Source organism: Streptomyces sp. NPDC039462 (genome assembly GCF_055639375.1).
Map to the genome: position 1 here is coordinate 230,167 of NZ_JBVKAO010000001.1, position 113,411 is coordinate 343,577.

The 113,411-nt window shown below is 72.2% G+C and carries 101 protein-coding genes, 1 pseudogene and 1 riboswitch (2 of these 103 only partly in view); of the genes and pseudogenes, 51 read left to right on the plus strand and 51 right to left on the minus strand.

The features are described from left to right. The 5 genes from ACZ7LU_RS00870 to ACZ7LU_RS00890 all read right to left on the minus strand — a co-directional run. On the minus strand, positions 1–604 hold the 5' portion of the coding sequence (locus ACZ7LU_RS00870; protein ID WP_471915248.1) for an ATP-dependent Clp protease ATP-binding subunit. The gene continues 1,835 nt to the left of window position 1, outside the view; the window shows 604 of its 2,439 coding nt (coding positions 1–604); it begins with the start codon at positions 602–604; the stop codon falls past the left edge of the window. Positions 605–638: 34 nt separating this feature from the next. After that, positions 639–1,853 carry an ABC1 kinase family protein gene (locus ACZ7LU_RS00875; protein ID WP_471915249.1) on the minus strand — a complete coding sequence of 405 codons (1,215 nt, stop codon included), beginning with the start codon at positions 1,851–1,853 and terminating at the stop codon, positions 639–641. Between the two features lie 56 nt (positions 1,854–1,909). After that, entirely contained in the window at positions 1,910–2,635 is a 726-nt protein-coding gene (locus ACZ7LU_RS00880) for a hypothetical protein (RefSeq protein ID WP_471915250.1), read from the minus strand. A gap of 17 nt (positions 2,636–2,652) precedes the next feature. Next, positions 2,653–3,381 carry a DUF6073 family protein gene (locus tag ACZ7LU_RS00885; RefSeq protein ID WP_398305352.1) on the minus strand — a complete coding sequence of 243 codons (729 nt, stop codon included), beginning with the start codon at positions 3,379–3,381 and terminating at the stop codon, positions 2,653–2,655. Between the two features lie 69 nt (positions 3,382–3,450). Beyond that, positions 3,451–3,891: a hypothetical protein gene (locus tag ACZ7LU_RS00890; protein ID WP_468085170.1), complete on the minus strand. Its 441-nt coding sequence runs from the start codon at positions 3,889–3,891 to the stop codon at positions 3,451–3,453. Positions 3,892–4,242: 351 nt separating this feature from the next. Here ACZ7LU_RS00890 and ACZ7LU_RS00895 point away from each other — a divergent pair, with 351 nt between their 5' ends. From ACZ7LU_RS00895 to asnB, 3 genes are all read left to right on the plus strand, one after another. Beyond that, the gene (locus ACZ7LU_RS00895) at positions 4,243–5,472 is read left to right on the plus strand and encodes a cytochrome P450 (RefSeq protein WP_471915251.1); all 1,230 of its coding nucleotides are present in this window, start codon (positions 4,243–4,245) and stop codon (positions 5,470–5,472) included. A gap of 36 nt (positions 5,473–5,508) precedes the next feature. Next, positions 5,509–6,069 carry a carboxymuconolactone decarboxylase family protein gene (locus tag ACZ7LU_RS00900; RefSeq protein WP_471915252.1) on the plus strand — a complete coding sequence of 187 codons (561 nt, stop codon included), beginning with the start codon at positions 5,509–5,511 and terminating at the stop codon, positions 6,067–6,069. Between the two features lie 73 nt (positions 6,070–6,142). Continuing rightward, a complete protein-coding gene (gene asnB, locus ACZ7LU_RS00905) occupies positions 6,143–7,984 on the plus strand; it encodes an asparagine synthase (glutamine-hydrolyzing) (RefSeq protein ID WP_471915253.1) in 1,842 nt (613 codons plus the stop codon). 41 nt (positions 7,985–8,025) lie between these two features. Here asnB and ACZ7LU_RS00910 read toward each other — a convergent pair whose 3' ends face one another. From ACZ7LU_RS00910 to ACZ7LU_RS00925, 4 genes are all read right to left on the minus strand, one after another. After that, positions 8,026–9,375, minus strand: a complete 1,350-nt coding sequence (locus ACZ7LU_RS00910; RefSeq protein ID WP_471915254.1) for an FAD-dependent oxidoreductase — start codon at positions 9,373–9,375, stop codon at positions 8,026–8,028. 19 nt (positions 9,376–9,394) lie between these two features. After that, on the minus strand, positions 9,395–10,843 hold the full coding sequence (locus ACZ7LU_RS00915; RefSeq protein WP_471915255.1) for an aminotransferase class V-fold PLP-dependent enzyme: 1,449 nt from the start codon (positions 10,841–10,843) through the stop codon (positions 9,395–9,397). A 96-nt stretch (positions 10,844–10,939) separates the two neighbouring features. Then, positions 10,940–12,406: a M1 family metallopeptidase gene (locus tag ACZ7LU_RS00920; RefSeq protein ID WP_471915256.1), complete on the minus strand. Its 1,467-nt coding sequence runs from the start codon at positions 12,404–12,406 to the stop codon at positions 10,940–10,942. After that, entirely contained in the window at positions 12,399–13,685 is a 1,287-nt protein-coding gene (locus ACZ7LU_RS00925; protein ID WP_471915257.1) for an aminotransferase class V-fold PLP-dependent enzyme, read from the minus strand. The genes ACZ7LU_RS00920 and ACZ7LU_RS00925 overlap by 8 nt, the downstream gene beginning before the upstream one ends. A gap of 62 nt (positions 13,686–13,747) precedes the next feature. Here ACZ7LU_RS00925 and ACZ7LU_RS00930 point away from each other — a divergent pair, with 62 nt between their 5' ends. Further along, positions 13,748–15,097 carry an amidase family protein gene (locus ACZ7LU_RS00930; RefSeq protein ID WP_471915258.1) on the plus strand — a complete coding sequence of 450 codons (1,350 nt, stop codon included), beginning with the start codon at positions 13,748–13,750 and terminating at the stop codon, positions 15,095–15,097. Here ACZ7LU_RS00930 and ACZ7LU_RS00935 read toward each other — a convergent pair. Continuing rightward, positions 15,094–15,804, minus strand: a complete 711-nt coding sequence (locus ACZ7LU_RS00935; protein ID WP_398305382.1) for a winged helix-turn-helix transcriptional regulator — start codon at positions 15,802–15,804, stop codon at positions 15,094–15,096. The two genes, ACZ7LU_RS00930 and ACZ7LU_RS00935, sit on opposite strands and share 4 nt — an antisense overlap. 178 nt (positions 15,805–15,982) lie before the next feature. Here ACZ7LU_RS00935 and ACZ7LU_RS00940 point away from each other — a divergent pair, with 178 nt between their 5' ends. Next, positions 15,983–17,635 (plus strand): class I adenylate-forming enzyme family protein, encoded by a 1,653-nt coding sequence (locus ACZ7LU_RS00940; protein ID WP_471915259.1) that lies wholly within the window; start codon positions 15,983–15,985, stop codon positions 17,633–17,635. A gap of 158 nt (positions 17,636–17,793) precedes the next feature. Beyond that, complete coding sequence (locus ACZ7LU_RS00945) at positions 17,794–18,774, plus strand: TIGR03557 family F420-dependent LLM class oxidoreductase (RefSeq protein WP_468085180.1); 981 nt, start codon at positions 17,794–17,796, stop codon at positions 18,772–18,774. Positions 18,775–18,848: 74 nt separating this feature from the next. Here ACZ7LU_RS00945 and ACZ7LU_RS00950 read toward each other — a convergent pair whose 3' ends face one another. The 6 genes from ACZ7LU_RS00950 to ACZ7LU_RS00975 all read right to left on the minus strand — a co-directional run bounded on the left by ACZ7LU_RS00950 (position 18,849) and on the right by ACZ7LU_RS00975 (position 24,095). After that, positions 18,849–19,265: an SRPBCC family protein gene (locus tag ACZ7LU_RS00950; protein WP_398305391.1), complete on the minus strand. Its 417-nt coding sequence runs from the start codon at positions 19,263–19,265 to the stop codon at positions 18,849–18,851. 14 nt (positions 19,266–19,279) lie between these two features. Next, positions 19,280–19,606 (minus strand): plasmid stabilization protein, encoded by a 327-nt coding sequence (locus tag ACZ7LU_RS00955; RefSeq protein WP_398305394.1) that lies wholly within the window; start codon positions 19,604–19,606, stop codon positions 19,280–19,282. Between the two features lie 207 nt (positions 19,607–19,813). Continuing rightward, positions 19,814–21,658, minus strand: a complete 1,845-nt coding sequence (locus ACZ7LU_RS00960) for a thiamine pyrophosphate-requiring protein (protein ID WP_398305397.1) — start codon at positions 21,656–21,658, stop codon at positions 19,814–19,816. Positions 21,659–21,818: 160 nt separating this feature from the next. Next, on the minus strand, positions 21,819–22,505 hold the full coding sequence (locus ACZ7LU_RS00965; protein WP_468713371.1) for a GAF and ANTAR domain-containing protein: 687 nt from the start codon (positions 22,503–22,505) through the stop codon (positions 21,819–21,821). A gap of 124 nt (positions 22,506–22,629) precedes the next feature. Further along, the gene (locus ACZ7LU_RS00970; protein WP_471915260.1) at positions 22,630–23,358 is read right to left on the minus strand and encodes an ANTAR domain-containing protein; all 729 of its coding nucleotides are present in this window, start codon (positions 23,356–23,358) and stop codon (positions 22,630–22,632) included. Next, positions 23,355–24,095 carry an ANTAR domain-containing protein gene (locus ACZ7LU_RS00975; RefSeq protein WP_468713368.1) on the minus strand — a complete coding sequence of 247 codons (741 nt, stop codon included), beginning with the start codon at positions 24,093–24,095 and terminating at the stop codon, positions 23,355–23,357. The genes ACZ7LU_RS00970 and ACZ7LU_RS00975 overlap by 4 nt, the downstream gene beginning before the upstream one ends. Before the next feature lie 288 nt (positions 24,096–24,383). On the opposite strand from ACZ7LU_RS00975, the gene ACZ7LU_RS00980 reads away from it, so the two are divergent. Together ACZ7LU_RS00980 and ACZ7LU_RS00985 are read left to right on the plus strand one after the other, a co-directional pair. Next, complete coding sequence (locus ACZ7LU_RS00980) at positions 24,384–25,133, plus strand: GAF and ANTAR domain-containing protein (RefSeq protein ID WP_471915261.1); 750 nt, start codon at positions 24,384–24,386, stop codon at positions 25,131–25,133. A 140-nt stretch (positions 25,134–25,273) separates the two neighbouring features. Beyond that, positions 25,274–25,630, plus strand: a complete 357-nt coding sequence (locus tag ACZ7LU_RS00985) for an STAS domain-containing protein (protein WP_468085186.1) — start codon at positions 25,274–25,276, stop codon at positions 25,628–25,630. On the opposite strand, the gene ACZ7LU_RS00990 is transcribed toward ACZ7LU_RS00985, so the two are convergent. Continuing rightward, complete coding sequence (locus ACZ7LU_RS00990; RefSeq protein ID WP_471916448.1) at positions 25,627–25,974, minus strand: hypothetical protein; 348 nt, start codon at positions 25,972–25,974, stop codon at positions 25,627–25,629. The genes ACZ7LU_RS00985 and ACZ7LU_RS00990 overlap by 4 nt on opposite strands. 320 nt (positions 25,975–26,294) lie before the next feature. Between ACZ7LU_RS00990 and ACZ7LU_RS00995 the strand changes: the two genes are divergently transcribed. The 3 genes from ACZ7LU_RS00995 to ACZ7LU_RS01005 all read left to right on the plus strand — a co-directional run bounded on the left by ACZ7LU_RS00995 (position 26,295) and on the right by ACZ7LU_RS01005 (position 28,127). Next, on the plus strand, positions 26,295–27,302 hold the full coding sequence (locus tag ACZ7LU_RS00995; RefSeq protein ID WP_471915262.1) for an acyl-CoA desaturase: 1,008 nt from the start codon (positions 26,295–26,297) through the stop codon (positions 27,300–27,302). Positions 27,303–27,343: 41 nt separating this feature from the next. Next, the gene (locus tag ACZ7LU_RS01000) at positions 27,344–27,796 is read left to right on the plus strand and encodes a DUF5994 family protein (RefSeq protein ID WP_468085188.1); all 453 of its coding nucleotides are present in this window, start codon (positions 27,344–27,346) and stop codon (positions 27,794–27,796) included. A gap of 133 nt (positions 27,797–27,929) precedes the next feature. Further along, positions 27,930–28,127 carry a hypothetical protein gene (locus tag ACZ7LU_RS01005; protein ID WP_468085189.1) on the plus strand — a complete coding sequence of 66 codons (198 nt, stop codon included), beginning with the start codon at positions 27,930–27,932 and terminating at the stop codon, positions 28,125–28,127. Between the two features lie 121 nt (positions 28,128–28,248). Here the strand turns inward: ACZ7LU_RS01005 and ACZ7LU_RS01010 are convergent, their stop codons facing one another. Continuing rightward, positions 28,249–28,449, minus strand: a complete 201-nt coding sequence (locus ACZ7LU_RS01010) for a hypothetical protein (RefSeq protein WP_398306039.1) — start codon at positions 28,447–28,449, stop codon at positions 28,249–28,251. 179 nt (positions 28,450–28,628) lie between these two features. On the opposite strand from ACZ7LU_RS01010, the gene ACZ7LU_RS01015 reads away from it, so the two are divergent. Next, positions 28,629–28,826, plus strand: coding sequence for a hypothetical protein (locus ACZ7LU_RS01015; RefSeq protein WP_398305415.1), 198 nt, complete (start codon positions 28,629–28,631; stop codon positions 28,824–28,826). 6 nt (positions 28,827–28,832) lie between these two features. On the opposite strand, the gene ACZ7LU_RS01020 is transcribed toward ACZ7LU_RS01015, so the two are convergent. Next, positions 28,833–29,504 carry a histidine phosphatase family protein gene (locus ACZ7LU_RS01020; protein ID WP_471915263.1) on the minus strand — a complete coding sequence of 224 codons (672 nt, stop codon included), beginning with the start codon at positions 29,502–29,504 and terminating at the stop codon, positions 28,833–28,835. A 125-nt stretch (positions 29,505–29,629) separates the two neighbouring features. Between ACZ7LU_RS01020 and ACZ7LU_RS01025 the strand changes: the two genes are divergently transcribed. After that, a complete protein-coding gene (locus ACZ7LU_RS01025; RefSeq protein ID WP_471915264.1) occupies positions 29,630–30,934 on the plus strand; it encodes an amidohydrolase in 1,305 nt (434 codons plus the stop codon). Here ACZ7LU_RS01025 and cobN read toward each other — a convergent pair. Then, positions 30,886–34,503: a cobaltochelatase subunit CobN gene (gene cobN, locus ACZ7LU_RS01030; protein ID WP_471915265.1), complete on the minus strand. Its 3,618-nt coding sequence runs from the start codon at positions 34,501–34,503 to the stop codon at positions 30,886–30,888. The two genes, ACZ7LU_RS01025 and cobN, sit on opposite strands and share 49 nt — an antisense overlap. 41 nt (positions 34,504–34,544) lie before the next feature. Beyond that, positions 34,545–34,668: riboswitch (cobalamin riboswitch) on the minus strand. Positions 34,669–34,810: 142 nt separating this feature from the next. Continuing rightward, positions 34,811–34,942 carry a hypothetical protein gene (locus ACZ7LU_RS01035; protein ID WP_471915266.1) on the minus strand — a complete coding sequence of 44 codons (132 nt, stop codon included), beginning with the start codon at positions 34,940–34,942 and terminating at the stop codon, positions 34,811–34,813. Between the two features lie 9 nt (positions 34,943–34,951). Here ACZ7LU_RS01035 and ACZ7LU_RS01040 point away from each other — a divergent pair, with 9 nt between their 5' ends. From ACZ7LU_RS01040 to cobJ, 3 genes are all read left to right on the plus strand, one after another. Then, entirely contained in the window at positions 34,952–36,058 is a 1,107-nt protein-coding gene (locus ACZ7LU_RS01040) for a cobalamin biosynthesis protein CobG (protein ID WP_471915267.1), read from the plus strand. 11 nt (positions 36,059–36,069) lie between these two features. Then, a complete protein-coding gene (locus tag ACZ7LU_RS01045) occupies positions 36,070–36,696 on the plus strand; it encodes a precorrin-8X methylmutase (protein ID WP_362992512.1) in 627 nt (208 codons plus the stop codon). Positions 36,697–36,761: 65 nt separating this feature from the next. Continuing rightward, complete coding sequence (gene cobJ, locus ACZ7LU_RS01050; protein ID WP_471916449.1) at positions 36,762–38,222, plus strand: precorrin-3B C(17)-methyltransferase; 1,461 nt, start codon at positions 36,762–36,764, stop codon at positions 38,220–38,222. Between the two features lie 127 nt (positions 38,223–38,349). On the opposite strand, the gene ACZ7LU_RS01055 is transcribed toward cobJ, so the two are convergent. Beyond that, positions 38,350–39,096: a cobalt-precorrin-6A reductase gene (locus tag ACZ7LU_RS01055; RefSeq protein ID WP_471915268.1), complete on the minus strand. Its 747-nt coding sequence runs from the start codon at positions 39,094–39,096 to the stop codon at positions 38,350–38,352. A gap of 17 nt (positions 39,097–39,113) precedes the next feature. Between ACZ7LU_RS01055 and ACZ7LU_RS01060 the strand changes: the two genes are divergently transcribed. Further along, a complete protein-coding gene (locus ACZ7LU_RS01060; RefSeq protein ID WP_471915269.1) occupies positions 39,114–40,247 on the plus strand; it encodes a cobalt-precorrin-5B (C(1))-methyltransferase in 1,134 nt (377 codons plus the stop codon). 39 nt (positions 40,248–40,286) lie between these two features. On the opposite strand, the gene cobM is transcribed toward ACZ7LU_RS01060, so the two are convergent. Beyond that, positions 40,287–41,036 (minus strand): precorrin-4 C(11)-methyltransferase, encoded by a 750-nt coding sequence (gene cobM / locus ACZ7LU_RS01065; RefSeq protein WP_404751152.1) that lies wholly within the window; start codon positions 41,034–41,036, stop codon positions 40,287–40,289. Then, positions 41,033–42,301, minus strand: a complete 1,269-nt coding sequence (gene cbiE, locus ACZ7LU_RS01070) for a precorrin-6y C5,15-methyltransferase (decarboxylating) subunit CbiE (protein ID WP_471915270.1) — start codon at positions 42,299–42,301, stop codon at positions 41,033–41,035. Before cbiE ends, cobM begins: the two co-directional genes overlap by 4 nt. 186 nt (positions 42,302–42,487) lie before the next feature. On the opposite strand from cbiE, the gene tsaD reads away from it, so the two are divergent. The 6 genes from tsaD (at position 42,488) to ACZ7LU_RS01100 (ending at position 47,357) form a co-directional block, all read left to right on the plus strand. After that, positions 42,488–43,558: a tRNA (adenosine(37)-N6)-threonylcarbamoyltransferase complex transferase subunit TsaD gene (gene tsaD / locus ACZ7LU_RS01075; RefSeq protein WP_471915271.1), complete on the plus strand. Its 1,071-nt coding sequence runs from the start codon at positions 42,488–42,490 to the stop codon at positions 43,556–43,558. 190 nt (positions 43,559–43,748) lie between these two features. Then, complete coding sequence (locus ACZ7LU_RS01080; RefSeq protein WP_471915272.1) at positions 43,749–44,381, plus strand: GNAT family N-acetyltransferase; 633 nt, start codon at positions 43,749–43,751, stop codon at positions 44,379–44,381. 150 nt (positions 44,382–44,531) lie between these two features. Continuing rightward, a complete protein-coding gene (locus ACZ7LU_RS01085; RefSeq protein WP_398305445.1) occupies positions 44,532–44,924 on the plus strand; it encodes a cell division protein SepF in 393 nt (130 codons plus the stop codon). 163 nt (positions 44,925–45,087) lie between these two features. Continuing rightward, positions 45,088–46,254: an AAA family ATPase gene (locus ACZ7LU_RS01090; protein WP_470977864.1), complete on the plus strand. Its 1,167-nt coding sequence runs from the start codon at positions 45,088–45,090 to the stop codon at positions 46,252–46,254. Further along, positions 46,251–46,604: a nucleotide pyrophosphohydrolase gene (locus tag ACZ7LU_RS01095; RefSeq protein ID WP_398305451.1), complete on the plus strand. Its 354-nt coding sequence runs from the start codon at positions 46,251–46,253 to the stop codon at positions 46,602–46,604. The genes ACZ7LU_RS01090 and ACZ7LU_RS01095 overlap by 4 nt, the downstream gene beginning before the upstream one ends. A 210-nt stretch (positions 46,605–46,814) precedes the next feature. After that, a complete protein-coding gene (locus ACZ7LU_RS01100) occupies positions 46,815–47,357 on the plus strand; it encodes a DUF6099 family protein (RefSeq protein WP_471915273.1) in 543 nt (180 codons plus the stop codon). A gap of 65 nt (positions 47,358–47,422) precedes the next feature. Here ACZ7LU_RS01100 and ACZ7LU_RS01105 read toward each other — a convergent pair whose 3' ends face one another. Beyond that, positions 47,423–47,659, minus strand: coding sequence for a hypothetical protein (locus ACZ7LU_RS01105; protein WP_471915274.1), 237 nt, complete (start codon positions 47,657–47,659; stop codon positions 47,423–47,425). Between the two features lie 247 nt (positions 47,660–47,906). On the opposite strand from ACZ7LU_RS01105, the gene ACZ7LU_RS01110 reads away from it, so the two are divergent. From ACZ7LU_RS01110 to ACZ7LU_RS01125, 4 genes and pseudogenes are all read left to right on the plus strand, one after another. After that, a complete protein-coding gene (locus ACZ7LU_RS01110; RefSeq protein ID WP_468085205.1) occupies positions 47,907–48,830 on the plus strand; it encodes an LLM class F420-dependent oxidoreductase in 924 nt (307 codons plus the stop codon). 239 nt (positions 48,831–49,069) lie between these two features. Next, on the plus strand, positions 49,070–50,485 hold the full coding sequence (locus tag ACZ7LU_RS01115; protein WP_471915275.1) for a family 2B encapsulin nanocompartment shell protein: 1,416 nt from the start codon (positions 49,070–49,072) through the stop codon (positions 50,483–50,485). A 50-nt stretch (positions 50,486–50,535) separates the two neighbouring features. Then, a pseudogene (locus ACZ7LU_RS01120) lies at positions 50,536–51,681 on the plus strand (family 2 encapsulin nanocompartment cargo protein terpene cyclase); the annotation flags it as partial. A 16-nt stretch (positions 51,682–51,697) separates the two neighbouring features. Next, the gene (locus tag ACZ7LU_RS01125; protein ID WP_471915276.1) at positions 51,698–52,576 is read left to right on the plus strand and encodes a geranyl diphosphate 2-C-methyltransferase; all 879 of its coding nucleotides are present in this window, start codon (positions 51,698–51,700) and stop codon (positions 52,574–52,576) included. A gap of 61 nt (positions 52,577–52,637) precedes the next feature. Here the strand turns inward: ACZ7LU_RS01125 and ACZ7LU_RS01130 are convergent, their stop codons facing one another. From ACZ7LU_RS01130 to ACZ7LU_RS01165, 8 genes are all read right to left on the minus strand, one after another. Then, positions 52,638–53,846 carry a discoidin domain-containing protein gene (locus ACZ7LU_RS01130; RefSeq protein ID WP_471915277.1) on the minus strand — a complete coding sequence of 403 codons (1,209 nt, stop codon included), beginning with the start codon at positions 53,844–53,846 and terminating at the stop codon, positions 52,638–52,640. 2 nt (positions 53,847–53,848) lie between these two features. Then, positions 53,849–54,442, minus strand: coding sequence for a phage tail protein (locus tag ACZ7LU_RS01135; protein WP_471148422.1), 594 nt, complete (start codon positions 54,440–54,442; stop codon positions 53,849–53,851). Continuing rightward, entirely contained in the window at positions 54,439–56,400 is a 1,962-nt protein-coding gene (locus ACZ7LU_RS01140) for a putative baseplate assembly protein (protein WP_468085210.1), read from the minus strand. Before ACZ7LU_RS01140 ends, ACZ7LU_RS01135 begins: the two co-directional genes overlap by 4 nt. A 6-nt stretch (positions 56,401–56,406) precedes the next feature. Next, positions 56,407–56,820 carry a GPW/gp25 family protein gene (locus ACZ7LU_RS01145; RefSeq protein WP_362991588.1) on the minus strand — a complete coding sequence of 138 codons (414 nt, stop codon included), beginning with the start codon at positions 56,818–56,820 and terminating at the stop codon, positions 56,407–56,409. Between the two features lie 11 nt (positions 56,821–56,831). Further along, a complete protein-coding gene (locus ACZ7LU_RS01150; RefSeq protein WP_468085211.1) occupies positions 56,832–58,751 on the minus strand; it encodes a VgrG-related protein in 1,920 nt (639 codons plus the stop codon). Beyond that, positions 58,748–59,512: a CIS tube protein gene (locus ACZ7LU_RS01155; RefSeq protein WP_362991592.1), complete on the minus strand. Its 765-nt coding sequence runs from the start codon at positions 59,510–59,512 to the stop codon at positions 58,748–58,750. Before ACZ7LU_RS01155 ends, ACZ7LU_RS01150 begins: the two co-directional genes overlap by 4 nt. Continuing rightward, positions 59,512–59,949 (minus strand): phage tail protein, encoded by a 438-nt coding sequence (locus tag ACZ7LU_RS01160; RefSeq protein WP_362991594.1) that lies wholly within the window; start codon positions 59,947–59,949, stop codon positions 59,512–59,514. Before ACZ7LU_RS01160 ends, ACZ7LU_RS01155 begins: the two co-directional genes overlap by 1 nt. A gap of 66 nt (positions 59,950–60,015) precedes the next feature. Next, positions 60,016–60,345, minus strand: a complete 330-nt coding sequence (locus ACZ7LU_RS01165) for a hypothetical protein (protein WP_471915278.1) — start codon at positions 60,343–60,345, stop codon at positions 60,016–60,018. Positions 60,346–61,195: 850 nt separating this feature from the next. Here ACZ7LU_RS01165 and ACZ7LU_RS01170 point away from each other — a divergent pair. Then, on the plus strand, positions 61,196–62,473 hold the full coding sequence (locus ACZ7LU_RS01170) for a hypothetical protein (RefSeq protein ID WP_471915279.1): 1,278 nt from the start codon (positions 61,196–61,198) through the stop codon (positions 62,471–62,473). Positions 62,474–63,902: 1,429 nt separating this feature from the next. Here ACZ7LU_RS01170 and ACZ7LU_RS01175 read toward each other — a convergent pair. The 4 genes from ACZ7LU_RS01175 to ACZ7LU_RS01190 are packed head-to-tail and all read right to left on the minus strand — an operon-like array spanning position 63,903 to position 66,588. After that, on the minus strand, positions 63,903–64,061 hold the full coding sequence (locus tag ACZ7LU_RS01175; protein WP_468085214.1) for a DUF6760 family protein: 159 nt from the start codon (positions 64,059–64,061) through the stop codon (positions 63,903–63,905). Beyond that, positions 64,058–64,447 (minus strand): hypothetical protein, encoded by a 390-nt coding sequence (locus tag ACZ7LU_RS01180; protein WP_468085215.1) that lies wholly within the window; start codon positions 64,445–64,447, stop codon positions 64,058–64,060. The genes ACZ7LU_RS01175 and ACZ7LU_RS01180 overlap by 4 nt, the downstream gene beginning before the upstream one ends. Positions 64,448–64,497: 50 nt before the next feature. Beyond that, positions 64,498–64,941 carry a phage tail protein gene (locus ACZ7LU_RS01185; RefSeq protein ID WP_398305489.1) on the minus strand — a complete coding sequence of 148 codons (444 nt, stop codon included), beginning with the start codon at positions 64,939–64,941 and terminating at the stop codon, positions 64,498–64,500. A gap of 54 nt (positions 64,942–64,995) precedes the next feature. After that, the gene (locus tag ACZ7LU_RS01190) at positions 64,996–66,588 is read right to left on the minus strand and encodes a phage tail sheath family protein (RefSeq protein ID WP_471916450.1); all 1,593 of its coding nucleotides are present in this window, start codon (positions 66,586–66,588) and stop codon (positions 64,996–64,998) included. A 469-nt stretch (positions 66,589–67,057) separates the two neighbouring features. On the opposite strand from ACZ7LU_RS01190, the gene ACZ7LU_RS01195 reads away from it, so the two are divergent. The 3 genes from ACZ7LU_RS01195 (at position 67,058) to ACZ7LU_RS01205 (ending at position 73,755) form a co-directional block, all read left to right on the plus strand. Continuing rightward, positions 67,058–70,489, plus strand: a complete 3,432-nt coding sequence (locus ACZ7LU_RS01195; RefSeq protein ID WP_471915280.1) for an AfsR/SARP family transcriptional regulator — start codon at positions 67,058–67,060, stop codon at positions 70,487–70,489. 255 nt (positions 70,490–70,744) lie between these two features. Next, on the plus strand, positions 70,745–72,367 hold the full coding sequence (locus ACZ7LU_RS01200) for a peptidoglycan-binding protein (RefSeq protein WP_471915281.1): 1,623 nt from the start codon (positions 70,745–70,747) through the stop codon (positions 72,365–72,367). A 5-nt stretch (positions 72,368–72,372) separates the two neighbouring features. Then, positions 72,373–73,755: an RICIN domain-containing protein gene (locus ACZ7LU_RS01205; protein WP_471916451.1), complete on the plus strand. Its 1,383-nt coding sequence runs from the start codon at positions 72,373–72,375 to the stop codon at positions 73,753–73,755. Positions 73,756–73,771: 16 nt separating this feature from the next. On the opposite strand, the gene ACZ7LU_RS01210 is transcribed toward ACZ7LU_RS01205, so the two are convergent. Next, a complete protein-coding gene (locus ACZ7LU_RS01210; RefSeq protein WP_471915282.1) occupies positions 73,772–74,860 on the minus strand; it encodes a GlxA family transcriptional regulator in 1,089 nt (362 codons plus the stop codon). 141 nt (positions 74,861–75,001) lie between these two features. Here ACZ7LU_RS01210 and ACZ7LU_RS01215 point away from each other — a divergent pair, with 141 nt between their 5' ends. After that, positions 75,002–75,880, plus strand: coding sequence for a S1 family peptidase (locus ACZ7LU_RS01215; RefSeq protein ID WP_471915283.1), 879 nt, complete (start codon positions 75,002–75,004; stop codon positions 75,878–75,880). Between the two features lie 128 nt (positions 75,881–76,008). Next, positions 76,009–76,995: a GlxA family transcriptional regulator gene (locus ACZ7LU_RS01220; RefSeq protein WP_471113535.1), complete on the plus strand. Its 987-nt coding sequence runs from the start codon at positions 76,009–76,011 to the stop codon at positions 76,993–76,995. A gap of 25 nt (positions 76,996–77,020) precedes the next feature. Here ACZ7LU_RS01220 and ACZ7LU_RS01225 read toward each other — a convergent pair whose 3' ends face one another. The 3 genes from ACZ7LU_RS01225 to ACZ7LU_RS01235 all read right to left on the minus strand — a co-directional run bounded on the left by ACZ7LU_RS01225 (position 77,021) and on the right by ACZ7LU_RS01235 (position 80,482). Then, positions 77,021–79,051 (minus strand): ATP-binding protein, encoded by a 2,031-nt coding sequence (locus tag ACZ7LU_RS01225; protein WP_471915284.1) that lies wholly within the window; start codon positions 79,049–79,051, stop codon positions 77,021–77,023. After that, positions 79,048–79,710 carry a Pvc16 family protein gene (locus tag ACZ7LU_RS01230; RefSeq protein WP_471915285.1) on the minus strand — a complete coding sequence of 221 codons (663 nt, stop codon included), beginning with the start codon at positions 79,708–79,710 and terminating at the stop codon, positions 79,048–79,050. The genes ACZ7LU_RS01225 and ACZ7LU_RS01230 overlap by 4 nt, the downstream gene beginning before the upstream one ends. Before the next feature lie 88 nt (positions 79,711–79,798). Further along, entirely contained in the window at positions 79,799–80,482 is a 684-nt protein-coding gene (locus ACZ7LU_RS01235; RefSeq protein WP_468713321.1) for a response regulator transcription factor, read from the minus strand. 303 nt (positions 80,483–80,785) lie between these two features. On the opposite strand from ACZ7LU_RS01235, the gene ACZ7LU_RS01240 reads away from it, so the two are divergent. The 7 genes from ACZ7LU_RS01240 (at position 80,786) to ACZ7LU_RS01270 (ending at position 90,636) form a co-directional block, all read left to right on the plus strand. Continuing rightward, positions 80,786–81,478: a DNA polymerase ligase N-terminal domain-containing protein gene (locus ACZ7LU_RS01240; protein WP_471915286.1), complete on the plus strand. Its 693-nt coding sequence runs from the start codon at positions 80,786–80,788 to the stop codon at positions 81,476–81,478. Continuing rightward, entirely contained in the window at positions 81,475–82,485 is a 1,011-nt protein-coding gene (gene ligD, locus ACZ7LU_RS01245; RefSeq protein ID WP_471915287.1) for a non-homologous end-joining DNA ligase, read from the plus strand. The genes ACZ7LU_RS01240 and ligD overlap by 4 nt, the downstream gene beginning before the upstream one ends. 55 nt (positions 82,486–82,540) lie before the next feature. Then, positions 82,541–84,025, plus strand: a complete 1,485-nt coding sequence (locus ACZ7LU_RS01250) for a 3' terminal RNA ribose 2'-O-methyltransferase Hen1 (RefSeq protein ID WP_471915288.1) — start codon at positions 82,541–82,543, stop codon at positions 84,023–84,025. Next, positions 84,022–86,628 (plus strand): polynucleotide kinase-phosphatase, encoded by a 2,607-nt coding sequence (locus ACZ7LU_RS01255; RefSeq protein WP_471915289.1) that lies wholly within the window; start codon positions 84,022–84,024, stop codon positions 86,626–86,628. The genes ACZ7LU_RS01250 and ACZ7LU_RS01255 overlap by 4 nt, the downstream gene beginning before the upstream one ends. A 60-nt stretch (positions 86,629–86,688) precedes the next feature. Further along, entirely contained in the window at positions 86,689–87,921 is a 1,233-nt protein-coding gene (locus ACZ7LU_RS01260) for an arginine deiminase (protein ID WP_468085228.1), read from the plus strand. 173 nt (positions 87,922–88,094) lie between these two features. Continuing rightward, complete coding sequence (argF, locus tag ACZ7LU_RS01265; protein WP_398305530.1) at positions 88,095–89,093, plus strand: ornithine carbamoyltransferase; 999 nt, start codon at positions 88,095–88,097, stop codon at positions 89,091–89,093. A gap of 85 nt (positions 89,094–89,178) precedes the next feature. Continuing rightward, positions 89,179–90,636 (plus strand): amino acid permease, encoded by a 1,458-nt coding sequence (locus tag ACZ7LU_RS01270; RefSeq protein WP_471915290.1) that lies wholly within the window; start codon positions 89,179–89,181, stop codon positions 90,634–90,636. Here ACZ7LU_RS01270 and ACZ7LU_RS01275 read toward each other — a convergent pair. Further along, the gene (locus ACZ7LU_RS01275) at positions 90,599–91,048 is read right to left on the minus strand and encodes an ATP-binding protein (protein ID WP_398306050.1); all 450 of its coding nucleotides are present in this window, start codon (positions 91,046–91,048) and stop codon (positions 90,599–90,601) included. The genes ACZ7LU_RS01270 and ACZ7LU_RS01275 overlap by 38 nt on opposite strands. Positions 91,049–91,268: 220 nt before the next feature. On the opposite strand from ACZ7LU_RS01275, the gene ACZ7LU_RS01280 reads away from it, so the two are divergent. Continuing rightward, positions 91,269–92,096: an enoyl-CoA hydratase family protein gene (locus ACZ7LU_RS01280; RefSeq protein WP_398305536.1), complete on the plus strand. Its 828-nt coding sequence runs from the start codon at positions 91,269–91,271 to the stop codon at positions 92,094–92,096. Positions 92,097–92,098: 2 nt separating this feature from the next. Beyond that, positions 92,099–94,384, plus strand: coding sequence for a bifunctional salicylyl-CoA 5-hydroxylase/oxidoreductase (locus ACZ7LU_RS01285; RefSeq protein ID WP_471915291.1), 2,286 nt, complete (start codon positions 92,099–92,101; stop codon positions 94,382–94,384). 9 nt (positions 94,385–94,393) lie between these two features. Here the strand turns inward: ACZ7LU_RS01285 and ACZ7LU_RS01290 are convergent, their stop codons facing one another. The 3 genes from ACZ7LU_RS01290 to ACZ7LU_RS01300 are packed head-to-tail and all read right to left on the minus strand — an operon-like array spanning position 94,394 to position 97,476. Continuing rightward, positions 94,394–94,957: a HutD/Ves family protein gene (locus ACZ7LU_RS01290; RefSeq protein WP_471915292.1), complete on the minus strand. Its 564-nt coding sequence runs from the start codon at positions 94,955–94,957 to the stop codon at positions 94,394–94,396. A gap of 44 nt (positions 94,958–95,001) precedes the next feature. Beyond that, positions 95,002–95,817, minus strand: a complete 816-nt coding sequence (locus tag ACZ7LU_RS01295; RefSeq protein WP_471915293.1) for a PaaX family transcriptional regulator — start codon at positions 95,815–95,817, stop codon at positions 95,002–95,004. A 9-nt stretch (positions 95,818–95,826) separates the two neighbouring features. Beyond that, positions 95,827–97,476 (minus strand): AMP-binding protein, encoded by a 1,650-nt coding sequence (locus ACZ7LU_RS01300; protein ID WP_471915294.1) that lies wholly within the window; start codon positions 97,474–97,476, stop codon positions 95,827–95,829. Positions 97,477–97,584: 108 nt separating this feature from the next. On the opposite strand from ACZ7LU_RS01300, the gene ACZ7LU_RS01305 reads away from it, so the two are divergent. The 3 genes from ACZ7LU_RS01305 to ACZ7LU_RS01315 all read left to right on the plus strand — a co-directional run bounded on the left by ACZ7LU_RS01305 (position 97,585) and on the right by ACZ7LU_RS01315 (position 100,175). Next, entirely contained in the window at positions 97,585–98,862 is a 1,278-nt protein-coding gene (locus tag ACZ7LU_RS01305) for an acyl-CoA dehydrogenase family protein (RefSeq protein ID WP_471915295.1), read from the plus strand. Further along, positions 98,859–99,260, plus strand: coding sequence for a RidA family protein (locus ACZ7LU_RS01310; protein ID WP_468306282.1), 402 nt, complete (start codon positions 98,859–98,861; stop codon positions 99,258–99,260). Before ACZ7LU_RS01305 ends, ACZ7LU_RS01310 begins: the two co-directional genes overlap by 4 nt. 168 nt (positions 99,261–99,428) lie before the next feature. Next, positions 99,429–100,175, plus strand: coding sequence for a hypothetical protein (locus ACZ7LU_RS01315; RefSeq protein WP_471915296.1), 747 nt, complete (start codon positions 99,429–99,431; stop codon positions 100,173–100,175). 79 nt (positions 100,176–100,254) lie between these two features. On the opposite strand, the gene ACZ7LU_RS01320 is transcribed toward ACZ7LU_RS01315, so the two are convergent. Both ACZ7LU_RS01320 and ACZ7LU_RS01325 read right to left on the minus strand, forming a co-directional pair. Beyond that, a complete protein-coding gene (locus ACZ7LU_RS01320) occupies positions 100,255–101,784 on the minus strand; it encodes a helix-turn-helix domain-containing protein (RefSeq protein ID WP_398305560.1) in 1,530 nt (509 codons plus the stop codon). Between the two features lie 103 nt (positions 101,785–101,887). Further along, entirely contained in the window at positions 101,888–103,801 is a 1,914-nt protein-coding gene (locus tag ACZ7LU_RS01325; protein ID WP_471915297.1) for an amidohydrolase, read from the minus strand. A gap of 100 nt (positions 103,802–103,901) precedes the next feature. Between ACZ7LU_RS01325 and ACZ7LU_RS01330 the strand changes: the two genes are divergently transcribed. Further along, complete coding sequence (locus tag ACZ7LU_RS01330) at positions 103,902–104,939, plus strand: LacI family DNA-binding transcriptional regulator (protein ID WP_471915298.1); 1,038 nt, start codon at positions 103,902–103,904, stop codon at positions 104,937–104,939. A gap of 45 nt (positions 104,940–104,984) precedes the next feature. Here ACZ7LU_RS01330 and ACZ7LU_RS01335 read toward each other — a convergent pair whose 3' ends face one another. Beyond that, a complete protein-coding gene (locus tag ACZ7LU_RS01335; RefSeq protein WP_471915299.1) occupies positions 104,985–105,572 on the minus strand; it encodes a TetR/AcrR family transcriptional regulator in 588 nt (195 codons plus the stop codon). A 46-nt stretch (positions 105,573–105,618) separates the two neighbouring features. Here ACZ7LU_RS01335 and ACZ7LU_RS01340 point away from each other — a divergent pair, with 46 nt between their 5' ends. Both ACZ7LU_RS01340 and ACZ7LU_RS01345 read left to right on the plus strand, forming a co-directional pair. After that, positions 105,619–106,446, plus strand: coding sequence for a class I SAM-dependent methyltransferase (locus ACZ7LU_RS01340; protein ID WP_471915300.1), 828 nt, complete (start codon positions 105,619–105,621; stop codon positions 106,444–106,446). Continuing rightward, positions 106,443–107,117 (plus strand): formylglycine-generating enzyme family protein, encoded by a 675-nt coding sequence (locus tag ACZ7LU_RS01345; protein WP_471915301.1) that lies wholly within the window; start codon positions 106,443–106,445, stop codon positions 107,115–107,117. Before ACZ7LU_RS01340 ends, ACZ7LU_RS01345 begins: the two co-directional genes overlap by 4 nt. A 43-nt stretch (positions 107,118–107,160) precedes the next feature. On the opposite strand, the gene ACZ7LU_RS01350 is transcribed toward ACZ7LU_RS01345, so the two are convergent. Further along, the gene (locus ACZ7LU_RS01350) at positions 107,161–107,955 is read right to left on the minus strand and encodes an MBL fold metallo-hydrolase (protein ID WP_471915302.1); all 795 of its coding nucleotides are present in this window, start codon (positions 107,953–107,955) and stop codon (positions 107,161–107,163) included. Between the two features lie 91 nt (positions 107,956–108,046). Here ACZ7LU_RS01350 and ACZ7LU_RS01355 point away from each other — a divergent pair, with 91 nt between their 5' ends. After that, positions 108,047–108,688: a CGNR zinc finger domain-containing protein gene (locus ACZ7LU_RS01355; RefSeq protein ID WP_471915303.1), complete on the plus strand. Its 642-nt coding sequence runs from the start codon at positions 108,047–108,049 to the stop codon at positions 108,686–108,688. A gap of 85 nt (positions 108,689–108,773) precedes the next feature. Here ACZ7LU_RS01355 and ACZ7LU_RS01360 read toward each other — a convergent pair whose 3' ends face one another. Further along, positions 108,774–109,139, minus strand: coding sequence for a DoxX family protein (locus ACZ7LU_RS01360; protein WP_471915304.1), 366 nt, complete (start codon positions 109,137–109,139; stop codon positions 108,774–108,776). A 60-nt stretch (positions 109,140–109,199) separates the two neighbouring features. Between ACZ7LU_RS01360 and ACZ7LU_RS01365 the strand changes: the two genes are divergently transcribed. Both ACZ7LU_RS01365 and acnA read left to right on the plus strand, forming a co-directional pair. Continuing rightward, complete coding sequence (locus tag ACZ7LU_RS01365; RefSeq protein ID WP_471915305.1) at positions 109,200–110,081, plus strand: LysR family transcriptional regulator; 882 nt, start codon at positions 109,200–109,202, stop codon at positions 110,079–110,081. Between the two features lie 271 nt (positions 110,082–110,352). Next, positions 110,353–113,067, plus strand: a complete 2,715-nt coding sequence (acnA, locus tag ACZ7LU_RS01370; protein ID WP_471915306.1) for an aconitate hydratase AcnA — start codon at positions 110,353–110,355, stop codon at positions 113,065–113,067. A 68-nt stretch (positions 113,068–113,135) separates the two neighbouring features. Here acnA and ACZ7LU_RS01375 read toward each other — a convergent pair whose 3' ends face one another. After that, positions 113,136–113,411, minus strand: partial view of a VOC family protein gene (locus ACZ7LU_RS01375; RefSeq protein ID WP_471915307.1) — the 3' portion only. It continues 117 nt past the right edge of the window; 276 of the gene's 393 nt are visible here — the last part of the coding sequence; its start codon lies off the right edge, out of view — the gene reads right to left on this strand; it ends in the stop codon at positions 113,136–113,138.

Below are 113,411 nucleotides of genomic sequence, written 5' to 3' on the forward strand. Positions count from 1 at the left end.
GCACTTGGGTCAGCCGTCGAATCTCCGCGGTACGGCCGATGACGGGGTCGAGTTTCCCTTCGGCGGCCTGTCGGGTGAGATTGACGCCGAACTGATCCAGGAGCTGCGATCCCGCAGGCTTGAAAGGGACCGGCTCGACCGCGGGGGACCGGAGTTCGGTCGCCGCCTCCGCCGCCATGGCGTTCAGAAGTTCGGAACGCAGATTTCCCGGGTCGAGTCCGAGGCTGAGCAGAATGTCGACGCTGAGATTGTTCGACGTCTGAGCGAGGAGGGCCAGCAGGATGTGCGCGGGCTCCACCGTGGGGTCACCACGGCGCTCGGCCTGCCGAGCCGCGGCGCTGAGCACCTCGGTGACCTGCGGGGTCGTGGGCAGCTCCGTCGCCGGACGAGGTTCGGATTCCCCGAGGATGAAATGGACCCGCTCATGGAGCGTGTCCACGGAAGCGCCGTTGTCCTGGAGGACGCGTGCGGCCGCCCCTTGCGCGTGATCGGCCAGTCCGAGGAGCAGGTGCTCGGGGCCGACGTAGGGATGATTGAAGCGTTGCGCCTGCCCTTCGGCCAAGCTGAGCACACGGTCGGCGGCGTCGCTGAACTTGTCGGGCATAGGTCTTCCCCGGCTACTGATAGGTCTTCCCCGGCTACTGGTCGATAAGGCTGGACATGATGTAGGGAGCGGCCTCTATCTGGAAGTCCATGTGTGGCGCCAGCTCATTGACGGTTCCCTCGAGCGCGATCAGGCACAGCAGCGGGAACATCATCTCGGGCTCGGCGTAATAGCCGTTGCTCTGCTGAATCTGGAACAGCCGCGCGGCGAAGCGGGGAACGGAGAAGCTCGCGACATCGAGTTCGGCGGACTCCTCCACGAGCCGAACGACCTCCGCCTGGAACCGGGCCAGGTTCTGACCGTGGTGGTCGACCCCTTTCGTCGTGGTGAGCAGGATCTCCGCGCACTCCTGGCCGCGCCCGGTCACCATGCCGCCGAAGAACCGGGTGAAACGCTCGCGAGAGAATTCGCTGAGCACGTGCGCGAACCCGACGTCGAGCAGAACGAGCCGCCCGTCCGGGAGCAGGTAGGCGTTTCCCTGGTGCAAGTCGATATGGACGAAGCCATGCACGAAAACGAGTTCGTACATGGCGCGGACCAGAGTGGTGATGCCCTCGTCGCGCAGGCTCGGTGTGGCCGTCGCGAACATCTGACGGTCCAAGCCGGTGATGAACTCCATGGCGAGCAGTTCCGAGTTGGAGTATTCATCGACCGGTGCCGGAATGACGATGCGCGCTTCGTCCTTCAGGGCCTCCCGTAACCGGGTCAGCATGACGCGTTCACGGTCCAGGTCGAGCTGGTTGAGGACGGCGGCGCACAGATCATCGACGATCGCGACGACCGGGCTGGAACGCATCCACGGCGTCTTCGCACACAGCCGCGCGAACCAGCGGAGCATGGCCGTGTCGACGGGCACCGTCGCGGCCGCGTCGGGCCGCCGTAACTTCAACGCCACGGGAGCGGCGCCGAGTTCGGGCTCCCACCGGTACACGCAGGCGATCGAACCGCTTGCCACGGGACCCTCCGCCACCGCCGCGTACGCACTCGCCGGCAAGGGCGGTCGCGTACGGTCGAGCACCGCGAGCGCGTCGGTGATGCTCATCGCGGCGACGTCGTCCTGCAGTCGCGACAGCCGATGTGCGAGGCGTGGACCGATGAGGTCCGACCGGGTGGCCAGCAGCTGGCCCACCTTGATGTAGGCCCCGCCGAGCGACTCGACGGCGCGGACGAGGGAATCGGCGGCCGCGTCTCCCGCCCGCCCCGGGTGGACGAGTGCGGCACCGGCCACCCGTGCCGTCGCTGCCGCCACGGACACGAGCCGAGCCGTGGTACGCACGGCGCCCCGGCCGCGATTCGCTGCACGCTTCATACCGACCCCGTGCCGAAGAGTTGTCGATGGGCCTCGTCCAGGAGTGGCACGGCGTCCTCGACGCCGGGATGCCGCGCCAACGCGGTCACCGGAGTGACCCGTTCGAAGATCGTCGGTTTCTTGACGCCTGCTCGACCGACCCGCAGCCGCACGGGCATGCCGTGGTCGGCTTCGCTGCCGAACTCCAGGACCTGCCAGCACCGTTCGAGCACGTCGTTCCGGTGCACCAGCCTGGCCACCGGTGTCGCATGGTCGTCGACGAGGAACTCGGTGACCGCCAGGTCGCCCGACCGGTACAGCACCTTGGCCGACGCGCCGAGCGACGTCGCCCACGACGATCCGTTCGACGCCACCTCGGCACAGGCCGTGGGAAGCAGACTCGGGCAGATCGTGCGCATGAGGTCCAGATAACTGATGTCCGTCAGCGGGAGGCAGTCGAACATCTGCGGCCGGTCGATCTCCTTGGGGGCCCGCATCGTCGGAATGAAGGTACGGATCCGGCAGCCACCGGGCCGCGTCAGGTCTTCCCAGATCGCCACCTCGGTACGGCTCAGGGTCTGCGGGGCGTCGATCCGCACCGCGGTCAGGAACCGGTGGTCGAGCGCGGCGCGGGCGAAGGTGTAGCGCATCGCGCGATGACCGATCGAGGAGGAAACACCGAATGCGTACGCTGTGAGCGGGCCCGCGCCCAGATTGACGCGGGCCCGTCCACGATCATTCACCGCCGGTTGCTCCTGGCTCAGGCGGAGATGGTTGCGAACTCGACCGGGTTGGTCGCGTTCTTCACCGGGATGTGGTGCAGCAGGGCACCGATCTCGAGGTCCGCCGCCAGCAGCGTCCCGACCCGGCGGTCGCCGTCGTACAGCGCGTACGACGTCGATGTCCGGGAGACGTCGCCGATCGGCGGAACCATGTTGACGCGCGACTCGACATCGACGCGGACGTCGCCCGTGTCGATGATCGCGCCGAGGTTCTCGATGTCGAACCGCGGGTACAGCGCGGTGACGCAGTTCTTCATCGGGGTGATCTCGGGGTCCACCGGGCCCGGGACGAGGTTCGGCGACACGGTGGCGCCTTCACTCTTGCTCGGGGTGTTGGTCACCCTGATCTGCCCGAACACGTCGCTCTCGCCGACGACCTGCAGCGAGAGGAACTGTGCGCCGATGGTCGCCGTGCGCCACGTGAGCTCGGTCTCGCCCTCGGCGCCGATCCGCGGCTCGTGCCGGCGGTAGACGCCGATGCCGTGGAGGTCGACCAGGTCTTCGCCGAGCCCGTCGATCGCGACGTGGATGCGCTCGCGGACGGTGAAGGCCTCCAGCGCGGCCGGACCCAGGGTGTAGGGACGGATGGTGTAGAGGTCGCCGCCCCAGGCGAGATCGTGTCCCTTGACCACTTCGGCGTTGTGCAGCGCCGAACCTTCGGCGCCCTCGACAGCCGCGCCCTCGCGCAGCTCCTTCATGAGGCTCATCAGATCCTCCGGTTGAAGTTTTCGCGGTCTGGTTGAACCTGTTGTGTTGTGTCTTGGGCCGAGCCTGGATCAGGACTTGCTCGACAGCGACTGCATCAAGCCCTCCAGGGCGTCGATGACGTACGCGAAGTCGATGATCCGCTCTGGCAGTTTGGTCGAGCCCGCGGTCCGCTCCCCGAGCTCGACCTCGAGTACGTCGATGAGCCGCTCGAGGTTGTTGTGCGAGATGGTCACCGGGAAGTAGCGGAGCTGCTCGGCGTACTTCGGGTCGGCCAGCGGCGGGCCGGGCTCGATGCCGCGGTCGGGGCCGTAGGCAGCACGCCAGGCTTCCTGGACGGCCCTCTCGTAGGCGAGGAAGGGACCTCGGAAGTAGGGCAACCAGATCGCGCGGAGGTCCCGTGCCGACATGCGGCCCCTGACGAATTCGGCGGCCGCGGGCACCACTTTGGAGCGGTACTCGTCGAGCAGAGCCGTGGTGTCGAGACTGTGAGGAGCGGCGAGGTCGGTCATGGCGGTTCCTTCCGCGAGTCGTCGGGGCGGGCACCACACACACGCGCGTCATCAAGAGGTCTGAGCAGCTGCGTACCACTCACTAGATCACTCTTTTTTTATGTAGTCAATAGCCGACCGCTCGCGAAATGTGCGGTATCCCCTCTCTGTCGCCAGAGTTCTTCGAGGTTGCTGAACGTCCCGGCGGGCTCATCGGCCCCTCGCTCGACGGTTCCGTCGGCCGCGCGGAATCGGTAGAACATGCCGTAGCGACCCGAGGGGAGACTTCCGTTGCGCTGTAGGGAGGTTGACTCGGTCAGGCGGCGGTAATACCGTTTCGATACTCAAACATGTAGCTACTGGGGTGCGCTGATGACCGACATCACCGAGTCGACCAGACAGAGGTTCGGTGAGATGAGCGCGCTCTTCGCCGACCCGTACCCGCTCTACCGTCGCCTTCGTGACAAGGAGCCGGTCAAGTTCTCGCCGGAACTCAATGCCTGGGTGGTCAGCCGATACAACGACATCAAGGCGGTGTGCGGCGACCCGGAGACGTACTCGTCGCAGGGGCTGACGCGCCCCTTCGACGATCCGCCCCCCGAGGTCGCCGAAGTGCTGGCGACGGGCTACCCGATGGTGCCGATCGCGATCAGTACGGACGGCGAGGCGCACATGCGGTTCCGCCATCCGTACGTCCAGGCCATGGCCCAGACCCGGACCGACGGATTCGGCTCGGTCGTCGACGGCATCGTCGACCGACACCTGGACCGCATCGTTCCGTCGGGGAAGTGCGATGTGATCGCGGACCTGGCCCGGCCCGTCACCGTCGAGGTCATCCTGCGCTTTATGGGCATCTCGGCAGACCACATCGAAGACGCGTCCCGGTGGAGCAAGGACCTCGTATCGTTCCTGTTCGCACCAGCCGAGCTGGACGAACGCTTGCGTCAAGCACGCAACCTGGTGGCGTTCCAGCACTTCATCGCCGCCGAGATCGAGGAGCGGCGGGCCCGGCCCACATCCGACGTCATCAGCGTCATGGTCCACGAGCAGCTCCCCGACGCCGCACCCCTGACGATGAACGAGCTCGTCAGCGCCCTGTGCGGGCTGGTCATGGCAGGGCACAAAACGACCATCGACACCGTGGGCAATGGCCTGGCCGTCCTCCTGTCGGAGCCCGGCCGTTGGGCACGCCTGTGTGCCGACCCGTCGACCATCCCGACGGTCGTCGAGGAGATCCTGCGCTACGACGCCCCGCTGCAAGGTCTGTGGCGGACGACGACCCGGGACACCACCCTCGGGGGCGTGTCCATACCGGCCGGCGGCAGGCTGTTCATCCTGTTCGGCTCCGGCAACCGCGATGAAGAGGCGTTCGACTCTCCCGACCAGGTGCTCATCGACCGCACGCCGAATCGGCATCTGTCCTTCGGACACGGCGCGCACTTCTGCATCGGGGCGCCGCTGGCGAGGGCCGAGGTGCAGAAGCTCCTCGGGGGCCTCGCGGAACGGCTCCCGAACCTGTCGCTCTCGCCGGAGTTCACCGGCGAGCGTCACACACCCGTCCTCGGGTTCCACGGATACACCCGACTGCCGGTCGCATGGTAACGACCACCCTTCTGCCTATCAGGCTAGGAGCACGTGATGCCACACATCACCGTTGACGCCCGGATGCCCGGCATCTTCGGGCTGTTCAACTACCGCCCCGAAACCGCCAAACCACTCCTCGAGTTCTGCGAGGCGCTGCTGCGCGACAACACCTCCCTCTCGCGGGGCGAGCGTGAATTGATCGCGGGGCACGCGTCCCACCTCAACGCCAGTCCGTTCTGTGCCAACGGCCACTTCGCGATCGCTGCGGCCCAGCTGGACGACGGCGAGGCCATCGTCGACCACGTCAGGTCGGGATCGGCCGACACCGCGCTCAGCCCGAAGATGAGGGCCTTGCTCGACATCGCGACCAAGGTGACCGCCGACGGCAAGAGCGTCCAGGAAGCGGATGTCGCAAAGGCACGTGAGGCCGGGGCGACGGAGCGCGACGTGCACGACACGGTCCTCATCGCTGCCGCCTTCGCCATGTTCAACCGCTATGTCGACGGCCTGGGTGCCGTGGTGCCCGAGGACCCGGAGTTCTACAAATCCATGGCCGCGGGGCTCGTCAGCCAGGGATACGCCGCCGGCGTCCGCTCCAAGACCGCGCCGGCCTAGCGCCACCTCTCTTCGTACGCCGTGCCGATCACGCGCGGCGGGGGATCGAACGGACCGGAGTGGGAGATCATCGATGTGCGGAATCACCGGCTGGGTCTCGTTCGATTCGAGTTTCGGTGCCCGGCCGGCCGATGTCATCGAGTCCATGACATCGGCCGTGTCGCGCCGCGGCCCGGACGCGACCGGAACGTTCGTCCGCGCGAACGTCGCTCTCGGCCACCGGCGCCTGGCCGTGATCGACCCGGCAGGTGGCCGGCAGCCGATGGTGGCCACCGACACCGGCCGGGAGATCGCGCTCGTCTACAGCGGCGAGATCTACAACTACACCGAGCTGCGGGCCGAACTGAGGGCGCGGGGTCGCAGATTCGAGACGAGCAGCGATACCGAAGTCCTGCTCCAGGGCTATCTGGAGTGGGGGGAGTCGGTCGTCGAGCGGCTCAACGGCATGTTCGCCTTCGCGGTCTGGGACGAGCGGCGGGAGCGGTTGTTCCTCGCGCGGGACCGTCTCGGCATCAAGCCCCTGTACGTCTACCGCATACCCTCGGGGATCGTCTTCGGGTCGGAGCCGAAGGCGATCCTCGCCCACCCACTGGCCGACCGCACGGTCACCACCGACGGCCTGCGTGAACTGTTCGCGATGACCGGCCGGCCCGGCTGGTCGCTCTGGCGCGACATGGACCAGGTCCGGCCGGGCACGACGCTCACGGTCGAGCGCAAGGGCATCACTCCGTACACCTACTGGAGTCTGCGGACCCGGCAGCACACCGACGACCTGCCCACCACGGTCGAACGTGTACGCGGACTGCTCGACGACATCGTCGAACGCCAGCTCGTCTCGGACGTCCCCCTGTGCCTCCTGCTGTCCGGCGGTCTGGACTCGAGTGCCCTCACCGGACTCGCCACCGCGACCGACGCGGCGAAACGCGGGACACTGCGGACCTTCTCCGTCGACTTCGAGGACCAGGAGGCGACGTTCGTGCCCGACGAAATCCGCGATACGCCGGACGCCCCGTTCGTCCGGGAGGTCGTCGAGCTCGTCAAGACCGACCACCACCGCGTCGCCCTCGACCAGAGCACCCTTTCGAGGCCGAGCGTGCGCCGTGCCGTCGTCAGCGCCCGTGACATCCCCGCCGGGCTCGGCGACATGGACAACTCGCTGTACCTGCTCTTCCGCGCGATTCGCGAGCAGTCCACCGTCGCCCTGTCGGGAGAGTCCGCGGACGAGATCTTCGGCGGGTACATCTGGTTCCATCACCCGCAGTCGGTCAACGCGGACAACTTCCCCTGGCTGGCGTTCCGCAGCGCCTTCACCGCGGACCGGTTCGCCCTGCTGAACCGCGACCTGCGGGCGAAGCTGGAGCTGGAGGATTTCATCGCCGACCAGTACGCCGTCTCCCGCAAGGAGGTGGAACAGCTCCCCGGAGACGACGACCACGAGAGGCGGATGCGGCGCATCAGCCACCAGCACCTCACCCGGTTCCTTCCCATGCTGCTCGACCGCAAGGACCGTGCCTCGATGGCCGTCGGGCTGGAAGTCCGCGTTCCGTACTGCGACCACCGCCTGGTCGAGTACGTCTACAACACACCGTGGTCGTTCAAGACCTTCGACGGCCGCGAGAAGAGCCTGCTGCGCGAGGCCGCAGGCGCCGTGGTGCCCCAGGCTGTCCGCGACCGTGTGAAGAGCCCCTATCCGACGAGCCAGGACCCCCGATACGCCGCGAGTCTCATCAGCCAGCTGTCCGAGATCCTCGCGCAACCCGACCACCCCGTCTTCGCGATCGTCGACCGGGAGTGGGCGCAGGCGGCCACCGAGATACCACCGCACGAGATGCCCGGTGACGTCCGAGCCGGACTGGACCGGATACTCGACGTGTATCACTGGCTCGACATGTACTCGCCGAACCTACTGGTGTAGAGCTCACCTACCGGTGCAGCGCTCACCCGCTGGTATGGATCTCATCGAGGCCTGATCGGCTCGCAGTTGCCCAGGGGCCTGCGCCCGGAGTTGCGCACCATTCTCGCGAGAGCCGGTGGGCTCAGCAGCGATGCGGGGGACTTCACCATGTTGGCCACGTCCCACAGCCGCGTCGCGACGGTCGGGTCGTGCTGGCCCGCCACCACACATCGGGTGACGTACCGATTGATCATCTTCGTCGGCCAGGGGCGATGCCCGCGGGTCTCGGGATAGACGAAGTCGGCTCCCGTAGCCGTCGCCCAGGCCGGCGACACCGCACGTGCGGACAGTCGGTAGAAGGTGCGGGCGAACTCCGGATCCATGACACCGGACCGTGCCAATGCTTGTTGCAGTGCGACGACCTGAACCGCGGCAGAGGTCATGCCCTGCCCGTACAGGGCGTTGAGGCTGCACACGGAGTCGCCGACACACACGAAGCCGCGTGGGTGGGCCGCGAGCCGCTGGAACAGCCGCCACTCGCTTCCCGGCAGTCGATGGCGAACCGCGGGACCGATGGGCAGTTCGTCCTCGATGATGGACGCGATCTTGGCCGTGGGGAGGGTCCGGGCCCAACCGAGATATCCGGCCGGGTCGGTCGGCGCTCCCTCGCCGTGCAGCCCGGCGAGGGTGATGATCCACCTGTCGCCCTCGATCGGCATCGCCGTGCCGAACCGCTTCTTCGCCTGTGGGTCGCTGATGACGAAGTATCCGGCGGCGCCATCGGTCCGCACCCGCGTCGACCGGTGGAAGACACGGGTCGTGTACCGCACGTCGGACCGGACCCGCCGCACCTCGGGGCCGGGGTATCCGAGCCCGGTCAGCCAGCGGTCGGCCCTCGACCGCCGTCCGGAGCAGTCCACGACGAGATCGGCGTCGATCACCGCTGAGCCGCCGGACGGGTCGCGAACGCGGACCCCGCGGACGGCGCCGTCACCGCCGACCAGATCGGTCGTTTCACCGGTGCGGAGTTCGACGACTCCGTTGGCCCCGACGTGCTCGCGTACCAGGAACTCCAGCAGCGGGCGCGAGCACGAGACGATGGGAGCCGCGTCGGGGACCGCCGCACGGTAGCCCCTGTGCTGCCACCACCACACGCGGTCCATGGGCATCACGACCGCGCCATGCCGGATCAGGCTGTCCGTGATGCCGGGGAACAGGGCGTTGAGGATCTGCTCACCGCGGCGCAGGAGCGTGTGAGGGTGCCGCGCCTGCGGGACGCCGCGCCGGACACCGCTGCTCGTCGTGTCCAGGTCGTCCCGGTCGATGACGACGACCTCGTCGAACGCGGCCGAGAGCGCCTGTCCTGTCAGCAGGCCGGCGATGCTGCCGCCGATCACCACGGCTCTCTGCAAGGTGACCCCGCCTTCGGTCTCAACAACGCTCGCGCGGTGGCAGACCGGCGAGGCTCTCGGTGGTCTGGACGAAGTTCCGCCAGCTCAGCATGAAGGAGTCAAAACGGGAGATGTCCTGGAAGTTGGAGACCGGCCCGAGCGATATCCGCAGCGCACCGCCGGTCTGAATGCCGACTTCGTGGCGGTAATGTTCGACCGTGTAGGGGCCGTCGCCGAGTTGGCCGGCTCGTAACAGGTCGTCCGTATCGAGGCGGAACGCGGCCTCTCCGACGCCGGGGTTGCAGAAGCAGCCGGTCCTCAGCGCTATGTTCATGTCGACGGACCGGCTCTCGACAAGGCGTTCGTCGACGACGTGGCCATTTCTGTCCAGGACGTTGAACGCGATGGCGGGCCCCCTGTCGACAACATCGCCCGGGCCGTAGACGGCGCACATCGGCATGCCGTTGTCGTGCTTCAATTCCGCGATTCGATGCAACGTGTATTGCAAGAGACTCGTCATGCGTGCCCGTGCCAGGTCCCGTTTGACGATGTTCGTGACATAGTCAAGTCCGATGCCGACCCCGACGACGCCGAGAAAATTCGGCGTGCCGTCTTCGAACCCCTCCGCTCCCGGCGCGAGCGCGTGCCAGCCTCCCATCGCGCTGGACGCGATCACGGTGCCGCCCGAGAACCAGGGGCGCCGCAGCTCGGCCAGCGCCTCCTTCCTCGCGACGAGGCAGCCGATGCCGGTCGGCCAGCCGAAGATCTTGTAGAACGAGATCGGCACGAAATCGGGTTTGTGCTCGGTCAGGTCGAGGTCCTGTGACAGTACGAGGGCGGCCGCGTCGAGCAGCACCTTCCAGCCGTGGCTGTGAGCCACGTCGATCCAGTCGAGCGAATGGCGCACCCCGGAGAAATTGCTCTGCGCCGGATAAGCGAAAAGGGAGGGGCCGTCCGTCCCGTCGGCGAGTACCCGGGTCGTCTCGTCGATGTCGGCTCTCAAGTCAGCGCCGAGCGGGACGGTCGTCACCTCGGCACCCATCCGCTCGGCATACTCACGGATGCCGAGGACGGAGTTGTGGTTGTCCTGGAGAAGGCCGAGGCGGGACGGTGCGGCGAAGGGGAACGATTCGGCGACCAGCCGGATCGCGGCCGAGGCGTTCGCGCAGAAGATCACGGTGTATTCGTCGGGCGGGCCGTTCAGGAAGTCGAGCACAGCCCGCCTGGCCGCTGCGATCGCTTCCGTCGAGCGCCGCGAGGGCAGGTGTACCGAGTGCGGATTGCCCCAGATGCCGTCGCAGACGGAGTCGCGGTATCGGTCCAGCTGGTATCGGCCGGGAAGCGCGCTGCCGGTGTAGTCCAGGTACACCTGGCCGAGACGGTCCAGTTGTGAGAAGTCCCGGGCACGTATCTCGTCGAGATGATCCGCGGCAGCGTACTGCCAGTGATGGTGCGTGAAGTCCGCGAAGCTCAGCTCGGCGGCCGACATGACGGGCTCCTCTCAGGTCCGACTGGCTCGGCGGACAGCAACGGGAGATGAATACATAATTATTAAGCTAACTCCGTCGGCTTGTCCCCGCATCTCTCACTTCTGTGACTGAGGGTCTCCGGTGCGGCGGATGAACCGGAGCGAGGGCGGTTCGACGTGGGTGCGGGCGGACACTCCCGGTGGCGGGTCCGGGCAGCGGCGCGCGAACAGCCAGGGCCGCAGGAGCGCGGCCACGTCGGCCCCGCCGGCCGACGCGGCGGTGGCGAGGAACTGCTGCAGCGATCCGTGGTGGTGGCGGTGGGCGTCGCACCACGTGCGCAGGCAACCGAAGAACGCGTCGTCGCCGATCGACCGGCGAAGAACATGGGCCGCCATCGCTCCGCGTTCATAGACCTGGGTCGACAGGAGGTGGGCGGGTGAGGGGTCGCCGGGCGGGACCCGCCAGTAATCCGTGTCCGCGGCTCGCAACTGATAGAAGCTGCCGAACAGTTCGTCCGTGGTGCCCTCGTCGTTCTCTTCCGACCACATCCATGACAGGTAGGTCGCGATGCCCTCGCTGAGCCAGATGTCGTTCCAGGCCGAGAGACTGACCGAGTTGCCGAACCAGTGATGGGCCATCTCGTGTGCCACGACGTACGAGTCGAGACTCTGGCCGAAGAAGCGGTCGCCGTAGATCGGATGGGTCTGCGTCTCCAGTGCGTGGGGGCCGGCCATGCGGGTGACCACTCCGCCGATGGCGTCGAACGGATAGGGGCCGAGGAGGGTCTCCAGCCATGCGCGGACCGCCGGCGTGGTTTCGATGGAGGCCCGCGCCATCGGTGCGTGATCGGTGACTCCGTCGCCGTAAGCGGAGACCCATTGCAAGCCGCCGTCATCGAGGGTGTCGAGCTCGATCCGCATCCTGTCGATGAGCAGCGAATAGAGATAAGAGGCCACGGGTTCGGCCGCCACCCAGCGGAAACGAGCCACCTTCGAGGTGCGCGAGTGCTCGACGAGGCGGCCCGGGGCAATGGCGACGAACCCGCGCGGCACGGTGATGGTGAGGTCGTAGGTCCCCTTGCGTGACGGGTGGTCATTGGTGGGGAACCAGAAGGCCGCCGCATGCGGTTCCCTCGCGGCGAGCGCTCCCAAAGGTGTGTTCAGCCAGGATCGTTCGCCTCGGATTTCGACCTCTCCGGGTGAGCCCGCGTAAGTGATCTCGATGTGGTGACGTCCGGCGCCGAAGCCGGTGCCGGGTTCGACGACGAGCTTCCCGGGGAGTGCCTTGGGGGCGACCGTGGAGCCGTCGACGACCACTTCACGGGCCGGCAGTCCGAAGTCGAGCGCTATCGCGGGTACGTCCACCCTGACGGCGATCTCCAGGCGTGCCAGCCCCTGGAGCACGCCACTGGCGACGTCGAAATCGACCTCCAGGGCGTGGTGGGTGAGGGTGAACAAGTCGGAACCGTCGACGGGGAAATAGGGGTCTCCCACACCGGCCAGATCCGAGCCGGTCAGCAGCGAGGAGCCGGCGTGGCGGGCCGCTTCGGCCAGCACTCTGTCGAATTCCGTCTGGTCAGTCATGGCCGAGGTCCCTCGATCGTGGCGGTCCGTGCCCCGGCGGGTGCGACAGGCCGGCGACCGCGTCGATCGCGTGGTCGACGTCGCTTTCGGAGTTCTCGATGGTGGCGGCGAACCGGGCGTACGACCGCGGGTACGGGGTCGTGGCCGATCGGATGTGCCGTGCCGCGAGCCCGGCCACGACTTCACGGGGTTCGAGTCCGTCGACCTCGAAGCACACGATGCCCGCGCTCATGTGCTCCGGCAGGGGAGTGATCAGGCGGACTCCGGGAAGTGCGGCCAGCCCTTCCCGGAGCCGCGTGTTCAGGCTGAGCACGCGCCGACTGATCTCGGTCTTCCCGATGCTCGTCAGGAAGTCGATCGCCGTGGGAACGGCGTACAGATACTCGTAGGCGACGAAGCCGCCGGGCGAGACGAACGAAGCACGTGTGGGCGGCAGACGGCTCCGGCCGACCCAGGCCCCGAACACGTCCGCGTCGATCTCGAAGGTGGGAATCGTGGGCTCCACGTACCGCCAGCTCGCGGTGGTGCCCCAGATGAATCCTGTGCCGCGGGGGCCGTGCAGCCACTTGTGGACCCCTGACACGAAGAAGTCCACGCCCAGCCCGTCGACCGGCTCGTCGAGCACCCCGCAGCCATGGACGCCGTCGACCACGATCAACGGACTCGGACGCGCCCCGTACCAGGAGCGGATCGCATCCGCCGCCTTGCGCACCGGCATCCGCACCCCGCTGCCGGAGTACACCCAGGTCAATCCGACGACGCGGGTACGAGCGGTGAGTGCGCCGAGGACGCGGTCGATCAACTCGTCCTCCGTGACCGCCGCGCCGTCCTCGTAGAGCGACACGAAGCGCGTGGCGGCACCGCATTTCTCGGCCTTGCGCCGGGCCGCTTCGTGATGCGAGTAGTGGTCGTGCTCGGAGAGCAGGATCTCGTCGCCCGGGTGGAGTTGCAGTCCGGCGTACAGCAGACCCAGTCCGGCGGTCGTGCTCTGCACGAGGGCGAACTCGTCCGGCCGTGCTCCCACGTAACGGGCGATCGCGGACTTCACCTGGAAGATCATGTTCGCTTCGCCGGGTTCCAGTGCGGCCAGTTCGGCCCACTCCGGTCGTGCGTCGATTCGGTCGGCCAGCTCCGCGATCGCCTCGCGGACCGGTTTCGGGTGCGAGGACAACATGAACGATGTGAAGTCGGCCCAGTCCGGCTGGAGATTGAAGTTCGCCCGCACCTCCGCCCAGTCGACGCCATCCGTTGCGGCTTTCCCTCGCTGGTGCTTCTGCATAGGCGGATCGTTCCTCCGCGAGCACGGGGCTTGGTAGGTCACTATATGTTGGATATAGTGGCATGCTGTCGGTGTCGCCTGCAAGACATGGGAGGGTGCTGGGCGTGAGTGACCACTCTGTGGAGGTCCGCGAGCACGTCACCCGCCTCGATGCCGCTCTGAAGTTCATGGCGACGACGCTGCCGCCCGTGTCGCCCCGGCCGGCGGCGCCTTTCGCGGGCGAGCCGCTGCTGGTCAAGGACCTCGACCTCAAGCTGGCCGACGCGCCGTTGTGGCGCGGGAACCACGTCTTGCGCGAGCACGGCACCGTCTCGGGCCACGACGACCCTCTGGGGCGGCGTCTGCGGGAACTCGGGTTCGACATCGTCGGGCGCACCAAGTCCGCCGAATTCGGCCTCGCGGTGACCACCGAGCCGCTTGCCTACGGTCCGGTGCACAACCCGTGGGAGCACGGTCGCGGCGCCGGGGGGTCGTCGGGCGGCTCGGCGTGCGCCGTGGCGGCAAGGGCGGTGCGGATCGCGCACGGCACGGACTTGGGCGGGTCTCTCCGTATTCCGGCGGCTCATTGCGGGGTCTTCGCTTTGAAGCCCGGTCTCGCGCGGCCCGCGACGACGCCGACCTTCGCGGCCTGGAACCAGCACGGGTTCCTGGCGAGCAGGGCCGGCGACCTGCGCCGCATGCTCCCGGTGCTGGGCCTGGACAGGGCGCCCGACGCGGACCGTGCCGGTACGGAGGGTGCGACTCGGCGACTCCGAGTCGGCGTACTCACCTCGGCCGTGAGCTCCGCGATCGACCTCGGCGTCGGCTCCGTCGAGGCGGTCGAACGGATGGCGGCCAAGCTGAGTGATCTGGGCCATCAGGTGCTCCCGGCCCATCCGCGAGTTCTCGAGCAGTTCGACCAGTTCACTGTGAAAACCACTCCCATGCTTGCCGGTTGGCTGGCAGAGGAGGTGGCGGACGCTTCGAAGGATCTCGGCCGGCCGCTGACCGAAACCGATATGGAGGCGGGAACCGCCCACATGCTGGCCATGGCAGCCCTCGCGACGCCCGAAGCCGTCCGGGACACCGCGCAGTGGCTGCACCGACTCGTCATGGATCTCACGGCGTGGTGGGAGCGGTTCGACGTCCTGTTGAGCCCCACGGTGCCCGTTCAGGCGCCGCGGCTCGGGTGGTTCGACGATCCCGACACCGCGATGCACCGCACCTTCGGCATGATGCAGTACACCGCGATGTTCAACGCGAGCGGCCAGCCGGCCGTCAATGTTCCCTGCGCCGGGGCGGGAGCGCTGCCGTACGGAGTGCAGCTCGTCGGAGCGCACGGATCCGAGGCGAAACTGCTGGACCTCGCCGAAGAGTTGAGCCCCGGGGAGGCGCCGACACCGCCGGTCTCCGGCGATCGCGGCCTGGGTTAGGACACCGCCTCGACGAGACCCTCGCCGGCCGGCGGCTTGTCCCCGCCCGAGTCGAGACTGAGACCCAGCAGTTTCAGACAACGCGACAGCGCCGTCGAGTCGCCGCTGATCGACATCCTTCCGGACAGCACCGCATCGAGCGGGCTGACCTGTCCGGTCCCGATCCTGATGAACGTCTCGGGGTCGGAGTCCACGACCAGCGCCGCCTTCCGCGGGGCGGGCCCTTCGGCGACGGTGGCGGTCCCGTTCTCGCACAACACGCAGAAGACGTGGTCCCCGATGCGGAACTCATATGCCTCGTCGGCCTCCGGCGCGGGACCGGCCGCGACCATCGCCTCCACCGCCACCATGCCCCACTCGGCACGCACCAGATCGGTGGGCTCGTACGAGCTGATGTGCGACAGGCCCCAGGAAGCCAGACCGAGAATGACCGGCTTGAGCGCTTCACCGCTCTCCGTCAGCCGGTACTCGACTCCACGGCCGTCGCCGGGGACCGGCTCCCGCTCGATCAGCCCCTCATCGGTCAGCATTTGCAGGCGTGAGGCGAGGAGATTCGGGCCGATGCCGACCAGGCTCTCGCCGAGGAGCTGGTTGTACCGCTTCGGCCCGTTGATCAGGTCACGAATGATGAGAAGGGTCCAGCGCTCCCCGACGATGTCCAGCGCCGCCGCGACAGCGCACATCTGCCGATATCGCTTCGTTCCCATATACCCTCTCACCTCCGTGCGCAGGAAGCCACGCACTCTAGAGCCCACTCTCAGTATATGTTGGGTCCGTTTCTGGAAGCGGCCTCTTCCTGAGCCGGGGCATATTACTCCCCGCCCGCCTGGCCGAACTCACCCCCTGTCAGCTCGCTGTCGCCGAGCGGCATGTTTGCATGTGCTCATGATCGTTAACGCACCGGAAACGTCCGAGCCCCGGACGTACGTGGACCGCATCCTGGAGCACTGGCACGAGGACGAGGGCGCCGAGGCGCTTGTTCAGGGTGAGCGGCGGTTGACGCGGGGAGAGGCCCGGCGGCGGCTGTTCGGACTGGGGCACGCACTGCGTCGGCAGGGGCTCGAACCCGGCGACGGAGTGGGGCTGTTCCTGGCCAACCGCGTCGACTCCGTGCTGGTGCAGCTCGCCGTCCATCTCATCGGCTGCCGCGTCGTGTTCCTGCCGCCCGAGCCCGGTCCCGGTGAACTCGCCGCGCTGGTCGAGCAGTCCAGGGCCCGCGCCGTCGTCACCGACCCGCTCTTCGCGCAGCGCGCCGCCGACGCGGCGGGCCGCAGCGTCCACGCCCCCGTGCTGCTCAGCCTCGGCCCCTGCGAGCAGCAGGAGCAGGGCGCCGTGGAAGCCGTGGACCTGCTGGCTGTCGCCGACGAGTGCCCGGATGTGCGGCCCGAGCGTGTGCCCGCCCCCGGAGCCGACGAGGCCGTCACCGTCCTCTACACCGGCGGCACCCTCGGCCGCCCCAAGCTCGCCGCGCACAGCCACCGGCTCTACGACGCGCTGGTGGACCTGGCGGAGGACAGCCGGCGGGGGCTCCGCCCCGCGGGCCTCCCGGTCGTGGCCGCGGAGGGCGGCACGGACCGCGTGCTCGCCGCCACGCTCCTCACGCACGGCAGCGGCCACCTCACCTCGGTCCAGGCGCTGGTGACGGGGTCCGTCCTCGTCGTACTGCCCGAGTTCGAGGCGGGTGCGGCGCTCGCGGTGCTGCGCGAGGAGCGGATCACCGCCACCATGTTCGTGCCGCCGATGCTGTACGCACTTCTCGACCACCCGGAGTGCGTACCGGGCGTACTCCCCGAGCTGCGGCGGATCGTCGTCGGCGGCGCGGCCTCCTCGCCCAGCCGGCTGCAGCAGGCGGCCGAGGTCTTCGGGCCCGTGATCGGCCAGGGGTACGGGCAGTCGGAGGCGCTCGGCATCGCCGCATTCGGTGCGGAGGAGCTCGCCTCGGAGAGCGCCGAGCGGCCCGAACTCTGGCGCAGCTGCGGGCGCGCGATATCCGACACCGAGATCGAGATCCGCGGCGAGGACAGCGACGTGGCGCTGCCCGTCCGGCAGGTCGGGGAGGTCTGTGTCCGGGGCGAGACGGTGATGCTCGGCTACTACGAGGACCCGGAGCGCACCGCGCAGGCGCTGCGCGACGGCTGGCTGCGCACCGGAGACCTGGGCTATCTCGACGACGAGGGCCACCTCTTCCTCGTCGACCGCGCCAAGGACATCATCGTCACCGGCAGCACCAGCGACAACGTCTACTCCCGCGTCCTTGAGGACTTCCTGCTCACGCTGCCCGGGGTGCGCAACGCGGCGGCGCTCGGCGTGCCGGACGAGGAGTACGGGGAGGCCGTCCAGGTCTTCCTGGCCACGGCCGAGGACGCCGATGTCGACCCGGCCGCCGTCGGCGCGGCGGTGACCGCCGAGCTGGGCGACCTGTACACACCCCGCAAGACGGTCCTGCTCGACCGGCTGCCGACGACCAAGGTCGGCAAGGTCGACAAGAAGGCCTTGCGCGCCGCGTGGACGGACGGGGCGGTCACGAGCGCTCCATAGGCGCCCTCGTCGCGGACCGGGTGGGTGACCTTCGGCGGCGTCGGCGTGGCCTCGGCGGATGTGTGCGTTATGCCCGAAGGCCGGCGGGTACCTCTAAGCGGGCAAAAGGGCAGAAGCCGCAGCGACAGAAGTGGCGCACGCAAGGAGACGAGACGCACATGAAGATCGGTTACAAGCTCGCCGCCGAGGCCTTCGGCCCGGCGGAACTGGTGCGGCAGGCGGTGCTGGCCGAGCAGGCCGGGTTCGATTTCGTCGAGATCAGCGATCACTACCATCCCTGGCTCGACAACCAGGGGCACTCGCCGTTCGCCTGGACGGTGCTCGGCAGCATCGCGGCCAAGACCGAACGGATCGAGCTGGCGACCGGCGTGACGTGCCCGACGGTGCGCTACCACCCGGCGATCATCGCGCAGGCGGCCGCCACCCTCGCCCTGCTGTCGGAGGGCCGTTTCGTGCTCGGACTCGGTTCGGGCGAGCGGCTCAACGAGCACGTCACCGGCGTCGGTTTCCCGGACGCCGTGTCCACCCGGCACGAGATGTTCAGGGAAGCCCTGGAGATCATCCGGCTGCTGTGGAGCGGCGGCTACCAGTCGTACGAGGGGAAGCATCTGCGGCTCTCGGACGCCCGCGTGTTCGACCTCCCGGAGACGCTTCCGCTGATCGCGGTGGCCGCGAGCGGCAAGGCCTCGACGGCGCTCGCCGCGGAGCTGGGGGACGGTCTTTTCGCCACCGAGGACAAGCCCGAGATCGTCCGGCAGTACCGGGAGGCCGGCGGTTCCGGTCCGCGGTACGCGGAGGTGCCGATGGCGTGGGCGCCCGACGAGCACGCCGGGGCCAAGGCCGCCCTGGAGACGTCGCGTTGGGCCCTGACCGGGTGGAAGGTCATGAGCGAGCTGCCCAATCCGGTCAACTTCGACGCCGCGACCACGACCGTGCGCGAGGAGGACATCCTGGAGAAGTTCGCCTGCGGCACGGATCCCGCGCGGTTCGTCGAGGTGGCGCAGAAGTTCGTGGACGCGGGCTTCGACCGGCTCGTCATGCAGAACGCCGGCCCCGACCCGGACGGGTTCATCGACTTCTACCAGCGTGAACTCGACGGCCGCATGCGGCAGTTGAAGCCGAGCGGCGGGCAGGGCTGAACTCGGCCAGGACCGCACCCACGGCGTCGAGGCCGGCCGCGTCGAGCATGCGGCCGGCCTCGACGGCGTCGGCGTCAGCCTGCGGCGTTGTCGACGCGCAGCCGGACCTGTTCCTCCAGCCGCTGAAGGCTGCGGTCGAGAGCGGTGTGCACGGCCTCTTCACCCGGGTCGTGCCCCTCCTCGAAGAACGACAGGTGCACCGTGACCTCACTGGTGCCGCTGTCCAGTCCCGCGACCTGGAGCCAGCCGGTGTAGCCGCCCTGCTCGCGGGTGCCCCACTCCAGCCGCAGCTGGTCGCGCCGGGCCCGCAGCAGGGCGGACACGTCCTGGTCGGTGCGGTCCTCGTGCACGGTGACGGCGGGCGGTTCCTCCCCGGCGTCCACGTGCAGGTCCTGCGGCAGCCAGGCGTCCATCTGGTCGACGTCGGCGGCCTGGTCGAAGACGTGCTCCGGCAGCGCGGGCATCGTGCGTGAACGTTCGTACTCGGTCATCGCGCGCGCCGCGGTCAGCGGCCGAGGGCCTTGGCGAGTTCGTCCTTGTTCATCGACGAACGGCCGTCGATGTTCTTCTTCTTCGCCTCCGCGTACAGCTGGTCCTTCGTCGGCCCCTGGGAGCCGCTGTGCGAACGCTCGCCGCCGCGCTGCGGGGCGGACTTCCTGTCCTGGGTGGACGTCTTGCTCGCGGTCTTCGACTCACCGGAGCGGGCCCGCTCCTTGTTCACGGTGCGCGCGGCGATCTCCTTCGCGCGGCCCTTGGAGGTGCCGCGCTTCTCGGCGCCCTCCTTGATGTGCTCGTACTGACGCTCGCGCTTGGGGCTGGAACCCTGCGGCATGGTGTTCTCCTTCCAGACCGGATGGGCTGCTTGACCGCATCCGCTTCACGGTGACTTCTCGCGTACCCGACGGTCGGCTCCTCACCCGGGAATCACAGAATTCGGGAAATCCGGGCAGATCGGATGGAATCCATCTGATGCGGGGTGCCGGTGGTGTGCGAGCAGACAGCGACCGAACGGATGAGGAGGCGAGTCGCGGCCCGCCTGTCACTTGTCCTGTTCGCCGCTGTCGTGCTCTCCGGCGCCGGGCCGGTCGCCGCGGTGCCGGCTGCCCGGCAGCATCTCCTGCACCTTGGCCTTGAAGCCCTGCTTGATCACGGAACCGCGGTCGCTGTCGCCGTGCAGGATCGCCGAGGCGGCGGCCTCGATCTGGTCCAGCGACGCGTGCGGCGGGATGGGCGGGACGGCCGGGTCCGTGCGGAAGTCGATGACGAAGGGCCGGTCCGCGGCGAGCGCCTGGTCCCAGGCGGCCTCGACGTGCTTGGGCTTCTCCACCCGTACGCCGCCGAGGCCCATGGACCGCGCGATGTCGGCGTAGGGCAGATCGGGCAGGTGCTGCGACTCCTCGAACTGCGGGGCGCCCGACATCGCCCGCATCTCCCAGGTGACCTGGTTGAGGTCGCTGTTGTTCAGGACGGCCACGATCAGGCGCGGGTCGGACCACTCGTGGTGGTACTTCGCGGCGGTGACCATCTCCATCATGCCGTTCATCTGCATGGCGCCGTCGCCGACGATGGCGATCGCCGGGCGGTCCGGGTGGGCGAACTTGGCGCCGATGGCGTAGGGCACGCCCGGCCCCATCGTCGCCAGCGTGCCGGAGAGCGAACCGCGCATGGTGCCGCGCAGCCGCAGATGCCGGGCGTACCAGTTGGCGGCGGAGCCGGAGTCGGCGGAGAGGATGGCATCGTCCGGCAGCTTGCCGTCCAGGGCGTGGACCACGTACTCCGGGTTGATGGGGTCGGCGTCCACCGCGGCACGGCGCTGCATGACCTCCCACCACCGCGCGACGTTCTTCTCGACCTTCTCGCGCCAGGCCCGGCTCTCCTTGCGGTGCAGGCGCGGCAGGAGGCGTCGCAGCGTCTCGCGCGCGTCGCCCACGAGGTTCACCTCGAAGGGATACCGCAGCCCGATCATGTGCGGGTCGATGTCGATCTGCACCGCCCGCGCCTGGTCGAAGTCGGGCAGGAACTGTGCGTACGGGAAGCTGGAGCCGATCATCAGCAGGGTGTCGCACTCCTGCATCAGCTCGTACGAGGGCCTCGTGCCGAGCAGCCCGATCGCACCGGTGACGTAGGGCAGGTCGTCCGGCAGCGCGTCCTTGCCGAGCAGCGCCTTGGCCACGCCCGCGCCGAGCACGTCCGCGAGCCGCTCGACCTCGTCGCGGGCGCCGCGCGCACCCTGCCCGATGAGGACGGCCACCTTCTCGCCGGCGTTCAGGACCTCGGCCGCCCGCGCGATGTCCTCGTCGGCCGGCACGGGTGCGTACCGACCGATGCCCAGGCTGGAGGGCACCATCTTGAACGCGTGGGTGGGCGGGGAGTAGTCCAGCTCCTGCACGTCGGCGGGGATGATGACCGCCGTGACCGTGCGCTTGGCGTAGGCCGTGCGCATCGCGCGGTCGATGACGTTGGGCAGCTGCTCGGGAACCGTCACGGTCTCGCAGAAGTCCGACGCGACGTCCTTGTACAGGCTCGCGAGATCCACTTCCTGCTGGTACGAGCCGCCCATGGCGCTGCGGTTGGTCTGGCCCACCAGCGCCACGACAGGGACGTGGTCGAGCTTCGCGTCGTACAGGCCGTTGAGCAGGTGGATCGCGCCCGGACCCGAGGTGGCGGCACACACGCCGACCTTGCCGGAGAACTTGGCGTACCCCACCGCTTGGAAGGCCGCCATCTCCTCGTGGCGGGCCTGCACGAACTTCGGTTTGTTGTCGGCGCGCCCCCACGCCGCGAGCAGTCCGTTGATCCCGTCCCCGGCGTAGGCGAAGACGTGCTCCACGTCCCACTCGCGCAGGCGCTGGAGGATGTAGTCGGAAACCTTCGTGGTGGACATGACGAATCTCCGGTGTGGTGTCGTTATGTGCGGTAGTGCCCGCCCTGTACCCCTAACACCGGGTGACATGCGGGAATCCGACGTGACGGCACCGACCGGGGAACGGATGACACCGGGCCCGCCATGTGGGCCAGCACGGGAGCCGTGCCGGAGAGACCGGTCAGTCGAGCCGCTGGTGGTCGATGACGTGTTCGGCGGTGCGCAGCAGGGGCTGGTTGTGCCGGAAGGAGTGCGCCCGGAGGCGGGCCAGGGCGTCGTCGGCGCTGAGCCCGTACTTGGCGGCGATGACGCCGGCGGCCATGTGGACGGTGGGCGGATAGCCGTGCGGCCCGCTCTGGGTCAGCCGGCTCCGGGTGGTGAGGAGGTGGGGGTGCTCGTACAGGGCGAGGACGGCGAGGACGCGTGTGTAGGCGTCGGCCCGCTCATGCTGTGCGGGGGTGAACCGGGTGGGCGCGCAGCGGTAGAGGTCCAGGACACCGATGGTGAGCGTGCCGATGGCGAGGGGCAGTGCCAAGACGCTGCGGGCGCCCTGCTCGGCGGCGGTGGGGCCGTAGGCGGGCCACCGGGCGGTCACCTGCTGCAGGTCCTGCACCTCGACGGGGGAGCGGCGGGTGAAGGCATCGGTGCACGGCCCCTCCCCGGTGACCAGTTGGGCGTCCTCCACGAGCCGGGCCCGCTCGTCCGTGGCCGCGCCCATCAGGCGCAGTTCACCGGCGGTCACGAGGCTCACCCCGGCGAAGTCGGCTTCCAGGTCGTCGGCACAGGCCCGGCAGCCGGTGGCGAGCGTGGGGCCGCCGGCGGCGGCGCTGACGCGCTGCCAGGCCGCGGCGTGGTGATCCTGGTTCACGAGGCGTCCCTACGATGGGTACGTGCCGGACAGACGGCGAAAGGGACACGTCCTTCCGCCGGGGGCCGGGGCGGATACGGGGCCGGACGGTTGCGGCCGGGGGCGTGCGGTGCGGAGCGTGTGGTCAGGGGCGGTGGATGGCGGAGGTGTCGAGGGAGCCGTCGATGAGCTGACGGCACAGCTCGGTCAGGGACTGCTGGTGACTACGGGCATGGCGGCGCAGGGCGTCGAACGACTCGTCGAGTGTGGCGCTCCAGCGTTCGGCGAGAATTCCCTTGGCCTGCTCGATGACGATGCGGCTCGACAGGGCGGCCCGCAGTTGGGTCCGCTCCACGTTGCCGTGCACGATGGTGCGGTGCTGCAGGATGGCGATGGTCGCCACGTCGGCCAGTGCCTGCGCCACCCGCGCGTCACGTTCGCTGAGCTTCTGGTCGCGGACGTCGAAGAGGTTCAGCGCGCCGACGATCTGCTGGCGCATGCGCATCGGCAGGGCGTGGGTGGTGACGAAGCCGGCCTGGCGGGCGCGCTCCGCGAAACGCGGGAACCCGACCGTCCGCACCGGTGACGTCAGGGCGATGTTGAGCTGGGCGGTGCCGTTGCGGAAGCACTCCACGCACGGTCCCTCGGCGCTCTGGATGGCGAAGAGTTCAAGCAGCCGGGTGTGCTCGTCGGACGCGGCGATCAGCTGCAGGCTGCCGCTGGGGTCGGCGAGCATGACGCCCACGGCGGAGACGTCGAGCAGGTTGTTGCACCGGTCGCACAGCTGGTGCAGGAAGTCGATCAGGTCGAAGTCGTCGACGAGGGTGTCTACGGCCTCGACCATGGCTGCCAGCAGTTCTTCTTCACGTGTCATGACCCTTCAGTCCCTTCGCCGGCAGGAGTACCCGGCCCGTTTTCATCATTCTGGAAGCTCAGCCGCCTGGCTACCACGTCCTCGGCGACCTCCACCACGGACCGCCCGTGCCGGTAGGCGTGGGCACGCAGTCGAAGGAGAGCCTGGGCCAGGGAGACCCCGGCCTGCACGCTGACCATGCCGCTGGCCTGATGCACAGCGGCGCGGTAGAAGTCCGATGCGTCGTCGGCATCGGCGAAGGAGGTCTGCTGCGCGCCGCCATCGAGGAGGAGGGCGACCAGGGCGTTGGCCACGAGCAGGACGTCGGTCATGGTGGCGTCCGCGATCGGACCGGGTGTCCCGCGCTGCAGGGTCATGGTGCCCAGGCAGGCGGACCCGAGGGACAGCGGGAAGCAGAAGACCGCCCCGACGCCCAGCGCCTCGGCCTCGGATGCCAGCGCGGGCCAGCGGTCGGCAGGCAAGGACGACAGGTCCGGCACGAGGACGGGCGCGACGGAGGCGGCCGTCTCGATTCCCGGCCCCTGGCCGAGCGTGAACTGCAGGTCCTCCAGCCGTGCGCTGGCGCCCGCGGTGGCCCACAGCAATTCGCTCAGCCCGCTGTCCGTTGTCGCGGAGACGGCGATGCCGTCCACCCGCAGGATCTGTGCGCACAGATTCGGGTCGGCGCCGATCAGCCCCACATCACCGTAGGAGGGGCGCAGACTTTCCAGCACGGCGGCCAGATCGTTGGTTCCCACAGCTCTTCACCTCCCGATGCGGCCGCCTCGGGAGCACCCCCGCGGTGGGGGCGCGCTCCGGACAGGCCCAGTCTAGGGACAGTCCGGCGGATGCGGGCGCCGGGCGCCCGTAGTGGGCGAAGGCCGGGCGTAGGGTGGAGACACAAGCTGCCCGCAGGCGCACGCCGCCCTCTTCCTGACATTGGCTTCCGATCGGGGCAGCATCGGCGGTGAATGCCGGAGATCGGATACCAAGATGCCCGCGCACCACCGGTCGGCTCGTCCGCACGTTTCCGCATCGAGACTCCGATGACCGCCCCACGGCCGGAAGCCGTGGTCCTCGCCGCGCGTCACACGGGCCACGCCGACCCGGCGGGCCGCATCGGCGCGTCGTGCCGGTCGGCCCTGCACAGCGCCTATTCGGTGGGCCTGACGCTGGCGGTCGACGCCGCCATGGCGCAGCGGGTGTCGCTGTGTGCCGTCGGTCCGCTGGCCGCCCAGGGCGAGGCACTCCAGATCAACCTCGGAGAGGGGCCGTGCGTACAGGCCCTGCGCCGACGGGCCATGGTTCTCGCCGACGACCTCGACGACCCGGACGTCACCCGTGAGTGGCCCTTCTACGCCCACGACGCCAAGGCCCACCACATCCGTGCGGTCTTCGCCCTGCCCGTCCTCAACGGCAGCGACCCGGCACGGCAGGCCGGTCTCGTCCTCTGCCTCTACCGGCACCGTCCCGGCCCGATCTCCGACGCCGACCTGCACACCGCCAAGGACCACGCCGCCGCCGCCGAGCTCCTGCTCCTGGCCGCGCCCCTGGCGACCGAGGACGACCTCGCGAGCGCCTGGCTGCTGCCCGTCGACGCGACGGTCCACCAGGCCATCGGCATGATCACCTACCGCCACTCCCTCACCGGCGTCCAGGCTCTGGCCCTGTTGCGGGCCCACGCCCACGCCCGGGAGACGGACCTGACGGCCCTCGCCCACGCCGTCGTCCATGACGGCCTGACCCTTCCGGACCCCCCGTCCCCGGGCTCCCCAGGCGACCATCAGGCCCCATAGCAGGCGCGAGGCGGGCGCCGCAGACGATCGACTCAAGTGTCGCGACAGGTACTTACCGGCCATTATCGTGAAGCGCCGGCCCAGACCCCGTTGGCGACCGGTCCCCAGGGGGACGCACCGTAATCGGCCAAATGAGGGTCATGTCGTCTTCGACGCCCACGACGTCCTGCATCGAGTCCGTACACGAGCACGGGCCCGATCTCGTGGTCTGCCTGCGGGGAGAGATCGACGTCGCCACCGCGCCCGCCATCACCTCGTACCTCGACAAGCTGACGACCCCGCACTCCGCCGAGCTCCTGATCGACCTGCGCCAAGTGACGTTCATGGACGGTTCCGGTGTGCGGGTTCTGACCCGCGCCCGCGCCAGAAAGGACGGACGGCTACGCCTGATCTGCACGCAGTCGATGACGCTCAAGCTGCTCCGCCACCCGAGCCTGCGTCTGCACTTCGAGATCCTGGACCATCTCCCGCCACCGGCACCGCGGACAGTGGCCTAGAGGCGCAGCAGCCGTTGGGTGATCTCCCGGTACTGGCGCAGCGCGAGCCGGAGTTCGACGGCCTCGGTGCCGGGGTCCTGCTCCTGCCAGTCCGCGCGCAGCGCGCGTCTCCGTTCCGCGATGGCCTCCATCAGCAGAGCGGAGGTCTCGTTCAGGGCGGCGTCGGCCTCTTCCAGCGCGTCGCGCGGGGTGTCGGCGAAGGTGTTGATGGCGTGGCCGAGGCGCCGGGTGATCTTTTCGCGCTCGTCCGACGGCAGCAGCGGCTCGGGGCCCGCCGCGGCGGGTTCGGCACGGCCTCGTGGCTGGTCCGCGGGCTGCTGAGCGCGTCTTTGGTCGTACATCATTGTGCCGCTTCCGTCCGCGGGTAGGCGTTCTTCGGTCTTCTCGGCGGCCTGTTCCTGGCCGGCGTTCCGTAGCGACATGGCTCTGCGCCGTGCAGCCAGTCAACGTCCGGCGGCGGTCCGTGTCAACGCGATACCCGGGCGAGCCGGACAGCTTTCTCGCGGAGCCGACGGCAATACGGTGCTGGGGGAGTACCGTTGAGTGGCGAGGGCACTCCGTGTGCCGGTGTCCTGACCGGCCGGCCCGGCCCTCGCGTCATCCCATCCCACAGAGGCAGCCCAGGACCCCGGCCGCGTCACGCACCGAGGCCGAGGTCCCCCGCATGTCGCTCCTTTCCGGCACACCCCCATCGGCGTCCCCGCCGATCACCGACCAGACGCCGCCCGAGAGTTACGACGGCATGTCTCCCTTCCCGCCCGACGGGCCGGAGCGCGAGCGAAGCGGCGGTGAACGGCTGTACGTCATGGTGACGGCGCTGATCGTCGTCCTGCCGTTCGTGGCGCTCGGCCTGGCCGGCTGGCTGCTGTGGGGCCGTCTCGTCCACCCCGTCGACGTGCTGCTCTTCGCCGTCTTCTACGTGGTCACCGGCCTCGGTGTCACGGTCGGCTTCCACCGCGGGCTGACCCACGGGTCCTACCGTGCCGCGCGGCCCCTGCGCTGCGCACTCGCGGTGGCCGGGTCCATGAGTTTCCAGGGCGACGTCATCGGCTGGGTCGCCACGCACCGACGGCATCACGCCTTCACCGACCGGCCGGGCGACCCGCACTCGCCGTACCGCTACGGCACGCACCTGCGCGGCCAGTTGCGCGGGCTGCTGCACGCTCATGTCGGCTGGCTGTTCCGCAACGAGCAGACCCCGGCGGAGCGTTACGCCCCCGACCTCCTCGCCGACCGCGACATCCGCGCCGTCTCCCGTGCCTTCCCGGTGCTGTGTGTGCTCACGCTCGCGCTGCCGTTCGGGCTTGGCTGGGCGATCGGCGGTTCCTGGCTGTACGGGACAACGGCGCTGCTCTGGGCGGGGCTTGTGCGCATCGCCCTGCTCCAGCATGTGACCTGGAGCGTCAACTCGCTGTGCCACATGATCGGTGAGCGTCCGTTCCGTACGAGGCGCCATGACCGGGCCACCAACCTGTGGCCGCTGGCCCTGCTCTCCTTCGGGGAGAGCTGGCACAACCTCCACCACGCCGACCCCACCAGCGCCCGGCACGGCGTCGACCCTGGTCAGGTCGACCTGTCGGCCGCCGCCATCCGTCTCTTCGAACGCCTGGGCTGGGTGTACGACGTGCGTTGGCCGACGCGGTCCCGGGTCGCCGCCCGACGTCGTTCCTGAAGGCCGGCCACCCCGTCGGCAAGGCAATCGAGAGGGACATCATGGCCATCGCTCCGGAACTGCCCCACCATTCCCAGACTCAGGTCCGAATCCGGCCCCACCCCCATCCCCACCTCCAAGCCCGGCCCCGGCCCCTCCTCCGGCTGCGGCTGGCTCCGCACGGCGCTCTGCCCCGCGCCATCGACGGAGCGTGGTGGCCGTACTCGTACGACGTGCTCGCCGAACTCCCCGGGCTGCTCGCCGGCCTGCCACCGCTGTGGGGCCCCATCGGCAGCGTCACGGTGAACGGGGCGGTGTGGACCGAGCCGCCCGGCCGGCTGTCCGTCGCCGGCCGGGCCGTACGACTGCACAGGAACCTCGCGGCGTCACTCCCGCACACCGTCGTCCTGCTTGCCCCCGGCAGAGGGCGCTGGGACCTGGTGGTCGTGCCGCCGGGGTCGGCCCCGGAATCGGCGGCCCTGCTCATGGCCGCCGCCGCGAGCGGGCAGAGCTGAGCCAGGTGAATCGTTACTTCTTTCACGTACGGGTGATATCGGGCGTATCGCGATCCGGGGTTGGGGAGTCACGGAGCGGCTCGCGCTGATCGTCGAGCCGGAGGCAACTTCGCTGACATGAAGGAGAGTTCACATGCGCCGTACCGCCGCCGTCATTCTCGGTGCCGTCGCGTTGCTGGGAGTCCTCGCGGCGCCCGCGAGCGCCGTGCCGGATCCCGTCGCGACCGTCGACTGTCTGGCCCAGGCGCCCGCGGAGATCACGGCGCTCGTCGACCCGGCGAGCCCCGGCCTCCCCACGGAGATCCCGCTCACGGGGTGTCTCGCGCCGTGACCTGAGCGCTCGCTCTCACCCGCACCGCACTTGCGTCTTCAGGACCGGACCGGTTGGGGCCGGATCGGATCGGGAGCCGCAAGTGCGGGTGTCGGTCGCTCGCGCCCCGGCGCTCAGGCCGTCAGCCCCACCGGTAGCCGTCGCCGAAGTTCAGGGTGTGTTCCAGCACGTCTTCCAGCGGGTCGTCGATCTGGCCGGTGTTGATCAGCCCGACCCTGGGCGCGTTGTGCGAGTTGTGGTTCTCCTCGTCGGCGTGTGCCGTGCCGGAGCACAGGACGGCCGGCGTGGCCGTCATCGCCGCGACCAGCGCCCAACGGGACATCTTCTGCGCCCAACTGCCGTTCACTGCGGCCTCCTTGAAGCGTGCGTGTCCGGGCCGTCGAGCACGGCCCGTTCGCCCTGTGTAACCCCGGCGCGGGCAGGAAGTCACCGACGATCATACGAACGGGTTGTCTCCCGCTCCCCGGTTCGTCCAACCTCCGTGCGCAGAAAGGCTGTTGCATGTCGCCTCGGCACGTCGTCGCCGTCATCACCCTCGCCGCCGCCCTCGTCGGCGGGCTCGTCCTCTCCACCGCAACGGCCGCGACCGCCGCGGCGAATCCCATTCCGCTGCCCGTCATCGACACGCTGATCAACGAAGGGATCTCCGTCGAGGGGCCGTTGATCAACAACATCGTGCTGCCGGGCGGGCCGCCGTAAGGGGGCTCAGGCGCGCAGCTCTGGGGGAAAGCCGGTCCAGCGCAGTTCGTCGGGCAGGTGGCGCATGTCGTTGTAGAACACCAGGGCGGCGGGGCGGCCCGGGGTGTAGCGGATGGCCGTCAGCGCCGCGTTGCAGTGGTTGAGGCCCAGCCAGCGCGCCGGCGGGGTCTCCAGCGCGGCGCGGACCAGCCAGCCGATCAGGAAGTTGTGGGTGACGAGCAGTTCGTGGCGCGGCTCGTCGCCGGGGACCGGGCCGGTGAAGCGGGCGAGGGCCTCCTGGGCCAGGGCGGGGCCGTCCACGCGCTCGGCCTCGGGGAACTCCGCCAGGCGCGCCAGCGTCGCGTCGGCCGTCTCGGGCGGCAGTTCGTCCCTGTGCGGGAGGTGGGGGAGATAGTCGCCCGCCGGGGCCGAGCGGTGCAGGGGGACGGCGCCGTTCAACTGGTCGGCCACCAGGCGGGCCGTCTGTTCGGCGCGGGGGAGCGGGCCGTGGTGGATCGCCGAGAGGGGCACGCTCCGGAGGCGTTCGCCGAGGAGGACCGCCTGTCTGAGGCCGCTCTGCGTCAGCCCGCTCTCGTCCGGGGTGGCCTCGCCGTGCCGGGCGATGTAGAGGTGGCGCGTGCTGTGCGTGGGGTGCGCGGTGTTCGTGGGGTGCGGGGTGGTCGGGGGCGGTGTGGGCATGGCGCGGCGGTCCCTTTCCGATCTTCGGTGACGACTGGGGTGACGTGCTCGCGGTGTGACCGGTTCCGGGCGCCCCTGAGCCTCGTACGTAGGGTGGCGGGAGTACGACAGACGAGGAGCGTGACATGACCGCCGCCGAACGGACCGCCTCCGCCTTGCGGGGCCTCGACGCCATCAAGGGCGAGCTCGCCGATCTCTACCGCGATCTGCACGCCCACCCCGAGCTGTCCTTCGAGGAACACCGCACCGCCGCCGAGGTCGCCCGGCGCGCCGCCTCGTACGGGTACGAGGTCACGACCGGCGTCGGCCGCACCGGTGTGGTCGCCGTCCTGGCGAACGGCGAGGGCCCGACCGTCCTGCTGCGCGCCGACTTCGACGCGCTGCCCGTGACGGAGCGCACCGGACTTCCGTACTCGTCCGTCAACGACGGCGTGATGCACGCCTGCGGCCACGACATGCACGTCACCTGTCTGCTGGGCGCGCTGCGGCTGCTCGCGGACGCCCGCGACGGCTGGTCGGGCAGGATCGTCGGCGTCTTCCAGCCCGCCGAGGAGACCGCGCAGGGCGCGCGGGCGATGGTCGAGGACGGCTTCTACGAGCGGTTCGGCATCCCGGACGTCGTGCTCGGGCAGCACGTCGCGCCGCTCCCCGTCGGCATGATCGGGGCGCACTCCGGGGCCGCCTTCGCGGCGACCGACGCCCTGCGCGTGCGGATGTTCGGCAAGGGCGCGCACGGCTCGCGTCCCGAGGCGTCGATCGACCCCGTGGTGATGGCCGCCGCGACCGTGATGCGCTTGCAGACGGTCGTGTCGCGGGAGATCGCGGGCGGCGAGACGGCCGTGGTCACCGTCGGCTCGCTGCGGGCGGGCACGAAGGACAACATCATCCCGGACGAGGCCGAGCTGCAGATCAACATCCGGACGTACACGCCCGAGGTCCGCAGGCGGGTCCTCGCCGCCGTCGAGCGCATCATCAAGGGCGAGGCGGTCACGGCGGGGGCGGAGCGGGAGCCCGAGATCACGGAGATCGACGCGTTCCCCGTCCTCGACAACGACGCGGCCGCCGTCGAGAGGACGATGGCGGCGATCGGCGCGGTGCTCGGCGAGGACCGGATCCTCGACCCGGGTCCCGTGACCGGCAGCGAGGACGTCGGGTACTTCGCGACCTGTGCGGATCGCGAAGTCCCGCTCTGCTACTGGCTGTTCGGCGGCGCCGACCCCGCGGAGGTGGTCGCCGCGCAGAAGGCGGGGACCTTCGAGCGCGACATCCCGTCCAACCACTCGCCGTTCTTCGCCCCGCTGGTCGAGCCGGCCGTCACCACCGGCGTCACGGCGCTGACGACGGCCGCACTCGCCTGGCTCGGGGGTGCGAAGACCGGCCCTCAGCCCTCGTCGCCGCCGTCCTCCAAGTCGCCCTCGGACTCCAGGTAGGCCTGCCGCAGCGCTTCGAGCACGGCCGGGTCCGGCTTGGCCCACATGCCGCGCGACTCCGCCTCCAGAAGGCGTTCCGCGATGCCGTGCAGGGCCCAGGGGTTGGCCTCCTGGAGGAACTGACGGTTCGTCGGGTCCAGGACGTACGTCTCCGTGAGCTTGTCGTACATCCAGTCGGCGACGACGCCCGTCGTGGCGTCGTACCCGAACAAGTAGTCCACGGTGGCGGCGAGTTCGAAGGCGCCCTTGTAGCCGTGGCGGCGCATCGCCTCGATCCACTTGGGGTTGACCACGCGGGCACGGAACACCCGCGAGGTCTCCTCGACCAGCGTGCGCGTGCGGACCGTCTCGGGGCGCGTCGAGTCCCCGATGTACGCCTCCGGGGCCGTGCCCCGCAGCGCGCGCACGGTCGCCACCATGCCGCCGTGGTACTGGAAGTAGTCGTCCGAGTCCGCGATGTCGTGCTCGCGGGTGTCGGTGTTCTTCGCGGCGACGGCGATGCGCTTGTACGCGGTCTCCATCTCGGCGCGGGCCGGGCGGCCTTCGAGCCCGCGGCCGTACGCGTAGCCGCCCCACACCGTGTAGACCTCGGCGAGGTCCGCGTCGGTGCGCCAGTCGCGGGAGTCGATGAGCTGGAGCAGGCCCGCGCCGTACGTACCGGGGCGCGATCCGAAGATGCGGGTGGTGGCCCGGCGCTCGTCGCCGTGCTCGGCCAGGTCGGCCTGGGCGTGGGCGCGTACGTGATTCTGGTCGGCGGGCTCGTCGAGCGAGGCGGCGAGCCGCACCGCGTCGTCGAGCAGGCCGATGGTGTGCGGGAACGCGTCGCGGAAGAAGCCCGAGATGCGCAGCGTCACGTCGATGCGGGGGCGGCCCAGCTCCTCGTACGGGATGGCCTCCAGGCCCGTGACGCGGCGCGACGCGTCGTCCCAGACCGGGCGGACGCCGAGCAGCGCCATGGCCTCGGCGACGTCGTCGCCCGCCGTGCGCATCGCGCTCGTGCCCCACAGGGAGAGGCCGACGGACGTGGGGTACTCGCCGTTGTCCGTCCGATACCGCTCGATGAGGGAGTCGGCGAGGGCCTGGCCCGTCTCCCACGCGAGGCGGGACGGGACGGCCTTCGGGTCGACCGAGTAGAAGTTGCGGCCGGTCGGCAGGACGTTGACCAGGCCGCGCAGCGGGGAGCCCGAGGGGCCCGCAGGGACGAAGCCGCCGTTCAGCGCGTGCACGGAGTGGTCGAGCTCGGCGGTGGTGGCCGCGAGGCGCGGCACGACCTCGCGAGCGGCGAACTCCAGGACGGCGGCGACCTGTTCGCCCTGGTCGCGGGGGACGGCGGCGAGGTCCCAGTCCGCGTCGTCCATCGCCTGGACCAGCGCGCGGGCCTGCTCCTCGGCGGCGTCGGCGGTGGTGCGCGTCGCGGCCGACTCGTCGAGGCCGAGGGCTTCGCGCAGGCCGGGCAGGGCGGTCGTGCCGCCCCAGATCTGGCGGGCCCGCAGGATCGCGAGGACGAGGTTGACGCGGTCACCGGCGGCCGGGGCGGTGCCGAGGACGTGCAGGCCGTCGCGGATCTGCGCGTCCTTGATCTCGCAGAGCCAGCCGTCGACGTGCAGCAGGAAGTCGTCGAAGCCGTCGTCGTCCGGACGGTCCTCCAGACCCAGGTCGTGGTCGAGCTTCGCGGCCTGGATGAGCGTCCAGATCTGCGCGCGGATCGCCGGCAGTTTCGCCGGGTCCATGGAGCTGATCTGCGCGTACTCGTCGAGGAGCTGCTCCAGGCGCGCGATGTCGCCGTAGGAGTCGGCGCGCGCCATCGGCGGCACCAGGTGGTCGATGAGCGTGGCGTGCACGCGGCGCTTGGCCTGGGTGCCCTCGCCCGGGTCGTTGACCAGGAAGGGGTAGATCAGCGGCAGGTCGCCGAGCGCGGCGTCGGGGCCGCAGGCGGCGGACAGGCCCGCGTTCTTGCCGGGCAGCCACTCCAGGTTGCCGTGCTTGCCGAGGTGGATCATCGCGTCGGCGCCGAAGCCGCCGTCGGCCGCGGGCGCCGCGATCCAGCGGTACGCCGCCAGGTAGTGGTGCGACGGCGGCAGGTCCGGGTCGTGGTAGATCGCGATGGGGTTCTCGCCGAAGCCGCGCGGCGGCTGGATGAGGATGAGGAGGTTGCCGCGGCGCAGGGCGGCGAGCACGATGTCGCCCTCCGGGTCGCCGCCGTTGCCGACCCGTGAGCGGTCCAGGAACATCTCGCCGGGCGGCGGCCCCCAGTGCTGCTCGACCGAGTCCCGCAGCTCCTGCGGCAGCGTCGCGTACCACCGCTTGTAGTCGGCGGCCGGGATGCGCACCGGGTTGGCGGCGAGCTGCTCCTCGGTGAGCCACTCCTGGTCGTGGCCGCCCGCGTCGATGAGCGCGCGGATCAGCTCGTCGCCGTCACCGGAGACGAGGCCCGGGATGTCGGCCTCGGGGCCGAAGTCGTAGCCCTCGGCGATGAGCCTGCGCAGGAGCGCGACGGCGGACGCGGGGGTGTCGAGGCCGACCGCGTTGCCGATGCGGGAGTGCTTGGTGGGGTACGCGGAGAGCACCAGCGCGAGGCGCTTGTCGGCGGCCGGGATGCGCTTCAGGCGCGCGTGCCGTACGGCGATGCCGGCGACCCGGGCCGCCCGCTCGGCGTCGGCCACGTACGCGGGAAGGCCGTCCTCGTCGATCTCCTTGAAGGAGAAGGGGACCGTGATGAGGCGTCCGTCGAACTCGGGCACCGCGATCTGGCTCGCGGCGTCCAGCGGCGAGACGCCCTCGTCGTTCTCCTCCCAGGCCGAACGCGACCCGGTCAGGCAGAGCGCCTGGAGGATCGGCACGTCGAGGCCGGTCAGCGCGCCCGCGTCCCACGACTCGTCGTCACCGCCCGCCGACGCCTCGGCGGGCCTGGTGCCGCCCGCCGCGAGGACGGTCGTCACGATGGCGTCGGCGGCGCGCAGCTCGTCGATCAGCTCGGGCTCGGGGGCGCGCAGCGAAGCCACGTACAGCGGCATCGCGCGGGCGCCCGCGTCCTCGAGCGCGCCGCACAGCGCGTCCACGAAGGCGGTGTTGCCGCTCATGTGGTGGGCGCGGTAGTAGAGCACGGCGACCGTGGGGCCCTCGACGTCGGCGCGGGCGGTGCGCTCCAGCGGGCCCCAGGAGGGGGCGGCGGCGGGCGGCTCGAAGCCGTGGCCGGTGAGCAGCACGGTGTCGGAGAGGAAGCGGGCCAGCTGCTCCAGGTTGGCGGGGCCGCCGTGCGCGAGGTAGGCGTGCGCCTCGGCGGCGATGCCGATCGGCACGGTCGACGACGCCATCAGCTGGGCGTCGGGCGCCTGTTCACCGGTGAGCACGACGACCGGAAGGCCGGTGGCGATGAGCTGGTCGAGGCCATCCTGCCAGGCGCGGACGCCGCCGAGGAGGCGTACGACGACGAGGTCGACGCCGTCCAGCAGCGCGGGCAGCGCGTCGAGGTCCAGACGGGACGGGTTGGCGAACCGGTAGTCGACCGGGCCTCCCGCCGCGCGGGCGCTGAGCAGGTCGGTGTCGGAGGTCGACAACAGCAGAAGCATGCGGGCGCAGGCCTTCCTCGGGGTGTCCGCGCCCCGGGTGGTCGTATGGACGGCAGGAGTTCCTGGCTCACCCCACGCGGGTGGGGCTCACAGTGGCGGGACCGCGCCGGATTCGCACCGGGCTTCCTCCCTGGGGTCCTGGTGGACCCACGCCGTCGCTGGCGTCGGCGGACCTGGAGGCCCGCCGCCTGCATAGTAAGTCCTGCCCGCCGCCGATGGGGCGGCCACCTGCCAGGACGGTCCGTCTCGGGAGGCGACCGGCCGGATCCGCGTGGGTATGCTCGCCGCCATGCCGCCCACCCGAGCATCATCCCCAGACCAGGGCGAATCCCTCATACGTGACCGGGGTGACGCCTGCCCCGGAGCCCTCCGCCTGCACCTCGCGGACGACGGGCGCCTCGCCCGACTCCGGCTGCCCGGCGGGCTCCTGACGGGGCATCAGGCCTCCGTGCTGGCAGCCGCGGCGGAGCGTCTGGCGGACGGGAACCTCAGCGTCACCTCGCGCGGCAACATCGAGCTGCGCGGCCTCGGCGACGCGTGCGGCGGCGAACTCTCCCGGCTGCTCGCGGACGCCGGCCTGCTGCCCTCCGAGCGCCACGAGCGGGTGCGGAACGTGGTGGCGTCCCCGCTCGCGGGAACCGACGGACTCGGCCACGCCGACGTGCAGTTGTGGGCCCGTGAGCTGGACCGACTCCTGTGCGCGGAGGAGTGGACGACAGCGCTCTCCGGCCGCTTCCTGTTCGCCCTCGACGACGGCCGCGGGGATGCGGCCGGGCTCGGCGGCGATGTGACCTTGATCGCAGAATCCGGCGGGACTGCGGTCGTACGTCTCGGGGGCCACGCCTGCCGGGTCGCCGGGGCCGACGTCCCGCGCGCCGCCCTCGCCGCCGCCCGGGCCTTCCTCGACGCCGCGCGCGAGGCGGGCAACGGGGCCTGGCGGGTGCGTGAACTGCCCGACGGGACGACCGCGGACCTGGCGGGAGCACTGGCCCGGGTCGACGTCTCCGCCACTCCCGCCGACGTCCCGCTGCCGTCGCTCGCCGCGCCGCCCGCCCCGGGCGTCGTCGGCCGCGCGGTGGTGGTCCACGCCCCCCTCGGCCGCGTGAGCGCCGCCCAGTGGCGGGCCCTCCTGCCGCTCCCCGCCGACGAGCTGCGCGTCACGCCCTGGCGCGGCTTCGTGCTCCCTGGCTTCGCCGATGGGGCCGCGGCCCGCGCACGGCTGGCCGCGCTGGCCGCCGCCGGATACGTCACCGCATCCGACTCGCCCTGGCTGGGCGTCGGCGCCTGCACCGGCCGCCCGGGCTGCGCCAAGTCCCTCGCCGACGTCCGCGCCGACGCCGTGCCCGGCACCGGCGGACTCCCCGTCCACTGGTCCGGCTGCGAGCGGCGCTGCGGGCACCCGCACGGCGACTGGGTCGACGTCCTCGCGACCGGCGACGGCCGCTACGAGGTCACGCGGCACACCGGCGGCTCGACCGAGGCCGTGACGGGCAGCACCCTGACCGAGACGGTCACCACGGCACGTAACACCACGAAAACGACGGCCACGAGATGAGCGAGAGCACAGTGTTCGACTACGAGAAGGACGGCGCGGCGATCTACCGCGAGTCCTTTGCCACCATCCGCGCGGAGGCGGACCTCCACGGCCTGCCCGCCGACGTCAGCCAGGTCGCGGTCCGGATGATCCACGCCTGCGGGATGGTGGATCTCGTGAAGGATCTCGCCTACAGCCCGCGGGTGATCGCCGACGCCCGCAAGGCGCTGCGCGACGGCGCGCCGATCCTCTGCGACGCGAACATGGTCGCGAGCGGCGTCACCCGCAAGCGGCTGCCCGCCGACAACGACGTGATCTGCACCCTCGCCGACCCGTCCGTGCCGGACCTCGCCGCCGAGCTCGGCACCACCCGCAGCGCCGCCGCCATGGAGCTCTGGCGCGACCGCCTCGAAGGCTCCGTCGTCGCCATCGGCAACGCGCCCACCGCGCTCTTCCGCCTCCTGGAGATGATCGAGGAAGGCGCGCCGCGCCCGGCCGCCGTCCTCGGCATCCCGGTCGGCTTCGTCGGCGCCGCCGAGTCCAAGGACGCGCTCGCCGAGCACTCCTCCGGCCTGGAGTACCTGGTCGTACGAGGGCGGCGCGGCGGCAGCGCGATGGCCGCGGCGGCGATCAACGCGATTGCGAGCGAGGCGGAGTGAACACCGAGACCACTTCCCGGGGGAAGCTGTACGGCGTCGGGCTCGGCCCCGGAGACCCCTCCCTGATGACCGTGCGCGCCGTCGAGGTGATCGCGTCCGCCGACGTGATCGCGTACCACTCGGCCCGGCACGGCCGCTCCATCGCCCGCTCCATCGCGGCGAAGCACCTCAGGGACGACCACATCGAGGAGCCGCTGGTCTACCCCGTCACGACGGAGACCACCGACCACCCCGGCGGCTACCGCGGCGCCCTCGACGAGTTCTACGAGGAGGCCGCGGCCCGCCTCGCCGCCCACCTCGACGCGGGCCGCACGGTCGCCGTCCTCGCCGAGGGCGACCCGCTCTTCTACGGCTCCTACCAGCACATGCACAAGCGCCTCGCGCACCGCTACCCGACCGAGGTGATCCCCGGCGTCACCTCGGTGAGCGCGGCGGCGGCCCGCCTCGGCGAGCCCCTGGTGGAGGCCGAGGAGGTGCTGACGATCCTGCCGGGCACGCTCCCCGAGGAGGAGCTGGCCGCGCGCCTCGCGGCGACGGACTCGGCGGTCGTCATGAAGCTCGGCCGTACGTTCGGGAAGGTGCGTGGTGCCCTGGAGAGCGCGGGCCGCCTCGACGAGGCGCGCTACGTCGAGCGGGCCACCATGGAGGGTGAGCGCACCGGCCGCCTCGCCGACGTGGACCCCGACTCGGTGCCGTACTTCTCCGTGGCGGTGCTGCCGAGCCGGGTGGCGCCCCTGACGGGCGGGCCCGCGCCGGAACCGCCCGCGGAGCGGTGCGGAGAGGTCGTCGTGGTCGGCACGGGCCCCGCGGGGCCGCTGTGGCTGACCCCCGAGACGCGCGGCGCGCTCGCCGCCGCAGACGACCTGGTCGGCTACACCACGTACGTCGACCGTGTGCCGCACCGCGCCGGGCAGCGGCGGCACGGCTCCGACAACCGCGTGGAGTCCGAACGCGCCGAGTTCGCCTTGGAGCTGGCGCGGCGCGGGCGGCGCGTGGCCGTCGTGTCGGGCGGTGACCCCGGCGTCTTCGCGATGGCCACGGCGGTCCTGGAGGCGGCCTCGCAGGACGTGTACGCGGACGTTCCCGTACGGGTACTGCCCGGGGTGACGGCCGCGAACGCGGCGGCGGCCCGGGCGGGGGCCCCGCTCGGCCACGACTACGCGACGATCTCCCTCTCCGACCGGCTCAAGCCCTGGGAGGTCATCGCGGAGCGCCTTGCCGCGGCGGCCGCCGCGGATCTCGTCCTCGCGCTGTACAACCCGGGCTCGCGCAGCCGGACCTGGCAGGTCGGCAAGGCACGCGAGCTGCTGCTCGAACACCGGGCGCCGGACACGCCGGTCGTCCTCGGACGGGACGTGGGCGGCCCCGAGGAGTCCGTCCGCGTGGTGCGGCTCGCGGACCTCGATCCGGCGGAGGTCGACATGCGGACGCTGCTGATCGTCGGGTCTTCGCAGACGAGGGTGTCGCGGCGGCGCGGGGGTGGGGAGCAGATCGTCTGGACGCCCCGCAGGTACCCCGAGGGGTGATTCCGCGAGGCGTCGTCTGCGGGTGCGCCGTGGCCGAGCGCGCAGTTCCCCGCGCCCCTGACGGGGCCGCAGCCCCGTTTTTCAGGGGCGCGGGGAACTGCGCGACCAGCCACAACACACCCGCACCTCACCACGCAGCGGAACGAACCCACTCGACGGCCTCCTCCGGGGTGGCGACCTCGGGGACGCCCCCCGGCAGGGCAGGGCGCCGGACCACCACGACCGGAACCCCCGCCTCGCGCGCAGCGACAAGCTTCGGCGCCGTCGCCGAGCCCCCGCTGTCCTTCGTCACCACGACGTCGACCCGGTGGCGGCGCACCAGCTCCCGCTCCCCGTCGAGCGTGAACGGACCCCGGTCGAGGAGCACCTCCATCCGGGAGGGGTACGGCGGCTCGGGCGCGTCGACGGAGCGTACGAGGAACCACAGGGCGGCCGTCCCGGGGCCCGCGAACGCCGCGAGGCCCATCCGCCCGGTGGTGAGGAACACCCGCTCGCCGAGGGCGGGCAGTACGCGTGCCGCCTGCTCCAGGGAGTCGACCGTATGCCAGTCGTCCCCGTCTTCCTCGACCCAGCCGGGGCGGCGCAGGGCGAGCAGGGGAACATGGGCCATGGCGGCGGCCCGCGCCGCGTTGAACGAGATCGTCCCGGCGAAAGGATGGGTGGCGTCGATGAGCGCGTCCACGTGGTGTGCGGTCAGCCACGCCGCCAGCCCCTCGGGCCCACCGAAGCCGCCCACGCGGACCTCGCCGGGCGGCATGCGCGGCGCCGCGACCCGTCCCGCGAGGGAACTGGTCACGCGCAGCCCCGCATCGGCCGTGAGGAGCTCCGCCAGACGGCGGGCTTCGGTCGTTCCCCCCAGAATCAGTACGTGCACGGAGTTCGGTTCCATTCATGAGTGAGGCAAGCGGGGCGGGCGAGGCCGAGGGCGGGCGCAGCGCTCAACTCAAGCACACCGGTCTGCGGCCCGGCTGGACGACCGGCGCCTGTGCGACCGCCGCCACGACGGCCGCGTACACGGCGCTGCTGACCGGCGGCTTTCCCGACCCGGTGACCATCACGCTGCCCAAGGGCCAGACGCCGGCCTTCGCGCTCGCCGCCGAGGAGCTGACGGACGCGTACGCCATGGCGGGCATCGTCAAGGACGCGGGCGACGACCCGGACGTCACGCACGGCGCGCTCGTGCGCTCCACGGTGCGGCGGCTGCCGCCGGGCTCGGGCGTCGTCTTCAAGGCGGGTCCGGGGGTCGGCACGGTCACCCGTCCCGGGCTGCCGCTGGACGTCGGCGAGCCCGCGATCAACCCCGTGCCGCGGCAGCTGATGCGCGACCACGTGGCGCTGGTGGCGGAGCGCGCCGGGGCCGCGCCGGACGTCGAGATCACCGTCTCCGTGGACCACGGCGAGGAGATCGCCCGCTCCACCTGGAACCCGCGGCTCGGCATCCTCGGCGGCCTGTCCATCCTCGGGACGACCGGCATCGTCGTGCCGTACTCCTGCTCGGCGTGGATCGACTCGATCCGGCGCGGCGTCGACGTGGCGCGGGCGGCCGGGCGCACGCACGTCGCCGGATGCACGGGATCGACGTCGGAGAAGACGGTCGTCGCCGAGTACGGGCTGCCGGAGGACGCGCTCCTGGACATGGGGGACTTCGCGGGCGCGGTCCTGAAGTACGTGCGCCGCCATCCCGTCGACCGGCTCACCATCTGCGGCGGCTTCGCCAAGCTGTCGAAGCTCGCGGCGGGCCACCTCGACCTGCACTCGGCCCGCTCCCAGGTCGACAAGGGCTTCCTCGCGGAGCTGGCCCGCAGGGGCGGCGCCTCCGCCGACCTCGCGGGACAGGTCGCCGCCGCCAACACGGGCCTCGCGGCACTCCAGTTGTGCGCGGCGGCGGGCGTGCCGCTCGGTGACCTGGTCGCCGGGGCGGCCCGCGACGAGGCGCTCGCCGTGCTGCGGGGCGCGCCGGTCATGGTCGACGTCATCTGCATCGACCGGGCCGGCACGGTCGTGGGCCGCAGCGCCCTCAAGTAGCGCCGCGGGCGGGTCGCCGGGCGGCGCCCCGGGCCACGGTCAGCAGACGTGCCGGTCCCGCTCCGCCGAGTACAGGTGGCTGTCGCGGAACTGCGAGGCGCCCAGGGTCCGCCCCACCATGATGACGGCGGTCCGCACGATGCCCGCCTCCTTCACCTGCCCCGCGATGGACTCCAGCGTGCCCCGCAGGATCACCTCGTCGGGCCGGCTGGCGAGGGCGACCACCGCGGCGGGGCAGTCGGCGCCGTAGTGCGGCAGGAGCTCCTCGACCACCCGGTCGACGTACCCCGTGGCCAGGTGCAGGACGAGCAGTGCGCCGCTGCGGCCGAGCGTGGCCAGGTCCTCGCCCTCGGGCATGGCCGTCGCGCGCTGGGCGATGCGGGTGAGGATGACGGTCTGGCCGACGGTCGGCACGGTCAGCTCCCGCTTCAGCGCGGCCGCCGCGGCGGCGAACGCCGGGACGCCGGGCACCACTTCATAGGGCACCCCGGCCGCGTCGAGCCGCCGCATCTGCTCGGCCACCGCGCTGAACACGGACGGGTCGCCGGAGTGCAGCCGCGCCACGTCGAGCCCCTGCTCGTGCGCGTGCACCAGCTTCTCGGTGATCTGGTCCAGATTCAGCTGCGCGGTGTCGACGAGCTGCGCGCCGTCCGGGCACTCGGCGAGCAGTTCGCGCGGCACCAGGCTGCCCGCGTACAGGCAGACCTGGCAGCTCGCGATCCGTCGCGCGCCGCGGACCGTGATCAGGTCGGCGGCGCCGGGTCCCGCGCCGATGAAGTACACGGTCATCTCTGGTCAACTCCTGCTTGCTGGGCCTGGACTGGCTTGGTGACGGACCACTGGGTGACCGGCATGGCCTGCCGCCAGCCGGTGAAGCCGCCCACGGGGACGGCCTGCGCGACCGCGAGCCGCACCAGCTCGCCGCCGTGGCGCCGGTACCACTCCGTGAGGAGCGCCTCGGACTCCAGGGTGACGGTGTTGGCGACGAGCCGCCCACCGGGGGGCAGCGCGGCGAAGCCGGCGTCGAGGAGGCCGGGCGCGGTGAGGCCGCCGCCGATGAACACGGCGTCGGGCGTGGGCAGTCCGGCGAGCGCGGCGGGCGCGGCGCCGGTGACGACGCGCAGCCCCGGCACGCCGAGCCGCTCGGCGTTGCGGGTGATCCGCTCGGCGCGCACGGGGTTCTTCTCGACGGTGACGGCACGGCACGACGGGTGCGCCCGCAGCCACTCCACGGCGATCGACCCGGAACCGCCGCCCACGTCCCAGAGCAGTTCGCCGGGTGCGGGCGCGAGCGCGGCGAGCGTGGCGGCGCGGACGTACCGCTTGGTGAGCTGCCCGTCGCTCTCGTACGCGGCGTCGGGCAGCCCCGGCACGACGCCGAGCCGCAGCGCGTCGGGGGAGCGGCGGCACTCGACCGCGACGACGTTCAGCGCGTCGCCGGGCTCGTGCGACCAGGTGTCGGCGACGCCTTCGTACGTCGACTCGCGCTCGCCGCCGAGCTGTTCGAGGACGCGCAGCCGGCTCGGGCCGAAGCCGCGCTCGCGCAAAAGGGCGGCGACCTCGGCGGGCGTGGCCGCGTTCGCGCTGAGCACGAGGAGGCGGCGCCCGTCGTGCAGCGCGGCGGCGACACGGGCGGCCGGGCGGCCGACGAGCGTGACGACCTCCGTGTCCTCGACGGGCCAGCCGAGGCGCGCGCAGGCGAGGGAGACGGCGGACGGATGCGGGAACACGCGCAGCGCGGCCGCGCCGAGTTCCTCGGTCAGGGCGCGTCCGATGCCGTAGAACATGGGGTCCCCGCTGGCGAGCACGGCGACGCGGCGTCCCGCGTGGGCGGCGAGCAGGCCGGGCACGGCGGGCCGCAGCGGCGAGGGCCAGCGGACGCGCTCGCCGGGGCACCGGCCGGCGGGCAGCAGCTCCAGCTGGCGGGGTCCGCCGATGAGCACATCGGCCTCCGCGAGCGCGGCTTGCGACGCGGCCGGGAGCCCGTCCCAGCCGTCGGCCCCGATCCCGACGACGGCGACGGCCGGTGTTCCTGCGGGGGGTGCGGGGGTCACTGCTGGTACCTGACCTCGGGGTTCGGGAGGAGACTGCGCAGCCGAACTCTACTGGGGACCCGGCCGGTGCCCCGGCGGCGTACCCTTATTGCGAACTTGTTGCAGTTGCGACCCATGGGCCATAAGTTCCGGTCGTAACTCGCACGGCTGTTCCGTGCGGCTCCCCAGGGCAGAAAGGCCAACGCGATGGACTCACCGGTGGTGCTCGGCATCGAGTCGTCCTGCGACGAGACGGGCGCGGGCCTCGTCCGCGGCGGACGGCTGCTCGGCCACGCGGTGGCGTCGAGCATGGACGAGCACGCCCGCTACGGCGGCGTCGTCCCCGAGATCGCCGCCCGCGCCCACGTCCACGCGCTCACCCCGGTGGTCCGCCGCGCCCTGGACGAGGCCGGGCTGCGCATGTCCGACATCGGCGCGGTGGCCGTCACGACCGGCCCCGGCCTCTCCGGCGCCCTCCAGGTCGGCCTCGCCGGCGCCAAGAGCCTCGCGTACGCCCTGGACGTACCGCTGTACGGCGTGCACCACCTGGCCGGGCACGTCGCCGCCGACACCCTGGAGCACGGCCCGCTCCCGGACCCCTGCATGGTCCTGATCGTCTCCGGCGGCCACACCTCCCTCCTTCTCGTACGCGACCTCGCGCGCGACCCGATCGTCCACCTCGGCGACACCCTCGACGACGCGGCGGGCGAGTGCTTCGACAAGGTCGCGCGGGTCTTCGGACTGCCCTACCCGGGCGGCCCCGCCATCGACCGGGCGGCCCGCGACGGCGACCCGTCCGCCGTACCGTTCCCGCGCCCGCTGACCGGCCCGCGCGACGCCGCGCACGCCCACTCCTTCTCCTTCTCCGGGCTGAAGACGGCCGCCGCGCGCTGGGCCGAAGCGCACGCGGGGCGGCCGCTCCCCGTCGCCGACGGGGCGGCGTCGCTCCAGGAGGCCGTCGCCGACGTGCTCACCCGCAAGGCGGTCGCCGCCTGCCGCGAGCACGGCGTCGGCACGCTCGTCGTGGTCGGCGGCGTCGCGGCCAACTCCCGCGTGCGGGCGCTCGCCGAGGAGCGCTGCCGGGCGGCGGGCATCGCGCTGCGCATCCCGCCGCCGCGGCTCTGCACCGACAACGGCGCGATGATCGCGGCGGTCGGCGACCTGCTCGTGCGCGCGGGCGCGGAGCCCGCACCCCTGAACGTCTCGATCGACCCGTCGGCACCCCTGGAGTTCGCGTCGCTCCACCCGGTGGGTGCGGTGTTCGGGCGGGCGGCGTGAGGGGGCTGCGGGGGGCCATGCGGCGGGTGACGGGTGCTGGGCTGCTGGCGTGCTGTGTCGACGGTGTGCGTTCTGTCTGTGTGGAGGTTTTTGTGCGGTCGCCTTGGGATGAGGATTCGGCTGTCGATGCGTCGGCCTTCCTGGAGTTCGCCTCGCTCCGCCCTGCTGGTGCGGTGTTCGGGCGGGCGGCGTGAAGGGGCTGCGGGTGGTCGTGCGGCGGGTGACCGGGGTCGAACTGCTCACGCGCTATGCCGACGGCGTGCGTTCCGTCTACGCGGAGGCCTTTGCGCAGCCGCCCTGGAACGAGGATCCGGCCGAGGCGGGCCAGTACCTGGAACGCCTCGCGGACGACGTCGTACGCCCCGGATTCACCGCGGCGGTCGCCCTTGACGGTGGTGCACATGGGCCCGGCGCGGACCGGCCGCCGCGCCTCATCGGGTTCACGACCGCCTGGACGACCGACACCCCGCTTCCCGGGACCCGCTCGTATCCCCTGGTCACCGCCGCCCTCGGGACCCGCGTCCACGACTGGCTCGACGGCTCCCGCCAGGTCGACGAACTCGCCGTGCGGCCCGACGTCCAGGGCCTCGGCGCCGGGCGCGCCCTGCTCGCGGAGGTGACGCGGGACGCACCCGACGGCCGCTGCTGGCTCCTGACCGCGGCCCGCGCCGTCGACGTGGTCCGGTTCTACCGCCGCGTCGGCTGGCACCAGGTCGCCCACCCCGCCCCGGACAGCCGGGACGTGGCGGTTTTCCTCGGGCCGGAACACCCGGCCGCGCCGATGTCGGAAGGTGGCGAAGCTCACGGCGTCGAGCGTCGTTGAACCTCGTTGAACGCCGGAGAGAAGGGGCACCCGCCCCCTGACGGCCCGCGCCGACGGCCGGCGACCGTGTCGCTGTTGGGCTGAACGGGTGACTTGGCGTAAGAATTGGCCGGTGCAGAGAACAAGTGCGAGCCAGGACGGGGTGGGCAAGTGAGCAGCAGTCAGCGCCACGACGTCACCGATGAACAGTGGGAAGGGCTCGCCCAGGTCGTACCGCTGCGCAGCCGCAACGAGTGGCCTTCGTGGCCGGGACACCGCGCGCTGCCCGACGCGGAGACCGAGACGCGCCGCCGCTTCGTGGTGATGCGGGTCAACGTCTTCTCGGACGCCCGCGAGGTCGCCGAGACCGTGATGGCGCAGATCCCGGTCCTGCTGGACCTGACGGGCGCCGAGACCGAAGTCGCCAAGCGCGTCCTGGACTTCAGCAGCGGCGTGGTCCTCGGCCTCGGCTGCGGCATGCACCGGGTCGACAAGAACGTCTTCCTTCTCGCGCCGCCCGGCACGGAGGTCCAGGGCCTGGTGGAGGCGGTCGCGCAGCCGTAGCGTCTGGGCACCGTAACGCCTGGGCACCGTAACGCCTGGGCTCCGCACCGGCCGTAGCCCCTCGACGGCCGGTGCGGGCCTTCTTCAGGGGGAATCCCCCGATCGTAGGAAGGTCGGTTGGGCGTAACGGTTCGCCGTGACGGCCGCCGCCTACCTTCCGGGCATGACGGTGCATTCCCGGATCGCGGTCACTGAGTCGCCGGCGGGCCAGGGCCGGCCGCAGGTCACCGAACTGCGGCTGTCCGCCTTCGCCGGACACCGCGCCGCGGTGCTCCCGTTCGGCCCGATGACCTTGCTCACGGGGCCGAGCGGCAGCGGCAAGTCCAGCGCCCTCGGCGCGTACGAGGCACTGGCGCGGCTCTGCGCCGGCGCGGAGCTGCCCGACGTCTTCGCGGACCCCGTGGCGTGCGTACCCGAACGGGCCCGCGCCGACGGCCAGCGGCGGCGCGGCTTCCGCATCGGCTGCACGGTCGAGGGTCCCGCTGGCACCGTCCGGCTCGACCTCGCCGTGCAGGCCGAGCCCGAACTGCGCGTCGTGGGCGAGCGGCTGACCCGCGACGGGCTGGTCCTCCTGGAGACGGCGTTGCGCGACCCCGGCAGGCGCGTGGTCCAGGCGGCCTGGCACACCGCGGGCGCGTCGCCGGTGACGCGGGCCCCGATGCCGGACGACCGGCTCGGCACGGCGCTCGTGCCGCTGCGCGTGGCGGGGAAGACCGACGGGCAGCGGCTGGTCCTCGCGGCGGCGGAACAGGTCGTGGTCGCGCTCCGCTCGGCGTACGCCTGCGATCCGCGGCCCAGCCGCATGCGCGCCCCCGTCCCGGCCGGCCTGATCGGCACGGGCCGCCTCCTCGGCGGCTGCGACAACCTCGCCGAAGTGCTGTGGCGCACCCGCTCGGAGTGCGCGAAGCGCCACGCGATGCTCGTCTCCGCGGTGCGTTCCGGCTGCGCGGGCCCGGTCGTCGACGTGTTCGCCGAGGAGGTCGAGGACGGTGCGGTGCACGCCTTCATCGACCGGGGCGGCGGGGTGCGTACGCCTCTCGGGCGGCTCGGCGACGGGGAGCTGCGGTACCTCGCCCTTGCGCTGGTGCTGCTCACCGGGCCCGGCGTGCTCGCCGTCGACCCGGTGGCCGAGGTGCCGCAGGCGTACCAGACCCTCACGGTCCTCGCCGACGGCCTGGACCGGCGCCTCGACGCGCGGCAGTCGCGGGCCCTCGGCGAACTGGCGGCGCGCACCTGCGAGCGCGGGCACATCCGGCTGGTGGGCGCGGTGGGGGACGCGTCCTGGGCGGCCGACGCCGGGGGAGCTTCGGTGGTAGACCTGGGGCCGTGACAGAACGACTTGATGTAGCGGTACTGCAGCGCAGGCTTGCGGAGTTCGCGGCGGCGCGCGACTGGGAGCAGTACCACACGCCCAAGAACCTGGCCGCCGCGCTGAGCGTGGAGGCGTCGGAACTGGTGGAGATCTTCCAGTGGCTGACGCCCGAGGAGTCCGCGCGGGTGATGGCGGACCCCGACAGGGCGCCCCGGGTGGCGGACGAGGTGGCCGATGTCCTCGCGTATCTGCTGCAGTTCTGCGAGGTGCTGGGGATCGATGCGCTGGCGGCGCTCGCCGCGAAGATCGAGCGGAACGAGCGGCGCTTTCCGGTACCGGCCTCGGATCCCGCCGCGGACGGGCCCTGAGTCCTTCCCGAAGTCCTTCCCGACGTCCCTCCCGAAGTCCCTCCTGGAGTCCTTCCCGCAGTGCTGGAACTGATCGTTCCGGTAGTTTCGTCACTCTCCGGAGTGGATGGCTTGTCCAAACTCGATTACTTGTCCACAGAATTCCGGCTACCCCTGGCTTTTCGCCCCGATGGGCATCACTCTGGGTAGTGGACAGGGAGGGGGCCGGACATGGACGCGATGCGGCTCATCGAGGCGAACCGTCGTGCGCTGGCGCGCAGTCGGGAGCCCGCGGACATCGTCGTGGAGGTCTGGCAGTCGCAGGCGCTGGCGCAGGCGATCGGCAGTCATCTCGCGGTCGCGGGCCCGCCGGAGTTACGGGGCGAGGCGCTGGGCCTGAGCGAAGTGGGCGGCAGGGCCTGCGGAGTGCTCGACGCCCCGCGGCTCGGCACCGAGGACATAAGGGCGGCCCGGCTGACGGAGACGGGCGACGCGCACCAGGTCCTGCTCGGCCTCGGCAGGCTCCTCGGCGAGGTCGGCATCGCGCTGGTCGGCGTCGCGATGGGCGCCGAGGAGGGGGTGTACTGGCAGTGCATGGAGGCGATCGACGCCGCCGACGAGTCGAGGGACCGGGTCCTCGAGATGCTGCGCAGACTCGCGGTCCGGGAGGAGGGCCTGCCCGGGGCCGAGTCGGCTGCGGGACCGGCGGGATCGGCGGGGGCGACGGGATCCGCAGGGGCGACGGGAGCGGCCGGCTCGGCGGGTCCGTCATGAGGTGGCTCCGTGCCGACCCCGCGGGGGAGCAGGGTCGCGCGGGCCCCGGAGGAGCGCCGGTGCGGTCAGGGGTGACCGGGCTCGTCGTCGCTCTGCTGGTGGGTGCCCGCGGGGGCGCCGGCGGACGTGGACTGCTGCAGATCGGCGTCGAGCCGGGTCAGATCCGCGTTGAGCGCCGCCATCAGCTCCTCCATCTGCTGCAGCAGGCCCTTGGGTGCGCCCTGCTGTGCGGGCACGGCCGGATCCTGCGCGGCCTCCCGATCGGGCGTGGCCTCCTGATCGGGCACGGCTTCCTGGGACATGGCGGCCTCCTCGGCCCTGGCCCTCCCGCGCGGGGAGGGCGGTTGACGCGGGCGACACGCCGGCTGCGACCGCCGGCGCGGATGCCGGTCGGTCCGGCTCCGCCCGAGCCAACGATCACCCGGTGGGCATGGTCACTGCGCCGGGCCCGCGCCGCCACGGGGTTGACGGTATTTCACCCGACCGGGGCGGCGGGGGATCGGCGGGACCGGCGGGGTCGACAGGCGTTCGAGCGTGCAGGATGGAGCCATGGATCTTCGAATCTTCACGGAGCCCCAGCAAGGGGCCACCTACGACACCCTGCTCACCGTCGCCAAGGCCGCCGAGGACCTCGGCTTTGACGCCTTCTTCCGCTCCGACCACTACCTCCGTATGGGTTCGGCCGACGGCCTGCCGGGGCCCACGGACGCGTGGATCACGCTCGCCGGTCTCGCCCGTGAGACCAAGCGGATCAGGCTCGGCACGCTCATGACGGCCGGCACGTTCAGGCTGCCCGGTGTCCTCGCCATCCAGGTGGCGCAGGTCGACCAGATGTCGGGCGGCAGGGTCGAACTGGGCCTGGGCGCGGGCTGGTTCGAGGACGAGCACAAGGCGTACGGCATCCCCTTCCCCAAGGAGAAGTTCGCCCGCCTCGAAGAGCAGCTGGAGATCGTCACCGGACTCTGGGCGACCGAGGTCGGCAAGACCTTCAACCACGACGGCAAGCACTACCAGCTCACGGATTCCCCGGCCCTGCCCAAGCCCGCGCAGGCCAAGGTGCCGGTCCTGATCGGCGGCCACGGCGCGACCCGCACCCCGCGCCTGGCCGCGCAGTTCGCCGACGAGTTCAACATCCCCTTCGCCTCGATCGAGGACAGCGAGCGGCAGTTCGGGCGGGTCCGGGCGGCGGCCGAGCAGGCCGGGCGCAAGGGCAGCGACCTGGTGTACTCCAGCGCGCTGGTGGTCTGCGTCGGCAAGGACGACGCGGAGGTCGCCCGCCGCGCGGCGGCCATCGGCCGTGAGGTGGACGAGCTCAAGGCGAACGGCCTGGCGGGTTCGCCCGCCGAGGTCGTCGACAAGATCGGGCGGTACGAGGCGATCGGCGCGAGCCGCATCTACCTCCAGTGCCTGGACCTGGCCGACCTGGATCACCTGGAGCTCATCTCCTCGCAGGTGCAGTCGCAGCTGTCGTAGAGCGACGGCCTGCCCCCGGTACGTGGCCGCCGGGCGCACCCCTCCGGTGCCCGGCGGTCACTTGTGTGGTGTCGGTTTCCGGCCCGGTGGCCGGATAAACCCGACATCCGGATAAACCTGATGCGCGGCAAGATCGCTGCATCGAATTAACTGCACAGGGTTTCCAGGCGAGTTGGTCGTGACGGCCGTTAGCTTTCCCGTGGATCTGGACGGATACGTCACAAAGGAGAACTCGCCTGATGACCGTTGAGACCGGCCCGGACGAGCGGCTGGAGCCGCCCCGGCAGTCCAGCCTGAGCACAGCGGCGGCCCGTAATCTCGCCACGACGACCAAGTCCGCACCCCAGATGCAGGAGATCACCTCGCGGTGGCTGCTGCGGATGCTGCCGTGGGTGGAGACCAAGGGCGGCACCTACCGGGTGAACCGCCGGCTGACCTACACCGTCGGTGACGGGTGCATCGAGTTCGTTCAGGAAGGCGCCGACGTCCGGGTGGTGCCGCGTGAGCTCGGGGAGCTGGCCCTGCTGCGCGGTTTCGACGACGGCGAGGTGCTGACGGCGCTCGCCGACCGGTTCGTGCAGCGCGAATTCCGCGCCGGTGAGGTGCTGGCCGCGCGTGGCACCCCCGCCGAGCAGCTCCATCTGATCGCGCACGGCCGGATCAGCCAGACCTCCGTCGGCAAGTACGGCGACGAGGTCGACGTCGCCGTACTTGCCGACGGAGGCCGGTTCGGTGAGGACGCCCTGCTGGGGGACGCCGGCGCCAGGTGGAACTTCACGGCCACCGCCGAGACCGCGGGCACTCTGCTCACCCTGTCCCGTGCCGACTTCGCCGCCGTGCTGTCCACGGCGCCGGGTCTCCAGGCCCACATCCGGCAGTTCACCTCGCGGTCCGTGCCGCGGCAGACGCGGCACGGCGAGGCGGAGATCGCGATGTCCGCCGGACACACCGGCGAGGCCGCGCTCCCGGGCGCCTTCGTCGACTACGAACTCCACCCCCGGGAGTACGAACTCTCCGTCGCCCAGACCGTTCTGCGGGTCCACACGAGGGTCGCCGACCTCTACAACGGGCCGATGAACCAGACCGAGGAACAGCTCAGGCTCACCATCGAGGCGCTGCGCGAGCGCCAGGAGCACGAGCTGATCAACAACCGGGAGTTCGGCCTCCTCCACAACGCCGCCTTCAAGCAGCGGATCCAGCCGCACTCGGGCCCGCCCACCCCGGACGACCTCGACGACCTGCTCTGCCGTCGCCGCGGCACCAAGTTCTTCCTCGCCCACCCCAGGACGATCGCGGCCATCGGCCGGGGTTTCACCGCCTGTGGCCTCTACCCGGACAACGTCGACCTCGGCGGCCAGCAGGTCCCCGCCTGGCGCGGCGTCCCGATCCTGCCCTGCAACAAGATCCCCGTCACCGAGCAGAACACCAGCTCCATCCTCGCGATGCGTACGGGCGAGGAGAACCAGGGCGTCATCGGCCTGCACCAGACCGGCCTGCCCGAGGAGTACGAGCCGGGCCTGTCCGTGCGCTTCATGGGCATGAGCGAGCAGGCGATCATCTCCTACCTCGTCACCGCCTACTACTCGGCCGCCGTCCTGCTGCCCGACGCGCTGGGCGTCCTCGAGAACGTGCAGATCGCCCGCAGGCGCGGCTAGCCCGCCGCCCCGGTACTCACCCAGTGACCCAGGAGCCACGGATGCCCGATCTGGAAAGAATCCTGCGCGGCCCGAGCGGCCTCGGCACGGCGGGCCTGTACCTGAGCCGGCCTGAGCCCGAGTCCAAGTCCGAAGAACCTCCCGCCCCTGAAGAACTCGCACCGCCTGCCGCTTCCCCGGACATCGCTGCTCCTCCGGAGGCCGGGGAGCCGGTCGAGGGCAAGGCGATCCCGGGGCTCTACCACCACCCCGTACCGCCGCCCGACGAGGCCCGGGTGGCGGAGGTGAGCCGCCGGATCAAGGAGTGGGCGGTGGACGAGGTGCAGGCGTTCCCACCGGAGTGGGAGGACCAGTTCGACGGCTTCTCCGTCGGCCGCTACATGGTCGCCTGCCATCCGGACGCCCCCACCGTCGACCACCTGATGATCGCCACCCGGCTGATGGTCGCGGAGAACGCGGTCGACGACTGCTACTGCGAGGACCACGGCGGCTCGCCCGTCGGACTCGGCAGCCGCCTCCTGCTGGCCCACACGGCCCTCGACCCGCTCCACACGACGAAGGAGTACGAGCCGCAGTGGACGGAGTCGCTCCACTCGGACGCGCCCCGGCGCGCCTACCGCTCGGCCATGGCGTACTTCCTCCAGCACGCCACCGCATCGCAGGCCGACCGGTACCGGCACGACATGGCGCGGCTCCACCTCGGCTACCTCGCCGAGGCCGCGTGGTCCCAGACGGACCACGTACCCGAGGTGTGGGAGTACCTGGCGATGCGCCAGTTCAACAACTTCCGCCCCTGCCCCACCATCACCGACACCGTCGGTGGCTACGAACTCCCCGCCGACCTGCACGCCCAGCACGCCATGCAGCGGGTCATCGCACTCGCGGGCAACGCCACCACCATCGTGAACGACCTGTACTCCTACACCAAGGAGCTCGACAGCCCCGGCCGCCACCTGAATCTGCCCGTGGTGATCGCCGAGCGGGAGGGCGTCTCCGACCGGGACGCCTATCTGAAGGCGGTCGAGGTCCACAACGACCTCATGCACGACTTCGAAGCCGAGGCCGCCGCCCTGGCGGCCGCCTGCCCCGTCCCTAGCGTGCTGCGTTTCCTGCGGGGCGTGGCCGTGTGGGTCGACGGCAACCACTACTGGCACCGGACCAACACCTACCGCTACCGCCTGCCCGACTTCTGGTAAAGGAGCCGACACCACTGTGACCAGCACCGAACTCGCCAACGCCACGTCCCTGTCCATCCCCGCCCCCGCGTCCCCCTATCAGGGCGACATCGCCCGCTACTGGGACGGCGAGGCCAGGCCGGTGAACCTGCGCCTCGGCGACGTCGACGGGCTCTACCACCACCACTACGGCATCGGCGACGTCGACCACGAGGCCCTCGGGAACGTCGACGACAGCGGTTACGAGCAGAGGCTGATCGCCGAGCTCCACCGGCTGGAGTCGGCGCAGACCGACGTCCTCCTGGAGCAGCTCGGCCCCGTCGGGCGTGACGACACGGTCGTCGACGCGGGCTGCGGCCGGGGCGGTTCGATGGTCATGGCCCACCAGCGCTTCGGGTGCAAGGCCGAGGGCGTCACGCTGTCGGCCAAGCAGGCCGAGTTCGCCAACCGGCGCGCCCGGGAACTCGGCATCGAGGACCACGTCCGCGCCCGCGTGTGCAACATGCTCGCCACGCCGTTCGACACCGGCCAGGCCAGGGCGTCGTGGAACAACGAGTCGAGCATGTACGTCGACCTGGACGACCTCTTCGTCGAGCACTCCCGCATCCTCGCGCCCGGCGGCCGCTACGTGACCATCACCGGCTGCTGGAACCCGCGGTACGGACAGCCCTCGAAGTGGGTCTCCCAGATCAACGCGCACTTCGAGTGCAACATCCACTCCCGCAGGGAGTACCTGAAGGCCATGGCCGACAACCGTCTCGTACCGCAGGCGATCGTCGACCTGACCGACGCGACCCTGCCCTACTGGGAGCTGCGGGCGACGTCCTCGCTGGTCACCGGCATCGAGGAGGCCTTCATCAACTCGTACAGGGACGGTTCGTTCCAGTATCTGCTGATCGCGGCCGACCGTGTCTGACCGGCCGAGCGCCGACTGACGGGGCCGGATCCGGTGGTGTTCACCGGATCCGGCCCCGCTGTCACTGCCCGGTGGAGGAGCGGCCGAAGAACTCCAGCTCCGCGACGGCCACCTGGCGGCCCTTGCCGGCGCCGTACGCGGAGCGCAGGACCAGCCGCGCGCTCACCGCGTCCCGCACGCGGACGTCGACCTTCTGCACGCCGCCGTCGTTGATCCGGCGGTGCATCGTGTGCTCCTTGCCCGCCGAGTCGCTGACCACCAGGTCGAACTCCATCGGCCTCGCCTGCGCGGCGGCCTGCGCGCTGCGCGGCGAAGTGCCCGGGGTGATCAGGAGGTTGAGCAGGTCGGTGGGCTGGCCGAAGTCGGCCTGCAGCCACTGGCCCGCCGAGTCGCCCGAGTAGCCGGTGCCCCACCAGGTGTTGGAGTAGCCGTCGAAGGCGAGCTTCGCCGCCTGCTTCGGGGCGGAGTGCGAGGCGCTTTGGTCGGTCGGATGGACGGGCACCCGCTTGGCGAAGTGGTCCTGCACGGCGCGGGCGGCCGGCGGCCCGCCGAAGATGCCGCCCGCCACCAGGCCGACGACCACCGCGACGCCCACGGCCCGGGCGATCCAGCGGGTGCGGTCGCGGTGCAGCCGGGGCCGCTGACCGGCGTACGGGCCCTCGGCGGCGGGGGCGGCGGAGTCCCTGAGGGGGTTCGCGCAGCTGCGGCAGAAGTGCCTGCGGGGCGCGTTGGGCGTCCCGCAGCTCGGGCACGGCGCCCCGGACTCCGGCTCCGCGGGCACGGATGCCTGCCGTACGCGCGGCCGGGCCGCCTCGGGCCTGCCCGGCAGCACGCTGCCCGGCGTCTCCGGCGGCGCGACGGTCTCCCCCTCCGGCACCGGCACGAGCAGCGACCGTATGGCCGTGTCGGAGGAGGAAGAAGAGGAGGAGGACGAAGGCGCGGGCGAAGGCGGGGGCGTGGGCTCTGCCGGACCGGTGGACGGGAGAGGGACGGTGGTGTCCGTGGCACCGGCCGCGGTGGGGGACGACGTGTCCGGGCCGTCGGGTGCGGGTGCGGAAGCGGGTGCGGGGCCCGCGACGCCGGCCGGGGAGTCCCAGCGCAGGAAGGCGCCGCAGGAGTCGCAGAAGGACTGGCCGTGCTGACGGGCCGGGGTGCCGCACTCGGGGCACGGGCGCATGGGGGCGGAGGAGTTCGGCATGTCGTTGGTCCCGGGCTGGTCGGTCGATGAGGGCTGGTCGGTCGATGGGGGTCGGTGGGGCTCGGCGGACATGGCTAGGTCCCTTCGGGGGCAGGCGTGGACGTCACCTCGGCCGTGAAGGGGAGGTGTGCGGGGCGGGCCGCCGCGACGACGGACCGCAGCCGGTGCGGGTCCACCGACGCCGCGTCGTGCACGCGCAGCGTGACGTGCAGCGCGGGGCGCGGGGTGCCGGGGAAGGCGCCGAGCGGGCGAGCGGACCACGTCGCGCCGCCGCTCTCCACGATCTCCGGGCGTACTCCGAAGGCGAGTTCGACGGCGGCGGACAGGCCGCGGCGGGTGCCGCGCACCCGGTGCAGGTCGACGGCGGAGGCGACGGCGTGCCTGCGCGTGCGCAACGGCTCGGTGCCGTCGAGCTCCGTGCCGACCCAGTCCGTCAGCCAGCCGAGGAAGTCCTCGGGCGCCAGGGACGGCGTGAAGTACGCCTCCAGGCTGTCGAGGACGGTGAAGACCGGCGCGAGCACGACGTCCAGGCCGGAGACGAAGCGCAGCGCGAAGTCGTCGTCGGCGAACACGGCGGGCAGCTGCTCCCCCAGGGGATGCGCGGACCGCACCCCCGGCAGCGCTCCCCGGGAGCTCCCGGCCGCGGCTTCCGTCTCGTGCGCCGTCATCGGGCCTCGATCACACGGACGCGGTGGTCGAAGGGGAAGAGGAGCGCGGAGGGCGCCAGGTCGATGCGGTCCGTGGCGTCGCCGCGGCGGCCCGTGAGGGGGTCGGCGGGGTGCAGCAGGACCTCGTCGACCAGCTCCACGCCGGGCACCCGCTGCAGCGCGGCGAAGATCTCGCCGGCGCGCAGCGGGCGGCCGAACGGCCAGCCCTCGCCGTGCGCACCACCGGTCAGCGGGTCGAGGTAGGCGTACAGCGCGTCGAGCGCCTCGGTCCGCACCCGTTCGGCCTGCGCGGCGCGGAAGGAGTGCAGCGTGGCGACGACAGTGACGCCCTGGTAGAAGGGCGGTCCGACGGAGAGGCGGGTGCCGAGCGGGCGGCGGTCGTCGAGGAAGTGGGTGACGCGGGAGAGGAGTTCCTCGCCGGGCACCAGCTGCTCGAAGCGGAGCCGGCCGCCCCGGTCCGGCACGGCCTGGGGGACGACGAGGACCCGGACCGCGTTCTCCCCGGCCTCCGCGGAGTCCGCGGCCAGGCAGTGGATGCGGGCCGTCTCGGGGGCGGCGCGCCGCGCCAGTTCCTCGTAGTCGCGCGCCGTCACCGCCCGCTCCTGGGCGCGCAGCGCGATCGGCGCGCGGACCTTGGCCTCCTGGACCGTCTCGCCGTCCACGCCGCCGCGCGCCGCCTCGCGGTTCTCCACCCGGGCGACGTACGGAATGGAGCTGCGCAGGACCTGGATGGCGCCGCGGGCCACGTTGCCCGTGCGGCCGCCGCCGGTGCGGTAGCGGGTCGCGCGGATCGCCGCGCCCTTCTCGGGCACCGCGCCGAACTGCCGCAGGGTGCCGTCCGGTTCGCGTACGGCGGGGCCGAAGGCGATCTCGCCGGTCGTCGCGTCCAGGGTGACGTGCGGGTCGTACGGTCCCGATGAGGCGAAGTCGTCCACGACCTGCCACTCGGCCCAGCCCGCCCCCTCGCCGTCGGAGACCTCGAGGATCAGCGGCGGCCGGTCCGCGACCACCGGTGCCTGGGCGAGCCGGACGCGCTGTCCGGGCACGCCCGTGGAGTCGCCGAGGAGTTCGTCGCGTACGACGTCCGCGTGCGCGACGACGGTCGTGCCGCCGATCGTGAACGCGGACGCGGCCCGCACGGTCGGCGACGCGCTGTAGAACGGCTGGCCCTTGGCGGCCTCGACCACCCGGCAGCGCACCCAGCCCGCGTCGAGCCGACCCACGCGGGAGACGATGTGACCGGCGGGGACGTGCAGGACGACCTCGCCGGGCCGGTTGAGTCCGCCGGTGGAGTCCTCGTCCACCTCGCACTCCGTCCAGCCGTCCGCCGTCCACGCCTCCCACACCAGCGGCGGCTGGCGCGGGTCGACGCCGACGCCGTCCACGCGGCTGTCCAGCTGCAGCACGGCCGCGCAGCGCGGCACCGCGGCGCTGAGCCCGAAGAGCAGCGTGTCACCGGGGCGCGGCGCGGCCGCGAAGGCCGCCACGTCGCGGCCGCCGAAGACGTCCTGCCCGCAGTCCTGCGGCGTGCCGCCCTCCTCCTGCCGCAGGACGGCGGAGAGTTCGCAGGGCACGACGGTCAGGTCCGCCTCGGTCGCGAAGGCCACCGCCTCCTCGGTCTCGGTGCGGCCGGTCGCCACCTCCGTACCGGCGGGCAGCACCACGGGCTCGGCCTGCGGCGCGGACAGCCAGAAGGTGACGTCCGCGCGGGCCGCGGAGGGCGGGAAGAGGGTGACGCCGAGCAGGTCGAGGAAGGCGAGGTGGTTCTTCTCCGGCACGCGGTTGAGGCGGTAGACGATCTGGTCGGCCATGTGTGCGACCGCCTCGACGAGGGTGACACCAGGGTCGGAGACGTTGTGATCGGTCCACTCCGGGCAGCGCTGCTGGATGTAGCGCTTGGCGTCGTCGACGAACTGCTGGAAGCGCCGGTCGTCGAGGTGGGGTGCGGGCAGGGCCATCGGACTTCAGACTCCGCTCTCTGATTCCGTGGACGGGATCACATAGAAGGGGAAGACGAGACTGCGCGGGTTGTTGGTGCCGCGCACGGTGTAGCTCACGTCGATGAACAGGACGGACGGCTCGTCGGGGGCCGGGCTGACCTCGACGTCCAGGACCTCGATGCGCGGCTCCCAGCGGTCGAGCGAGGACCGCACCTCGTACCGGATGCGGCCCGCCGTGGCCTCGTTGACCGGCGCGAACACCATGTCGTGGACGGCACACCCGAATTCGGGCCGCATCGGACGCTCGCCCGGCGCGGTGGCGAGCACGAGCCGGATCGCCTCCTCGATCTCGCGTTCGCGGCGCGCCAGCGCGATGCCGCCGCCGGCGTCCGTGCGCAGCGGGAACGTCCAGCCCGCACCGACGAACTGCTCACTCATCTCTGCCCCCCTTAGAACGGAATGCCGTTGCGCAGTACGGCCGGTGCGGTCAGCGCGACGGTCGCAGGCGAGGTGATGGCGGCCGCGGCGCCCGCGTTCACGGCGACGGCGCCGGCCGCGGTGACGGAGACCGCGCCGACCGCGTTCACGGCGACCGCGCCCGCCGACTTGAGACTGACGACGCCGGTCGCGTTGATGTCCGCCATGCCACCCGCGTTGACGCCGAACTTCGCGCCCGCCTTGATGTCGACCGCCCCGCCCGCGCTCATCGTCAGCGAACCGCCCGCGGTCAGCGACAGGTTGCCGCCCGCGCGGATGCTGACGTTGCGCGTCCCGTGGATCGACACCGAGCCGTCGCTGCGGATGGTCACGCTGGTCCGCGTCTCGTCCATGTGGACGGTGAGGCGGCCGTTGCCGGTCTGCAGCCGGATGCCGCTCTTCATACGGGACTTGGCGTCCACCAGCTCGACGATGTGACCGCTGCGCGAGGCCATCGAGCGCCAGTTGACGCGGCCGCTCGTCGGGTCGATCGGCTGCAGGCCGTCCGTGTTGGGCGTCGGCTTGTCGACGCCGTTGTACAGCCCGGCGAGTACGTACGGATGCTCCAGCGAGCCCCGGTCGAAGGCGACGAGCACCTCGTCGCCCACCTCGGGCAGCATCAGGCCGCCGCCCCGGACGCCGCCGAGCTGCGCGATGCGGCACCAGTCGCTCTCGTACGTGTCGGAGAGCCACGGGAAGCGCAGCTTGACGCGGTTCATCCGGAGCGGGTCCTTGGCATTGCTGACCAGCGCCATCGCGACGCCCGGCATCGGCGGCGCGGCGTCCGCGCCACCGGAGGCGAGCCCGTAGAGGGAGCGGAACTGCCTCCCGGACACGGTCAGCCAGGTCATGAACTGCCGCCCGGACTCGAAGAGATGTCGCACCCCGGTCGCCGTGTACTTCCCCTCGAACGGGAATCCGGCGCCCTTCAGCGCCACGGGCTGCCCCGGCCGCAGGTCCGGGTTGCCGGTGACGGCGACCTCGAGCTCCGCGAACGAACCAGCCACATCATCGGCCAACGCCCGCGCCGCGTGCGTCACCTGGGCCTGCGCGGTGTACGGCGTCCCCGTCTCGGTCAGCTCGGCCCTGCCGAACGGCTGCGAGAGCTGCGCGGGAGTGATGTCGGCGACGATGTCCTTGCTCTTGAGGGCCGGGGACTGCGCGGACAGCGCCCGCTTGGCCCGCATGTCCCAGCCCCGCACCCCGGCGGTGGCGACCTGCCCGGCCGCCGTCACCGCGACCCGGCTGTGCAGCGCGTTGTGCCCGAATTCGAGGACGTACGGGCTCTGCGCGGCCGGTGTCGTGTCGGACGGCGCGCCCGCGGCGGGCTTCAGCTTGCCGAAGCACAGCTTCCCGTCCTCGTCGAAGGACAGGTGGACGTCGTTCTCCTGGGCGAGCCGGGAGAGGAAGTCCCAGTCGGTGATGTTCGGCTGGGTGGCCAGCTCGTAGACCGTCGGCGTGGACTCGATCTTGCCGAGCTTCAGCTGGCTCAGCCCGGCGACGCGACGCACGATGTCCGATGCCGTCATGTTCGGATAGCCCTGCACGCGGCGGTTGCGCAGCAGCCGGTGCCCCGGGTCGTAGCCGCGCACGACGAGGGACTTGCCGCCCCCGTCCGCGTCCACCTCCAGGGCGGTGACCTCACCGGTCAGCATGGGCTTGCCGCGCACCCCGTCCGTGAACGGGCTGAGCACCGCCTTGGCACCCACCTTGATCTGCGGAAACTTCTCCAGGATGTCCCCGCCCGTGTCGGCGAAGGTCAGCTGGAAGGCGGACGGCACGTTCACACTGGAGTCCACCCAGCCCTCGACGAGCAGCACGGCCAGCTTGTCGGGCAGGACGGACCCGCCGATCTCGGCGTGCAGGACGCTCGTGTACGTCTTCTCACTCATGCGGACTCCATCGGCGTGGGGACGGCGGCGGGGCCGCCGGGGCGGGCCTCGTCGGCGGCGGGCAGCAGCAGCTCGGTGCCGGGCCGCAGCCGCATCGGGTCGTCGATGTCGTTGGCCTCCGCGATGAGCCGCCAGCGCGTCGCGTCCCCGTACTCCCGCCAGGCCAGCGACGCCAGCGAGTCACCGGCGACGGTGCGGTGCACCCGGCGCGCCGAGAGCGCGCCCGAGGTCGGGTTCTGCCCCTTGGTGGGCATCGCGACCTCGGTGAGCGAGAGCGAGCAGGTGGCACGGATCGGCTCACCGGTCGGATTGAACAGGGTGTACGTGGCACTGACGTCGGTCACGTACGCCACGAACTGCACGGTGTTGAACGACCCCCACGAGAACCGCACCCACGGCGGCGAAGGACGCTTGGAGGTAACGCTCTGCGGGGTCACCTCGCAACACGACAGAAGCATCTCGACCTGCTTCTGCACCTTGCCGGCGTTGGGCGTGCCGGAGGAGTCGAGAAACACTTCGAGCTTGAGGGTGGCGGGGGCGGCGCCGGTGAACTTCGGCGGGGCGCCGCGCGTGTAGGCGACGGCACGCTGCGTACGCCACTCGGCGGAGCGTCCCATCTGCAGCTGCGTCGGATTGAACTGGAACTCCACTTCACCGATCCGCCCGCCCATCGACCCGCCCAGGTCGGTGGGCGGCTGGTGGATGGCGAGCGCGGCACGCACCAGGCTCGCGCCGGCCCGGCCGCCGGTCGGCGCGGCCATCAGGCACCTCCCGCGTCGGTGAAGCCGTGATGCGCGATCTCCAGCGTCTCTGTCGCCACGGACGGACTGTCCGGGCTGAGACTCGGCCCCTGCCAGCGCACCGGCAGCACCTCGACGAGCCCCCACTGCGCGACGACGGAACCGTCCGCGCGGAGCGCCGCGATCTGCGCCGTGGGCCGCGAGATCCCCGTCGCGATGGACGAGATCCAGGCGGCCACGCGGGACGTGTCGGCGGTCAGGGGCCGGGTGAGCCGGATGGTGGAGAAGGTCACCCGGGTGGGCAGCTGCCAGACGAACCCGTTGTTGCCGCCCTCCTGCCGCTGCTCCACCTCCACCTCGGAGGACAGCCCGTCACACCCGTTGAACAGGCCGAGGTCCTGGCCGTCGATGGTGAGCTTGAAGAAGACGGTCGAGCCGGGGTCCAGTGTCGAGGGCATGGGTTCTCTTTGCTGTGGAGGTGACGGACGGAGTGGTGCGGGTGAGCGGGCGGGGGCGCGTGGTGGCTAGCGTCCGTGGTCGCGCAGGCGGCCGACCCGCTCCCGGTCGCTGCGAAGCTCCGCGCGGAGCAGCCGCGAGAGCGGGGCGAGGAGCCGTCGCGCCAGGTCGTCCAGGTCGGCGGGGGTGGCTTCGGCGGATGCGGGCGAGGGGGCGGGCGTCGGTGCGGGGTCAGGGGTGGCGGCGGGAGTGGGTGTGGGCGTGGGTGCAGGAGGGGTGTGGGTGCGCTGGACGGGGCGGGGAGTGGGGCTTTGACGGGGTGGTGCGGCTGGGGCGGGGGCCGGTGCGGGCGCGGCCGGGGGTGTGGGCGCGCTTCGCTGGACGGTTCGGGGGCGCACGGGTGCCGGGGTGGGAGAGGGGGTGGGGCGGGGCGCCGTTCGGGGGCCGGGGGCGCCGAGCGGTACGACGACGGGGGTGGCCCGGTTGGTGGTTCGGGCCTCGGCTGCCGCAGAGCGCTGGAGCGGTACGGGGGTCGGTGCCGGTCCGGCCGGGGTGGCTGGCCTGGTCGGCGTCCCGCCAACTGCTGGCCCCGTGCCGGGTGCTGAGTCGCCGGACGTCGCCGAGGTCTGGGTCGTCAGGCCGCGAGAGGTGGAGAGGGGGAGAGGGAGGGGGGCGGTGGTGGGTGTTGTGGGCCGGTAACCGCCGGGCGCGATGCGGCGGTTGACGGGGACGACGGGGAGGGGCTGGGGTTTCGCTTCGGGCTGGGGCTGGGGCTGCTTTGGTGTGGTCGCGGGGCCTGGGGTGGTGGTGGCCGGGGTGGGGGTGGCTGGCTTGGGGGCGGCCTCGCGGGTTGCCGACTTCTGGGCGGGGGTGACCGGCGCGCCGATCGGGGTCCGGCGCGGGCGGTCCTGTGGCGCCGGGCCGGGGTGGGCGGAGGTGCTGGACGACTGGCTCAGGGGCTGGCCGAGGCCGGGCCTGGGCGCGCCGGTTGCCGCGCCACCGGCATCCTGCGCGCGCCGGACCCGGCGTACGAGAGGCCGCCGCTGTACGGGCTCAACGGGGGATTTCGCCCGTACAGCGGCGGGGTTCGTGGCCGCGGACGCGGCAGGCGTCCCCGGGCCGGTGGGGGGCACCGGCCCGGGGACATCGGTGGGCCGGACGCGGGCGGGGGCGGCGTCCGGCGGAACGGGGCGTGAGGGGGTGCTGCCCGTCGGGGCAGCGCCGGTCGGGCCATCGGTGGACGGCCTGTTGGCAGCCGGGCCGGCGGCGGGCGGCCTGGTGGCCGTCGGGCCCTCGGCGGACGACCCAGCGGTGGGCGGCCTGTTGGCGTACGAGCGGATGGCGGCCGGACGTGCGGCTGACGGCCCGTTGGTGGTCGCGCCGCTGGCGGACGGTCCATCGCCGGAGGGCCTGTTGGCGGCCGGACCGGCGGCGGACGACTTGCTGGCGGGTGACCCACCGGCGGTTGACCTGCTGACGGTCGGGCTGTCAGCGGACGACTCAGCGGTGGAGGGCACGTTGGTGGACGAGCGGGTGGCGGCCGGACCGGCAGCGGACGACTTGTTGATGGGTGTCCCACCGACGGTTGCCCTGTTGACGGTCGGGCCGGTGGCGGACGGCCCCGCGGTGGAGGGCGCGTTGGCGGACGAGCGGGCGGCGGCCGGCCCACCGGCGGTTGACCTGTTGACGGTCAGGCCGGTGGCAGACGGCCCCGCGGTGGACGGCCCGTTGATGGGCGAGGGGGCGGCGGCCGGGCCTGCGGTTGGCGGCCTGTTGGCGTGCGACCCACCGGCGGTCGGCCTGTTGGCGGTCGGGCTGTCGGCGGTCGGCCCAGTGGTGGAGGGCACGTTGGCGGTCGAGTGGGCGGCGGCCGGGCCTGCGGCTGACTGCCTGTTGGCGGACGGTCCATCGCCGGACCGCCTGTTGAGGGTCGGGCCGGTGGCGGACGGCCCCGCGGTGGACGGCCCGTTGACAGGCGAGGGGGTGGCGGCCGGTCCTGCGGCCGGCGGCCCACCGGCGGTTGACCTGCTGGCGGTCGGGCTGTCGGCGGACGGCCTGGCTGTGGACGGCCCGTTGATGGGCGAGTGGGTGGTGGTCGGGCCTGCGGCCGACACCCCGTCGGCGGGCGAGCCGTCGGTGGGGCGGCCAGCGGCAGGCACTGTCGTACGCGCGGGCTCCACGGGGAAGACCTGCCGCTCCGGCACCACGGCGGGTGCGGCCGACACGAGCGGGGAACGCCCTGTCCGGGACCGCTGCACCACGGGTACGGCACGTGCCCCGGTCTCCGCCGAGCCGCTCGCAGCCGGGGTACTGTCCGCGCCGGGTACGGGGATGGCCCGGGCGCCGGTGAGCGGCGCGGTGCCGGACGTGGATGTGGCCGGGCTCGTGGCGGCCCCGGGCGTGGTTGCGGCGTGCCGCGTGTCGGACCGGTTTCCGGACGCGGGTACGCCGACGTCCGGTACGGCATCGCTGGGGGCGCTGCCGCTTACGTCGCTCTGCGCGGGCGAGTGGGAGGCCTTCCGCTGAACGGGGCGGTCGGCGGCGGGTGTCACTGCTCCGTGCGAGGGCCTGCCCGTCGGGCTCGGCGGGGTGGTGGTCTCTCGCCGGACGGGGTGGCCCGCGTCTCCGAGCAGGGGCTTGGTCGCGGGGGTATCGGTGCCGGTGGTTCGGGGGGCCTGTGCTCCGGAGGCGGGGGGTGTCGGTCCCGGGGCGGGCGTCTTCGTACCGCCGACGTGAGGTGCGTCGGGCTCGGGGCTCGGCGATGTGTCGGCGAGGCGTCGGCCAGGGTGGTCCGTGTCTCCGAGCAGGGGCTTGGTCGCGGGGGAGTCGGTGCGCGACGGTGCTTCGTGCTCCCGGCCGGGCGACGTGGTGGCCCGGCGCTGGACCGGGCGGTCGGTGTCGGTGCCGGCGTCGGGGGCCGTGGGCCGGGGTGCGGGCAGGGGCGTGCTCGTCCCGGGGGCCGCCGGGGTGGTGGCCTGACGCTGGACGGGGCGGTCCGCGTCGGTGCCGGGAGCGGAGGTTGCCGTCCCCGGGGGCGGCGTGGTCGTGCCGCTGTCGCGCGGGGCTTCGTTCTTGACGTTCGCCGGGGTGGCGGTGCGGCGTTGGGCGGGGCGGTCCGCGTGGGCGCCGGGGGCGGACGTGTTCGTACGGGCGGTGGCGCCCGGTGCTCCGTGTTCACGGCTCGGTGACGCGGTGGCGTGGCGCTGGACGGGGGAGTCCGTCGCCGCGCCGGGAGTCTCGGGACCGGTTGCCTCCGCGTGCCGCTCCCTCGCGGGTGCCGTCGTACGACCGCCACCCCTCGTCGCGTCCTGGCCCGTACGAGCGTCCCGCGCGGCCACGCGCTGAACGGCACGACCAGAGGGGGAAGACGGCAGAGGCGAAGGAGAGGTGGGGCTCGCAGGGGAGAACGCGGACGGTGCGGCCGACTCGTCCGGCACTTCCGCTCCCGCCTCTGCCCCCGCCTCCGGAACTCCCCGCACCGGCAGCCGCAGCTGCGGCAGGTCGAGGTCGCCCGGGCGGCCGGCGACCGGTGTGAGGACGCCGTGCAGCAGGCCCCCTGGGGCCGAGGCCCGCACCGCGTGGCCCAGCTCGCCGCCGAAGGACGGGTTCTGGTGCGTGGCGAGCATCGCGCCGAAGCCCTGCTCCGCGACCGTACGAGGCGCCGCGAGCACGCGCTGGACCGGCGGCAGAGCAGCCCAACCACCGGCACCGGCACGGGCACCAACACCCGCACCCGCAGCCGCGTCGGCACCCGCACCGGCCTCAGCACCAGCCGCAGCCTCAGCACCGCCACCGAAGTCACCGCCGCCGAGGTCATCGACACCGAAATCACCGGCATCGCCGGCCCGCGCCGAGGCCACCGCCTCGACCCGCGACCCCCGCCGCCACCTGAACAAGCCCATCACTTACCTCGACTCACCGATCGCTACCGGTCACCCCACCGGCCTTCCGACCTTCACTGCCTCGCCTCCGCCTGTTCCACCAGCTTTCCGGTCCGCGTCACGTACGCGCGCCGGTCCGCGTGTTCGAGGTCGAGGATGTCGTCCATGCCCCAGTGGAAGTGGTAGGCGAGGTACGCGACTTCCTCCTCGATGCGGTCGGCCGCGTACGTCACGATTCCCCCAGGCGGCTCCCGGCCAGCTCCACCTCGAAGGACTCCGAGCAGTGCGGGCAGGCCACGGCCGCGCGGGTGTGGCCCTCCGCGTTGATCTGCCGGTAGAAGTCCTGGAGGAAGGCCAGGTCGGAGGCGAACATGTTCTCCACCGTGCCGTCGTGGACGGAGCCGAGCGTGCCGAGCCGGGTGATGACCCGGCCCAGCAGCACCACGGACAGGTAGGCGGGGTTCTCGCGCACGCGGACGTCCCGCAGCGGCACCAGTTCGTCGCGTGCCGTCGCGAGCCGCATCGCGCCGTTGCGGTGCACGGTGCCGGACTCGTCCACGAAGCCGCGCGGCAGCTCGAACTCGAACTCCGTGCGCAACGGTTCACGAGCCCCGGCCATCCCTGTCCCGGCCACCCCTGCCCCGGGGACTCCCGGGCCTTCGCGCCGCATTATTCGATGACCAGCTCTTCGAAGACGATGGTGACCGCCTCGGTCAGCGCGGCGGCGTCGCCCGCCTTGACCCCGCTGGTGTCCACCTTGCTGCACCAGGCGTTGCGCAGGTTGTACCGCTTCACCGGGTTGTTCTGGTAGTCCATCATCATGATCGTGGCGTTCTTGCGCGCCGAACCCATGTCACCCGCGATGGACTTGTTGATCCACTCGCTGAAGACGGGGCTCTGCGTCATGCCGCGGGTGACCGTGCACTCGCCGGCCTTCTTCACGCCGGGCATCTTCTTCACGACGGGCTTGCCGTCGGCCGACACCTGCTGGTACTCGATGACGTCCTGCTCCATGGAGAGGCCGCTGACCTCCTGGAGGTACTCGACCATGACGCCGTCGATCTGGAGGCCGAAATTGTGTGTGGTGAGGGCGTCACCGGGCTGCAGAGACAAGGGGTTTCACTCCTGTTGTGATGGTTCTCGGGGGACGTGGGGCGAGTACGCGGTCTACTCCTCCAGCTCGCCGCCCCCGCCGGAGAACTGGGCCAGCCGGAACACCACGAACTCGGCGGGCTTGACCGGCGCGATGCCGATCTCGCAGACGACCCGGCCGAGGTCGACCGACTCGGCGGGGTTGGTCTCCTCGTCGCACTTCACGTAGAAGGCGTCCTCGGGGCGCTGGCCGAACAGGGCGCCCGAGCGCCACTCGTTGACCAGGAACGCCGACACGTTGCGGCGGATGCGCGCCCACAGGGCGTGGTCGTTCGGCTCGAAGACGACCCACTGGGTGCCGATGAGGATCGACTCTTCGAGGTAGTTGAAGTAGCGGCGCACGTTCAGGTAGCGCCAGGCCGGGTCGGACGCCATCGTGCGCGCGCCCCACACGCGGATGCCGCGGCCGGGGAAGGCGCGGATGCAGTTCACGCCGACCGGGTTGAGCAGGTCCTGCTCGCCGCGGGTGATCTGCAGCTCCAGGTCCACGGCGCCGCGCACGATCTCGTTGGCGGGCGCCTTGTGCACACCGCGCTCGGCGTCGTTGCGCGCCCAGATGCCGGCCATGTGGCCGGACGGCGGCACGACCACCGACTGGCCGGACGCCGGGTCGAAGGACTTGATCCAGGGGTAGTAGAGCGCGGCGTAGCGCGAGTCGTAGCCGGCCAGCTCCTGCCGCCACTGGCGGACCTGGCGGGCGTTGAGCGACGGCGGCGGGTCGATGATGGCCATCCGGTCGCCCATCAGCTCGCAGTGCGCGATGAGGCCGAGCTGGACCGCCTTGACCTGCTCCTCGTCGATCAGGCCCTGCTGGTAGGCGGCCATCAGGTCGGGCACCGCCACCATGTTGACCTCGTCCAGGGCCTCCAGGCCGCCGAAGCCGGTGCGGTCCGCGGAGTCGCCGATGAACTGGGCGGTCTCGACGCGGTCGACGGCACCGTTGGACGCGGGCACGGCGGGCGTGGCGGGGGCCGGCGGCGCGAGCGTCACCGTCTGCGCGTCGGGCTTGGCCAGCTGGCCGCCGGCCGTGGCCTCCTCCAGGGCGATCGTCTTGGAGCGCTGCTTGACCTGCGTGACGACGTAGTTCCGCGCGGTCTTCTTCGCGCTGACGTCGAAGCTCTCGACGACCTTGTCGCCGTCCTTGACGATCAGCTTGAAGCGGTCGGCGGCGCCCTCGCCCTCGCCGTCCTGCACCTCGACGGTCAGGGCCCCGCCGTTCGCGGTGCCCGCGGTGAGCGCGGAGACCGAGAAGTTGCCGAGCGCCACGGGCTCGCCCGCGGTGAGCTCCTTGGGCGCCTGGGCCTGCGCGGGCGCCGCGGACCGCTGCTGCGGGTCGCCGGCGTCGGAGCCGCCGACCCGCACGACGTACGCGGCGGAACCGCCGTTGTTGAAGAACCCGTACACGGAGTGCGCCAGGTAGTACCCGTCCGTGAACTCGCCGAACGCGGCCACGTACTGGGACCAGTTGGTCACCAGCGTGGGCTCGTTGAGCGGTCCCCGCGGTGCCAGGCCGACGAAGGCCGCAACGGACGTGCCGACCCCTTCGATGGGGCGTGAACCGCTGGCGACTTCCTCGATATAGACGCCGGGGGACAGGTAGTTGGGCATGCTGCTGTGCTCCAAGGTTCGAGGGTGTGCGGGACCGGCGCACAGCCGGCACGGATTCGTACCGTGTCGACGATGTCCCACGCGCGGGCCGGTGCGTAGAGACGGAAGGACGTCAGCGAGGGCAGATGCCGCTGCCCGTTCAGCCGTCGGACGGCAGCCGCCGACCTGCGCGTTCGCGCCGACCTGCGGTCCGGGGGCAGCGGGGCGGCGCGGGTTGCCCGTCCGGTCACCCGCACGGCGCGCGGCACGGGGCGCCTGCCGCTACCGGCCTGATGTCAGCGGTCGTTGGCGCATATGCCCCGCCCCATGCGTCCACAGCGTCAATACCTGGTCAACAGGTGGCGCAAGTGCCCCGCGTGGGGCGGGCCGCCCACCGGGCTGACGTAACGTTTGGTGCGTGCGGTCATGCGTGGCCGGTATGAACGGGCACTTCCAGGTGCTTCACAGGGCAAGGGGTGCGGGGCTGACGATGCGGGGCGACGCGGGCGGCCGGCCGGGCCGGGACGGCGAGCGGAGAGCCGGCCCGGACGATCCGGGCGGGGCGCTGTGGTTCCAGGTCCTCGGGCCGGTGCGGGCCTGGCGTGCCGGGCAGCCCCTCGCGCTCGGGCCGCCGCAGCAGCGCGCGACCCTGGCGGCCCTGCTGCTGCGCGGCGGGCATCCGGCGTCCGCGGCCGAGCTGGTGGACGCGCTGTGGGACGAGGAACCGCCGCCGCGCGCGGTCGGCACGCTGCGTACGTACGTCTCCCGGCTCCGCTCCCTCCTCGAACCCGACCGGCGCGCCCGCGAGCCCGCCAGGATCCTCGTGTCGGCCGGCGACGGCTATGCCCTGCGGCTGCCGCCCGGCGCCGTCGACGCGTCCGAGCTGGAGGACCGGGTGGCCACGGCGCGCGTGATGCGGGCCGCCGGTGAACACGCCGACGCCTATGCCGAACTGACCGCGGCGCTCGCGCTCTCCGACGGCGCACCGCTGGCCGGGCTGCCCGGTCCGTACGCCCGCCGCCAGCGGGACCGGCTCACCGAACTGTCCGTGACCGCGCAGGAGGAGTTCTTCGCCTGCGCGCTCGAACTGGGCTGCCACAGCGAGACGACCGCCCCCCTCACCGTCTTCGCCGCCGAACACCCGCTGCGCGAGCGCGCCCAGGCCCTGCTGATGCTCGCCCTGGACCGCGGCGGGCGGCGCGCGGACGCCCTCGCCGTGTACGAGGCGACGCGCCGCACGCTCGCCACCGAGCTCGGCGTCGACCCGGGCAAGGAGCTCACCACGCTGTACGAGGGACTGCTGAGGGGCACGCCGCTGCCGGCGGCCGCCGTCCCGTGGCCGGTCCCGCCCTCCCCCCTGCCCTCGCCGTACGCGCCGCCGCCGCGCGTCGGCGAGCAGCGGCAACGCATATCCGTACGACCGGATCATCGGGGGCGACAGGCGCAGGCCGAGGCGTGGGGACCGCCCACGCACCCGCGGGGTCACGAAAGCACGGCCCCGCCCACGCACCCGCAGGGTCACGAAAGCACGTCCCCGCCCCCGACCGTCCGCGCGGAGCGCGCGACCCGCCCCCTGCCCCTGAACGGGGCGTCCGCGACCCCTGTCCGCACCTCCGCCCCCACCCCCCTCGTCCCCGCCCAACTCCTTCCCGACGTCACCGACTTCGCGGGCCGCGAGGCCGAGGCGAGGCTGCTCACCGAGACCCTGCGCACCGCCACCTCCGGCAGCACGATGGCCGTGGCGACGCTCACCGGCCTCGGCGGCGTCGGCAAGACCGCGCTCGCCGTGCACGTCGCACACGCCTTACGCGAGGAGTTCCCCGACGGGCAGCTGTACGTGGACCTGCGCGGCGCCGACCCGGCGCCCGGCGTCGACAGCGGCAGCGCGCTCACCGGATTCCTGCGCGCCCTCGGCATTTCTGAGAGCGCTCTTCCCGACGGCCTCGACCAGCAGACCGCCCTCTACCGCTCGCTCCTCGCCGGGCGCCGCGTCCTCGTACTCCTCGACAACGCCCGCGACACCGCCCAGGTGCGGCCGCTGCTGCCCGGCACCCCGGGCTGCGCCGTCCTGGTGACCAGCCGCTCGCGGACCATCACCCTGCCCGGCGCGCGCCTCGTCGACGTCGAGACGATGGACGAGCCGCAGGCGCTCGGCCTGCTCTCCGCCATGGCCGGCGCCCAGCGCGTGGCCGCCGAACCGGAGGCCGCGCGCGAACTCGTCGCCATCTGCGGCGGCCTGCCGCTCGCCGTCCGGATCGCCGCCGCCCGCCTCGCCGCCAGGCCGGGCCGCCCCGTCGCCGACCTCACCGCGCGGCTGCGCGACGAGCACCGCAGGCTGGACGAGCTGCGGGTGGACGACATGGGCGTCGAGGCCACCTTCCGGCTCGGCTACGAAGCCCTCGAACCGGAGCTCGCCCGCGCCTTCCGCATGGTCTCGCTCTGCTACATGCCGTCCTTCTGCCGCGGCGCCGCGGGCGCGCTCCTCGACGTGAGCGACGAGGAGGCGGAGACGGCGGTGGAACGCCTCGTCGACGCCGGGCTCATGGAGCTGCACGGCGAGGACCGGTACCGCTTCCACGACCTGGTGCGGCTCTTCGCGCGTCAGCAGTGCGAGCTCCGCGAGAGCGCGCGGGAACGCACCGCCGCGCGGCTCCGCTTCCTCGACTACGTCGTGGCCACCGTCATCACCGCGATCCGCCGCACGAAACCGCACAGCGTGCTGCCGCGCCTGCTGCACAGCCCCGCGTCCCCGGGCAAGAAGCTGCCCGACGAGGCCGCCGCGCGGGACTGGCTGGTCGTCGCGCACTCCCGGCTGTGCGCCGCCGCGGAGGAGGCGCTGCGGCACGTACCGCAGCCCGTGGGCCACCGGCCGGACGCGGACGCGGGCCACGGGCCCGGCGCCGGCCACCGGCCCGGCGCAGCCCACGCGGGTGACCTGCGGCACGTCCCGGACACCGCCGGCCTTCCGCCGGACGCGCCGTCCGACGGCCCGCCCGGGCTGCGCCCCACCGTCGACCTGCTCACCGCCTGGTCCCACCTCGTGGTCGGCACCACCCGCCACCGCGACCTGGAGCCGCTCGCCGAGCTCGCCCTGCGCACCGCCCGCAGCCACGGAGACGACCGGTCCGCCGCCCGCGCGCTGCGCCTCCTCGGCGCCCCGCACTACGGCACGGAGACCTTCGGCCGCGCCGAGCGGGCACTGCGCGAGGCCCTGCGCCTCGCCGCGGCCACCGGCGACCTGCTGGTCGGCGCGGAGGGCGGCCACGAGCTTGGCATCGTCCTGATGGGCACGGGTCGGCACGAGGAGGCGCTGGAGCAACTGCGGCTCGCGTACGCCAGGTTCGGCGCCCTCGGCGGACACGACGACCGGATCCGCATCCTGTCCCACATGGCGCGGGCGTACGTCAGCCTGGGCCGGCGCGCGGCGGCCGACACCGCGCTCGTCGAATCGGTGCGCCAGGCACGGCGGTCGGGCAGCACGTCCACGCTCGCGCACGTCCTCTACCAGGCGGGCTGCGCGCTGCTCACGGACGGCCGGGCGGCCGCGGCGGCGGAGCGGCTGCGCGAGGCCCAGCGCCTGCACGGCCGCACCCGCGACCCGCGCTGGGAGGCCCTCTGCTGGGCCCGCCTCGCCTACTGCGAACTCGACGAGAACCGGCCCGGCGAGGCGATGCGCTGCGCGGACGCGGCGCTGGCCGTCGAGGGCGAGCTGGGCGACGCGTTCTGCCACGCCCTCGCGATGGCCGCGCGCGGCCGGGCCCTCCTCGCCCTCGGCGACCTCGACCGGGCCAGGGCCGCGCTCCGGATCGCCCACCGTGTCATGGAGCGCCGGGGCGCCGCGGAGGCCACGGAGATCGCCGCTCTGCTGGCCGACTTGCGGCGTTCCGTGCCCCCGAGCTCCGTGTTGAGGGCCCTGTGCTGACGTGTTCTCGGCTCGCGGGCCGACGTGTGTCCCGCGCGATTGCTCGGGGTGCCGCGGAGGCCACGGAGATCGCCGCCCTGCTGGCCGACTTGCGGCGTTCCGCGGCCACGAATTCCGTGCTGTCGGCACTCTGCTGACGTGTCGTCGGTCCCCGGCCGACGTGTATACGGCGCGATCGCTCGGGCAGGGCGTACTGCCCTTGGCGTCGCCCTTTCGTACAAGGAGACGGGGCGGGTCGCCCTCTACCGTGCCCGTATGACGTGGTGGAACTCCCTTGACCCGGCCGCGGTGACCGTGGACCCCGGTGGCCGAGCGACCGTACGGCTTCGCGTACGCAATACGGGAGACACGGTCGAGGAGTTCCGGCTGGGGATCGTCGGCGCGCCCGCCGGCTGGGCCCGCGTCGAACCCGAGGTGCTGCGGCTCTACCCGGGCAGCGAGGGCACGGCCGAGGTGTCCTTCGCGCCGCCCCGCTCGTCCGACACGAAGGCCGGGCCCACGCCCTTCGGCATCCGCGTCGAGCCCCGAGAGCACCCCGAGGGACGCGACGTCGTCGAGGGCCAGGTCACCGTCACGCCCTTCTCGGAGATCCGGGCCGAGCTCCTGCCGCCCACCATCGTCGGACGCTTCCGCGGCCGGGCCTCGGTCGCCGTGGACAACCTCGGCAACACCCCGCTGACCGCGTCGCTCACCGTCCGCGACGACGCGGGCCGGCTGGCCTTCGACATCACTCCCACCGCGATCCAGGCGGCCCCGGGCCGCGCCGCTTTTGCGCGGTTCACCGTACGCCCGCAGCAGGTGCAGTGGACGGGGTCCGCGCAGGCGCACCCGCTGACCGTCGCCGTGCGCAGGTCCGGCGACGAGCAGGCCCACGAACTGCCCGGCAGCTTCGACCAGCGCCCGGTCCTGCCCCGCTGGCTGCTCGCCCTCGGCAGCGTCGTCGCGGCGCTCGGCATCGCCTTCATGGTGGTCTGGTTCTCCTACGCCCCCAAGTTCAACGGATCGGCCCGCGAGAACCAGGCGGCCGCCGTGGCCCCCGACGCGGTCCCGCAGGGCGGCGAGAAGGACAAGCTCGCGGACGCCCCGCCGCCTCCGAAGGAGAAGGCGAAGGGCGGCGGCCCGGGTGGTGGCAGCAGTGCGGGTGACGGCTCCGGCGGAGGAGGCGGCACGGGCGGTTCCGGCTCCGGTGGCGGCGGCTCGTCCGGCGGAGGTGGCGGCAGCGGAGACGGCGGCGACGGCGGAGGCGGCGAGAAGCCGGTGGCGGACCGCAGGACCGCCGCCCGCAGCGGCCCGCCGTGGCAGCGCGGCTACAAGTCCGACGTCGTCGTCGAGTACGCCCAGCGCCGCCTCGCGGCCCTCGGCTCGAAGAACCCGTGCACCCTCACCGGCTCCTACACCCCCGGCGTCATCGACGCCAAGACCGAGGACAAGTTGATCTGTTACCAGCAAGCGGTGGTCCGCTCCGGCCAGACCTCCGGCAAGAACACCGCGCAGATCTTCGAGACGGACGACCTGGGTGAGCTCGGCCGGGCCACCCTCACCTCGCTGTGGGCGCAGGGCGTCCGCCCCGACCACGTCCGCTCCGGAGCGGACAACTGGGAGGTCGTGCAGGTGCAGGCGGCGTTCTGGTGGGCCTCTCAGGCCGGCATCAGCGACAAGGACCTGGACCGCGACCGGGCCTACGCCGAGCACGGCGTGGCCTACTTCGAGCACGGCCGTCGCGCGCCCGTCACGGCCAGGTACAACAGCAGCACGGCCGCCCACATCAAGGAGTACCAGGCGTCCGTCGGCCTCCCGGCGACCGGCGTCGCCGACAGCAGGACCCTGCAGGCCATGGTCGGCGGCAGCGTCAAGAACCCCGGCGTGAAGGGTCGTTGAGCCAGATGTGGACCGCACTCGAACCCGCAGCGACCACCGTGGAACCCGGCTCCACCACGAGCGTACGGCTGCGCGTGCGCAACACCGGCGACACCGTGGAGGAGTACCGCCTCCAGGTGGTCGGCGCCGCCGCCGGATGGGCCCGCGTACAGCCCGACGTACTGCGCCTGTACCCGGGGGCGGAGGGCACCGCGCAGGTGGAGCTCGCGCCGCCCAGGACCCCGGACGCGCAGGCAGGACCGACGCCGTTCGGCGTCCGTGTGCAGCCCCGCGAGGCCGCGCACGCGGCGGACGTGGCCGAGGGCCAGGTGACCATCACCCCGTTCGCCGAACTGCGCACGGAACTCCTGCCGTTGGTGGTGAGCGGCCGGCTGAGCGCCAAGGCGTCGGTGGCCGTCGACAACCTCGGCAACCAGCAGCTGACGGCCTCCTTCTCCGGCCGTGAGAACGGCGACGCGCTGGAGGTCGAGGCCGAGCCGGGCTCCGTGCAGGTCGCCCCCGGCCGCGCCGGATTCGCGGAACTGCGGCTCAAGCCCGGCGCGGTGAGCTGGGTGGGCGGCACCACCAAGCACCCGTTCACCGTCTCCGTGCTGCGGGCCGGGGTGCCCGAGCCGGTGGAGCTGCACGGCACCTATGTGCAGCCGTCGGTGATCCCGCGCTGGGCGATGGCGGTGTGCTCGGTGCTGTTCGCGCTGGGCCTCGCGTTCGCCGTGCTCTGGTTCCAGCACAAGCCGAGCATGGCCACCCAGGCCAGGGAGAAGCCGGGGAAGCAGCAGGAGCTCCCGCAGACCGACGGCATGAAGAAGGCGCCGAGCCCGAAGCCGAGCGACGACACCGAGGAGAAGGAGAAGAAGGAGCCCGCGCCTCCGCCGGAGGACAAGGACGACGCTCCGAAGCCGGAGCCGGGCGGCGGCGAGAAGAAGGACGACGAGCCCAAGGGGCCCAAGACGCACACCATCCGCAGCAGCGAGGGCAGTGGCTGGTACCTGGAGGTCAAGAAGGGGGAGCAGGCCGACGGCACCTATGTCGGCCAGAACCCCTCCCTCACGGACGAGTTCGGCGACAACCAGAAGTGGATCCTGCACCACTACCCGGAGTCCGACACCTACGCCCTGGAGCCCGCCAACGCCCCCGGTACCGTCCTGGACCAGAAGGTGAACACGAACATCGCGCAGATCTTCCACGCGCCGCCGGAGAACATCAAGACCGGTCAGCTGCCGGACAACCAGAAGTGGAAGCTGGAGAAGCGCGGCGACGGGCTGACGCGGATCGTCGCCGTCGGCTCCGGCGAGTGCCTCGTCGACATGCAGAACGACACGAGCGCGGTCACGTGGAAGTGCGACGACCGCAAGAGCATGGGCTGGACGATCTCCGACTGGCCGGAGTGACCGGGGCCGACGCCCGTTATGGCCGGCCGTCGGGGCGTTCCGGCCAGGTCATGCCCGAGACCACCGCGCGGAACGCCGTGCGGTAGGTGGTGGGACTGGTGCCGGTGGCGCGCTGGAAGTGGTGGCGCAGGTTCGCGGGGGTGCCGAGGCCGGTGCGGGCCGCGATGCGCTCCACCGGGTCGTCGGTGCGTTCCAGGAGCCGCTGGGCGCTCTGGAGCCGGGTGCGGAGCAGGTACTGGAGCGGGGTGAGGCCCGTCTCGGCGCGGAAGCGGCGGGTCAGGCTGCGGACGCCGAGCCCCGCCCGGCCCGCGATGTCGTCGAGGGTCAGCGGCCGGTGCAGGTTGGCCTCCATCCACCGGGTCACCGGTTCGAGGCTGCTGCCGGGCGGGGTGACGGCGTTGTACGCGGCGTCCGCGAGAGCGCTGTGTGCAGCTTCCCGGCCGGCGTCCGCGAGAGCGCTGTGCGCCGCTTCCCGGCCGGCGCCGGAGGTCGGGCCGACGCCGGAAGCCGTTCCTCCGGTGTCCTCCGCGTGCAGGTGCAGGAAGAGCTGCCGTTCCGTCTCGATGGCCACGACCTCTCCGTGATCCTGGGTGATCAGGTGCAGGCACAGGTCGACACCCCCGAGCACCCCGGCCGCACTGTGGAAGGGGCCGTCGGCCACCGCCGACCCCTCGGCGTCCACGTCGATCCGCAGGTATGACCGCGCCAGTTCCCGCGTGTGCCGCCGACTGGTGGCCGCCCGGCGCCCGTCCAGCAGACCGGTGGCCGCGAGGGTGAACGTGCCCGTCCCGACGGCGCCGACCCGGCCCCCGCGCTCCACCACGCCCCGCAGCGCGTCCACGACACCGGGCGGCGGCACATCACGGAAGCCCTCGTGCCCCGGCAGCAAAACCGTGTCGGCGTCGTCGAGACCCTCCAGGCCCCAGGGCGTGTCGATGCCGAAGGGCGCGGGCCCGCCCGTGCTCCGGAACCCCGGCCCCGCACAGATCCGCACCTCGTACGCCACCGGGTGGTGGTGCCTGGCCGCCGTCGCGAAAGCGAGCCCGGGGGCGGAGAGCTGAGGTCCCGGCACCCCGTCGAGGGCGAGGACGGCGATCACTGACATGTCCAGAATTTAGCCGAGGGTGACATCACGGCCGCTGTTTGCGGGTCCCGCCCGCGACGGATGATCGCAGCGCGGTGGGACGAAGGCGGACCGACGCCTCGTCCGCGCACCGCACCGGCACCCTCTGCGAAAGGCCCGCTCATGCACCACACGGACCCGGCTACCGCCCCCGAAACCCCCGCGCCCGACCGCGCCGACCACGCCGACCGGGCCCGGCGGAGCCCGCGCCGACTGCTCGCCCGGGGCGCCGCGGCCCTCGGCGCGACCGCGCTCCTCGGCGCCACGGCCCTGACCGGCAGCGCGAGCGCCGTCGTCAACGGCGAGGACGCCACGCAGCACTACCCGTTCATGGCGACGGTGCCGGTCAAGGAGTACGGCGCCCAGTGCGGGGCGACTCTCGTCGACTCCCGGTGGGTCCTCACGGCCGCGCACTGCGTCAACCCCGAGCTGGCCACCCTGACCGGCAAGATCCGCGTCGGGAGCGACCACCGTACGACCGGCGGTTCCGTCCGGAACATCGACAAGATCGTCACCGCGCCCGGCTACGTGCAGGACATGACGGGCACGACGTACAACAAGAACGACCTCGCGCTGATACGCCTGGACCGCCCCGTCTCCCAGCGGCCCGTCCGCATCGCCGACAAGGCGGGACCGGTCGGCACGCCCACCCGCATCCTCGGCTACGGCACGGTCGTCGAGGCGCCGACGCTGGAGGACGCGAAGTTCCCCGACCGCCTCCAGCAGCTGGACACGCGCAGGGGCGCGGCGAGCGAGTGCGCGCCCGGCTGGGCGGGCAGGACGCGGCTGTGCACGGTCAGTACGAAGCCGAAGGCCATGGCGTGCAACGGCGACTCCGGCGGCCCGCAGCTGCAGCGCGCGAAGAACGGCCGCTGGGAGCTGATCGGCGCCACGTCCGGACCCGGCAGCCTCCGTGAGGGCTGCGGGACGGGACCCGGGCTCTACTCCAACGTGCCCGCCTTCAAGCACTGGATCCACGAGACGATCCGCAAGAGCGGCTGATCCGGACCCGCACGGCCGAGCCGCGAGCCGCGAGCCGTGAGCCGTGAGCCGTGAGCCGTGAGCCGTGAGCCGTGAGCCGCGAGGGCGGCGGGCACCGGCCGGGCCCTGCGGATGGTTGGATTCCCGACATGTCAGTGATCGCCGTCCTGGCCCTCGACGGAGCCCCGGGCCATCACCTCACCACGCCCGGCCTCGTCTTCGGAACCGCCTGCCGCGAGCACCCCGGCGTCTCCTACGAGGTCAGGCTCTGCGCGGCCCCCGGCTTCCGGGCGACCGGCGGCCCGGGGCCCGCGCTCGCCGTCCGCCCGCCGCACGGCCTCGAAGGCCTGGCGGACGCCGACGTCGTACTGATCCCCGGGCACACCGGCCCCCGCGCCGGGCGGCCCCCCGAGGGCGTCGCCGCCGCCCTGCGCGCCGCGGTGGGCAGGGGCGGCCGCGTCGCCGCCGTCAGCACCGGCACGTTCACGCTCGCGGCGACCGGGCTGCTCGACGGACGGCGGGCCACGACCGGCTGGCGGCACATGGCGGAACTGGCCGCGCTGCACCCCCGGATCGACGTCGACCCGGTCGGCACGGTCGTCGAGGACGGGCCCTACTGCACGGCGGCCGGAGTCTTCGGGGGCCTGGACGTCTGTCTGCGGCTGCTGGCCCGCGACCACGGCCGGCGGATCGCGGGGGAGACGTCACGGGAATTGATCACGCCACTGCACGTGGACGCGGACAGCGTCCAGGAGACCATCGACCGCGAGGTCGCAGGAAGCGCGGGACTCGAACCCACCCTTCGGTGGATCGACACGCACCTCCATCTCCCGCTCACCCTCCCGGAGATCGCCGCCCACGCGCGCACCTCCACCAGCAGCGTGACGCGCCGCTTCCGCGACCGCACCGGGCTCAGCCCGCTCCAGTACGTGCTGCGTGCGCGCCTGCACGAGGCGATGCGGCTCCTGCGGGAGACCGACACGCCCGTCGAGGACATCGCGGGCGCGACCGGCTTCACCTCACCGGCCGCCCTGCGCCACCACTTCCGTGCCCTCACCGGCACCACGCCCCGCGACTACCGCCGCGCCCACAAGCCTGCCGCCCCTCCGGGCCCTGGGGGCGGGCGCCACGGATGACCGTGCCCTTCCGGGCGGCCTCTCACTACTGCCAGGGCAGCGTCGTCCCGGGCTCGAGGCGACCCATCTTGCGGTACTCGCGCCGCGCCCCCGCCCGCACGTCCTCGCCCGACACCGGGCCGCCGTGCCCCGCCGCCAGATAGGCGGCGGTCACCGCGGCCGACCGGATGCCGCCGCCCGCCAGCTCGAACTCCTTCGCGCAGACGGCGAGTTCGGCGTCCAGGTCCGGAGCGCAGGGGGTGCCCGCCAGGCAGCTCCGCCACAGCGTGAGGCGCAGCTCGGCGTCCGGGAACGGGAAGTCCACCACCAGGTCGAGGCGGCGCGTGAACGCGTCGTCGATGTTGGCCCGCAGGTTGGTCGTCAGCACGGCGATCCCGTCGAACGCCTCAAGGCGCTGGAGCAGGTACGCGCTCTCCAGGTTCGCGTACCTGTCGTGCGAACTCTTGACCTCCGAGCGCTTGCCGAAGACGGCGTCGGCCTCGTCGAAGAGCAGCACCGCGTCCGTGCGGTCCGCCTCGGCGAAGATCCGCTCCAGGTTCTTCTCCGTCTCGCCGATGTACTTGTCGACGACCGCCGACAGGTCCACCACGTACAGATCCAGGCCGAGTTCACCGGCCACCACCTCGGCCGACAGCGTCTTGCCGGTGCCGGAGTCCCCGGCGAACAGCGCGACGACGCCGCGCCCGCGCCCGCCGCCGGTGCGCAGCCGCCACTCGCCGAGCACCTTGTCGCGGTGCCGGGCGCGCATCGTCAGCTCCCGCAGCATGCCGAGCGGTTCGTCCGGCAGGACGAGGTCGTCGAAGCCGACCTCGGGCCGGATCCGCCGGGCGTGCTTGTCGAGCAGCGGCGCGGACTGGAGCCGGGCGCTGTGCTGCAGGTGCGCGGCGGTCGGCGCGGTCCCGTCGAACGCGGCGAGGCCGGTGGCGTCCCGTGCCGCGCGGCGGATCTGCGGCTCGCTGAGCCGGTACGGCGCGACGGCCTCGCCGAGGTCGAAGTCCGGCTCGTAGGCGGGGGTGTGCAGGGCCAGTTCGGTGTGCCAGGTGCGGGAGGTGTCGACGCCGTCCTGCGGCGCGTCCAGCGCGAGCAGCCCGGCGTCGGGCGCCCACCCGGGGTCGTACGGCTCGCTCCCGAAGAACACCACCGGTACGTCGCCGGTCGCCAACGCCCGTACGAGAGCGCCGGGTTCGGGTGGCAGCGGACCCACGACGAGCGCGGCCCGCCGCAGCCGTGCCTCGCGGACGAGCGCGACGGCCACCGCGGCCGTGTCGTCCCCTGCCCGGTGCGGGGGCCGGTGGAGCAGCACGGGCAGACCGGCTGCCCGCAGTGCGTCGGCCACGGGGGCGGCGGCGGTGCCCTCCCTGCGCTCGCGCAGATGAACGGCGAGCGGCCGCTCGGCGGCGAGGGCGGCGATACGGGTGGCGAGCGGGTGGGCCGGGGCAGACGCGCCGTCCGGCAGCAACTCGACTCCGCAGCCGACCAGTTCGGGGTCCAGTGCGTCGTCGCCCAGCAGGTGCGACACCACGCGTTCCGGTACGCGCAGGGCCCGCCCCGGCAGTGGCCGCTCCTCGTCCTCGACGGCGATCAGGCCGCCTGCCCGCAGCGGCGCCAGCGGGTGGAAGCGGGCGCGGGCGAGCGGGTCGTGCGGTCCGGTGCCCGCGAGGTCGAGGGCGAGGGCGACCGTGGCCCTGCGGCGTCCGACGTCGTCGTTGAGGTAGCCGTACAGCGGCTCGAAGCGGCGGTCCACGTCGGGGGCGAGGGCGGCGAGCAGGATGTGCCGGTCGAGTGCGCTCAGCCCGAAGGCCCGGGCCAACTCGCCGAGCGCGCCGCCGGGTTCGGCCCCCTCGTCCTCCGGCGCGGGGGCGGGCTCCGGCGGGGGCGCCGTGGCCAGCCGGTGCGCGGTCTCCGGCGTCACGTACAGCCCGCGCAGCGGATCGGCCGCCGTCGGGTCGTCCGCGCCGCGCCGTGCGACGAGCTCGGCCACGCGGCCGCGCAGCGACTCCAACCGTGCCGGTATCGCTTCGTGCGGTGCGCCGTTCACCGCGTTTCGGGAGCTCACCGCGTACCGGTCCCGTTGCCCGACGTGTTGTTGTCCGCCGTGTCCCGCTGTTTGCGGAGCATCCGGGGCCGCGAGTCGCCGGGCTCGCCGTCGATGCCGCGGACACCCACGACCGCGCCCTCGGTGACCGGCGGGGCCACGGGGTACGTCGGGGACACCGGGAACGGCACGGTGATCACGACGTCCAGGGACGGCTTGAGTTCACCGCCGAGCGCCGACCACACGTCCGCGAGGGACCGGGACTCGGTCGGTGGCACCGCGACGGTCAGCGGCAGCGGGGCCCGCAGCGAGGCGAGCGCGTCCGGCAGGGCGTCGGGCGGCAGCAGCTCGTGCCCGAGCAGGGTGCCGAGGGCCGCGGAGAGCAGCCGGTGCTCGTCCTCCGGCCGGTTGGTCCAGGCGGTGAGCAGGTAGGAGAGCCGGAACCAGCGCGGCGGCTGCCGCCTGCGCAGCACCGCGCCGTCCGGCCCGCGCTCGGCGTACGCGCCGCGCTCGCGCCGGGCGACGTCCTCGCGGATGTCGTACAGGTACGAGTTGAGGGTGGGGGCGTTGCGCCGCGCGGCCCAGTCGCGGGTCGGCGCCTCGAAGACGACCTCGCCGGTCCCCTCGGGAAGCGCACCGCGCAGCAGCGCGCGCAGCGCCTCGTCGACTTCGTGGATCACGGTCGGACTCCCCGGGCGGGAAGCAGGGCTCCCCGGGCAGGAAGCCGGACTCCCCGGACGGGAACGGGGAGGTGGTTCGGGTGCCGCATCAGATGTATCCCTCCCGCAGCGCGTACGCGACGGCATGCGCGCGGTTCTGCAGCTGCAGGCGCGTCATGAGCGCGTGCAGGACGTTCTTGACGGTGCGTTCGGAGTAGGCAAGCTTTTCAGAGATCTGTTTGGTGTCCAGACCTTCCGCGATCAGCCGCACCACGTCCACCTCGCGGGGCGCCATGCCCAGCGTCGGCACGAGGGTGGCGGCGGACGGCGGCCCGTCGAGCGCCGAGAGCCTGAGCCGTCCCAGCTGCGTCATGAGCCGGTTGATCAGGTCGGGCGGCAGCTCGCCCTCGCCGCGCGCCGCGCTGTGCACGGCGCGCAGCAGCTTCTGCGGGGTCGCCTGGTGCCGCCACAGGATGGCCCGTACGCCGTACTCGACGACGGCGAGCAGCTCCGGCTCGCGCAGCTCGCTCGCGATCAGCACGACGCGCTGCTCGGTCGACCTGGTCAGCCGGCGCAGTTCGCTGCCCGCCGGGTCGTCGAGCCGGTCCACGAGCATGACGGCGACGCGTCCCGGGGCGGGCGTGGTCGTCGGTCCGGGCGGGGACGTCTGCGAGCCGTCCCCGGCACGGTCCACCAGCTCGACGGTGGGCTCGTGCCGGAGATGGCTGATGACTCCGGCTCGGCTGAGGGGGTCGGTGGCGTGCACGGCCACCGATATACGTGTATCCGACAACTGAGGTTTTCCTGTCTTCCCCCGAATAGCGACGGGCACAGGGTGATCGGAACCGATCAACATCTGATTGCCGCCGGATCAACGCGGACGTTTATCGGTCACGGGGCCCTTGTCGGCGGGTCGCGGGGCCCTTGTCGGCGGCAGGAGCGCCGGGCCGGGCCGGCGGCGCAATGCCGACCGTCCCGGTGTCCCGTACCGTCACAAACAGGGCGAGTGCCCCGCCGCCGGACAGCGCGTGCCGGTGGCGATCACGGGGTACCCGGCGGCCCGGACGGATCAGCGACCCGACGGAAAGGGGCCTCCGTGAGCGAGGAGGACAAGCTGCGGACCTATCGCGGGAAGCGGCACTTCGACAGGACGCGCGAGCCGAGCGGCGAGCATACGACGGCCGGGCAGGCCGGGCCCGACCGGGACGGTGACGAGCCCGCCTTCGTCGTGCAGATCCACGACGCGAGCACCATGCACTTCGACTTCCGTCTGGAGGTCGACGGTGTGCTCAAGTCCTGGTCCGTCCCCAAGGGGCCCTCCACCGACCCGCACGACAAGAGGCTCGCCCTCCCCACCGAGGACCACCCCATGGCTTACCGGGACTTCGAAGGCGTGATCCCCGAGGGCGAGTACGGCGGCGGGACCGTCATCGTCTGGGACCGGGGCACCTACCGGCCGATGGGCCACGACAAGAAGAAGCGCCCGGTGCCGTTCGGCGAGGCCCTGGAGAACGGCCACGCCACGTTCGAGCTGCACGGCGAGAAGCTGCGCGGACAGTACGCGCTCACCCGGTTCCACGGCCGCGAGGAGCGGAGCGGCGGGTCCGCCAAGCCGACCTGGCTGCTCGTGCGGAAGAGCGCGGGGGCGGGCGGCGCGGGGGCGGGCAGGAGCGGCGGCACCCCCGACCCGCGGCGCGCCCGCTCCACGCTCAGCGGCCGCACCCTGCGCCAGGTCGCCGAGGCGCCGGACGCGCCCAGATGGGAGCCGGACGGCGGTGAGAAGGGGTGACCGGCCTCCTCGACACGCTGCCGCCCGAGCTGCACGCCCGCACCCGCGACGCGGCCCCCGGCGTCGAACTCGCCGCCTCACCCATGCTGGCCACCCTCAGCGACCGGCGTGACTTCCCGCAGGGCTGGATCTTCGAGCGGAAGCTGGACGGCATCCGGGTCCTCGCCGTCCGCGAGAACGGCGAGGTGACGCTCCGCTCCCGCAGCGGACGGCGGCTCGACGCCACGTACCCGGAGATCGTCGACGCCCTCACCGCGCAGGACTGCGCGGACTTCACCGTCGACGGCGAGATCGTCGCGTACTCCCACGGCCGGACCGACTTCGCACGCCTCCAGCAGCGCATGGGACTCACCCGGCGGGCCGACGTCGAGGCGAGCGGCGTCGTCGTCACGTACTACGTCTTCGACCTCCTGCGCCTGGACGGCGTGGACGTACGACGGCTGCCGCTGCGCACCCGCAAGTCCCTGCTGCGGCGCGCGATCACCTTCACCGCCCCGCTGCGCTTCTGCGCCCACCGCAACGAGGGCGGCCCCGAACTCCTCGCCGACGCGTGCCGGCGCGGCTGGGAGGGGCTCATCGCCAAGCGCGCCGACAGCGCCTACCGGACGCGCCGCTCCGACGACTGGCTCAAGCTGAAGTGCTCCCAGGGCCAGGAGTTCGTCGTGGGCGGCTTCACCGAGCCCGCGGGCAGCCGGGTCGGCATCGGCGCGCTGCTCATCGGCTACTACGACGACGGGCGGCTGCGTTACGCAGGGAAGGTCGGCACCGGCTTCGACCGGCGCACCCTCCTCGCCCTCCGCGAGCGACTCGACGGGCTGCGCACACCCCGGTCCCCGTTCGCGAGCCGGGTCGCGGAGCGCGCCGCCCACTGGGTCGAGCCGAGGCTCGTGGCCCAGATCGCCTTCACGGAGTGGACCCGCGACGGCATGCTGCGCCACCCCCGCTACCAGGGACTGCGGGACGACAAGGACCCGTCGCTGATCGTCCGCGAACACATCGCGTCCTGACCGGCGAGTGCAAATTCCGTGGCCTTCGCACCCCGGCGCGACGATACTCGACCACGTGTTCCTGACGATCTCGACCTCTGGCGACGCGCGGAACCCGGCGACCGACCTGGGATTCCTGCTGCACAAGCATCCCGACAGGACGCAGGCGTTCGCCACTTCCCATGGCACCGCCCACGTCTTCTACCCCGAGGCGGCCACCGAGCGCTGCACCGCCGCGCTGCTCCTGGAGGTCGACCCCGTCGCGCTCGTGCGGCGCGGCAAGGGGAAGGGCAAGGGGCGCGGCGGCGCACCCGACGCGGCACTCGCCCAGTACGTGAACGACCGGCCGTACGCGGCCTCCTCGCTGCTCGCCGTGGCGCTGAGCGCGGTGTTCTCCAGCGCGCTGCGCGGCGTGTGCGCCGCCCGCCCCGAGCGGGCCGCGCGGCCGCTGCCGCTGCGCGTCGAGGTGCCCGCCCTGCCCGCGACCGGCGGCGCCGGCCTCGTGCGCGCGCTGTTCGAGCCGCTCGGCTGGACGGTGACGGCGACGCCCGTCCCGCTGGACGTGCGGTTCCCCGCCTGGGGCGACTCGCGGTACGTGGGGATCGTCCTCGAAGTGCCCGACGGAAAGCTGACCCTGGGCGAGGCGCTCCGGCACCTGTACGTGCTGCTGCCCGTCCTCGACGACGCCAAGCACTACTGGGTCTCGCCGGACGAGGTCGACAAGCTGCTGCGGGCCGGTGAGGGCTGGCTCGCCGACCACCCGGAGCGGGAGGTCATCACCAGCCGTTACCTCGCGCGCCGTCGGTCCCTGACCCGTGAGGCGAGGGAGCGTCTCGAACTGGTGCGGCTCGCCGACGCCGACGACACGGACGTCGAGGAGCTGGACAACGCGGTGGACGAGGAGTCCGAACCCTCCGAGATCGACGGCAGGCCCGTGCCGCTCGCCCTGCGCCGCCGCGAGGCGATCCTCGCCGCGCTCACCGCCGCCGACGCGTCCCGTGTCCTCGATCTCGGCTGCGGGCAGGGCCAGTTGGTGCAGGCGCTGCTCAAGGACACGCGGTTCACCGAGATCGTCGGACTCGACGTGTCCGTGCGCGCGCTGACCGTCGCGGCGCGGCGGTTGCGGCTCGACAGCATGGGCGAGCGCATGGCGGAGCGCGTCAAGCTCCTCCAGGGCTCGCTCGCGTACACCGACAAACGGCTCAAGGGGTACGACGCGGCGGTGCTCAGCGAGGTCATCGAGCACCTCGACGTGGAGCGCCTGCCCGCCCTGGAGTACGCGGTGTTCGGCTCCGCACGCCCCCGCACCGTCCTCGTCACCACGCCGAACGTCGAGTACAACGTCCGGTGGGAGACTCTCCCCGCCGGGCACGTGCGCCACGGCGACCACCGCTTCGAGTGGACGCGGGAGGAGTTCCGCGCCTGGGCCCGCACGGTGGCCGAACGGCACGCGTACGCCGTGGAGTTCGTGCCCGTGGGCGACGACGACCCCGAGGTGGGACCGCCCACACAGATGGCCGTGTTCACGCAGACCGACAGAGAGGAGGTGCGGGCCGCATGAGGAACGACACCGACAGCAGCGGTACCAATAACAGCGACAGCAGTACCGGCACGGATGCCCGGGGCCCGCGCCGCGTGCTGCCCGTCACCGACCTGTCCCTCGTCGTCCTGATCGGCGCCACCGGCTCCGGCAAGTCGACGTTCGCGCACCGGCACTTCAAGCCCACCGAGGTCGTCTCCAGCGACTTCTGCCGGGGGCTCGTCGCCGACGACGAGAACGACCAGAGCGCCAGCCGCGACGCCTTCGACGTGCTGCACTACATCGCGGGCAAGCGCCTCGCCGCGGGCCGCCGCACCGTCGTCGACGCGACCAGCGTGCAGAGCGACAGCCGCAAGCAGCTGATCGAGCTGGCCAGGCAGTACGACGTGCTGCCCATCGCCATCGTGCTCGACGTGCCCGAAGAGGTGTGCGCCGCACGCAACGCCACGCGCGAGGACCGCGCGGGCCTGCCGCGCCGCGTCATCCAGCGCCACCAGCGCGAACTGCGCCGCTCCCTGAAGCACCTGGAGCGCGAGGGCTTCAGGAAGGTCCACGTCCTGCGCGGGGTGGACGAGATCGAGAGCGCCACCGTCGTCACCGAGAAGCGCTACAACGACCTCTCCGACCTCACGGGCCCCTTCGACATCATCGGCGACGTCCACGGCTGCGCCGCCGAACTGGAGACGCTGCTCGACAAGCTCGGCTACGCCGACGGCGTCCACCCCGAGGGCCGCAAGGCCGTCTTCGTCGGCGACCTCGTCGACCGCGGCCCGGACACCCCGGGTGTGCTGCGCCGCGTGATGGGGATGGTCGCGGGCGGCACCGCGCTCTGCGTGCCCGGCAACCACGAGAACAAGCTCGGCCGCCACCTCAAGGGCCGCGGCGTCCGGCACACCCACGGACTGGCCGAGACCATCGAGCAGTTGGGGCGCGAGAGCGAGGAATTCCGCGCCCAGGTCAGGGAGTTCGTCGACGGGCTCGTCTCCCACTACGTCCTCGACGGGGGACGACTCGTCGTCTGCCACGCCGGCCTGCCCGAGAAGTACCACGGCCGCACGTCCGGCCGGGTGCGCTCGCACGCCCTGTACGGCGACACGACCGGCGAGACCGACGAGTTCGGCCTTCCGGTGCGCTACCCCTGGGCGGAGGAGTACCGGGGCAGGGCCGCCGTCGTCTACGGCCACACCCCGGTGCCCACCGCCACCTGGCTCAACAACACCATCTGCCTGGACACCGGCGCCGTCTTCGGCGGCAGGCTGACCGCGCTGCGCTGGCCGGAGCGCGAGCTCGTCGACGTACCGGCGGAACGCGTCTGGTACGAGCCGGCCAAGCCGCTGCGCACCGAGGCGCCGGGCGGCCACGACGGGCGGCCCCTCGACCTGGACGACGTGCACGGCCGCCGCGTGGTGGAGACCCGGCACGCCGGCCGCGTCGCCGTGCGCGAGGAGAACGCGGCGGCGGCCCTGGAGGTCATGAGCCGCTTCGCCGTCGACCCGCGCCTGCTGCCGTACCTGCCGCCGACGATGGCGCCGACCGCGACATCGCGGCGCGAGGGCTATCTGGAACACCCCGCCGAGGCCTTCGCGTCGTACGCGCAGGACGGCGTCGCCCGCGTCGTGTGCGAGGAGAAGCACATGGGCTCGCGCGCGGTGGTCCTGGTCTGCCGGGACGCCGACGTGGCCCGCGAGCGCTTCGGCGTCCAGGGCCCCACCGGTTCGCTCTGCACCCGCACAGGACGCCCCTTCTTCACCGACGCCGCCGTCACCGAGGAGGTGCTCGGCCGGGTCCGTGACGCCGTCACCGAGGCGGGGCTTTGGGAGGAGCTGCGGACGGACTGGCTGCTGCTCGACGCGGAGCTGATGCCGTGGTCGCTGAAGGCGTCCGGCCTGCTCCGCACCCAGTACGCCGCCGTGGGCGCCGCCTCCGGTGCCGTCTTCCCCGGCGCGCTCGCCGCGCTGGAGGCGGCGACGGCGCGCGGCGTCGACGCGGGCGCTCTCCTCGCCCGCCAGCGGGAGCGCGCCGCGGACGCCGCCGCGTTCACCGACGCCTACCGCCGCTACTGCTGGCCGACCGAGGGCCTGGAAGGCGTGCGGCTCGCGCCGTTCCAGATCCTGGCGGTCCAGGGCCGCAGCCTCGCCGGGCTGCCGCACGACGAGCAGCTGGCCCTGATCGACCGCATGGTGGAGCACGACAACAGCGGCCGCGGCTCCGACCTGCTGCAGACCACCCGCCGCCTCTACGTCGACACGGGCGACCCGGAGTCGGTCCGCGCGGGCGTCGACTGGTGGCTGGAGATGACCAGCCGGGGCGGCGAGGGCATGGTCGTCAAGCCGGTCGAGGCGCTGGTCAGGGACGGCCGTGGCCGGCTCGTCCAGCCCGGCGTCAAGTGCCGCGGCCGCGAGTACCTGCGCATCGTCTACGGCCCGGAGTACACGCGCCCGGAGAACCTGGCGAAGCTGCGCGAGCGTTCCCTCGGCCACAAGCGCTCCCTCGCCGTCCGGGAGTACGCGCTCGGCCTGGAGGCCCTGGACCGCCTCGCGGACGGCGAGCCGCTGTGGCGCGTGCACGAGGCGGTGTTCGCGGTCCTCGCCCTGGAGTCCGAACCGGTGGACCCGCGGCTCTAGTCGACCGCGGCTTTGAACAACGATGAGCGTCGGCCGTCCGGCCGGGGAAAGATGGACCCCATGGGATTCCATGTCGACTCCGAGGCCGGGCGGCTGCGCCGCGTCATACTGCACCGCCCCGATCTGGAGCTCAAGCGGCTGACTCCGAGCAACAAGGACACCCTCCTCTTCGACGACGTCCTGTGGGTGCGCAGGGCCCGCCAGGAGCACGACGGCTTCGCGGACGTGCTGCGCGACCGGGGCGTGGCCGTCCACCTCTTCGGCGACCTGCTGACAGAGACCCTGGACGTGCCCGCGGCCCGCCTCCTGGTCCTGGACCGCGTCTTCGACGAGAAGGAGTACGGCCCGCTGGCCACCGACCACCTGCGGGCCGTGTTCGCGACGATGCCGTCGGCCGAGCTCGCCGAGGCGCTGGTCGGCGGGATGACGAAGCGGGAGTTCCTGGAGCGGCACGCCGAGCCGACGTCCGTCCGCTTCCACTGCATGGACCTGGACGACTTCCTGCTCGGCCCGCTGCCCAACCACCTCTTCACCCGCGACACCTCCGCCTGGATCTACGACGGCGTCTCCATCAACGCGATGCGCTGGCCCGCCAGGCAGCGCGAGACCGTGCACTTCGAGGCGATCTACCAGCACCACCCGCTGTTCCGGAGCGAGAACTTCAACGTCTGGTCGCAGGGGCAGGCGGACTATCCCTCGACCATCGAGGGCGGCGACGTCCTGGTGATCGGCAAGGGTGCGGTGCTCATCGGCATGAGCGAGCGCACCACCCCGCAGGCCGTCGAGATGCTCGCGCACAAGCTGTTCGCGGCGGGCTCCGCGCAGACGATCGTGGCCCTCGACATGCCGAAGCGGCGCGCCTTCATGCACCTCGACACGGTCATGACGATGGTCGACGGCGACACCTTCACGCAGTACGCGGGCCTCGGCATGCTCCGCTCGTACACCATCGAACCAGGCGTCGGGGAGCGGGAGTTGAAGGTCACCGACCATCCGCCCGAGCACATGCACCGGGCCATCGCCGCGGCGCTCGGCCTCGACGCCGTCCGGGTGCTCACCGCCACCCAGGACGTGCACGCGGCCGAGCGCGAGCAGTGGGACGACGGCTGCAACGTCCTCGCGGTGGAGCCCGGCGTCGTCGTCGCGTACGAGCGGAACTCGACGACCAACACGCACCTGCGCAAGCAGGGCATCGAGGTGATCGAGATCCTGGGCAGCGAGCTGGGGCGCGGCCGGGGCGGCCCGCGGTGCATGAGCTGCCCGGTGCAGCGGGACGCGGTGCCTGGGCTGTAGCGGGCCGGTAGGGAGAGCGCAGGGCCCGCGGTGCGGGGAGCGCAGGGCCCGGTACGGCGGGCGCAGGGCCCGGTACGCCGAGCACAGGGCGCCTGTATATAAATGTGGAGCGTCGTATATAGTTTCAATGTCAACGTGTCCCGTCACTCTTATCCCGCACTCTGGAGCGCCTCATGGCCACAGACCTCACCGGCCGCCACTTCCTCAAGGAGCTGGACTTCACCGCCGACGAGTTCCGCGGCCTGCTCGACCTGGCCGCCGAGCTGAAGGCGGCCAAGAAGGCCGGGACCGAGACGCGCCGGCTGCGGGGCAAGAACATCGCGCTGATCTTCGAGAAGAGCTCGACGAGGACCCGCTGCGCCTTCGAGGTGGCCGCCGCCGACCAGGGCGCATCCACGACGTACATCGACCCGTCCGGCTCGCACATCGGCAAGAAGGAGTCGGCGAAGGACACCGCCCGGGTGCTCGGCCGGATGTTCGACGCCATCGAGTTCCGCGGGGACGCGCAGGACACGGTCGAGACGCTCGCCGCCCACGCGGGCGTGCCCGTCTACAACGGCCTGACCGACTCCTGGCACCCCACCCAGATGCTCGCCGACATGCTCACCATGACCGAGCACGGCACCAAGCCCCTCACCGGCACCGCCTTCGCCTACCTCGGTGACGCCCGCTTCAACATGGGCAACTCGTACCTGATCACCGGCGCCCTGCTCGGCATGGACGTACGCGTCGTCGCGCCCCGCGCCTACTGGCCCGCCGAGGACATCGTCGCGCGGGCCCGCGAGCTCGCCGCAGCCAGCGGCGCCCGCCTCACCCTCACCGAGGACGTCGAGGAGGGCGTCCGGGGCGCCGACTTCGTCGGCACCGACGTATGGGTGTCGATGGGGGAGCCCAAGGAGGTGTGGGCCGAGCGCATAGCCGCCCTCGCGCCGTACACGGTGACGATGGACGTCCTGCGCGCCACCGGCAACGCCGACGTGAAGTTCCTGCACTGCCTGCCCGCCTTCCACGACCTGGGCACCCAGGTCGGACGCGAGGTCCACGAGACGTACGGCCTGGAGGCCCTGGAGGTCACCGACGAGGTCTTCGAGTCGGCACACTCCGTCGTCTTCGACGAGGCTGAGAACCGTATGCACACGATCAAGGCGGTCCTGGTCGCGACACTGACCTGACGGCAGCCCCGGGCGGTGCCCCTGACGGCCGCCGCCCCCGCCGCACCAGCACCACCCCAGCACCACCGGAAACGAGAACCACCCCATGAGCCCCACACGCACCAATGGGCTTCGCATCAAGTCCCCCGACCAGCTCGTCGCGGAATCGGGGGCGGACCTGGAGGGCCACGGCCTCAGGCGCACCATGGGGCTCTTCCAGCTCGTGTGCTTCGGCGTCGGCGCCATCGTCGGCACCGGCATCTTCGTCGGCCTCTCCGACTCGGTGGCCGAGGCCGGCCCCGCCGTCGCGGTCTCCTATGTCCTCGCGGCCGTGACCTGTATCTTCACCGCGTTCTCGTTCGCGGAGCTGGGTGGCGCGATCCCGGTCTCCGGCAGCTCGTACTCGTTCGCGTACGCCTCGCTGGGCGAGCGCACCGCGTTCCTCGTCGGCTGGTGCCTGCTCCTGGAGTACGGCGTCTCGGTCTCCGCGGTCGCGGTCGGCTGGAGCCAGTACCTGAACGAGCTGCTGCACAGCCTCACCGGCTGGGAGCTGCCCGCCGCGCTCTGCGCCGGGCCCGGCGAGGGCGGCGTCCTGAACCTGCCTGCCGTCGTCGTCATTCTGCTCGCCGCCGTCCTCCTGGTGCGCGGCATCCGCGAGAGCGCCGGCGCCACGGCGGCCATGGCGGTGCTCAAGATCGGCATTCTGCTGCTCTTCCTCGCCATCGCGTTCACCGCGTTCGAGGACGGCAACCTCACGCCCTTCGCGGGCGCGGGCGTCTCCGGCATCACCGCGGGCGCCTCGCTCGCCTTCTTCTCCTTCATCGGCTTCGACGCGGTGACCACGGCCGGCGAGGAGGTGAAGAACCCGCGGCGCAACATCCCCCTCGCCATCTTGATCTGCATCGGCGTCGTCACGCTGCTCTACGTCGCCGTGGCGCTCGCGGCCATCGGCGCGCTCGGCTCGGACGCCGTCGCGGACAAGCCCGCCGCCCTCTCGCTCGTCGTCAACCAGGTCACCGACTCGACCGTCGGCGGCGGCATCATCGCCTTCGGCGCGGTCGTCGCCATCGCCTCCGTGGTGCTCGCCGTGATGTACGGCCAGACCCGCATCCTGATGTCGATGTCCCGCGACGGCCTCGTGCCGCGCGTCTTCGAACGTGTCTCGCCGCGGACCGCGACACCGGTCGCGGGCACCTGGATCGTCGCGGCGGTCGTCGCCGTGCCCGCCGCCTTCTCGTCGCTCGACGTCGTGGTCAACCTGACCACGATCGGCACCCTGGCGATCATGGCCGTGGTGAACGTGGCGGTGCTCGCGCTGCGCCGCTCGGCCCCGGAGCTGCGCCGCACCTTCCGCGTGCCGCTGTACCCCGTCAGCCCGGTCCTCGGCGTGGGCTTCTGCCTCTATCTGATCTGGGGCACGGGCTGGACGACCTGGCTGCAGTTCGCCGTGTTCCTCGTGGTGGGCGCCGTGGTCTACGCGCTCTACGGCCGCGGCCACTCGCGGCTCGGCCGGGGCGAGGTCCCGGTCAGTGCCGGGGGCGCGGGGGAGTCGCGGGAAGCGTGAACCAGACCGCCTTGCCGGACGCGGTGGGGCGGTGGCCGCAGGACGAGCTGAGGGTGCGGATCAGGAGCAGGCCGCGCCCGTGCTCCTGCCAGGGGTCCGGCTCGCCGGGCGGCTCCGGGGCGGTGAGGTCGCCGGGCGGCAGCGGGTTGGAGTCGTGCACCTCGACCTGGCAGCCGGTCGGCAGCAGCTCGATCACCAGCTCTATGGGGTCCTGTCCCGCGGTGTGCTCGACGGCGTTCGCGACCAGCTCGGCGGTGAGGAGCTCGGCGGTGTCGGTGTCGGCGGACATCTCGATGTCGTTGAGCGCCGTACGGACCAGGGCGCGCGCGACCGGCACCGCCGCCGCGGTGTGCGGCAGCGCGATGCGCCAGGAGGCGGGGAAGGGGGGCTCGTGCAAGGCGGGTCCGTTCAGGGCAGGCAAGCGGTCCTGCTTTCAACCGTACGAATCCTAAGCGGTGTGGCGGCAGGGTCGACGGGCGGGCGTTCCAGGGACCTAGGACCCGGTGTCAGGAGTCAGTGCCGTTTCGCCGTCGCATGGCTGGTGTATCGCGCACTCCTGACGACAGTCACAGAAGAGTGATAACTTCGAGAGTGGCGCCACTCCAGCCCCGAGGCCGAGGAGGCCGCACCTGATGAGTCCCTTCACCGGCTCCGCGACCCGCACCCCCGACTGGCGGCACCTGCGACTCGCCGTCGACGAAGGGGTCGCCACGGTCACCCTCGCCCGCCCCGACAAGCTCAACGCCCTCACCTTCGGCGCCTACGCCGACCTGCGCGACCTGCTCGCCGAGCTCTCCCGCGACCGGTCCGTGCGCGCGCTCGTGCTCGGCGGCGAGGGCCGCGGCTTCTGCTCGGGCGGCGACGTCGACGAGATCATCGGTGCCACGCTCGCCATGGACACCGCCCAGCTCCTCGACTTCAACCGCATGACCGGCCAGGTCGTCCGGGCGATCCGGGAGTGCCCCTTCCCGGTCGTCGCCGCCGTGCACGGGGTGGCGGCGGGCGCCGGCGCGGTCCTCGCCCTCGCCGCGGACTTCCGCGTCGCGGACCCCTCCGCCCGCTTCTCCTTCCTCTTCACCCGGGTCGGCCTCTCCGGCGGCGACATGGGCGCCGCCTATCTGCTGCCGCGCGTCGTCGGCCTCGGCCACGCCACCCGGCTCCTCATGCTGGGCGAACCGGTCCGCGCCCCCGAGGCCGAACGGATCGGCCTCATCAGCGAGCTGACGGAGGAGGGCAGGGCCGCCGAGGCCGCGCAGACCCTGGCGCGCCGCCTCGCCGACGGCCCCGCCCTCGCGTACGCGCAGACGAAGGCGCTGCTCACCGCCGAGCTGGACATGCCGCTCGCCGCCTCCGTCGAACTGGACGCGGCCACCCAGGCCCTCCTCATGAACGGCGAGGACTACGCCGAGTTCCACGCGGCCTTCACGGAGAAGCGCCCGCCGAAGTGGCAGGGGCGGTGACCATGGCCACCGCCCACCGGATCGCCGTCATCGGCGGCGGCCCCGGCGGTCTCTACGCCGCCGCGCTGCTCAAGCGCCTCGACCCCGCCCGCGAGGTGACCGTCTGGGAGCGCAACGCCCCCGACGACACCTTCGGATTCGGCGTCGTCCTCTCCGACGAGACCCTCGGCGGCATCGAGCACGCCGACCCCGCCGTGTACGCCGCGCTCCAGGCCGAGTTCGTGCGCTGGGACGACATCGACATCGTGCACCGCGACCGGCGGCACACCTCCGGCGGCCACGGCTTCGCTGCGCTCGGCCGCCGCAGGCTCCTGGAGATCCTGCACGAGCGCTGCCGCGGCCTCGGCGTCGAGCTCCGCTTCCGCACCGAGGCACCCCCCGCCGCCGAGCTGTCCACGGCGTACGACCTGGTCGTCGCCGCGGACGGCGTGCACAGCCTCACCCGCGAGGCGCACGCCGACGTCTTCCGGCCGAGCCTCACGACGCACCGCTGCCGCTACACCTGGCTGGCCGCGGACTTCGCCTTCGACGCGTTCCGGTTCGAGATCGCCGAGACCGAGCACGGCGTGATGCAGCTGCACGGCTATCCGTACTCCCGCGACCCCGACGCCTCCACCGTCATCGTCGAGATGCGCGAGGAGGTCTGGGAGGCCGCGGGCTTCGCGGAGCTCGACGAGCGCGAGTCCACCGAACGCTGCGCCAAGATCTTCGCCGACGCGCTCGGCGGCCGCCCACTGCGCGGCAACAAGTCCGCCTGGATCAACTTCCGCACGGTCGTCAACGAACGCTGGTCCCACGGCAACACGGTCCTGATAGGCGACGCCGCCCACACCGCGCACTTCTCCATCGGCTCCGGCACCAAGCTCGCCGTCGAGGACGCCCTCGCGCTCGCCGCCTGCCTCCGGGAACAGCCCGACATCCCGAGCGCCCTCACGGCGTACGAGACGGAGCGCCGCCCCGTCGTCGCCTCCACCCAGCGTGCGGCCCGCGCCAGCCTGGAGTGGTTCGAGCGGCTGCCGGACCACCTGGACCAGCCGCCCCGCCAGTTCGCGTTCAACCTCCTCACCCGCAGCCGCCGCGTCACCCACGACAACCTCCGGCTGCGCGACGCGGAGTTCACCCGCGCCGTCGAGCGCGACTTCGGCTGCCCCGAAGGCACCCCGCCGATGTTCACGCCCTTCCGGCTGCGCGACCTGACCCTCCGCAACCGCGTCGTCGTCTCCCCGATGGACATGTACTCCGCCGTGGACGGCGTCCCCGGCGACTTCCACCTGGTGCACCTGGGCGCGCGGGCACTCGGCGGCGCGGGCCTGGTGATGACCGAGATGGTGTGCGTCAGCGAGCGCGGCCGCATCACGCCGGGCTGCGCCGGCCTCTACACCGCCGAACAGGCCGAAGCCTGGCGCCGCGTCACCGACTTCGTCCACGCGCAGGCGCCCGGCACGGCGATCGGCGTCCAGCTCGGCCACTCGGGCCGCAAGGGCTCCACGCGGCTGATGTGGGAGGGCATCGACGAGCCGCTGCCCGACGGCAACTGGCCGCTCGACGCCGCCTCACCGCTCCCGTACAAGCCGTACAGCCAGACCCCCCGTGAACTCTCCCGCGCGGGACTGACCGAGATCCGCGAACAGTTCGTCGCGGCGGCCCGGCGCGCCGACCTCGCCGGGTTCGACCTCCTCGAACTGCACTGCGCCCACGGCTATCTGCTCTCCGGCTTCCTCTCCCCGCTCACGAACCACCGCACGGACGCGTACGGCGGCTCCCTCCGGGCCCGCCTCCGCTTCCCCCTCGAAGTCTTCGACGCGGTACGGGAGGTGTGGCCGGACGGCAGGCCCATGACGGTCCGTATCTCCGCCACCGACTGGGCCGAAGGCGGCACCACGGCGGCCGACGCCGTCGAGATCGCCCGCGCGTTCGCGGCGCACGGGGCCGACGCGATCGACGTGTCGACGGGCCAGGTGGTCTCCGACGAGCGCCCCGCGTTCGGCCGCTCCTACCAGACGCCGTACGCCGACCGCATCCGCAACCGCACCGGCATCCCCGTGATCACGGTCGGCGCCGTCTCCTCCTGGGACGACGTCAACTCCCTGCTCCTCGCCGGCCGCGCGGACCTCTGCGCCCTCGCCCGCCCGCACCTCTACGACCCGCACTGGACCCTGCACGCCGCCGCCGAACAGAACTACGCGGGTCCGGGCGTGAGCTGGCCCGTGCAGTACCGCGCGGGCAGCCGGCGGCCCCAGACGGGACGCACGGACGCCCCCAAGCCGAGGCTGACCCTGGGCGGCTGAGCGCCCGCATCAGTGCGGCGCGGTGATCCTGACCTCGGCCACCGTGCCGTCACCGCGCAGCACCAGCGTGCCCGGCCCGTCCCGGCGTACGCAGTCGAGGCGGCCGAGCGGAGCCTCCGGCCCGTCCTGTCCGCCGACAGCGATCCCCTCCGTGACGGCCATGACGAGCAGGGTCTCGCCCGCCTCGCTCGCCGTCTCCGTGTCTCGTCCGGCGGTGACGGTGACGATCCGCACGCGGGCCGTCGCGCGGCCTCTGCGGGTCATCACGTTCAGGTTGCGCACCGCGCCGCCCACCAGCCGGCAGTCCGTCGCCGCGTCACCGGGAAAGGCGAAGGGCCGCAGTGGCTCGACGGGGCGCGGTGCGGCCCCGGCCACGGTCAGCAGCATGCCGTCGCCCTCGACCGGGGTGATCACGCGGTCGGTTCCGGGGAACACCGAGAAGGGGCCGTCCCCGGCCACGTCAGCGACGCTCACCCGCCAGTCCGTGCCGTCCGCGACCTCCCTGGTCGTCCCGCCGCCGTTCTTCCACGGCACGGCGCGGTACTCGCTCCAGCGCAACACGTCCTCGCCCACCCGCCGCCTCCTGCCCGACACATGATCACGAATCCGGGGTCAGCCTATGCGGGGCGCACGAACAGCGCCCCGGCCTCCCGCAGCCGGCCGTCCAGCGCCGCGAACACCGCGGCGGAGCGGTCCCCCGGCCAGTCGGCGGGGAGCAGGTCGGCGGGCAGGCCGGGGTCGGCGTAGGGGAGTTGGCGCCAGGAGTCGAGGGCGAGGAGGTAGTCGCGGTACGCCTCCTCGGGCGGCGGGGGAGCGTCCTTGCGGGTCTCCCAGGAGCGCAGCACCGGTTCGTGGCGGTCGAGGAACGCCTCGTGCTGTTTGGCCAGGGACGACAGGTCCCACCAGCGCGCGACCGCCTCCGCCGTCGGGGCGAAGCCCAGGTGCTCGCCGCGGAACAGGTCGACGTACGGGGCGAGGTGGAGGCGTTCCAGGGTGTGCCTGGTCTCCTCGTAGAGGTGCGCCGGGGCGATCCAGACGCCCGGCGCCGCCGTGCCGAAGCCGAGGCCCGCGAGGCGGGAGCGCAGCACGTGCCGCTTCTGGCGCTCGGCCTCGGGCACGGAGAAGACGGCGAGGACCCAGCCGCCGCCCCGCCGCGCGACCTCGGTGCCGTAGATGCGGCGGTCGCCGTCGTCCAGGAGCTGGCGCGCGTCGGGCGAGAGCGCGTAGCCCGCGGCGCCCGTCGCCGTGCGCGCGGGCATGAGCAGGCCGCGCCGCTTGAGCCGGGACACCGACGACCGCACCGACGGCGCGTCCACGCCGACCGGCGCGAGGAGGCGCACCAGCTCGGCCACCGGGACGGGACCGGGCGCGGCCCGGCCGTAGGCGCCGTAGAAGGTGACGATCAGGGACCGTGGGGTGTGCTGCTCGGACACGTGATCACTCTACGGGCCCGGTTCCGCCGGGGACGCGGCGCGCAGCCGGAACCGCTGCAGCTTCCCCGTCGCCGTCCTCGGCAGGGCGTCCAGGAAGACGATCTCGCGCGGGCACTTGTACGGCACCAGCTCTCCCTTGACGAACTCGCGCAGCCGGTCGGCGTCGGGCGTCGCGCCTTCGCGCAGGACCACATGGGCCACGACCACCTGCCCGCGCAGCTCGTCGGGGCGCCCCACGACCGCGGTCTCGACGACGTCGGGGTGGCGAAGCAGGGCCTCCTCGACCTCGGGGCCCGCGACGTTGTAACCGGCCGAGATGATCATGTCGTCGGCGCGGGCGACATAGCGGAAGTAGCCGTCGGCGTCGCGGACGTAGGTGTCGCCGGTGATGTTCCAGCCGTGCCGTACGTACTGGAGCTGGCGGTCGTCGGCGAGGTAGCGGCAGCCCACCGGGCCGCGCACGGCGAGCAGTCCGGGCTCGCCGTCCGGTACCGGGGCGCCGGAGTCGTCGACCACGCGCGCGTGCCATCCGGGCACGGGGCGTCCCGTCGTGCCGGGCCTGATGTCGTCGTCGGCGGCGGAGATGAAGATGTGCAGCAGCTCCGTGGCGCCGATGCCGTTGATGATGCGGTGTCCGGTGCGCCGGTGCCAGGCCTGCCAGGTGGCCGCGGGGAGGTTCTCCCCGGCCGAGACGCAGCGGCGCAGCGAGGAGATGTCGTGCCCGTCCAGCTGGTCGAGCATCGTGCGATAGGCGGTCGGCGCGGTGAAGAGCACCGAGATCCCGTGCCGTCCGATGGCGGGCAACAGCTGCTTGGGTCCGGCCTGTTCGAGCAGGACCGACGACGCGCCGAAGCGCAGCGGGAAGATGACGAGGCCGCCGAGTCCGAAGGTGAAGCCGAGCGGCGGGCTGCCCGCGAAGACGTCGTCGGGCACCGGCTTGAGGACGTGCCGCGCGAAGGTGTCGGCGATGGAGAGCACGTCGCGGTGGAAGTGCATGCACCCCTTGGGCCGGCCCGTCGTGCCGGAGGTGAACGCGATGAGCGCGACGTCGTCGGCCGCGGTGTCGACCGCCGCGTAGACCGCCGGTTGCCGGGCGGCACGCACGAGCAGATCGTCGGGACCCTCTCCGCCGTACGTGGTGACGCTCAGCCCCGGCACCCCGGCCTTGATCAGGTCGTCCACCGACCGGATGTCGCAGAGCGCGTGCCGCACCTCGGCGATCCCGCACATGGTGGCGAGCTCCTGCGAGCGCTGCTGGGCGAGGACGGTCACGGCGACCGCGCCCGCCTTCATCACGGCGAGCCAGCAGGCCGCGAGCCACGGTGTGGTGGGCCCGCGCAGCAGGACGCGCTCGCCGGGCCGCACGCCGAGCTCGTCGGTCAGCACGTGCGCGATCCGGTCGACGTGCTCCCGCAGCAGGCCGTACGTCCAGGTCTCGCCGGACGCGGTGTGGAAGGCGGGGCGCTCGGCGCCGAACCGCTCGGCGGACCGGTCCAGGAGCTCCGCGCCGCAGTTGAGGCGGGCGGGGTAGTGCAGCTCGGGGCGGTCGTGGACCAGTGCGGGCCACTGCTCGCGCGGCGGGAGGTGGTCCCGGGTGAACGTGTCGACGTGGCCGGACGGTGTCTGCCCCGGTTCGGCCGGATTGCCGGTGGGTTCCATGGCGGCTCTGCCCCCTTGCCTGCCGGACGGGCGCTGTGGTGGGCTCGCTCCATGAGCGTATCGTGATGGTGACGACAGTCAACGGTGCGCGATAAAGAGGGGACCGGGATGACGGCATTCTCGCTCAATCCTGAACAAACCGCCCGTTGCGCGGAGCTGCGCACGCTCGCGGCGGAGCGGTTGCGCCCGTTGGCGGAGAAGGGCGAGCCGGGCCAGGTGAACCGCCCGCTGGTGGCGGCACTGGGCGAACTCGGCTTGCTGGATGTGCTGTTCGAGGGGGACGAAGGCCCCCCAGGGGCGCGGGGCGGTGACATGAGCGGCTCCGCCGCAGGGGCGCGACCAGCCCCGTCCGACCCGCGGATCGGAACCGGCCCCCACAGCGGAGCGTCCGGCACTCTCGACCTCTGCCTGACCCGCGAGTCCCTCGCCTACGCCTGCACGGAGGCGGAGACGGCCTTCGCCCTGCAAGGCCTCGGCGCCCACCCCGTCCACACCCACGGCAGCCCCGCCCAGCGGGAACAGTGGCTGCCGCAGGTCCGCCGCGGCCACGCCGTCGCCGCCTTCGCGCTCTCCGAGCCGGGCGCCGGCTCCGATGCGGCGGCCCTGCACCTCGCCGCGGCGGCCGACGGCTCCGGCGGCTGGCGCCTCACCGGCGAGAAGTGCTGGATCTCGAACGCCCCCGAGGCCGACTTCTACACCGTCTTCGCCCGTACGTCCCCCGGCGCGGGAGCCCGTGGCGTCACCGCGTTCCTGGTCCCCGCCGACCGCGCGGGCCTCACCGGCACCCCCCTCGACATGCTCTCCCCGCACCCGATCGGCGCCCTCGCCTTCGACGGCGTACGGGTCACCAAGGACGACGTGCTCGGCGAGGTGGACCGCGGCTTCCGGGTCGCGATGACCACGCTCAACCGGTTCCGGCCGAGCGTCGGCGCGTTCGCGGTCGGCATGGCGCAGGCCGCGCTCGACGCCACCCTGGCCCACACCGCCGAACGGACCGCGTTCGGCGGCCCGTTGAAGGATCTGCAGGCCGTCGCCCACCAGGTCGCCGAGATGGCCACGCGCACGGAGGCGGCCCGTCTCATGGTGTACGCGGCAGCGGCGGCGTACGACAGGGAAGGGCCCCAGGGCCCCGGCATCGCCCGGCGCGCCGCGATGGCGAAACTCATCGCCACGGAGACCGCCCAGTACGTGGTCGACGCGGCCGTCCAGCTGCACGGGGCTCGCGCGCTGCGCCGCGGGCACCTCCTCGAACACCTCTACCGCGAGGTGCGGGCGCCCCGCATCTACGAGGGGGCGAGCGAGGTCCAGCGCACGATCATCGCCAAGGAGCTGTACGCCCGACCGGACGCGCAGCCGCACACCCAGCCGGAGGAGCCGCCCGCATGAGCAGCCTGGACCGCGTCAACCCCGCCGAACTCTCCCCGCCCAAGGGCTTCTCGCACGCCGTCACCGCCACCGGTTCCCGGCTCGTCTTCCTCGCCGGGCAGACCGCGCTGGACGGCGAGGGCAAGGTCACCGGCGCCACCCTGCCCGAGCAGTTCGAGCGGGCGCTGACCAACCTCCTCACCGCCCTGCGCCACGCCGGCGGCACCCCGGCCGACCTCGCCCGCGTCACCGTCTACGCCACGGACGTCGCCGACTACCGCGCCTGCGCGCCCGAACTGGGCCGCATCTGGCGCCGGTTGGCGGGCCGTGACTACCCGGCGATGGCGGTGGTGGGCGCCGTACGCCTGTGGGACGAATCCGCGCTGGTGGAGCTGGACGGAGTGGCGGTGCTCGACTGAGCGCCGGGCCCGCTTCCGGTTTCCGTCCCTATTCACCGGCCCTCGCCATGATGGGCGGAATGCCGGATTCCGGGTGAGTGCGGGGAATCCGCGGGTACTCGACGACGACCGCGGCCAATGGGGCCGCGGATGACGGAACGTCGAGTGTTCCGCGGGAGGGATGACCACGTGCGTTCGAGAAGGGTTACGGCTGTCATCGGAGCGACCGTGCTGTCGGCGGCGCTGCTGTCGAGCTGCGGCGACAGCGACGACGGAGGCGGCTCCGACAAGCCGTTCGCCGGGGACAGCGCCGACCAGATCGCCGCCAAGGCGGTGAAGGCCACCAAGGGCGCCGACTCCATGCGCATCAAGGGCGACATGCGGCAGAACGGCAAGCCGGTGAGCGTGGACATCGCGGTCGACCAGGAGAAGAACTGCGAGGGGACGATCGGCACCGAGGGCTCGAAGGCCGAGGTGCGGCACACGAACGCCACCTTGTACATGCGCGGCAACGAGGAGTACTGGAAGACCGCTCTGAAGGGCCGGTCGGGCTCCGACAAGGTGCTGTCGAAGGTCGTCGACAAGTGGGTGAAGATGCCCGCCGACGACGCCTCCACCTCGGGCCTGTGCGACAAGCAGGGCCTGGTCGCGTCGATGGACGAGAACAAGTCCGAACGCAAGGGCATGAAGAAGGGCGACACGACGTCCGTCGACGGCAAGGACGCGATCGCCCTGACGAAGAAGGGCTCCGGCGGCGAGACGAACACGATGTACGTCGCCACGGAGGGCAAGCCGTACATCCTCCGCGTCACCACCAAGGGGGGCGACACCCCCAATGACGCGACGTTCGGCGACTACGGCAAGCCGGTGAGCCCGAAGGCCCCGGACAAGGGCGAGACGGTCGACCTCAAGGAACTCGCCGCTTCCGGTCAGTAGTCGGCGGGGCGGTACCGGAACACCGGCATGGGCGTGGCGTCCGACGCCACGCCCATGCCCGCGCACGGCCTCCCGGGGCTCAGATGTCCCGGAACGTCTCGATCTGCGCCCCCACCGAGTTCAGCCGCTCCGCCAGGTCCTCGTAACCGCGGTTGATCACGTACACGTTGCGCAGGACCGAGGTGCCCTCCGCCGCCATCATGGCGAGCAGGACGACCACGGCGGGGCGCAGTGCGGGCGGGCACATCATCTCGGCGGCGCGCCAGCGGGTGGGGCCCTCCACCAAGACCCGGTGCGGGTCGAGGAGCTGGAGGCGGCCACCGAGGCGGTTGAGGTCCGTGAGGTAGATCGCCCGGTTGTCGTAGACCCAGTCGTGGATCAGCGTCTTGCCCTGCGCCGCAGCCGCGATGGCCGCGAAGAAGGGGACGTTGTCGATGTTCAGGCCCGGGAACGGCATCGGGTGGATCTTGTCGATGGGCGCCTCCAGCTTGGAGGGGCGCACGGTGAGGTCGATGAGGCGGGTGCGGCCGTTGTCCGCCGCGTACTCCGCCGACCGGTCGTGGTCGAGGCCCATCTCCTCCAGGACCGCGAGCTCGATCTCCAGGAACTCGATCGGCACCCGGCGCACCGTCAGCTCGGACTCCGTGACCACGGCGGCCGCGAGGAGGCTCATCGCCTCGACCGGGTCCTCGGAGGGGCAGTAGTCGACGTCGACGTCGATGGTGGGCACGCCGTGCACGGTCAGCGTGGTCGTGCCGATGCCCTCGACCTCGACGCCCAGCGCCTCCAGGAAGAAGCAGAGGTCCTGGACCATGTAGTTCGACGAGGCGTTGCGGATCACCGTCGTGCCGGCGCTGCGCGCGGCGGCGAGCAGGGCGTTCTCGGTGACGGTGTCCCCGCGCTCGGTGAGGACGATGGGCCGGTCGGGGGTGACGTCGCGCGCCACCTCGGCGTGGTACAGCCCCTCGGTCGCCGCGATGTCCAGGCCGAACCGGCGCAGCGCGATCATGTGTGGCTCGATCGTGCGGGTGCCGAGGTCGCAGCCGCCGGCGTAGGGCAGCTTGAAGTGGTCCATGCGGTGCAGCAGCGGACCGAGGAACATGATGATCGAGCGGGTGCGGCGCGCGGCCTCCGCGTCGATCGCGTCCATCTCCAGCTTGGCGGGCGGCACGATCTCCAGGTCGACGCCGTCGTTGATCCAACGGGTGCGCACGCCGATGGAGTTGAGCACCTCCAGGAGGCGGTACACCTCCTCGATCCGGGCGACGCGGCGCAGCACCGTGCGGCCCTTGTTGAGGAGGGACGCGCAGAGCAGCGCCACGCACGCGTTCTTGCTCGTCTTGACGTCGATGGAGCCGGAGAGCCGGCGGCCGCCGACGACTCGCAGATGCATGGGGCCCGCGTACCCGAGCGAGACGATTTCACTGTCGAGAGCCTCGCCGATTCGGGCGATCATCTCAAGGCTGATGTTCTGGTTGCCCCGCTCGATGCGGTTCACGGCGCTCTGGCTGGTGCTGAGCGCCTCGGCGAGCTGCGTCTGTGTCCAGCCCCTGTGCTGCCGGGCGTCACGGATGAGCTTGCCGATGCGTACGAGGTAGTCGTCTGCCATGAGTCGCAGGCTATCTCAGATATGAGATGAAGCGCGCGTCGGGGTAGGCCATTCGAGGAGCCGCCGTCCGGGGGGCCTTTCGGCCCCTTCCCCGCGCGGCAGTTCAGCCGCAACCGCACGAGGCGTGCCGCCCGCCGTGCACCGACGTGAACGCCGTGGGCCGGGGCCCCGCCGCCGCCCGCGTCACTCGGGCGGCGGCCGCGCGTCCTGCCGACGACTCGGCGTCGTGCACCACTGTGCCCCCGACGAGCGTGAGGCGCACGTCGACCGAGCTGATATCGGCCACCGGACACCGCGTCACATCGCGGTCGAGCACGACGAGATCGGCCGCCTTCCCCTGCTCGACGGTCCCGGTGATGTGCTCCATACGAAGTTGACGCGCGGTGCCCGAGGTGTGCATGAGCAGGGAAGACGTACGACTGATGCCCTCCTGCGCGCGGTAGAGGTCGCCCTCGCCCTCCATGCCCGTACGGTCGATCGCGGTGCGTATCTGGTTCCAGACCTGCAGAGGGTCGACCGGCCAGTCCGAGCCACCCGCGAGCGCCGCGCGCCGCTTTTCGAGGCTGCGCGCCGGGTACTGCCACCGGTGCCGTTCCGCGCCGATGTAGGGCAGCAGTGCGTCCATGGTCCAGGTGTTGCGGGCGGCCCACTGGAGCTGCAGACAGGCGACGACGCCGAGCGCGGCGAAGCGGGGAAGGTCGGCGGGGTCGACCAGTTGGAGGTGCGCCGTGGTGTTGCGGAGATCACGGCGGCCCGTCTTCCGCAGGGCGTACGCGTATCCGTCGAGGGAGGTGCGCACGGCGCGGTCGCCGATGGCGTGGGCGTGCATCTGCCAGCCCTCGGCGTTGAAGGCGGCGCTCAGCCGTCCGTAGTCGGCGGCGGACACGTACAGGTCGCCGCGGTGGCCGGTCGGCCTGCCGTCCTTGTCGAGGTAGGGCTCCAGGAGGGCCGCGGTCTGCGCCGGGTGCTCGATGACGCCGTCGAGGAAGACCTTGACCGTGCCGAAGCGCAGTCCGCGTACGTCCTCGAACTCCGCGCGCAGCTCCTTCGCGTACGCCACCGCGGCGGCCGGATCCTTCGTCAGCCCGGTCTCGACGCGCAGGGCGGGCACGATGCGCTGGAGCAGCCGCCCCGACTCGGCGAGCCGCTGATAGAGCTTCAGCTCCGGCCGCCCCACCACGGCTTCCATGAAGGTGGTGATCCCGGACGCGGCGGCCTCGGCGAGAGTTTTCGCCGCGGCTTGCGCCAACCGTGTCTCGTCGGGCTCGGGGATGTGCCGGGAGACGAGCGGCTGGGCGTCGTCCTTGAGCACCCCGGTCGGCTTCCCGTCCGCGCCCTTCACGATCCTGCCGCCGACCGGGTCCGGGGTGGACGCGGTGATCTTCGCGATGTCCAGGGCGCGCTGATTGGCCCACAGGTTGTGCCCGTCGCCGCCGCGCAGCGCGATGGGGCGCCGCGTCGGCAGGGCGTCGAGCATGGTGTGGTGCGGGGCGGTGCCGTGCGGCAGGAGCCCGACCGGGTTCCAGTCCTCCACGACCAGCCACCCGTCCGGCTCCTGTTCCGCCGAGTCCTGGAGGAACCCCGTCAGCGTCTTCCGCAGCTCCTCGACGGTCTGCTCGGCGCCGCCCAGCGAAGGCCGCAGCGAACGGCTCGCGGCGTCCATCGGATGGGCGTGCCCGTCGTGGACGCCGCTCATGACGGTGCCGCCCCGCGCGTCCACGACGTCGGTGTCACGGCCCACGAAGCGCTTGACGGCGGCGTCCGTGCCGACGGCGAGGATCCGCCCGTCCCGCCCGACCGCCACCGCCTCGTGCCGGGCGCGGCTCGAAGTACCGGTGAACACACGGGCGTTGTGCACGACGAGGGCGGCCGACCGGCGCCGGGACGAGGCGGCGGCGCCGGGCGCGCCGACGGTGACGGCGGCCCCGGCGGCCCCGGCGGCGGCCAGGAGGCCGCGCCGGGAGAGGGCAGAGGACCGGGAGAGGGCAGAGGACGAAGACGCGTACGACGGGGACACGACCACACTCCAACGGATGGCGGTGACGGATAGAGGTGGAGGGAACCCTCGACGAGTAATCCGTTAACCAGAACCCGCCGCCGACGACGGATTCCGTACGATGTGCCGCGTGCCAGGGCCGACTCTCGCCGACATAGCCCGCGCCGCGGAGGTCTCGACGGCGACGGTCTCGCACGCCCTCAACGGCACCGGCAGGATCGGCGAGGCCACCCGCCGCCGCGTCCGCGAGACCGCGACACGGCTCGGCTACGGCGCCCCGGGCCCGCCGCGCTCCCGCACGCTGGGCATCGCCGTCACCACCTTCGCCACCGCCTGGAACTACACGGAGATCGCCTACTTCTCACGTGCCGTCACGGCCGCCACCTCGGCCGCCCACGCGCGCGGCTACGCCCTCACCACGCTGCCCGCCGACCGCGCCGCCGACGACTCCTGGCACGGCCTCGCCGTCGACGGCATGCTGATCATGGACAGTCCGCGCGGCGACCCGATGGTCCGCGCGCTGCGCGCCCGCGGCATCCCGCTGGTCTTCGACGGCGTGCCCGGCGACCCGCGCCCCGGCGACCACTGGGTCGACAACGACCACGAGGCGACCACCCGAACGGTCCTCGACCACCTCGCCGCCTCCGGCGCCCGCCGGATCGCCCTCCAGTCCGGCAACGGCGACGAGCACTACGCCCGCGCGGTGACGGCGGCGTACGAGCGCTGGTGCGGCGAGCGCGGCGCGGCCCCGCTGATCGTGCCCTTCGACGCGGCCGACACCCACGGGCGCGCGTTCGACACGCTGTTGGGGACCCGCGACACCGGCGCCCGTGACCGCCCCGACGCCGTCTACGCCGCGTACGACCCGGGCGGCCGCCAACTGCTCGCCGCCGCGGCCCGGCACGGTCTGCGCGTCCCGGACGACCTGCGCGTGGTGTGCGCGAGTGAGGACCCTGCCTACGCGACGACCGCACCGCCCGTGACCACGGTGACCCTCGACCCGGAGCGGACCGCGCGCGCCGCCGTCGCACTCCTCGTCGGCCTGATCGAGGACGGCGGCGCCGGGCCGGGACCCGTGGTCGTACCCGCGCGACTGCTGGTCCGTGAGTCGTCGGGCGGCGGCCGAGGGGCTGACCCGGCGGCGGGACCGTCCACGTGACCGCGGGGTCCGGCCCGCCCCGGAATCACGCCTCCCGTACGACCGTCACGACTCCTGTACGACCCCGGCGACCACCGAGCGGACCACCTTCCGGACGGCGTCCCGCGAGGCGTCCTCGCGTCCCGCGAAGAGCAGGTGCCCGCTCCCGACGAGCGTGAACGCGAGCGTGTCGGTGTCGGAGTCCGGGGCGAGGCGGCCGAGTTCGCGCTCCGCCGCGAGGTAGCCCGCGAGCGCGGCCCCCGCCTCGGTGAGGAGGGGGACACCGGTCGGCGTGGTCCGCCGCAGTCGGGCCCGGAGCGCGTCCCGTGACGTGATCAGGCCAAGGACGCCCAGGGCGACGGGCCCGAACAGGTCCGTCAGCGCGTCGGTGACGTTGTCGACGACGGTGCCCGTCCCCGCGGCCGCCCGCAGCGCCGCGCCCCGCTCCTCGACCCCGCGGACGCGGTCGAGCACCAGCTCGGCGAGGAACGCGTCGAAGTCGGCGAAGTGCCGGTGCAGGACACCCTTGGCGCACCCCGCCTCCGTGGTGACCGCGCGGCTCGTCAGCGCGTTCGGTCCGGCCCGGAGCAAGACGCGCTCGGCGGCGGCGAACAGCTGCTCGCGCACATCACGGATGGCTACTCCTGTCGGCACGGGTACCTCCCTTGACGAGTGGGCATGTGCCCACCAGAGTGGGCGCATGCCCACTATCCCGGGGAACGACCCCCACCGCCACCGTCGGATGGCGGAATCCTTCGGCGTGGACGCCGAGCGCTACGACCGGACGCGCCCCCGCTACCCGGACGCCCTGGTGGACCGCGTGGCGTGCCGTGCGGACACCGGCCGCCCGCCCGCCGTCCTGGACGTCGGCTGCGGTACCGGCATCGCTGCCCGGCAGTTCCGCGCGGCGGGCTGCACCGTGCTCGGCGTGGAGCCCGACGAGCGGATGGCGGACTTCGCGCGGCGGCTCGGCGTCCCGGCCGAGGTGGCGACGTTCGAGGCCTGGGACCCCGCGGGCCGGGAGTTCGACGTGGTGGCCGCCGGCCAGTCCTGGCACTGGGTGGACCCGGTCGCGGGAGCGGCCAAGGCCGCGCGGGTGCTGCGGCCCGGGGGCCGTCTCGTGGTGTTCTGGAACGTGCCCGAGCCGCCGCCCGCCGTCGCCGAGGCGTTCGCCGACGCCTACGAGAGCGTGGCTCCCGACTCGCCGATCGACGTCCGCGCGACACCGAATCGGGCCGGGGACGGCTACTGGTCGCTGCTCACCAAGGCCGCCGACGGCATCCGCGGGACGGGCGCGTTCGGCGAGCCCGAGCAGTGGCACGTCGACTGGGAGGCGACGTACACAAGGGAAGCCTGGCTGGACCAGCTGCCGACACAGGGCGCCCTCACCCGGCTCCCGCCGGACGACGTGGCCCGGGTCCTCGACACGGTCGGCGCGGCCGTCGACGCGATGGGCGGCAGCTTCCCGATGCGGTACGCGACGGTGGCACTGACGGCGGAGCGCCTGGCCGGAGGCACCGGCCGATGAACACCGACAACACAGGCCCGGAGATGATCGCCGTCCCGCCGGGACGGGTCACGCTGTCGGACCGCCGGACGCGGCGCAGCTGGCAGGTCGAGGTCGCGCCCTGTCTGCTGGGGGCGTTCCCCGTCACGCAGCAGCTGTACGGGGCGGTCACCGGGGAGTGGCCCGGCGCCACCCCAGGAGACCGGCTGCCGGTCGAGGGAGTCTCCTGGTGGGACGCGGTCCGCTTCTGCAACGCGCTGTCGCTGCGCGACGGACACACCCCCGCGTACCGCCTGGGCCCGGACGAGACCGTCGAGTGGGACTCGACCGCCGACGGCTACCGGCTGCCGACCGAGGCCGAGTGGGAGCACGCCTGCCGCGCGGGCACCACGGGACCGCACTACGCCCCGCTCGACGAGATCGCCTGGTACCGCGGCAACTCGCAGGAGCGTCTCCATGAGGTCGGCGGCAAGCGCCCCAACGCGTGGGGCCTGTACGACATGCTCGGCAACGTCTGGGACTGGTGCTGGGACGTCTACGACGCCGAGATCTACGGCTCCTACCGCGTCCTGCGCGGCGGCGGCTGGTTCGACGAACACTGGAGCTGCCGCTCCTCGGCCCGCCGCCGCAGCCATCCGACCTATCGGGTGGACGACGTGGGCTTCCGGGTGGCGCGGTCGTCGGCCCGCTGAGCTGGCATCACGTACCCGGCGTATCGCGCGACGTCACCCGGGGTCAGCCGCGGACGCCGAAGTCGAGGCGGTCCGTGAGACCGGCGGCGGCGAAGGCGGCGACGAGCTCGTCGCGGCCCTCGGTGAAGTGGGCCCAGCTGTCGTAGTGGACGGGCACCACGCGGCCGGCGTCGAGGATCGTCGCGGCCTCCGCGGCCTGGGCGCTGTCCAGGACGATCAGCTCGCCGTCGAAGACATCGGGGAAGCGGGGTGCTCCGGCGAAGAGGAGCGCCGTGTCCACCGGGGCGAAGCGCTCGGCGATGTCCTTGACCGCGTCGAGCGAGGCGTTGTCGCCGCTGACGTAGACGGTGGGCAGGCCCTCGCCGGTCAGGACGAATCCGACGACCTCGCCGCAGATCGGCTCGACCTGCTCGCGCGGGCCGGGGCCGTGGATGGCGGGCACTCCGGTCACGGTGACCGTGCCGGGCCCGCCGTCCCTGCGCTCCAGCTCGACCGACTGCCAGTCGGCGAGGCCGGTGGCGGTCTCCCCGAGACGCTCCCCGCCGCCGGGAGTGGTGAGCGTCAGCGGGACGTCGGCGAGGAGGGCACGGCCGGAGGTGTCGAGGTTGTCGGCGTGCTCGTCGTGCGAGAGCAGGACCACGTCGACGCGGCCGAGATCGGCGGGGCTGCCGGCGGCCGCCGCCGTCTTGGTCAGCACGACAGCCGGTGCCGGGTGGTCGCCGGGGCCGTCGAAGGTCGGGTCGGTGAGAAAGCGCAGGCCGCCGTAGTCGAAGAGGGCGGTCGGGCCGCCGAAGACGCGGACGGGGAACGGGGTGGCCTGCGGGGTTGGGGAAGACATGAAAAAGATTCCTCACGGATAGGTGGCGTATTAACCGTGAGGCGACAGTACCCATGTCTCACGGATGAAAGCAACCCGTACCATGAGAGGCATGGAAGAGTTCGTGACGGAAGAAGCCGCGGAAGCAGCCGCAGGGGGAGCCGAGGCGGAGGCCGCAGAAGAAGTCGCCCTCCCGTCGGCGCCGGGCGAGGCGGAGCACCCCGCCCTGGCCCTGGCGAACAGCGCGGTGGCCCTGCCCGGTGGGCACACGTCCGACCTTCTGGGGACCCCGGCGCGGGCCGAGCAGTGGCTGGTGCGGCGCGATCTCGCCCCGGTCGGCACGGGTTTGGCGGAGGTGTGTGCGACGCAGCTGCGCTCGTTGCGCGAGCAGGTCAGGTCGCTGCTGGCTTCGCGCGTCGCAGGGCAGCCGGCGCTGCCCGCCGCCGTCGCGGCGGTCAATGACGCGATGACCCGCGTCCCGACCGCGTCACTGCTGGTGTGGGACGAGAAGACCGGTCCGTACCGCGCCACACCCCACCCGACCACCGCGATCGTCGAGCACGCCCTCGCGGTCATCGCCGCCGACGCCGCCGACCTGCTCACCTCTCCCGAGGCCGCCCGGCTGACCGCCTGCGCGTCCCCGCCCTGCAACCGCTTCCTGGTCAGGCACGGGCGCCGCCAGTGGTGCTCCACCCGCTGCGGCGACCGCGTGCGCGCCGCCCGCGCCTATGCCCGCCGCACCACGGGGGAGTGAGCGGGCGCATCGACGGGGTGCGGGCAGGCTGGACCTGTCGCAGCGAAGACCGAGTGTTCTCGTCGGACGTTGAGCGGTGCCGGCATCAGGAGGACACGGTCAAGGCCAACGAGGCGACGGCGGTGGCGAAGTAGAAACCGGGAAACGCGAGGTTGTAGAGCACGCGGGCGCGCAGATGGAAGGCGAGCGCGCCCAGGTAGAGCAGGACGAGACCGCAAGCTGCAGCGGCACCGAGGGGGCGCAGTGCCGCATCGAAGAGGCCGAGGAGGAGGCCCGCCGCGCCAGCCAGCTTGAGGGCGGCCAGCCGGGGCAGCCAGGACCGGGGGACACCCACCTCCGCCGAGTTGGCCAGCACGAAGCGCGCCCCGGCGAGGTCGGCTGCGGCGATACCGGCGTTGACAGCGGCGGTGAGCAAGGTGACGACGAGGAATGCGAGCTGGATACCGGTCATGCCTTCAGGGTCCGCAGGCACTTCGGCGCCGTCCAATACCTGCTTCTATAACCTGGTGGCATGGACGTGGACACACGCCGGCTTCGGTACTTCGCCGCAGTGGCGGAGGAGGGCAGCCTGACCGGGGCGGCGCACAAGCTGTTCGTCTCGCAGCCCGCGCTGACCAAGCAGATCCGGCGTTTGGAGGACGATCTCGGGGTGCCGCTCTTTGCTCGTTCGCGGTCCGGGATGGCGCTGACCGAGGCCGGTCGAGAGCTCGCCGCGCGGGTGCCCGCACTGCTGGACGGCTGGGACGAGACGGTGGAGGCAACCGGCCGGGCGGCGCGGACGCTGCGCCTGGGCTTCCTGGACGCGGGCGCCGTGGGCGCCGTCCACGAGGTCATCGCCGAGTTCCGCCAGGCGCAACCGGCGTGGCGGGTGAGCCTGCGCCAGTTCGACTGGTCCGACCCGAGTGCCGGCCTGGCCCGGGGCGAAGTGGATGCGGCAGTGGTGCGTTTGCCGTTTCCGGGGCAGGAGCGGCTGAACGTACGGGAGTTGTTCGTCGAGGAGCGTGGGGTGCTGCTGCCGGCTCGACATCCGCTGGCGAACAGCGGGACGGTGGAGTTCCGGGAGCTGTGGGACGAGCCCTTCGTCGCGGCCGGAGCCGAGACCGGAGCCTGGAGGGAGCACTGGCTGGCGACGGAGGAGCGGGAAGGGCACCCGGTCCAGGTCGGCGCCGTCACCAGCCGGCCCGACGAGTGGCTCGGAGCGGTGGCTGCCGGCTGCGTGGCGCTGGCCCCGGCGTCGGCGGCCCGTTTCCATTCCCATCCGGACGTGGTGTTCCGTCCGGTCCGCGGGGTCCCACCGAGCCGGGTAGGGCTGGCCCGACCACCGGGCCGGACACGCAAGGTGGCGCTGGACGAGCTGCTGGAGGCCATCGTGCGGCGGTTGAGCCGGAGCTGACGGCGGGGCCGAAAGACCGCCGGCACGCCGCCCGGCCGGACCGACGCCACTCCCGTCGGCAGCCGCCTTCGCTGCGACAGGTCAGGCTGCCGCGCCTCGTCGTACACAGGGGTGATGTACTAGAGTTATCTCGACATCGAGATATCTGCCGAGGCGCACCAGAAGCCGCCACTCGGTAAGGGTTACCTAACTAAGCCTTACCTTAGCGGATCGACGAGGAGTCGTGGCGGCAGGATGTGACGGAACGCGCACAAAAATGAAGGAGACTGTCGTGTCGGCGAACAGCTTCGACGCCCGCAGCACGCTGCGCGTGGGCGACGAGTCGTACGAGATCTTCAAGCTGGACAAGGTCGAGGGCTCCGCACGCCTTCCCTACAGCCTGAAGGTGCTTCTGGAGAACCTGCTCCGTACCGAGGACGGCGCGAACATCACCGCCGACCACATCCGCGCGCTCGGCAACTGGGACTCCCAGGCTCAGCCGTCGCAGGAGATCCAGTTCACCCCGGCCCGCGTGATCATGCAGGACTTCACCGGCGTCCCGTGCGTCGTGGACCTGGCGACCATGCGTGAGGCCGTGAAGGAGCTCGGCGGCGACCCGGCGAAGATCAACCCGCTGGCCCCGGCCGAGCTGGTCATCGACCACTCCGTCATCGCCGACAAGTTCGGCACCGCCGACGCGTTCGGCCAGAACGTCGAGCTGGAGTACGGCCGCAACAAGGAGCGCTACCAGTTCCTGCGCTGGGGCCAGACCGCCTTCGACGAGTTCAAGGTCGTCCCCCCGGGCACCGGCATCGTCCACCAGGTCAACATCGAGAAGCTGGCCCGGACCGTCATGGTCCGTAACGGCCAGGCGTACCCCGACACCCTCGTCGGCACCGACTCGCACACCACCATGGTCAACGGCCTCGGTGTGCTGGGCTGGGGCGTCGGCGGCATCGAGGCCGAGGCCGCGATGCTGGGCCAGCCGGTCTCCATGCTCATCCCGCGCGTCGTCGGCTTCAAGCTGACCGGTGAGCTGCCCGCCGGCACCACCGCCACCGACCTGGTGCTGACCATCACCGAGATGCTGCGCAAGCACGGTGTCGTCGGCAAGTTCGTCGAGTTCTACGGTGAGGGCGTCGCCGCCACCTCCCTCGCGAACCGCGCCACCATCGGCAACATGTCGCCCGAGTTCGGCTCCACCGCCGCGATCTTCCCGATCGACGACGAGACGCTGAAGTACCTGCGCCTGACCGGCCGTGACGAGCAGCAGGTCGCGCTCGTCGAGGCGTACGCCAAGGAGCAGGGCCTCTGGCTGGACCCGGCCGCCGAGCCCGACTTCTCGGAGAAGCTGGAGCTCGACCTCTCCACGGTCGTCCCCTCCATCGCCGGTCCGAAGCGTCCGCAGGACCGCATCGTCCTCGCCAACGCCGCCGAGCAGTTCAAGACCGACGTCCGCAACTACGTGGACAGCGTGGACGAGGCGGGCAAGGAGTCCTTCCCGGCCTCCGACGCCCCGGCCACCACGAACGGCGTCCCGTCGAACCCGGTCCTCGTGACCGCCCCCGACGGCTCGACGTACGAGCTGGACCACGGCGCCGTCACCGTCGCCGCGATCACCTCCTGCACCAACACCTCGAACCCGTACGTGATGGTCGCCGCCGCGCTCGTCGCGAAGAAGGCCGTCGAGAAGGGTCTGACCCGCAAGCCCTGGGTCAAGACCACCCTCGCCCCCGGCTCGAAGGTCGTCACCGACTACTTCGACAAGGCCGGCCTCACCCCGTACCTCGACAAGGTCGGCTTCAACCTCGTCGGCTACGGCTGCACCACCTGCATCGGCAACTCGGGCCCGCTGCCCGACGAGGTCTCGAAGGCCGTCAACGACCACGACCTGGCCGTGACGTCCGTCCTCTCCGGCAACCGGAACTTCGAGGGCCGCATCAACCCCGACGTCAAGATGAACTACCTGGCGTCCCCGCCGCTGGTCGTCGCCTACGCCCTCGCCGGCTCGATGAAGATCGACATCACGACCGAGGCGCTCGGTGTCGACCAGGACGGCAACCCGGTCTACCTCAAGGACGTCTGGCCCTCCGAGGCCGAGGTCAACGACGTCGTCGCCAACTCCATCGGCGAGGACATGTTCAACAAGTCCTACCAGGACGTCTTCGCGGGCGACGCCCAGTGGCAGGCCCTCTCCATCCCGACCGGCAACACCTTCGAGTGGGACACCGAGTCGACGTACGTCCGCAAGCCCCCGTACTTCGAGGGCATGACCATGGAGACCACCCCGGTCTCCGACATCACGGGCGCCCGCGTCCTCGCCAAGCTGGGCGACTCGGTCACCACCGACCACATCTCCCCGGCCGGTGCGATCAAGGCCGACACCCCGGCCGGCAAGTACCTGACGGAGCACGGCGTGCAGCGCCGCGACTTCAACTCGTACGGCTCGCGCCGCGGCAACCACGAGGTCATGATTCGCGGCACGTTCGCGAACATCCGCCTGCGCAACCAGATCGCGCCGGGCACCGAGGGCGGCTTCACGCGTGACTTCACGCAGGAGGACGCGCCGGTCTCGTTCATCTACGACGCCTCGCGCAACTACATCGAGCAGGGCATCCCGCTGGTCGTCCTCGCGGGCAAGGAGTACGGCTCCGGCTCGTCCCGCGACTGGGCCGCCAAGGGCACCGCGCTCCTCGGCGTCAAGGCCGTCATCGCCGAGTCGTACGAGCGCATCCACCGCTCGAACCTCATCGGCATGGGCGTCCTGCCGCTCCAGTACCCGGAGGGCCAGACCGCCTCGTCCCTCGGCCTGACCGGCGAGGAGACCTTCTCCTTCACCGGCGTGACCGAGCTGAACAACGGCTCCACGCCGCGTACGGTCAAGGTCACCACCGACACGGGTGTCGAGTTCGACGCGGTCGTCCGCATCGACACGCCCGGTGAGGCGGACTACTACCGCAACGGCGGCATCATGCAGTACGTGCTGCGCAGCCTGATCCGCAAGTAGGCTTACGCCGCGCAGTAGTTGAGGGCCGCACCCCGTTCGGCAAGGGGTGCGGCCCTCGCCGCGTCCGGTTACTTCTGCGGCCAGCCGCCGTACGGGACCGTGATCAGTTCCATCGCGTGGGACGACGGGTCCAGGAAGTAGACGCCCTTGCCGCCGTCGTTGCGGTTGATCTCGTCCGGCTGCTTCTGGTGCGGGTCGGCCCAGTGCCGGATGCCGCGCGCGCGGATCTTGTCGTACGCCGCGTCGAACTCCGCCTCCGAGACGAGGAAGGCGTAGTGCTGCGGGGTGATGTGCTCGGCGGGAATGGTGGCGAAGTCCAGCGTGACTTCGTTGCTCAGGGCCAC

Bases quoted from the DNA above. Each gene is read 5' to 3' on its own strand.
- ACZ7LU_RS01300 (WP_471915294.1), bottom strand. From the start codon at position 97,476: ATGGAACCCACCGGCAATCCGGCCGAACCGGGGCAGACACCGTCCGGC.
- cobN (WP_471915265.1), bottom strand. From the start codon at position 34,503: ATGCTTCTGCTGTTGTCGACCTCCGACACCGACCTGCTCAGCGCCCGC.
- ACZ7LU_RS01160 (WP_362991594.1), bottom strand. From the start codon at position 59,949: ATGCCCTCGACACTGGACCCCGGCTCGACCGTCTTCTTCAAGCTCACC.
- ACZ7LU_RS01000 (WP_468085188.1), top strand. From the start codon at position 27,344: ATGGCCATCGCTCCGGAACTGCCCCACCATTCCCAGACTCAGGTCCGA.
- ACZ7LU_RS00890 (WP_468085170.1), bottom strand. From the start codon at position 3,891: ATGACCGACCTCGCCGCTCCTCACAGTCTCGACACCACGGCTCTGCTC.
- ACZ7LU_RS00960 (WP_398305397.1), bottom strand. From the start codon at position 21,658: ATGTCCACCACGAAGGTTTCCGACTACATCCTCCAGCGCCTGCGCGAG.
- ACZ7LU_RS01135 (WP_471148422.1), bottom strand. From the start codon at position 54,442: ATGACGGCGCACGAGACGGAAGCCGCGGCCGGGAGCTCCCGGGGAGCG.
- ACZ7LU_RS01320 (WP_398305560.1), bottom strand. From the start codon at position 101,784: ATGGCAGACGACTACCTCGTACGCATCGGCAAGCTCATCCGTGACGCC.
- cobJ (WP_471916449.1), top strand. From the start codon at position 36,762: ATGACCGTGCGCGCCGTCGAGGTGATCGCGTCCGCCGACGTGATCGCG.
- argF (WP_398305530.1), top strand. From the start codon at position 88,095: ATGGCCACAGACCTCACCGGCCGCCACTTCCTCAAGGAGCTGGACTTC.
- ACZ7LU_RS01105 (WP_471915274.1), bottom strand. From the start codon at position 47,659: ATGTCCCAGGAAGCCGTGCCCGATCAGGAGGCCACGCCCGATCGGGAG.
- ACZ7LU_RS01280 (WP_398305536.1), top strand. From the start codon at position 91,269: ATGAGTCCCTTCACCGGCTCCGCGACCCGCACCCCCGACTGGCGGCAC.
- ACZ7LU_RS01310 (WP_468306282.1), top strand. From the start codon at position 98,859: ATGAGCAGCCTGGACCGCGTCAACCCCGCCGAACTCTCCCCGCCCAAG.
- ACZ7LU_RS01090 (WP_470977864.1), top strand. From the start codon at position 45,088: ATGACGGTGCATTCCCGGATCGCGGTCACTGAGTCGCCGGCGGGCCAG.
- ACZ7LU_RS01350 (WP_471915302.1), bottom strand. From the start codon at position 107,955: ATGTCTTCCCCAACCCCGCAGGCCACCCCGTTCCCCGTCCGCGTCTTC.
- ACZ7LU_RS01305 (WP_471915295.1), top strand. From the start codon at position 97,585: ATGACGGCATTCTCGCTCAATCCTGAACAAACCGCCCGTTGCGCGGAG.
- ACZ7LU_RS01355 (WP_471915303.1), top strand. From the start codon at position 108,047: ATGGAAGAGTTCGTGACGGAAGAAGCCGCGGAAGCAGCCGCAGGGGGA.
- ACZ7LU_RS01110 (WP_468085205.1), top strand. From the start codon at position 47,907: ATGGATCTTCGAATCTTCACGGAGCCCCAGCAAGGGGCCACCTACGAC.
- ACZ7LU_RS00925 (WP_471915257.1), bottom strand. From the start codon at position 13,685: ATGCAGAAGCACCAGCGAGGGAAAGCCGCAACGGATGGCGTCGACTGG.
- ACZ7LU_RS01010 (WP_398306039.1), bottom strand. From the start codon at position 28,449: ATGTCCCGTTGGGCGCTGGTCGCGGCGATGACGGCCACGCCGGCCGTC.
- tsaD (WP_471915271.1), top strand. From the start codon at position 42,488: ATGGACTCACCGGTGGTGCTCGGCATCGAGTCGTCCTGCGACGAGACG.
- ACZ7LU_RS01025 (WP_471915264.1), top strand. From the start codon at position 29,630: ATGACCGCCGCCGAACGGACCGCCTCCGCCTTGCGGGGCCTCGACGCC.
- cobM (WP_404751152.1), bottom strand. From the start codon at position 41,036: ATGACCGTGTACTTCATCGGCGCGGGACCCGGCGCCGCCGACCTGATC.
- ACZ7LU_RS01020 (WP_471915263.1), bottom strand. From the start codon at position 29,504: ATGCCCACACCGCCCCCGACCACCCCGCACCCCACGAACACCGCGCAC.
- ACZ7LU_RS01155 (WP_362991592.1), bottom strand. From the start codon at position 59,512: ATGGCCGCGCCGACCGGCGGCCGGGCCGGCGCGAGCCTGGTGCGTGCC.
- ACZ7LU_RS00985 (WP_468085186.1), top strand. From the start codon at position 25,274: ATGTCGTCTTCGACGCCCACGACGTCCTGCATCGAGTCCGTACACGAG.
- ACZ7LU_RS00995 (WP_471915262.1), top strand. From the start codon at position 26,295: ATGTCGCTCCTTTCCGGCACACCCCCATCGGCGTCCCCGCCGATCACC.
- ACZ7LU_RS01255 (WP_471915289.1), top strand. From the start codon at position 84,022: ATGAGGAACGACACCGACAGCAGCGGTACCAATAACAGCGACAGCAGT.
- ACZ7LU_RS01210 (WP_471915282.1), bottom strand. From the start codon at position 74,860: ATGTCAGTGATCGCCGTCCTCGCCCTCGACGGGGTGCCGGGACCTCAG.
- ACZ7LU_RS01190 (WP_471916450.1), bottom strand. From the start codon at position 66,588: ATGCCCAACTACCTGTCCCCCGGCGTCTATATCGAGGAAGTCGCCAGC.
- ACZ7LU_RS00940 (WP_471915259.1), top strand. From the start codon at position 15,983: ATGATCGTTAACGCACCGGAAACGTCCGAGCCCCGGACGTACGTGGAC.
- asnB (WP_471915253.1), top strand. From the start codon at position 6,143: ATGTGCGGAATCACCGGCTGGGTCTCGTTCGATTCGAGTTTCGGTGCC.
- ACZ7LU_RS01115 (WP_471915275.1), top strand. From the start codon at position 49,070: ATGACCGTTGAGACCGGCCCGGACGAGCGGCTGGAGCCGCCCCGGCAG.
- ACZ7LU_RS01360 (WP_471915304.1), bottom strand. From the start codon at position 109,139: ATGACCGGTATCCAGCTCGCATTCCTCGTCGTCACCTTGCTCACCGCC.
- ACZ7LU_RS01195 (WP_471915280.1), top strand. From the start codon at position 67,058: ATGCGGGGCGACGCGGGCGGCCGGCCGGGCCGGGACGGCGAGCGGAGA.
- ACZ7LU_RS01330 (WP_471915298.1), top strand. From the start codon at position 103,902: ATGTGCCGCGTGCCAGGGCCGACTCTCGCCGACATAGCCCGCGCCGCG.
- ACZ7LU_RS01200 (WP_471915281.1), top strand. From the start codon at position 70,745: ATGACGTGGTGGAACTCCCTTGACCCGGCCGCGGTGACCGTGGACCCC.
- ACZ7LU_RS00915 (WP_471915255.1), bottom strand. From the start codon at position 10,843: ATGTCGGCCGCCGAGCTGAGCTTCGCGGACTTCACGCACCATCACTGG.
- ACZ7LU_RS00950 (WP_398305391.1), bottom strand. From the start codon at position 19,265: ATGACCGAGTACGAACGTTCACGCACGATGCCCGCGCTGCCGGAGCAC.
- ACZ7LU_RS00895 (WP_471915251.1), top strand. From the start codon at position 4,243: ATGACCGACATCACCGAGTCGACCAGACAGAGGTTCGGTGAGATGAGC.
- ACZ7LU_RS01205 (WP_471916451.1), top strand. From the start codon at position 72,373: ATGTGGACCGCACTCGAACCCGCAGCGACCACCGTGGAACCCGGCTCC.
- ACZ7LU_RS00930 (WP_471915258.1), top strand. From the start codon at position 13,748: ATGCTGTCGGTGTCGCCTGCAAGACATGGGAGGGTGCTGGGCGTGAGT.
- ACZ7LU_RS01345 (WP_471915301.1), top strand. From the start codon at position 106,443: ATGAACACCGACAACACAGGCCCGGAGATGATCGCCGTCCCGCCGGGA.
- ACZ7LU_RS01260 (WP_468085228.1), top strand. From the start codon at position 86,689: ATGGGATTCCATGTCGACTCCGAGGCCGGGCGGCTGCGCCGCGTCATA.
- ACZ7LU_RS00935 (WP_398305382.1), bottom strand. From the start codon at position 15,804: ATGGGAACGAAGCGATATCGGCAGATGTGCGCTGTCGCGGCGGCGCTG.
- ACZ7LU_RS01285 (WP_471915291.1), top strand. From the start codon at position 92,099: ATGGCCACCGCCCACCGGATCGCCGTCATCGGCGGCGGCCCCGGCGGT.
- ACZ7LU_RS01180 (WP_468085215.1), bottom strand. From the start codon at position 64,447: ATGGCCGGGGCTCGTGAACCGTTGCGCACGGAGTTCGAGTTCGAGCTG.
- ACZ7LU_RS00945 (WP_468085180.1), top strand. From the start codon at position 17,794: ATGAAGATCGGTTACAAGCTCGCCGCCGAGGCCTTCGGCCCGGCGGAA.
- ACZ7LU_RS00990 (WP_471916448.1), bottom strand. From the start codon at position 25,974: ATGATGTACGACCAAAGACGCGCTCAGCAGCCCGCGGACCAGCCACGA.
- ACZ7LU_RS00900 (WP_471915252.1), top strand. From the start codon at position 5,509: ATGCCACACATCACCGTTGACGCCCGGATGCCCGGCATCTTCGGGCTG.
- ACZ7LU_RS01340 (WP_471915300.1), top strand. From the start codon at position 105,619: ATGCCCACTATCCCGGGGAACGACCCCCACCGCCACCGTCGGATGGCG.
- ACZ7LU_RS01100 (WP_471915273.1), top strand. From the start codon at position 46,815: ATGGACGCGATGCGGCTCATCGAGGCGAACCGTCGTGCGCTGGCGCGC.
- ACZ7LU_RS01220 (WP_471113535.1), top strand. From the start codon at position 76,009: ATGTCAGTGATCGCCGTCCTGGCCCTCGACGGAGCCCCGGGCCATCAC.
- ACZ7LU_RS01365 (WP_471915305.1), top strand. From the start codon at position 109,200: ATGGACGTGGACACACGCCGGCTTCGGTACTTCGCCGCAGTGGCGGAG.
- ACZ7LU_RS01130 (WP_471915277.1), bottom strand. From the start codon at position 53,846: ATGTCCGCCGAGCCCCACCGACCCCCATCGACCGACCAGCCCTCATCG.
- ACZ7LU_RS01005 (WP_468085189.1), top strand. From the start codon at position 27,930: ATGCGCCGTACCGCCGCCGTCATTCTCGGTGCCGTCGCGTTGCTGGGA.
- ACZ7LU_RS00885 (WP_398305352.1), bottom strand. From the start codon at position 3,381: ATGAGCCTCATGAAGGAGCTGCGCGAGGGCGCGGCTGTCGAGGGCGCC.
- ACZ7LU_RS01060 (WP_471915269.1), top strand. From the start codon at position 39,114: ATGAGTGAGGCAAGCGGGGCGGGCGAGGCCGAGGGCGGGCGCAGCGCT.
- ACZ7LU_RS00970 (WP_471915260.1), bottom strand. From the start codon at position 23,358: ATGACACGTGAAGAAGAACTGCTGGCAGCCATGGTCGAGGCCGTAGAC.
- ACZ7LU_RS01015 (WP_398305415.1), top strand. From the start codon at position 28,629: ATGTCGCCTCGGCACGTCGTCGCCGTCATCACCCTCGCCGCCGCCCTC.
- ACZ7LU_RS00980 (WP_471915261.1), top strand. From the start codon at position 24,384: ATGACCGCCCCACGGCCGGAAGCCGTGGTCCTCGCCGCGCGTCACACG.
- ACZ7LU_RS00955 (WP_398305394.1), bottom strand. From the start codon at position 19,606: ATGCCGCAGGGTTCCAGCCCCAAGCGCGAGCGTCAGTACGAGCACATC.
- ACZ7LU_RS01215 (WP_471915283.1), top strand. From the start codon at position 75,002: ATGCACCACACGGACCCGGCTACCGCCCCCGAAACCCCCGCGCCCGAC.
- ACZ7LU_RS01140 (WP_468085210.1), bottom strand. From the start codon at position 56,400: ATGGCCCTGCCCGCACCCCACCTCGACGACCGGCGCTTCCAGCAGTTC.
- ACZ7LU_RS01150 (WP_468085211.1), bottom strand. From the start codon at position 58,751: ATGAGTGAGAAGACGTACACGAGCGTCCTGCACGCCGAGATCGGCGGG.
- ACZ7LU_RS00920 (WP_471915256.1), bottom strand. From the start codon at position 12,406: ATGACTGACCAGACGGAATTCGACAGAGTGCTGGCCGAAGCGGCCCGC.
- ACZ7LU_RS01035 (WP_471915266.1), bottom strand. From the start codon at position 34,942: ATGCCCCGTCAGGAGCCCGCCGGGCAGCCGGAGTCGGGCGAGGCGCCC.
- ACZ7LU_RS01270 (WP_471915290.1), top strand. From the start codon at position 89,179: ATGAGCCCCACACGCACCAATGGGCTTCGCATCAAGTCCCCCGACCAG.
- ACZ7LU_RS01145 (WP_362991588.1), bottom strand. From the start codon at position 56,820: ATGAGTGAGCAGTTCGTCGGTGCGGGCTGGACGTTCCCGCTGCGCACG.